The sequence below is a fragment of the Pseudochelatococcus sp. genome (assembly GCF_050946405.1).
GTDB lineage: Bacteria > Pseudomonadota > Alphaproteobacteria > Rhizobiales > Beijerinckiaceae > Pseudochelatococcus.
The window spans coordinates 172823-273901 of sequence record NZ_JBMNUS010000005.1; the positions used below are offsets into that span (position 1 = coordinate 172823).

Consider the following 101079-nt stretch of genomic DNA (forward strand, 5'->3'; position numbering starts at 1 on the left):
CCCTTGATGCCGCCGGCGTCGTTGATCTCCTTCAGGGCGAGTTCCATGCCCTTGCGATAGGGCTCGGTGAAGCCGGGCAGGGTGGAATAGCTGTTGATCTCGCCGACCTTGATCTCGCCCTGCTGCGCATGCGCTGCTGCACCCATCGCCAGCGACGCGGCGAGCGCGACGGCTGCCGCCTTGAAACCCGGCGCCTGCAAACCCAGCGCCTTCAAACCGGAAATCGTGATCACCGTTCGCCCCTCCCGCAGTGCGGCATGCTTCAGCCCCGCGCCACTATATGACGCCCGGCACCGGGGCACATCAATAATATATTTGGCGTGCGCCCGGTGCGAAATCACCGGCGCGCGCTCTGCAACCGGTGAGCAGGGCTTTGCCGCATGTGCGAAAACATGCTGGTTATTCACCCGGTGGAGTGTATAGACTGAAACCCCTGTGAGTCCGAATGTCCGGCGGAATCCGTGCCGCCGGTGTAATCCGCGTTCCCGAAAGGGGGAACCGCGGGAGGAAGCCGATGCGCCGAAAGAAGGGCAGAAGGATTGCCCCGTCTCTTCCGGCAGCCGGCCCGCCCGTGATTTCCCGCCGTCCATGATCGAGCGATAGCATGAGCAATTTCTTCAACGAGCGCGTCCTGAGCATCCATCACTGGACGGATACCCTGTTCAGCTTCACCACGACGCGCGATCCCGGTTTCAGGTTCCGCACCGGCGAGTTCACGATGATCGGACTCAAGGTCGACGGGCGGCCGCTGCTGCGGGCCTATTCGATCGTCAGCCCGAGCTGGGAGGAGACGCTCGAATTCTTCTCCATCAAGGTGCCGAACGGCCCGCTGACCTCGCGTCTCCAGCATATTCAGGAAGGTGACACGATCATCGTCGGGCGCAAGGCGACGGGCACGCTGGTGCTCGACAACCTGCTGCCGGGCAAGACGCTCTATCTGCTCGGCACGGGCACCGGCCTTGCGCCCTTCCTTTCCGTCGTCCGCGATCCCGAAACCTATGAGCGCTTCGAGAAGGTGGTGCTCGTGCACGGCACGCGCTGGGCGCGCGAACTCGCCTACGCCGACCTGATCGAGAAGGAATTGCCGGAGCACGAATTGCTGGGCGAGGAAGTGCGGGGGAAGCTCGTCTATTACCCCACCGTCACGCGCGAGCCCTTCCGCCACGAGGGGCGCATCACGGCGCTCATCGAGAGCGGCAAGCTGTTCGCGGACATCGGCCGGCCGCCGCTCGACAGGGAAACGGACCGTATCATGATCTGCGGCTCGCCTTCCATGATGGTCGATCTGCGCACGCTCGTCGAGGGGCTCGGCTTCGATGAGGGCAGCAGCGGCGAGCCCGGCCATTTCGTCATCGAGAAGGCTTTCGCGGAACGCTGAGAAGTCCGCGCGGTCGATGATTCGGTGTGCGCAACGCGGCGATCGGGGCCGATTGTCGCGGGAGGCGGGGCCGGCGGCGTTGTATATGTGAGTCGGATCTGTCGCGAAGGGAATCGATTCCGGTCCGCGGCGGCCCGGCAACACGCACGCAAGGCGATCGCCAGATGAAGTTCCGACGCTATTTTACCGGCCGCGACGAATCTTCCGCGTCTCCCTACGACGCGATTCCGTTTCGCAAGGCATCGAGCGAAATCCGCAATACGGACGGTTCGGTCGTGTTCCGGGCGGCGGACATCGAGGTGCCGAGCGACTGGAGCCAGGTCGCGACCGACATCATCGCCCAGAAGTATTTCCGCAAGGCCGGCGTGCCCGCGCGCCTGAAGCGCGTGGCGGAGGAGGGCGTGCCCGCCTTCCTGTGGCGCTCGGAGGCCGACGGGGAGGCGCTCGCGGAACTGCCGGAGAGCGAGCGCTTCATCGGCGAGACCTCCGCGAAACAGGTGTTCGACCGGCTCGCCGGCTGCTGGACTTATTGGGGCTGGAAAGGCGGCTATTTCTCGTCCGAGCAGGACGCGGCCGTCTTCCACGACGAGCTGCGCTTCATGCTGGCCCGGCAGATGACGGCGCCCAACTCGCCGCAATGGTTCAACACCGGTCTGCACTGGGCCTATGGCATCGACGGGCCGGGGCAGGGCCATTATTATGTCGATTTCCGCACCGGCGAGACGGTGCGTTCCGAATCGGCCTACGAGCACCCCCAGCCGCATGCCTGTTTCATCCAGTCGGTCGCCGACGATCTCGTCAACGACGGCGGCATCATGGACCTGTGGGTGCGCGAGGCACGGCTGTTCAAGTACGGCTCCGGCACCGGCACCAACTTTTCCAGCCTCCGGGCGGAGGGCGAGCCCTTGTCGGGCGGGGGCCGGTCGTCCGGCCTCATGAGCTTTCTGAAGATCGGCGACCGCGCGGCGGGGGCGATCAAATCCGGCGGCACCACGCGGCGCGCCGCGAAGATGGTGATTCTCGACGCCGACCACCCCGACATCGAAGCCTTCATCGACTGGAAGATCCGCGAGGAGCAGAAGGTCGCGGCCCTTGTCACCGGCTCGAAAACCGTCGCCCGTCACTTGCAGGCGCTCATCGACGCCACCGCCGCAGACGGCGCGCGCATCACCGATCCGGCGCGGAACCCGGCGCTGAAACAGGCGATCCGCGCCGCGCGCCAGGCGCTGGTGCCGGACAATTACATCAAGCGGATTCTGCAACTGGCCGCGCAGGGTTTCGATACGGTCGCCTTCGACACCTACGATACGGACTGGGATTCGGAAGCTTATCTGACGGTCTCGGGCCAGAACTCGAACAATTCCGTCTCGGTGCGCAACGCGTTTCTGGAGGCGGTGGCGGCGGATGGCGACTGGCCGCTCACCCGCCGCACGGACGGCAAGGTGGCCGGAACCGTGCGCGCGCGCGACCTGTGGGAGAAGATCGGCTATGCGGCATGGGCCTCGGCCGATCCGGGCCTTCACTTCCGCACCACCATGAACGATTGGCACACTTGCCCGCAGTCCGGCGAGATCCGCGGCTCGAACCCGTGTTCGGAATACCTGTTCCTCGACAACACGGCCTGCAATCTCGCCTCGATCAACCTGCTGCGCTTTTTCGACCGCGAGCGGGAGGCGTTCGACCGGGCGGGCTATGTCCATGCCTGCCGGCTGTGGACGCTGGTGCTGGAAATCTCCGTGCTGATGGCGCAGTTCCCCTCGCGTGAGATCGCGGAGCTGTCGTATCGTTTCCGCACGCTCGGCCTCGGCTACGCCAATATCGGCGGGCTGCTGATGACGCTGGGCCTGCCCTACGATTCCGAGGCCGGCCGGGCGCTGTGCGGCGCGCTCACCGCCATCATGACGGGAACCGCCTACGAGACGTCGGCGGAGATCGCGGGCGAACGCGGCGCCTTTCCCGGCTATGCGGAAAACGCCGCCGACATGCTGCGCGTCATCCGCAACCACCGGCGCGCGGCGCGGGGCGAGAGCGCGGGCTATGAGGCGCTCGGCAAGCCGCCGCTGCCGCTCGACCACGCCAACATCCCCGATCCCGCGCTCTCGGCGCTCGCCGCGGAGGTGTGGGACCGGGCGCTGGCGCTCGGCGAGAAGAACGGCTTTCGCAATGCGCAGGTGACGTGCATCGCGCCCACCGGCACCATCGGCCTCGTCATGGATTGCGACACCACCGGCATCGAGCCCGATTTCGCGCTGGTGAAGTTCAAGAAGCTCGCCGGCGGCGGCTATTTCAAGATCATCAACCAGTCGGTGCCGCATGCCCTGAAAAAGCTCGGCTACACGCCCGCGCAGGTGGCGGACATCGAAGCCTACGCGGTCGGCCACGGCACGCTGGCGACCGCGCCGGCGATCAGCCACGCGGACCTTTCGGCGCGCGGCTTCTCCATCGAGGCGATCGCGGCGCTGGAAAAAGCGTTGCCGTCGGCCTTCGACATCAAGTTCGCCTTCAACAAATGGACGCTCGGCGCGGACTTTCTGACCGAAACCCTGAAGGTGCCGCCCGAGCGCCTCGACGATCCGGGTTTCGAACTGCTGCCCTTCCTGGGCTTCTCGCGCGCCGACATCGAGGCGGCGAACATCCATGTCTGCGGGGCGATGACGCTGGAAGGCGCGCCGCACCTGCGGCCGGAGCATTATGCCGTGTTCGATTGCGCCAACCCATGCGGGCGCATCGGCAAGCGCTTTTTGTCGGTGGACAGTCACATCCTGATGATGGCGGCGGCGCAGCCGTTCATTTCCGGCGCGATCTCCAAGACCATCAACATGCCCGCCGACGCCACGGTGGAGGATTGCAAGCGCGCCTATCTGCAATCATGGAATCTCGGCCTCAAGGCGAACGCCCTTTATCGCGACGGCTCGAAGCTGTCGCAGCCGCTCAACGCCGCGCTGATCGCGGACGGCGACGACGAGGCCGCGGAACTTCCCGCCGGGCCGGATGCCGCGCGCGCCGCCGCCGTCAGCGAGCGCATCGTGGAGCGGATCGTGGCGCGCGAGCGCGAGAAGCTGCCGAACCGCCGGCTGGGTTATACGCAGAAGGCGATCATCGGCGGCCACAAGGTTTACCTGCGCACCGGCGAATATGCCGACGGGCGGCTCGGCGAGATCTTTCTGGACATGCACAAGGAAGGCGCCGCCTTCCGGGCCATGATGAACAACTTCGCCATTTCCATCTCGCTCGGCCTGCAATACGGCGTGCCGCTGGAGGAATATGTGGAGGCGTTCACCTTCACCCGCTTCGAGCCGGCCGGTTTCGTGCAGGGCAACGAATCGGTCAGGAACGCCACGTCCATTCTCGATTACGTGTTCCGCGAGCTGGCCATCTCCTACCTCGGCCGCTACGACCTCGCGCATGTCGATCCCTCCGACATCCGCCACGACGCGATGGGCGAGGGCGTGGACCGCCCGGCGCTCGTGCCGGCGTCGCGCGGTTTCCTGCGCGGCAACGGTAATGGCCAGATCCCTGGCGGCCAGGTCCCTGTCCAGGTCTCCGCCAACCAAACCCCCGCCGGCGCTTCCGGCCGGGGCGAAGCCGACGAGCGGCGCAAGGAAGCGCGTCTGAAAGGTTACGAGGGCGAAGCCTGCACGGAATGCGGCAATTTCACGCTGGTGCGCAACGGCACCTGCCTGCGCTGCGACACCTGCGGCGGCACGACCGGCTGCTCCTGAAAACGCTTCAACCCGCCGCGTCGAGGCCGATGTCGACGGCGGGGGCGGACTGGAACGGGCGGCTGGTGGAGATGTAGTCGACGCCGGTTTCCGCTACCGCCGCGATGGTGTCGAGGCGGATGCCGCCGGAGGCTTCCAGCTTCGCCCGCCCGGCGCAGGTACGCACGGCCGCCGCCATGTCGGGCAGGCTCATGTTGTCGAGCATGATGACGTCCGCCCCGGCGTCGAGCGCCTCCTTCACCTGATCGAGCCTGTCGCATTCGACCTCGATCCGGGTCAGCGCCGGCGCATGCGCGCGGGCGCGGCGCACCGCCGCCGCGATGCCGCCGCAGACGGCGATGTGATTGTCCTTCAGCATGATGCCGCTGTCGAGGCCGAGCCGGTGGTTGAGCGCCCCGCCGCAACTTGCGGCGTGCTTCTCCAGCATCCGCAGGCCCGGCGTCGTCTTGCGGGTGTCGAGCAGCCGCGCGGGCGTGTGGGCGATGGCGGCGACGTAACGCGCCGTTTCGGTCGCAATGCCCGACAGGCGCTGGACGATGTTGAGCGCCGTGCGCTCCGCCGTCAGCAGCGAGCGCGCCGGCCCCGACACCACGGCGAGCGTCGCCGCCGCCTCCACCCTGTCGCCGTCATTGACAAGCAGATCAACCGCGCAGGCGGAATCGTAGCGCGTGAACACGGTCGCCGCGATCGCGATGCCGGACACGGTGAGCGGCTCGCGCGCGTTCATGCGGAAGGTCGCGACCGCGCGCGGATCGATCATGAGTTCGACGGTCAGGTCGCCGTGGCCGATGTCCTCCGCCAGCCATCGGTCGATGAGGGGCAGAACGAGAAACCTGTCGTACATGATGCATCACCCGGTTAGAAACAGCGCGCCGGGTGTTTACCACCACCCCGAGCCTCTTTTCTACAGGCGAACGTGCTAGAGTGCGCCCCATCGGTCACGCCTCCTTGCACGGAATGCCATGCCCACCTCTCCATCGCGTTTCCTCGCCGCGCATGAGGCGCGCCAGCCGGCCAGGCAGGACAGCCATTTCGCCATCGGGCTCAGCGCCGTCATCGTCGCGGTGACGGGCGACGATCCCAAGGTGCTGGTCGTGCGCCACGGCGGCGGGCGCGAGGCGCTGCCCTCCGGCCCGCTGGAACGCGGCCACCGCACGCTGGAGACGGGCTTGCGCAACTGGGTGGAACGCCAGACGCTGCAAAATCTCGGCCATGTCGAGCAGCTCTACACGTTCGGCGACCGCGATCGCAGCGAGGCGGACGGCGAGGGAACGACGCGCGCGCTGTCCGTCGCCTATCTCGCGCTGGTGCGCGAGGCGCGGCCGGCGGGCGATGCGGATGCGGCGTGGAAAAGCTGGTACAGGTATTTTCCCTGGGAAGACTGGCGCGGGGGGCGTCCGGCCGTTCTGGACGCGCTGCAACCGGCGCTGCAAGGCTGGGCGGCGGCCGACGCCCGCCTCGCCGGTGTGCGCGAGGAGCGGCTGTCGCTCGCTTTCGGTCTCGGCGAGCGGGCCGTCTGGGACGAGGAGCGGGCGCTCGAACGCTACGAACTTCTCTACGAGGCCGGGCTGGTGGCGGAAGCCGCGCGCGATCGCGGCGCGGGTGCCGTGCCGCTGCCGGGCGGTGTGGAGATGGCGGTCGACCACCGGCGCATGCTGGCGCTCGCCATCGCCCGGCTGCGCGGCAAGATCAAGTATCGGCCCGTGGTGTTCGAACTGATGCCGCCGCATTTCACCCTGCTCCAGCTCCAGCGCACCGTCGAGGCGCTCGCCGGCGTGCGGCTGCACAAGCAGAACTTTCGCCGCTTGGTGGAGCAGCAACGGCTTGTCGAGGAAACCGGCGAAACCACGGCCGAAACCGGCGGCCGCCCGGCGCGCCTCGTGCGCTTTCGCCGCGAGGTGCTGCTGGAACGGCCCGCCCCCGGCGTGCGCCTGCCCGTCGCCGGAAAATTTATGACACTCCGTTGACAGCGCCTTATGCTCAGTTTTAGCATAACAGGGTGCCGGGCACTTCAGCCCGGTGTTTCTTTTACCCCTGTTATGCTCAATTTGAGCACAAGGAAGATGCGATGCTCGACGCACAATTCGCACCCCGTGAGGAGAACGTCCCCGCTCCCTTTCCGCCGCAGGCGGAGGAAGGGTTTCCGCTGCCGCATCTCTATGCGCGCGTGTCCAGGCATCTGCTGCCCGCCGAATGGCCGGCTGTGGCGCGGGAGGTCGCGGCCATCGAGCGGCTGAAGAGGGAGCGCAACGCCGTCGTGCTCGGCCACAATTATCAGGCGCCGGAGATCTTCAACACCGTGGCGGATATCGTCGGGGACAGTCTGGCGCTCGCCCGCGAGGCGGTGAACGTCGATGCCGACGTCATCGTGCTCGCCGGCGTGCATTTCATGGCCGAGACGGCGAAGCTGCTCAATCCCGCCAAGACCGTGCTGATGCCGGACGCGGAAGCCGGCTGTTCGCTCGCCTCGTCCATCACCGGCGCTGACATCCGCCTGCTGCGCAGCCGTTATCCGGGCGTGCCGGTCGTCACCTATGTCAACACCTCCGCCGAGGTGAAGGCGGAAAGCGATTATTGCTGCACGTCCGGCAATGCGGCGAAGGTGGTGCGCCATGTCGCGCGGGAGCGGGGCGTCGACCGCATCCTGATGTTGCCCGACGAGTATCTGGCGCAGAACGTGCAGAAGGAGGTGCCGGAGATCGAGCTGATCGCATGGAAGGGCCATTGCGAGGTGCATGAGCGCTTCACGCCGCAGGATATCCGCGACCTGCGCGACATCCATCCCGGCCTCGTGGTGCTCGCCCACCCGGAATGCCCGCCCGAGGTGGTGGCGGAGGCCGATTTCGCCGGCTCCACCGCCGCCATGGCGGATTATGTCGGCGACAACAGGCCCGGCCGCGTGGTGCTGATCACCGAATGCTCGATGGCCGACAACGTATCGGTGCAGCATCCCGAGGTGGAATTCGTGCGCCCCTGCAACCTCTGCCCGCATATGCGGCGCATCACCTTGCCGAAGATCCGCGAGGCGCTCGAGACCATGAGCGGCGCGGTCGAGATCGACCCGCGCGTCGCCGGGCGCGCCCGCGCCGCCGTCGAGCGCATGCTCGCGATTCGCTGAAAGGGCGCGGATCATGCATGACACCGACCGCGTGATCGTCGTCGGCGCGGGCGTCGCCGGGCTTGCCACGGCGCTGCGCCTCGCGCCCCTGCCGGTGACGCTGATAACGGGCCGCCCGCTCGGGCAGGGCGCGGCGACGGCGCTGGCGCAGGGCGGCATCGCCGCGGCCCTGGGCGACGACGACGAACCGGCGCTCCACGCCGCCGACACGCTCCAGGCCGGTGCCGGCCTGTCCGATCCCGCCGTTGCCCGGCGCGTGGCGGAGGCGGCGGGCGGGGCTGTCGGCTGGCTCGTCGATCTTGCCGCCCCGTTCGATCGCGAGGCGGACGGCCGGCTGGCGCTGGGGCTGGAGGCCGCCCATTGCCGGCGGCGCATCGCTCACGCCGGCGGCGACAAGACCGGCCTTGCCGTGCTGGAGACGTTGATCCGCGCCGCGCGCGCCGCCGCCCACGTCGCCATCGTCGAGGATCTGCGCGCCGCGGCGCTGTTGCGCGATGCGGGCGGCGGCGTCATCGGGCTGCGCGCCGTCGCGCCTTCCGGCGAGACGCTGGCGCTGCCGGCGCGCGCCGTGGTGCTCGCCACCGGCGGGCTCGGCGCGCTCTATGGCGCCACCACCAACCCGGCCGGCGCGACGGGCTCCGGGCTGGCGCTCGCGGCGCGCGCCGGCGCGGTGCTGCGCGACATGGAATTCGTGCAGTTCCATCCCACCGCCATCGCCGCCGCCGGCGCGGACCCCATGCCGCTGGCGACGGAGGCCCTGCGCGGCGAGGGCGCGATCCTGCTGAACGGGCGCGGCGAGCGCTTCATGGCGGCCGTGCCGGGCGGGGAGCTTGCGCCGCGCGACGTGGTGGCGCGCGCCATCTTCGGCGAGATCGCGGCGGGGCGGGGGGTGTTTCTCGACGCCCGGATCGACGGGCTGGAACGCCGCTTCCCCGGCGTCGTGGCGCTCTGCCGCGCCCATGGGCTCGATCCCGCGCGCCGGCCGATCCCGGTGCGCCCGGCGGCGCATTATCATATGGGCGGCATCGCGGTGAATGCCGCCGGCCGCAGCTCCGTCGCCGGGCTGTGGGCCTGCGGCGAGGCGGCCTGCACCGGCCTGCACGGCGCCAACCGGCTCGCCAGCAACTCGCTGCTGGAGGCGCTCGCCTTCGCCGCATGGATCGCCGACGATATTCGCGGACAAGTTGCCGCTTGCAATCAGGTCGCCGTGCGCGGCGCTCCCGATGCCGACGGGCAGCCGCGCCCGATGGCCGGCGGGATGAGGGCGGCGGACGGTATCCGCGCGCGGATGGATGCCGATGTCGGCGTCGTGCGCGGGTTCGCGGGGCTTTCCCGCGCCGTCGGGCATCTGCATCGGCTGTTCGCGGATACGGACGACGACCGGGCGCTGGTCGCGCTGACGGTCGCCACCGCCGCGCTTCAGCGCCGGGAAAGCCGGGGCGGGCATTGCCGCACCGATTTTCCCGCCGCCGCGGCGCTCGCCCGGCACAGCGAAACCACGCTCGCCGCCATGCTGCGCCTCGCGGATGCAATGCAGGACGCCGCGCCGCCGCCTTTTGCCGATGCGGCGCGGGACGCCGCGCCGTCCTGCGTGGCGTAAGGGCTGTCTCAATACTTCAGGCGCGCATAGACCGAGCCCGCCGATGCGGCGCGCGCCTGGCCCAGCGTGGTGATGCCCTTGCCCGCCAGCAGCGGCAGCAGCTTGAGGAAGATGGCGGCGGTCGTCATGGCGTCGCCGAGCGCGGAGTGGCGGGCGGCGAGGGTGACGCCGAGCCGGGCCGCCGTCGCCTCCAGACCGTGCGCCGTCTCGTGCGGATGCACGATGGAGGACAGCAGCAGCGTGTCGAGCACAGGCTGATCGAAGCGCACGCCCGTCGCCGCCTCCTTCATTTGCAGGAAGCGCATGTCGAAGGCGACGTTGTGGCCGACGAGCACCGTGTCGGCGGCGAAGGCGTGAAAGACCGGCAGCACCGCCGCGATCGGCGGCATGCCGCGCACCATGTCGTCGCGGATGCCGTGGATCGGGATCGAGGCTTCCGGGATGGGGCGGCCGGGATCGACGAACCGGTCGAAGCACTCGCCGGCCAGCAGCCGGCCGTTGACGATCCGTGTCGCGCCGATCTGGATGATCTCGTCGCCGCCGGCCGGGTCGAGCCCGGTGGTTTCGGTGTCGAACACGGTATAGCCGATGTCGGCGAGCGGCCGCTCGTCGAGCGCGCCGCCGCTCGCGGCGGTGAAGAGGTCGAAGTCGTAATAGACCGGCCGGCTGCCCGCCGGGACGGGCGCCGGCGGCGCGCCGGCCGCGAGCGGCAGCAGGAAACGCACGAAACGCTCCATGCCCTCACGGCCGAACCATACCTCGCCGCCGTGGCGCTCGGCGATGTCGCGCACCGACATCGGCAGGCGCTCGCCGCCCGTCTCGATGGGATCGGTCTGCCAGCCGGGCGCGGGTTCGGCCCCTTCGCCCCGCCATGCGAGATCGAGATGCGCGCGACCGGGCGCGTCTTCGTCGGCTTGTGCCCCGGCGCGGCGCAGCCGCAGCACGGGGGCGCTCGCGCCGTCGCCGTCGCCCTTGCCGTCGCCCTTGCCGAGCCGGGCGGCGAGGGAGGCCAGCGCGCTGATGACGGCGAAACTGTCGACGCCGAGCCACAAGCCCGGCTCCGGGTCGGTTTCCACCGCAAGGCCCGATGTCGCGGCGATCCGCCGGGCGGCGGCGGCCAGCAGGTCGGCGCCGAGCATGTCCTGAAGCGGCCAGCGGCCCTTCATGTCCTGCGACGTATCGGCCGCGAGCCGCTCCAGCCGGCTGCTCATGGCCGCCACCTCGTCGCGCACAATGGCGTGGAAGCGCGCGCGCTCGTCATCGGCGAGGTCGGGGTAGTCCATCACGTCCAGCGCCGCCTGCATGGCGGCGAGCGAGGCGCGGCTCGCCTCGGTGAGCGCCAGCAGCCGGGCATCGCGGCTTGCATGGATGCGGTGGTCCTCGGTGATGTCGTCGATCAGCAGCACGAAGCCGGTCAGTGTCGCGGCTTCGCCGCCCGCCGGGCGCACGCCCGCCATGTTCACCCGCAGCAGATGGCCGTCGGGCAGCGCCGTGACGAAGCGGGCGGGCGCGCCGTCCGCCGCCCGCCGTTCGAGCACCTCGCGCGCATGGGCGATGAGCGCCGGATCGAACAGCAGATCGATGGGCCGGTTGAGGCCGACCATCGGCCCGCCCGCGCCGTATCGCGCGAACAACCGGTTGCTCTGCATATTATAAAGGAGGATGCGGCCGTCGAGATTGCAGACGATGACGCCCTGTTCAAGCTCCGCCATCAGCGCCGCGAGCTGGTCTCGCTGGTAGGCGACGGCCTCGCTGGCGGCGGCGATGCGCTCGTCCATGTCGCGGCGCAGCGCCCGGTGGCGGGCGGCGAGCGCATTGACGGCGGCGACCAGCTCCGCCAGCGCGCCCTCCCGCGGCGGCGGGATATCGGGCGCGAGCGGATCGTCGGCCAGCACGCGGACGGCATCGGCGAGCCGGGCAGGGCCGGCGACATAAACCGTGTAAAGGCGATGCAGGCCAAAACCCGCCGCTAACGCCGCCGCGAGCCACCAGACCACGAGCACCGCTCCCTGCCCGGAAAGCGCGCCGCGCAGCGTCGATTGCTCCGCCGCCCCGGCCCCGGCGAACAGCAGCAGCAGCGCGACCGCCGCCCATGCCGCGAGCAGCAGGGAGGGAGCGAGCAGCGCGAGCCAGAGGAGGTGCCCGCGCCTCACGCCAGCATCTCCCGCACCTTCTCCACGAGCTCGCGGGTGGAAAAGGGCTTGGTGACATAGGCGTCGGCCCCCGCGCCGAGGCCGCGCGCCATGTCGGTCTCGCGGCCCTTGGCGGTGAGCATGAGGATGCGCGTGCCGGCGATGGCGGGATCGGCCCGCACGGCCTCGCACACGTCGAAGCCGGACAGCTCCGGCATGGTGGCGTCGAGCAGCACGAGCGCCGGGCGCGCGTCGCGGATGGCCGCCAGCGCCTCGGCACCGTCGCGCGCCACCAGTACCCGATGTCCCTCGCGCTTCATCATGAACTCCAGCGATATGACGATGTTCGGCTCGTCGTCGGCGATGAGAATGGTCGCGCTCATTGTTTTTCCCTCCCCGGACCGGGCGCCAGCGGCAGCCGGAAGCCGAAGCAGGCGCCTTCGCCCGGCTTCGATTCGAGCCACATGTCGCCCCCCAGATGATTGACGATCCGCCGGCTGATAGGAAGCCCGAGTCCCGTGCCGGCCGGCCGCGTCAGGGCATCGCCGCCCTGGCGGAACCGCTCGAACACGTAAGGCTGATCGGCCGGCGGCACGCCGGGGCCGTTGTCGCGCACGCGCACCTCCAGCGCCGCGCCCGTGACCGCGAGCGACACGACGATCCGCCCGCCGTCTTCGGGCACGAATTTCGCCGCGTTCGACAGCAGGTTCAGCAGCACCTGCGTCAGCCGGTCCGGGTCGGCGCGGATCAGCGGCGCTTCGGCGGGCAGGTCCGTCGCCACCTCGGTGCCGCGCGCGGCGAACACCGCCGCCATGCCGGCGATGGCGGCAAGGATCAGCGCGCGAAGATCGACGTCGCTGTTGTGCCATTCGGCCTGTCCCGACTCGATCTTCGCCATGTCGAGCACCTGATTCACCAGCCGGCCGAGCCGCTCGCTCTCCGCCACCACGATGCGCAGGAACTCGGCGCGCTGCGCCTCGTCCATGTCCGGCGTGTCGCGCATCAGTTCGCTGAGCGCCCGGATCGAGGTCAGCGGCGTGCGCAGCTCGTGGCTGACGGAGGAAATGAAGTCGTCCTTCATCTGGTCGAGGCTTCTCAGTTTCTCGTTGGCGGCGCGCAGTTCCGTCGCCTCGTCCAGAATGGCGATCATGTCGTCGAGGTCGAGCGCCTCCTCCTCCACCACGGACGCCACCATCACCCGCGCCGAGGCCGAGCCCACCGCGCCGGCGAGCTGGCGCTCCACCCGGTCCACGAGGCGCGCGTCGGCCAGCGGGCTCGCGGCGGCATCCTCCCGCGCGCCGGCGAACAGCAGTCGGCCGCGCTCCTCCCCCAGCACCCGGATCGTGAGCGCCTGAAGATCGGCGATCCGCGCCCGGCCGCGCCAGAACACCGGCGCCTCGCCGCCGTCGCCGCCGCGTTTCATGATGTCGACGAACAGCAGCGCCTGGCTCGCCTCCCGCACCGAGGGCGCGCGCCACAGCGACAGGCCCACATAGAGGCCGGCATTGACCGTGAGGCTCCAGAACAGCGCGTGGGTGAGGTTGTCGAGCCCCGCGAGGCCGAAGAGTCGCTCCGGCGCCAGAAGCCCGATGCCGAAGGGGCCGTGCGTGACGAAATCCGCCGCGAACCAGCCGGAGCGGGCGACGGAGGGCAGCATCAGCGTATAGGCCCACAGCAGGAAGCCGCCGGCAAGGCCCGCGAGCGCTCCCGCCCGCGTGCCGCCCTTCCAGAAAAGGCCGCCGAACAGCGCCGGCGCGAACTGCGCCACGGCGGCGAAGCTGATGAGGCCGATGCTCACCAGCGCGTAGGTTTCTCCCGCGATGCGGAAATAGCAATAGCCGAGCAGCAGGATGCCGACGATCGCCACCCGGCGGATGTTGAGCAGCAGCCCGGTGAGATTGCCGGCCCGCCGCAGCCCGAGCCAGCGGAACAGGGCGGGCATGACGAAATCGTTGCAGATCATGGTGGAGACGGCGATCGTCTCGACGATCAGCATGCCGGTGGCGGCGGAAAACCCGCCGATGTAGACCAGCACCGCCAGCAGCCGCGCGCCCTCCGCCACCGGCAGCATCAGCACGAACGTTTCGGGGTCCATCTCGCCGGGGCCGAAATAGACCTCGCCGCCGATGGCGATGGGCAGCACGAAGATGTTGATGAGAAACAGATAGGCCGGAAACACCCAGGCAGCGCGCCGCAGATGGCGCTCGTCGACGCATTCCACCACCATCATCTGGAACTGGCGCGGCAGCAGCAGCACCGACATCATCGCCAGCAGCACCAGCGCGAACCATTGCGCATGGGCGAAGCCGCCCGCGCCGGTGCCGTCGCCGAGCCGCCCCAGCGCCTGCAACTGCGGCAGCGCCGCAGCCTGCGCCCAGATGTCGGCGGGGCCGGCGAACACGCCCCAGGTGACGAAGAAACCCACCGCGAGAAAGGCCGCAAGCTTCACCAGCGATTCGAAGGCGATGGCCGCCACCATGCCCTCGTGCCGCTCCGCGCTGTCGAGATGGCGCGTGCCGAACACGATGGTGAAGGCCGCGAGCGCCAGCGCCACATACAGCGTGGTATCCTGCCACCACACGGCGGAGGCATGCCCGGTCGCGGCTCCCGTCATCAACATGTAGCCCGTCGATATCGCCTCAAGTTGCAGGGCGATGTAGGGCACGATGCCGACGACGGTGATCAGCGTCACCAGCGCCGCGAGCAGCGGGCTCTTGCCGTAGCGGCTGGCGATGAAATCGGCGATGGAGGTGATGCGGTATGTGCGGGCGATGCGCACCATGCGCAGGATGACGACGCCCGCCAGCAGCATGGCGAGCATCGGCCCCAGATAGGTGGGCAGGAACCACACGCCCGCCGACGCCGCTTGCCCCACGCTGCCGAAATAGGTCCAGGCCGTGCAGTAGACGCCGAGCGACAGGGCGTAGACGGGCGCGTTGTCGATCACCGAGCGCCCCGCCGCCGCGCGGCGGTCGGCGAAGGCGGCGACGGCGAACAGCAGCAGCAGGTAGCCGAAGGAGACGCCGAGAATGAGCGGGGCTGACATCATCGGCGGTTGCCCCGGCGCGCTTCGGCGGAGAGGGCGAGGCACACGATCAGCAGCGCCCAGATGGCGAACAGGGCGACCGGCAGCAGCGGCAGCCCGCCGACGGTGACGTCGCGATCCCAGATCAGGATCACCGGAAAGTTGAGCAGCAGCACGGCGACGGCCCAGAGGCCGAGCGATCGCCGTGCGCCCGGTGGAGCGCCCCTCATAGCAGGTCCAGCCTGTAGTGCCGCGCCAGCCACTGGCGGAAGTGGCGCACGATGGCGAGCGAATCCTTCAGCGCCTGCCGTTCCAGCGTGCCGAGTTCCGCAAGCCTCGCCATCGTGTCCGGCGCGCGTCCGGCCGCCATCTGCCGCAGGTTGCTGGCAAGCTTCAGCCCCATCAGGAAGTGCAGCGCGTCGGTGAGGTCGCGCGCCAGCGGCGCGTCGATATGGCCCTCCGCCTCCAGCGCGGCGAGCCGCGCGACGGTCGTCGTCTCGTTCACCCCGTATTGCAGCGCCAGGGCGCGGACGCCATGCACCACCGGGAACAGGCCGCGCTTCTTCAGGTCGATCTGCGCCGCGGCGCGGCCGGAAAGGCCCGGCAGCCGCGACCACCAGCCTTCGCTGCCGAACTGTTCGATGGCCGCCGCGAAACGGGCATGGTAGCCGTCGTCGTCCGTCAGAATCCGCCGGACATGCGCCTGCGCCTGCGCCAGCAACTCGCGGTCGCCGGCGACGGCCGCCGCGTCGAGGAAGATGGCGAGGTTCATCGGCCCCTCCGGGTCGCCGCCGTGAATCCAGCGTCCGATGGTCTCGCGGAACGCCGCGAGCGGCTGACGCCAGAGCGGGCGGCTCAGCATGATGCCGCCGGGGCAGGGCGGGTAGCCCATGGCGATGAGCGCGGCGGTGAAGGCTTCCGTCACCGCTTCGAGATCGGGATGCGAGAAGCCGTCGCGTAATAGCAGGGCGTTGTCCTGATCGGTCTTGACGATCTGCTCGCTGCGCCCCTCGCTGCCCATGACGATGAGGCAGGAGTTGGCGCGCAGGTCTTCCGGCGCCAGCAATTGCCACAGCCGGTCGAAGATCTGGCGGTTCAGCGCGCCGACGAGCCGCGCGATCACTTCCACGCGCACACCGTCGCCGTGCAGGACGGCGATCAGGCTGTCGACCCGGCCGGCGGCGGCTTGCAGGGCCTCGATGTCCGGCGCCTGCGCCACCTGAAGCGCCGTGAGCTGCGAATGGCCGGCGATGAACGCCATCAGGTCGTATTGGCTGAGAAGCCCCGCCACCTGCCCGCCGTCCGTCACGACGACGCGGTGGATGCGATGGCGCAGCATCAGGATCAGCGCCCGGTAGAGTTCGTCGTCCACGGAGACGGAAATCGTCCCGAACGTCGAGACTTCACGGACCGGAAGCGTCGCGGGCGGTTCCGGCCGCAGCAGCGCGTCGCGCAGGTTGGTGGTGGTGAAGATGCCGATGCGCTCCCCGTCGCGCACCAGCGCATCGCCCAGCCCGCGTTCGGACATCACGCGGCAGAGGCTGACGAGATCGGTGCCGCCGTCCACCACCAGCGGCTCGCGGATATGGGCGTCCCCCACCCGCGCCGTCATCAGCGACACTTCCTCCCGCCGTTCACGCGTGAAACCGGCGCGCCCCGAGGGCGCACCGGCGTCGTCGCGTGCAGCGGTCCCTCCCGCCGGATCGGTCTCCGGCGGGAGGGAGGGAGTGTCAGTGCGAGGAGGCCTTGGCTGCGCCAATGCCCGTCTCCGAGCGGACCTGCTGCGCCAGGAAGCCGGCGCGGTCGATCCGCGCGCGCTCGCTCTTGTCGAGCACGGAGAACAGCCAGATACCGACGAAGCCGATCGTCATCGAGAACAGCGCCGGCGAAGTATAGGGGAACGGCGCGGAGCCGGCGGGATTGCCGAGCGTCGCTTCCCAGACGGAGGGCGAGAGCGCCGTGAGCACCACGGACGAGATGAGGCCCAGGAAGCCGCCGATGACGGCGCCGCGCGTCGTGCAATCCTTCCACAGGATCGAGAGGAACAGCACGGGGAAGTTCGCCGAGGCGGCGATCGCGAAGGCGAGCGACACCATGAAGGCGATGTTCTGCTTCTCGAAGGCGATGCCGAGCACCACCGCCAGCACGCCGAGCGCGATCGTGGTGACGCGCGAGACGCGCAGTTCCGCCGCGCTGTCGGCCTTGCCGCCCTTGAACACGGTGGAATAGAGGTCGTGCGACACGGCGGAAGCGCCCGACAGCGTCAGCCCCGCCACCACGGCGAGGATGGTGGCGAAGGCCACCGCCGAGATGAAGCCGAGGAAGATGTTGCCGCCCACGGCCTGCGCCAGATGCACCGCCGCCATGTTGTTGCCGCCCACCAGCGTGCCGCTCGACTCGAGGAAGGCCGGGTTGGTCAGCACGAAGGTGATGGCGCCGAAGCCGATGATGAAGGTGAGCAGGTAGAAATAGCCGATCCAGCCCGTCGCCCACATCACCGACTTGCGCGCTTCCTTGGCGCTGGGCACGGTGAAGAAGCGCATCAGGATGTGCGGCAGGCCGGCCGTGCCGAACATCAGCGCGATGCCGAACGAGATGGCCGAGATCGGATCGGTGATGAAGGTGCCCGGCGCCATGATGGCGAGCCCCTTGGCCTGCGCGGCCTCGGGCGTGGCGCCGGCGTCGGCGGCGATCTGCCTCTTCACGTCGACGGCGGCCGCGAACAGGCGCTCGGGGCTGAAGCCGTAGTTCCACAGCACCATGAAGGCGATGAAGCTCGCCCCGCCGAGCAGCAGGCACGCCTTGATGATCTGCACCCAGGTCGTGGCCGTCATGCCGCCGAACAGCACGTAGATCATCATCAGCGCGCCGACGATGACCACGGCGATCCAGTATTCGAGGCCGAACAGCAGCTTGATGAGCTGGCCGGCGCCCACCATCTGCGCGATGAGATAGAACGCCACGACAACGAGCGTGCCCGACGCCGCGAAGACGCGCACCGGCGTCTGGGCGAAGCGGAACGCCGCCACGTCGGCGAAGGTGAACTTGCCGAGATTGCGCAGCCGCTCCGCCATCAGGAAGGTGATGACCGGCCAGCCGACGAGAAAGCCGATCGAGTAGATGAGGCCGTCATAGCCCGAGGCCATGACCGCGGCGGAGATGCCGAGAAAGGAGGCCGCCGACATGTAGTCGCCGGCGATGGCGAGGCCGTTCTGGAAGCCGGTGATGCCGCCGCCGGCGGTGTAGAAATCCGCCGCCGACTTGGTCTTGGAGGCCGCCCACTTGGTGATGAACAGCGTGCCGATCACGAAGACGGCGAACATGATGATCGCCGTCCAGTTGGTCGGCTGCCGCTCGGCGGTGCCGAGATCGGGCGCGGCGAGCGCGGCCGCGGGCAGGCCGACAAGCACGGCCGCACCCAGAATTCTGAGAAGATTGTTTGCAATGCCGCTCATTTCAGCGCCTCCTGCCTCACCTTTTCGGAAAGCGTGTCGAATTCACTATTGGCCCGCCGCACGTAGATCGCGGTGACCACGATGGTGAAGACGATGACGCCGAAGCCGATCGGAATGCCGAGCGTGGTGACGCCGGAGCCGAGCGGGATTGCCAGCAGGTTCTTGCCGAAGGCGATCAGCAGGATGAAGCCGTAGTACACGATCAGCATGGCGATGGTGAGCGACCAGCCAAATCGCGATCGTGTCGTTATAAGGGTCTGATAATTGGGATCGGCCGCAATGCGCTCGGCCAATGACGTTTCCATCTCGGTGTTCCTCCTCGTCACTCACGCGGGTCAGGAACGATCCGCGCGCGCTTCGGTGTTGTCCGCCTTGTTTTTGTTTCGCGCGGCGGGATGCGTTCCCGCGCGCAATCTTTGGATCAGCGGTTCAGTCGATTGCGAATAATTCTGATCGACCGTTAAACGAGGTATCCTTCAAGCCGGGAGGGAAGGCAACTTATACTCTAGTTTTAGACGCAACCATCACGCGACCGCCGCGCCCTTCGCCCGCAGGGCGCCGGTCCTTGCGTCCGCACCGTCTTCCGCCAGCAAATCCTCCGCCGTCTCGCGGATGACGGCGGCGATGTCCCGCAGCAGCCCGCCGAGAGCGGAGCTTTTGCGCCAGAACATCGCGATGCGGCGCCCCGGCGTGGAATCGGCGAAGCGCAGCAGGCGGATGCGGTCGGCGTGGGGATAGGGGCTTTGTGCGGCGAGTTGCGGCAGCAGCGTCAGGCCGGAGCCGGCCATCACCATCTGGCGCAGCGTCTCCAGGCTCGTGGCGCGAAAGCTCGCCTGCTCCCCGCCGCCCGACAGGCGGCAGACTTCGAGCGCGTGCTCGCGCAGGCAATGGCCGTCTTCCAGCAGCATCAGGTTGTGCTGCGACAGCTCGGATGTTTTCAGCGCGCCGCGTCGCGCCAGCGGATGATCGCCCGGCACGGCGAGCAGGAAGGGCTCGTCGAAGAGGATATCGCAGTCGAGCTGCGCGTTCTGCACCGGGAAGGCGAGCACGGCGGCATCGAGCTTGCCCTCGTCGAGCTGGGCCAGCAGCAGGTCGCTCTTTTCCTCGACCAGCAGCAGCTCGACGCGCGGGAAGCGCGCGGCGATGCGCGGCACCGCATGCGGCAGCAGATAGGGGCCGAGCGTCGGGAACACGCCGAGCCGCACGGCGGCGGCGCCGCTTCCGCTGCGCCGCCGCGCCACCTCCCTGATCTGCTCGATCTCGTGGAGCGCGCGGCGCGCGCGCTCCACGATGTCGACGCCGGCAGGCGTCAGCATCACGTTGCGCGGCGCGCGCTCCACCAGCGCCACGCCCAGCTCCTCCTCCAGCTTGCGGATCTGGGTGGAGAGCGTCGGCTGGCTGACGAGGCACACCTCGGCCGCGCGGCCGAAATTGCGGTGGTCGGCAAGGGCGACGAGATATTGCAGTTCACGGACGTTCATGCGGAAGCTTCGCCGGGGCAGGGGCGATTCCGATGGGGCCGGGATCGCGCCGGAACGGGGAAACGGCGCGTTCCCGCGTCGCTGCGACTTGCGGGAACGCGCCGGATGCGGCGGCCTACGCCGCCCTGGTTTCGGCATCCGCGGGCGCGGAGCGGATGAGGTGGTCGAAGGCCGACAGAGACGCCTTCGCGCCTTCGCCCAGCGCGATGACGATCTGCTTGTAGGGCACGGTCGTGCAGTCGCCGGCGGCGAACACGCCCGGCACCGACGTCTGCCCGTGAGCGTCGACGATGATCTCGCCGCGCGGCGACAGCGCCACCGCGCCCTTCAGCCATTCGGTATTGGGCAGCAGGCCGATCTGCACGAACACGCCCTCCAGCGCCAGCGCGTGGGCGTCGCCGCTGCGGCGGTCCTCGTAGACCAGCCCGTTGACCTTCTGCCCGTCGCCCGTCACTTCCGTGGTGCGGGCGGAGGTGATGATGTCGACGTTCTTCAGGCTGCGCAGCTTGCGCTGCAACACCTCGTCCGCGCGCAACGCCTTGTCGAACTCGATCAGGGTGACGTGGCTGACGATGCCGGCGAGATCGATCGCCGCCTCGACGCCGGAATTGCCGCCGCCGATCACCGCGACGCGCTTGCCCTTGAACAGCGGGCCGTCGCAATGCGGGCAATAGGCCACGCCCTTGTTGCGATAGGCGTCCTCGCCCGGCACGTTCATCTGCCGCCAGCGCGCGCCGGTCGCGAGGATCACGGTCTTCGCGCGAAGCCGCGCTCCCCCCGCGAGCCCGATCTCGACGAGGCCGTCCCGCGTCGCCAGCGTCTGCGCCTTTTGCAGGTTCATGATGTCGACCTCGTAGGCGCGCACGTGCTGCTCCAGCGCGGCCGCGACCTTGGGGCCTTCGGTGTGGGGAATCGAGATGAAATTCTCGATCGCCATCGTATCGAGCACCTGCCCGCCGAAGCGCTCGGCCACGACGCCGGTGCGGATGCCCTTGCGCGCGGCATAGACGGCCGCCGCCGCGCCCGCCGGCCCGCCGCCGACGACCAGCACGTCGAAGGCGGCCCTGGCGTTGATCTTTTCGGCCTCGCGCGCGGCCGCGCCCGTGTCGAGCTTCGCCACGATCTCCTCGACGCCCATGCGGCCCTGGCCGAACACTTCGCCGTTGAGGTAGACGGTCGGCACCGACATGATCTGCCGCGTCTCCACCTCGGCGGGGAACGTCGCGCCGTCGATGGCCACATGCCGGATGCGCGGGTTGAGCACCGCCATCAGATTGAGCGCCTGCACCACCTCCGGGCAGTTCTGGCAGCTCTGCGAGAAATAGGTCTCGAACGAGAAGTCGCCGTCGAGCGCCTTCACCGCGTCGATCACCGCCTGCTCGACCTTGGGCGGATAGCCGCCCACCTGCAACAGCGCCAGCACCAGCGAGGTGAACTCGTGGCCCATCGGCAGGCCGGCGAAACGCAGGCTGATGTCATGGCCGGGCGAGGCAAGGGCGAAGGACGGCGCGCGCTCGCCGTCGCCCTTCAGCTCGCTGACCTCGATCTTGTCGGACAAGGCGCGGATTTCGCCGAGCAACTCATGCAGCTCGCGCGATTTCGCGCTATCGTCGAGCGAGGCGATGATGTGAATGGGGCGCACGACCCGTTCCAGATAGGTCTTGAGCTGCGCTTTCAGGGTATCGTTCAGCATGGATCATCCTCCTGAAAAGGAAAAAACGGGGGAGGTGGCAAACCGCAGGCCGCGCCATGGCATCGAGACGGAAAGTGCATGCACTTTTTCCGAAAACCCGATGCATCGACAAAAGGATGGAGCGGCGTCGCTCCGTTCCCTGGCGGCCTCCGGTTTGCCGCCGGAACCTTCCCCCGGCATGCGGGAGAAGGCGTGGCGCGAACGAACTCGGATCTTGCCGAGCCGACTCTTGCTGAATCGGACTTTGCCGAATCGGACTTTGCGGACTCAGATCTTGCCGACGAGATCGAGCGACGGCGCCAGCGTGGCTTCGCCCTCTTCCCACTTCGCGGGGCAGACTTCGCCCGGATGCGCGCGGACGTACTGGGCCGCCTTGATCTTGCGCAGCAGCTCTTCGGCGTTGCGGCCGATGCCCTCGGCGGTCACTTCGACGAACTGGATGACGCCGTCGGGATCGACGAGGAAGGTGCCGCGATCGGCAAGGCCCTGATCCTCACGCAGCACCTCGAAGTTGCGCGACAGCGTGGCGGTCGGGTCGCCGAGCAGGGCGTACTGGACCTTGCCGATCGTGTCGGAAGTGTCGTGCCAGGCCTTGTGCGTGAAGTGCGTGTCGGTGGAGACGCCGTAGATTTCCACGCCGAGCTTCTGGAACTCACCGTAATGATCGGCGAGATCGCCGAGCTCCGTCGGACAGACGAAGGTGAAATCGGCCGGGTAGAAGAAGAACACGGCCCATTTGCCCTTCAGGTCCTCATTGCTGACCTCGATGAACTTGCCCTGCTGATACGCCTGCGCCTTGAACGGCTTGATCGCGGTGTTGACGAGAGACATGACGGCTCCTTGATCGGATGGTTACAAGAAATGGCGAGGCCGGAATGCGCAACGTATCCCCGACGGGCGCAGGTGATTGCGCTGCAATGCCGCCGGCCTTCGCGATGCAATATAGGCAGGGCGCTTCCAGTGATGAAATAGATAATACCGGCGATAATGATAGATCGCGGCTATGACGGGCGGCGCCCGGATGCGGGAACAGGACGGAAATTCGCCGGATGCTTTTTTGGAATCAACGAGATAAGGAAAACACGGCAACCGTTCGTCACGATCCGCGCGGCGATATGCCGGCGCGGGAATGAGGGTCGTGGCATATCCTGCGACCGTTTGCCTCACCCGAATGGCGGGGTGCGCGGCCGCCGGCGATGTTGCGCCGCACGCATGCGCGCCCGGTGTGGCGCGCCGGTTCGGACGGCCGGAGCCGTGGAAATGTATTGTTTCCGCTTTTGATATTATAATAGTTATAATTAAAGTGTGAATTAATCAGTTTGTTTTGCGTTTGAGTGTCATCTATTGTCGCGCACGTTCAGATCTACTGGGATCAAGGAACCGGAAAGGTCCAGTCATGAAGTCTCATATCGCTTTCCTTGCGCAGCGTTCCGGGTTTGCCGCCCTTGCGGTGGCGCTTGCCGTTCTCGCGCCGGCCTCCGGCATCGCGCAGACGGCCGTGTTCAGCGCTCCCGATCCCGACTTCGGCGGCCGCGTGTCGGCCGCCGGCGTCGTGACGCCGGGCTCCAGGGCCACCTTGCGCGGCATGGCCTTCAAGCCCGGCCAGACGGTGATCCTGTCGCGCGGCGACGCGGTGCTGAATCCCGGCGGCACGCCGCTGACGGCGGACGAGAAGGGCGCCTTCGAGTTGACGATCGACATCCCGGCCGACGCCGCGCCCGGCCAGCATCCCATCGTCGTCAAGGTCGCGAATCCCGATGCGGCGATCGTCTCGCCGCTCAAGGTTTCGCCGGTGGTGCCGCTGTCGGGGGCCGACAAGTTCGCGTCCGAGAGCCGGAAGCTCGTGCGCGGTCTCTATCAGGTCGCCTACAGCCCCAAAGGCAACGCGCTCTTCGTCACCTCCGCCGTGGGCCGTCCGCCGGTGAAGGAATCGAAGCTGCTCAGGCTCAATGCCGAAACGCTCGCCACGGAAGCCGAGGCGGACGCGAAGCCGGTGGCCGGGCGTGAAGACGGCCATCTGCACGCGGTCTACGGCGTCGCCGTCGACGACGCGGAAGGCAACGTCTGGGCGACGACGACGCGTGACGGCTCCGTCGCGGTGTTCCGGCAGGCCGATCTGTCTCTGGTGAAGCAGTTCGAGGCCGATGCGGTTCCCCATTCCCGCGACGTCGCCGTGGATGCGGAGCGCGGCCGCGCCTATGCCTCGGCCGTCGGCGAGAACGTGATCGCCGTCTTCGACGCGAAGAAGCTTGAGAAGGTGAAGGACATCGAGATCGCCAGCAAGGTGAGGGGCGAGAAGTTCACGCCGACGAGCCTTGCGCTCGACGTCGCGAATCACAAACTCTACACCGTGAGCCTTTCCACCGCCGAGGCCGCAGTCATCGACACGAAAACCGACACGGTGGAGAAGGTGTTGCCGCTGCCGGGCGCCAAAAGCGCCATCGGCGTCGCCGTGGACGGCGCCGGCAACCGACTTTACGCGGTTTCGCAGGGCGGCGACAACCTGCTGATCGTCGATCTCGAATCCGGCAAGGTGCTGCATGACGTGAAGACGGGCGCCGGCGCGATCAATGTCGCCTTCGATCCCGTCTCGAAGCAGGCCTATGTCGTCAACCGCGGCGCCGGCACGGTGACGGTCGTCAGCCCCGAGGGCGAGATCGTCGCCAATCTGGACGGCGGCAGCTTCCCGAACCATGTCGTCGCCGACGGCAAGGGGCATGTGTTCGTGATCAACAAGGCGCGTGGTGAAAACGACGCCAGCGGCGACCGCATCACCCGGCTCTCGCCCAAATCCTGATCTCGCTCTTTACGATGCCTGAAAACAGGGCACCGCCGGCGCGCTGGCGGTGCCTTTTGCATCAGAGGCTGCCTCCATGCGCGCCAGCCTGACGAAGAATTCGATTGTGCGCGAAACGGAACGTGATCACAATCATAGCGAATCGCAGGTTGAATCGCAGCTTTCCCCGGCGGGAGGGTGATTCTTCCCGGCGGTGCGCCCATATCAATGTGCGGCTCCGATGCGGCCGCGCACAAGGAAAGACGAAACGGCGGGGAGGCAAGGGGCGAGCGAGGCAGGGGGGCTGTCCGGCAACATTTTTCAGGGTCGAGGATCAGCGATGACGATAAACGGCGATCTCTTCACGCGCTATGCGCAGGCTTTCGAGGCGCGTCGGCAAATCGAGATGTCTCTTGAGGATTATCTCAAGGGTTGTCGCGGTGATCCCATGTTCTACGCCAGCGCGCCGGAACGTCTGCTTGCGGCCATCGGCGAGCCGGAGACGATCGACACCTCGCGCGATCCGCGCCTCGGGCGCATCTTCATGAACCGCACCATCCGCACCTACAGGAGCTTCGCGGAGTTCTACGGCATGGAGGAGACGATCGAGCGCATCGTCTCGTTCTTCCGTCACGCGGCGCAGGGGCTGGAGGAGCGCAAGCAGATCCTCTACCTGCTCGGCCCCGTGGGCGGCGGCAAGTCCTCGCTCGCGGAACGCATCAAGGCGCTGATGGAGGTGCATCCCGTCTACGTGCTGAAGGCCGGCGACGAGATCAGCCCGGTGTTCGAGAGCCCGCTAGGCCTCTTCGACATTTCGCTGGCCGACCGGCTGGAGGACGATTACGGCATTCCGCGCCGGCGTCTCACCGGGCTGATGAGCCCGTGGGCGCGCAAGCGGCTGGAGGAGTTCGGCGGCGACATCTCGCGCTTCCGCGTGGCGCGCATCATGCCCTCGCGGCTGCGGCAGGAGGCCATCGCCAAGACCGAGCCCGGCGACGAGAACAACCAGGACATCTCGGCGCTGGTCGGCAAGGTCGACATCCGCCAGCTCGAAACGCTGTCGCAGAACGACCCGGACGCCTACAGCTATTCCGGCGGGCTCAACCGGGCCAATCAGGGCCTGCTCGAATTCGTCGAGATGTTCAAGGCGCCGATCAAGATGCTGCACCCCCTGCTCACCGCGACGCAGGAGGGCAATTATGTGGGCACCGAGAACATCGGCGCCATTCCCTTCACCGGCGTCATTCTCGCCCACTCCAACGAATCCGAGTGGCAGAACTTCAAGAACAACAAGAACAACGAGGCGTTCATCGACCGCATCTACGTGATCAAGGTTCCCTACTGCCTCCGGGTGGGCGAGGAGCAGAAGATCTACGAGAAGCTCGTGCGCGGCTCCGAACTGTCGGATGCGGCCTGCGCGCCGGGCACGCTGGAGCTTCTGGCGCGCTTCGCCGTGCTGTCGCGCCTGCGCGAGCACGAGAACTCCAACCTGTTCTCGAAGATGCGCGTCTATGACGGCGAGAACATCCGCGAGGTCGACCCGCGCGCCCGCAGCCTTCAGGAATACAAGGACGCGGCGGGCGTCGACGAGGGCATGGACGGCATTTCCACGCGCTTCGCCTTCAAGGCGCTGGCCGCGACCTTCAACTACGACACCACCGAGATCGCGGCCGATCCCGTCCATCTCATGTACGTGCTCGAACAGATGATCCGGCAGGAGCAACTGCCGGCCGAGACGGAGAAGCGCTATCTCGGCTTCATCAAGGGCGATCTCGCGCCGCGCTACGCCGAATTCATCGGCCACGAGATCCAGAAAGCCTATCTCGAATCCTACCACGACTACGGCCAGAACCTGTTCGACCGTTACGTCGCCTATGCCGATGCGTGGATCGAGGATCAGGATTTCAAGGACCCCGACACCGGCCAGTTACTCGACCGCGAACTGATCAACCAGGAACTGACCAAGATCGAGAAGCCGGCGGGCATCGCCAACCCGAAGGACTTCCGCAACGAGGTGGTGAAGTTCGCCCTGCGCACCCGCGCGAGCCGGGGTGGAGCGAATCCGTCCTGGACGAGTTATGAGAAGATCCGCGAGGTCATCGAGCGGCGCATGTTCTCGCAGGTCGAGGATCTGCTGCCGGTGATCAGCTTCGGTTCCAAGAAGGACGGCGAGACCGAGAAGAAGCACGACGAGTTCGTGCAGCGGATGGTCGAACGCGGCTACACCGAACGGCAGGTCCGGCGGCTGGTGGAATGGTACATGCGCGTGAAACAGGCAGGGTGAGAATGCCCGGCGGCGTCCGCGCCGCCGGGGTCGCAACCGCTCATTCGGGGTGATACTTCCTTGCATATCATCGATCGACGCCTCAATCCCGGAGGCAGGAGTTTCACCAATCGGCAACGCTTCCTGCAACGGGCGAAGAATCTGGTACAGCGCGCCGTGCGCGACGACTTCAAGAACCGGTCCATCAAGGATCTCGATCAGGGAGGCGAAGTCTCCATCGTGCGCGAGGGCGTGCACGAACCGCTGCTGCGGCGCGCCGGCGGCAGCGGGCGGCGCGACGCCGTGCTGCCGGGCAACCGCGATTATCTCGAAGGCGATCGCATCAGGCGCCCGCAGGGCGGCGGCGGCGGCGCGGGAGCGGACGCCGGGCAGGGCAGCGGCGAGGACGCCTTCCGCTTCCTGCTGACGCGCGAGGAATATCTCGACCTGTTCCTCGACGATCTCGAACTGCCGAACCTCGCCAAGCGCCGGCTCGCGAGCACGGAGGCGAAGGAACTGCGCCGCGCCGGCTATTCGACCACCGGCTCGCCGTCGAGCCTGTCGGTGTCGCGCACCATGCGCCATTCGCTGTCGCGGCGCATCGCCCTGCGGCGTCCCGGCCGCGAGGAGATCCGCGCCATCGAGGCCGAGATCGCGGCGCTGGAGGCGAGCGGCGCCGATCCCGCGCGTCTCGCGGCGCTCACGGCGGAGCATCGCCGTCTGCTGGATCGCAGCCGGCGCATCGCCTACATCGACCCCATCGACCTGCGCTACCGGCGCTACGAGCAGACGCCGCGCCCGGTGGCGCAGGCGGTGATGTTCTGCCTGATGGACGTGTCGGGCTCGATGAGCGAGCACATGAAGGATCTGGCCAAGCGCTTCTTCGCGCTGCTGCATATCTTCCTGCGCCGCAGCTACCGCAATGTCGACGTGGTGTTCATCCGCCACACCGACCATGCGGAGGAGGTGGACGAGGATACGTTCTTCCACAGCCCCGAGACGGGCGGCACCATCGTCTCGACGGCGCTCGAGGAAATGCTGACCGTGGTGCGCGCGCGTTACAGCCCTGACGACTGGAACATCTACGTCGCGCAGGCGTCGGACGGCGACAACATCGGCACCGACAACGCGCGGGTGGCGGCGCTCGTCAACGAGGCGATCCTGCCGGTCTGCCAGTATTTCGCCTATCTGGAAGTGGGGCGCGGCGACGCGCACCTGCCGCCGGGCGTCATCACGCGCACCACCGACCTGTGGCGCACCTACGAAACCCAGGTGCCGGCCGGCGGCCATTTCGTCATGCGCAAGGTCTGGCACCGGCGCGAGATCTATCCCGTGTTCCGCGAGCTGTTTCGCCGCGCCGGCATCGAGGGGGGAGGCTCATCATGACGCTCGCCGCGACCCGTCCGCTGCTGTTTTCCGGCACCGACTGGAACTTCGACACCATCCGCCGCATCCACGACACGGTGGCGGAGGCTTCCGCCGCCGTGCTCGGGCTCGACACCTATCCCAACCAGATCGAGGTGATCACCGCCGAGCAGATGCTGGACGCCTATGCCTCCACCGGCATGCCGCTGCTTTACCGGCACTGGTCGTTCGGCAAGCATTTCGCCCATCACGAGGCGATCTATCGCAAGGGCATGGGCGGGCTCGCCTACGAGATCGTCATCAATTCGAATCCCTGCATCAGCTACATCATGGAAGAGAACACTGCGGCGATGCAGACCCTGGTCATCGCGCACGCGGCGTTCGGCCACAACCATTTCTTCAAGAACAACTATCTCTTTCGCCAATGGACGGATGCCGAAGGCATTCTCGATTATCTGGCCTTCGCCAAGAGCTACATCGCCGCCTGCGAGGAGCGCCACGGTCTCGCGGCGGTTGAGCGCGTGCTGGACATCGCCCATTCGCTGATGAACCAGGGCGTGCATCGCTATCCGCGCCGCAGCCGGCTGGACCTGAAGGCGGAGAAGCGGCGCGAGGCGGAGCGGCACGCGCATCAGGAGCGGATGTACAACGACCTGTGGCGCACGGTGCCCGGCGCGTCGAACGTCCGCCAGGTCGGCGAGGCCTCCGACCGGCGCCGCGCGCTGCTGCGGCTGCCGGAAGAAAACATCCTGTATTTTCTGGAAAAGACGGCGCCGCTGTTGCACCCCTGGCAGCGCGAGGTGCTGCGGATCGTGCGCCATATCGCGCAATACTTCTATCCGCAGTCGCAGACCAAGGTCATGAACGAGGGCTGCGCCACCTACTGCCACTACCATATCATGACCCGTCTGCACGCGCAGGGGTCGATCAACGACGGCGCGTTTCTGGAATTCCTGCAATCGCACGCGAACGTCATCGCCCAGCCCACGTTCGACTCGCCCCGCTACAGCGGCCTCAACCCCTATGCGGTCGGCTTCGCGATGATGCAGGATATCGCCCGCATCTGTGAGACGCCCTCCGCCGAGGACCGGGAATGGTTTCCCGACATCGCGGGCCAGGGCGACGCCAACGGGGTGCTGAAGCACATATGGGCGAATTATCGCGACGAAAGCTTTCTGGGCCAGTTCCTGAGCCCGCATCTCATCCGGGAGTGGCGGCTGTTCCACATCGAGGACGACGCGGCGCAGCCGGCGCTCAGGGTCGGCGCCATTCACGACGAGCGCGGCTACCGCCGCATCCGGCGGGCGCTCGCCCGCCAGTACGATATCGCCTGGCAGCAGGCGGATATTCAGGTCGTCGATGTCGATCTCGACGGCGATCGCCAGTTGACGCTTCAGCACGAAACCGTCAGCGGCGTCCTGCTGCATGAGAAGGATGTCGAGCTCGTGCTGCAAAATCTCGCGGCGCTGTGGGGCTATCGCGTGGTGCTGCGCGAGGTGGAGCCCGCCACGGGCAAGCTGCTGAAGGAGCACGTCGCCAAGGCCCCGCTGCGGAACGACCTTTTCTGACGCTAAAGCCTTTCGATTTTACGCGTTTCCTTCAAGCAAACCGGTATCCGCTTTGCTTGAAAACGCTTTATGGCAGTTTGCGTTCAAGTCGATTGATCGATTTGAACGCAAGTTGCGGTAAAGTATAAAATTTAGAGCGGCGTGACGATTCCGCTTGAATGCACGCCGCTTTAGCCCGCGTCAGCCGTAGCGTCGGCGGGCCTCGATGGCGAGGCCGAGGCCGACCGCGCCGAAACGGTCGCCGTCTATCGCCGCCGCTTTCTCGAACGGCGCGAGAATGGCGGCGCGCACCGCCGGCATCTGGCTCGTGCCGCCGGTGAAGAACACGTAATCGATGTCTTCCGGCGTCAGTCCCGCGCCGGCGACGCAGGCGCGGGCGGTCCGGTCCAGCCGCTCGCGCAGGGCATGGGCGCTTGCCTCGAAGCCGGCGCGCGTCGCCTCCACGCTGAGGCCGGGTTCGATCCACGCCAGCGGCGTTTCGGCGCGCTCCCGGTCCGACAGCGCGATCTTGGCTTCCTCCACCGCGATCAGCACGCTATGGCCGCGCCGGGTCTCGATCACGTTCATGAGGCGGTCGATCAGCGCCGGTTCGCGCGCGTCGAAGCGCACTTCCCGCAGCTCCGCGAGGCGCCTGGGATCATAGAGCTGGTGCACGCTCGACCACGTCGAGAGATCCCAGTAAGGCGCGGAGGGCACCTCGATGTCGCCGCGCTTCATCGGGCTGCGGTAGCCGAAGCCGGGCATGAAGGCATGCATGCTCAATTGCCGGTCGAAATCCGTGCCGCCGAGGCGCACGCCGTCATTGGCGAGAATGTCGCTCGCCCGCTCGTCGCGCCGCTCCCCCGCGGCGGAAAGACGCACCACGGTAAAATCGGTGGTGCCGCCGCCGATGTCGGCCACCATGGCGATCTTCTCGCCGGACACATGCCGGCGCTCGAACTCCAGCGCCGCCGCGACGGGCTCATACTGGAAGCTCACCTCCCGGAAGCCGATGGCCTGCGCCACCGTCCGCAACGTTTCCTCCGCGTGGCGATTCGCCGCCTCGTCGTCATCGACGAAGTAGACCGGCCGTCCCATCACCACCGCATCGAGAGGCGCGTCCAGCGCGGCTTCGGCGCGTTGCTTGAGTTCCGCCAGAAAAAGGCCGATCACTTCCGAGAAGCGGATGCGCCGGCGGTAGACGGCGGTGCGCTCGTCGATCAGCGCCGAGCCGAGAATCGACTTCAGCGACCGCATCAGACGCCCCGTCACGCCGTCCACATAGGCGGCGACGGCCTCGCGGCCGATGAGAAACGCGGATTGCGCTTCCGCGCCGAAAAAGACCGCGCTGGGAACCGCGACATGATCGCCCTCCAGCGCCAGAAGCCGCGGCCCCGAAGCGCCGCACACGCCCAGTGTGGAATTCGAAGTGCCGAAGTCGAGCCCGCACGCCGATTGGGAAACTGGCGAACCGTTCTGCCCGGAATTGTGCTGCATGCCCATTCTCATCCGCCGGAGAAAAACAGGCCGCATGCACCAGTTCGCCGCGAAATGCAATCCCGCCGAAGCGCTTTCCGGCGCTTTCCGCCGGATGGCCTGTCAGTAGCTGTTGCCGCCCCAGAACAGGTATGAGCCGACATCGCCCGGCAGGTCGTTGCGGTAATCGAGGATCTCGACGCGCAGGCCGTAGCCGAGCGGCTTCAGGCGCTCCCTCCAGACGTTGAACAGCGCCAGCGGCTGCCCGCGCAGCGTGCCCGGCCATTCGGGATCGTTGGCGATGATGGCCCGGCCGTGGTCCTCCAGCGTTTCGCTGGGATAGCGAAAGATGAGCACTTCGTTGAGGCCCAGATCGCTGGCGGAGCGGATCAGCGTGCCGGCGCGCCGCAGGACCTCTTCCACGTCGATCCTGTCCGTGTGAAGGAGGGAATTGATGAGTTCCGCACGCTGGACGTCGCCCGTGGCGTGCAACTGGCGCAGGCGCTCCCGCTCCGCTTCGCGCCTTTCCTGCGCTTTCTTCGCGAATTCCGCTGCTGGTGGAAGAGAGAACGCTTCGGACGACATGATGGCGGCTCCTGTGCCTGCGTGCCGGATATACAGAATAGTCGCTTGACGCGGGGAGTATTGCTCACATGCGTGACGCAAGCGTGAATCGACGGTGCAGCTTGCAGTGCAAATCGCCCCCGGACGGCCCGGCGGCGGCGAAAATGCTGTAGACTATGCTTCCGCTTCAAACACGCTCGATGAAGGTCGTCATGCATCCGCTTCTGGTATCCGATTCTACGGCTCATGCCATCCCCGTTCATGTCGTCTCCGCCGGGAACTGGCCGGAGGTCGCCGCCGCGCTGGAACCGGCGGCGCGCCGATTCGCGGCCGCGCAGGGCTTCGAGGCCGGGGGCGGCGGCCCGGAAGCGGGCAAGGTCGTGCTGCTGCCCGACGCCGACGGCGGCCTGGGCGCGGTGCTGCTGGGCGGCGATGCCGGCGGGCGGCCCGACCCGTTTCTCGCCGGCAAGCTGCCGGGGCTCCTGCCGGCCGGCGTCTACCGTCTGTCGGGCGTCGCGCCGCAGGCTCTGCCGTCGGCCATGCTCGGCTGGCTGCTCGGCGCCTATCGCTTTTCCCGTTACCGCGGCGACAGCGCGCCCGAGGCGCGGCTCGTCGTGCCGGACGGCGTTGACGCGCGGGAGGTGAGCCGCCTCGCTGCCGCGGTTTCCCTTGGCCGCGATCTCGTCAACACGCCGGCCAACGATATGGGACCGGCGGCGCTCGCCGACGCCGCCCATGCGCTCGCCACGCGCTACGGCGCGCGCTTCGCCGTCACCGAGGGAGACGATCTGCTGGCGGCCAACTTTCCGCTGATCCACGCCGTCGGGCGTGCCTCGGCTTCCGCGCCGCGCCTCATCGACATCACGGCCGGCGCGCCGGACTGGCCGAAGGTGACGATCGTCGGCAAGGGCGTCACTTTCGATACCGGCGGGCTGGACATCAAGCCGTCGAGCGCGATGCTGCTGATGAAGAAGGACATGGGCGGCGCCGCTGCCGCGCTGGCGACGGCGCAGCTCCTGCTCGACGCGGGCGTCCGGGTGCGTCTCAGGGTGCTGATTCCCGCCGTGGAAAACGCCATTTCCGGCGCGTCCTTCCGGCCGGGCGACATCATCCCCAGCCGCAAGGGCCTCAGCGTGGAGATCGGCAACACCGATGCCGAGGGCCGGCTGGTGCTGGCCGACGCGCTGGCGCTGGCGTGCGAGGATGCGCCGGAGCTGATCGTCGATTACGCGACGCTGACCGGCGCGGCCCGTGTGGCGCTGGGGCCGGATCTGCCGCCCTTCTTCACCGACGACGACGCCATCGCCGCCGATATCGCCGCCGTCGCCGAGGCGGTGAACGATCCCGTGTGGCGGCTGCCGCTGTGGGCGCCCTACGACAATCTGCTGGCGTCGAAAGTGGCGGACCTCAACCATGTATCGAGCGGCGGTTTCGCCGGCGCCGTCACGGCGGCGCTTTTCCTGCGCCGTTTCACGCAGGGCGTGCCGCATGTCCATTTCGATATCTACGGCTGGACGCCATCCGCCAGGCCGGGCCGGCCCGAGGGCGGCGAGGTGCAGGGCGCGCGCCTCGTCTACGCCTGGCTGAAGCAGCGCTATGGAACGGCGTCATGAGCGGCGATGGCGACTTGCGGCAGGTGACGGCGGCCATCGCGCCGCTGCGGCGCAATCCCGTTTCCGACGCCGCGCTCGATACCGAGGCGCTGATCGGCGAGCGGGTGCTGGTGTGGGAGGAGATCGAGGGCTGGGCGCGCGTCACCCTGCAAGGGGATGGCTACGGCGGCTTCATGTCCGTTGCGGCGCTCGGCGCGCCGAGCGCGCCCACGCATCGCGTGGCGGCGCTGCGCACCTTCGTCTATCCCGGGCCTTCGATCAGGTTGCCGCCGCTTGATGCCCTGCCGCTGGCGGGCCTCGTGCGGGGGGGGGCGCGCGGCGACGGTTTCATCCGTATCGCGCGCGACTACGGCGACGGCTTCGTCCATGCGGCGCATCTCGCGCCCGTCGACGATCCGCTGCCCGGCGATTTCGTCGCGGTGGCGGAACGTTTTCTGGAAACGCCCTATCTGTGGGGCGGCAAGTCGGCGCTCGGCATCGACTGCTCGGGCCTCGTGCAGGTTGCGCTGGCCGCCTGCGGCATCGACGCTCCGCGCGATTCCGGCCCGCAGCGGGAACAGCTCGGAGGCGCGTTGCCGGCGGAAGCGGAGGCGCGGCGGGGCGATCTCGTGTTCTGGCCGGGGCATGTGGGCATCCTGCGCGATGCGCACACCCTGCTGCACGCCAGCGGCCATCACATGACCGTCGTCAGCGAGCCGCTCGCGCAGGCCACGGAGCGCATTCGCGCGCAAACGGGGCACGCGATCGCCGCGATCCGGCGAATCAATACCTGATCGTCTCGAAGCGCATCGTGAAGGCGTCGATGATGAGCAGTCGGCCGACAAGCGGCTCGCCGAAGCCGACGACGGCGCGCACCACCTCGATCGCCATGAGGCTGCCGACGACGCCCGGCAACGCGCCGAGCACGCCGGCCTCCTCGCAGGTAGGCACGCTGCCGGGCGGCGGCGGCTCCGGGAACAACGTGCGGTAGGAGGGATTCGGCGCGCCGTCCGGCCCTGTCTCGAAGGGGCGCAGCGTGGTGAGCGAGGCGTCGAACTGGCCGAGCGCGCCCATGACGAGCGGTTTGCGCGCCGCTTGGCAGGCGTCGGCGACGAGATAGCGGGTCGGGAAATTGTCCGAACCGTCCGCGACGACATCGTATTGCCCGATGATGTCGGCGGCATTGCCGGCGTCGAGCCGCACCGGATGGCGTATCACCGTGACGTGGGGGTTGAGGCGCGCGAGAGCGTCGGCGGCGCTGTCGGTCTTGGGACGGCCGATGTCCGGCGTGCCGTGAATCACCTGCCGTTGCAGGTTGGACAGGGATACGGCGTCGTCGTCGACGATGCCGATATGCCCCACACCGGCGGCCGCGAGATAAGACAGCACCGGCGCCCCGAGGCCGCCCGCGCCGATGACCAGCACGCGCGCGCGCTTCAGCTTCGCCTGCCCCGGCCCGCCGACATCGCGCATGACGATATGGCGCGCGTAGCGTTCGATTTCGTTTTCCGAAAAAGCCATGCCCTTATCCTGCGGCCGCGCCGCCCCGTATGGACGGAGTATAGCTGATAACCATTTTCGCGGCTCCGCATATCGAGCAGGTATTTTTACGGCGTTCGAACACGGGGGCGGCGGCAAGTTCACGCGTTTTGTGATTGGCATGCTGGCGCACGGAAAGCCCCAGCGCCGTGGTGACGCAATCGTCGCACACGGAACGCGGGGACCGTGACACGATGAAATCGCGGACCTGCTCCAGAACGGTCATGTCGTTTCTTTTATTGTCCTGCCGGTCGATCCGCCATCCTCACGGTGAAGGCTTGTCCGGGTCGAAGGCGAGAAGGATGAATTGCGTGACCTGCCCACGAGGGTTGAAATTGTTGTCGGAAACCAGCACCAGCGTTCTGCGGCCATCGACCTCCGGGCCGAAGCTGAGGCCCTCGATATTGTCGAGATCGAGTCCGAACGTGCCTTCCTCCAACGTGAACAGATGCTTTTTGACCACAGGCGTATGCACGCCCTCGCGCAGCGATGCGCGACCCAGCACGTCGGTCGCGCCATCGAGGGACGCCTCGAATACCTTTACCGTGTTGCCGTAGCCCATGGCGAAGCTGCGCTCCACCACCAGCAACCGCCCGCCATCGAGCGCGAGAACGGCCGAGACGCCGTTGTCCGCATAGGGCGGCACGCCCGTCGCGGCGCGCGGGATCGGCTCCGTGACATAGACGTATTCGGCCCGCGCGCGCCCGGATTGCGGATCGAGCGCCAGTATGCGCACGGGGCTCCCGTCCCGCAAGGTGGCCTTGTCGCCGTCCTGCACCAGCGCGTTTTCGATAACCGCGAACAGCGTGCCGCCATCGGGCGCATGGGACAGGCCCTCGAAAGCGAGATTGTCGCGCACGCCGCGGGTCCGCTCGCCATCGGGCAGATAATAGTCCGGGATTTCGAAGGAGCGGCGCTTGTAGCCGCCGATATCCGCCTCCACGATTGCAGGGCGGCCCTGCCTGTCGCCCTCGCTGGACCAGGCGATGAGGCCGGTGCGCGGATCGAGGCTGATGCCTTCGGGATCGACGTCCTTCGCCGCGAAGAGCGCGCCGCCGTCGCCCCGCAGCGCCACCGTGTCCACGATGTCGACGGCGAGGCCGCCGCGCGGCGCGAAGGTGAGCTTCAGCTTGTAAAAGCGTGCCGGGCCGTTTTCGGCGCGATCGTCGGAAACGGCATAGAACAGGCCGCTGTGCGGATCATAGTCCAGCCCGGAAATGCCGCCGAAAGGCACGCCGCCGATGGCGAGGCCGGTGGGCAGGCGCAATTCGCCGATCAGCGCCGGATTGCCTTCCGCAGCCGGCGCGCCGCTGCCCAGGCCGCAGAAAAGCGCGAGCGCGCAGGCGATTCGGATTATGTTTCGCATGACGACTTTGCTCCGCGGAAGTCACGAGGGGCGGTGAGCGCCGATATTGAGAACGGGAGAGGCATCCTTGTCGGACACGAGAACGGTGAGGATGTTGCCGATCATGCGCGCCTTTTCCTGATCGTCGAAACTCACGCCGTGCTTCGCCAGCGTATTGGCCGCCTCGATGGCGATGCTGACCGCGCCTTCGGCGATGATCTCGCGCGCGGCGATCACGGCGGCGGCCTGCTGCGGACGCAGCATCGCCTGTGCAATCTCCGGCGCATAGGCCAGATGCGTGAGGCGCGCCTCGTCCACCGCGATTCCCGCAGGGGCAAGGCGCTGCGCGACCTGATGGGTCAATTCCTCCACCAGCGCCTCGCCGCCGTCCCGCAGAGCTGTGATGTCTGCCGAGGGCGCGGCCGCGACGGACTCATCGCCCGCCGCGAGAGTGGCGGGCGTCGTTCCGCTGGACCAGCTATCGTAGGGATAGCTGCCCGCGAGGTGGCGCAGGCCGGTTTCCGCCTGCGAGCCGACGAAATGGCGGTAGCTGTCGACCTGCAAAGCAGCGCGCGCGGCATCGAACACGCGCCACACCACCACCGCGCCGACCTCGATCGGGTTGCCCGCCCGGTCGTTGACCTTGAGCGGTCCCACCTCCTGCGTTTGCAGCCGCTTCGATACCACGGTGCGCGAGAACAGCGGGATCGTCCAGCGCAGTCCCGGCGTTTCGTCCGTGCCGATATAGGCGCCGAACAACTGCACCACCGCCGCCTCGTTGGGTTGCAGCGAATAGGTGCCGGTCAACGAGTAGAGCGCCGCCACCCCCAGCAAGGCGAGCAACACGATGCGGCCGTTGTCCGGGCCGCTGAACGGCAGCGGCGAAGCCAGTTCCCTCACGCCGAGGCCGCCTGCGACGAGCAGGGCGGCCAGACTGACGATCAGCGCGAAATACCCGTTGAAGGCAAATGCCGGGCGATCGGTGACAACGGGCTTCGTCATCGGAAACTTCCTTCGTGTGCGACCGCGTATCCTCTAGAGCGGCGTGCATTCAAGTGGAATCGTCACGTCGCTCTAAATTCTACATTTTACCGCAACTTGCATTCAATTCGATGGATCGATTTGAACGCAAACTGCTCTAAGGCGTTTTCAAGCAAAGCGGATACTGCTTTGCATGAAGAAAGCACGTCGAATCAACAAGATTGAGTATTTCGGCGTTTCAACGAAACGCCGAAATACTCTCGGCGAGCGGACCCGCCGTTCGCGCGCTCACCATAGGCGGCTGCGGCACGGAACGCAAGGGGAACGGCCACAACGCAAAAGACTTTATGCGTCTCGCGCGGCGGCTGTATGAAGGTGTGACGCGTTGTCCGGGCCGTATCAGAAGAACGAGCGCACGAGGCCGCCCGTCAGCAGGTTCCAGCCATCGATGAGCACGAAGAACAAGACCTTGAAAGGCAGGGCGATGATTGTCGGCGGCAACATCATCATACCCATCGACATGACGAGGGTTGCCACGATCATGTCGATGACGAGGAAGGGCAGCACGATCAGAAAGCCGATTTCGAAGCCGCGCCGCAGTTCCGAGATCAGGAACGCTGGAATGAGTATCCGCAGTTCTATCCGATCCGTGTCGTTTTCGGCCGATCCGGGGGCAACGATGCTTTCCTGCGCGGGCGCGGGGGGGGCGGGAAAGTTCACTGCGGCGAGATCCGCAAACAGGCGCAGATCCTTGTTGCGCACCTGCGAAAGCATGAATTCCCGGAACGGCTCCGTGATTCTCTCGTAGGCTTCCTGCTCGGTGATGCGGTTTTCCAGCAGCGGCTGGACGCCGCCGTTCCAGGCGCGGTCGAAAGTCGGCGCCATGATGTAGAATGTCATGAACAACGCCAGCGTGGTCAGCACGATGTTGGCAGGCGTGCTCTGGAGCCCGAGACCGGAGCGCAGAAAGGACAGTGCAACGATCAGGCGCGTGAAGCTCGTCACCATGATCAGCAGGCCCGGCGCTATCGAAAGCACCGTGATCAGCGCCGCGATCTGGATGATGCGCCCGGAGGCCGTGCCGTCGCCTGCGGGAACCAGCGTGGAAAGATCCGGTATCTGCGCCAGCGCCGGCAATGTCGTCGCGGCGAAGACGGCGGCGAGGAGGAGCGCTCGCCGCCCAAGGATGCGACCGGTCACTGGACGACCATCGTTTCGAGTATCAGTTCGCGGACCTTGCCTTCGGATCTGATGTTCGCACGGTCGTTCAGATCCTCGCGCAGATTCTGTAAGCCGGAGGGACCTTGCAGTTGCGCCACGCTCACCGTGCGCAGAAAGGCGAGAATATCCTGTGATATTTCCGCCGAGAGCTGCGCGATGCGGCTGCGATCGGCCGCGACACCGCCGCCGACGACGAGGGAGACCTCAACCCTGATGAAGACGTTTTCGGGTGACATGAGATTGGTCGTGATCGGTTCGAGCTTCACCAACGCGATGTCGCCCGTGTAGCTCTGGGGGGGCGACGTGCGGCGCGCCGCCTCCGCCGCCTCCTCTTTCCTCAGCACGTTCTTTTCAATGGTGTTCGACATCAGATAGCCGATGCCCCCGCCCAGGAGGATCGCGAGCACGGTCAACAGGAGCACCGCCAGGACGATAGCGCGCGCTCCGCCCTTGGGAGGATTGACGGGAGCGGGGAGGGCGGCGTCTGCGACAACGAGTTCGGCCATGATATTCCCATGAAACGGGCGTGCGGGCGGAAGCGGGAAATCAGAACGGCGTCAGCGCGTCGTAGATCTGATGGCCGAGCGCCGGTTGCTGGACCTCCATCAGCCGGCCGCGTCCGCCATAGGAGACACGCGCCTCCGCGATTTTCTCGTAGGCGATGGTATTATTGCGCGAGATGTCGCGGGGCCGGACGATGCCGGCGATGTTCAGCACGCGCAACTCATGGTTGACGCGCACCTCCTGAGAGCCGCTGATGAGCAGGTTGCCGTTCGGCAGCACCTCCGTCACCACCCCGGCGACCGACAGACGCAGCTTTTCCGATCGGTCGATCGATCCTTCGCCCCTCGAACGGCTGTTGGAAACGATGCTTCCGTCTCCCGACAGGCTGGTGCTGTGGGACGGCGTGCTGAAGCCGAGATCGAGGCCGAGATTGGCATTCGATGCGCGCCGGCGCTCCGTGGTGTTGTCGAACTGCGCCTCGTCGTCGATGGAGATGATGACGGTCACGATATCGCCGACATTGGTGGCGCGGGGATCCTGAAACAGGGCCTGGCCCGGCTGGCCCCACAGCGAATGATAGGCATGCCCGTTCCATGTCGGAAAGCTGCCCGGCAGCGGCGCGCGGTTCACGTTGAGCCCCGCGCCGACGGAGGTCATGGCCGGCGCACGGCCGAGGTCGTTCGTGCTGCTGCACCCGCCGAGAAGCGCCGCGCCGAGGATGACCGACGCGCCCGCCGACGGACGCACCGCCGCGGCGAGATTGCGGAACAATCGGACGGTGAGCCTTTGCTTCGTCTTCATGGCGTTGCCTTGTTGGCGGCGCTGTTCCTGGCGGTCCGCTTCAGGACGCCGGTGACGACGCCCGTGAGATGGGCGGCGCGTCCGGGTTCCATTTCGTTGAGAATGGCGCTGGCGCTACGCGGATCGATCTTCGACAGCAGCGCGACGGCCGCGTCGTCCTGCATGGCGGCGATCTGCGCGGCGGCGGCGTCCGGCCGCATCCGGGCATAGATCGAGACGATGCGCGCCTCGGTGTTGTCGAGAAACTCCTGCCGTCGCCGGAGCCATTGCTCGGTTTCCGCCCGCTTTTCCTCAAGCCTGGCCGCACGTTCCTCGATATCGAGCCGCATCGCTTCCAGCGTCTTGGCCTGCCACGCGAAACGGGCGTCCGCCGCCGCATCCACGATCGCCGCGCAGTAGGGATTGGCCGCCGTCGCGGCCGGCTGGGTCGTTTCCTGCGCAATCCCCCGCGCCGGTTCCTGACGCGGCGGCGGGTTGCCCGTCGCGGGTCCGCCGCGGCCTGCAGCGGGAGCCGATGGCTGCATCTGCGCCTTTGCGTCCGGCGCTCCGGCCGCAAAAGCCAGGAGCGACAGCGTGAAGGCGAGGGGTTTGAGCGCTTCTGTCGGGGTCATTGTACGATGAGATCCGCTTGCAGGGCGCCGGCCGTCTTGATGGTTTGCAGGATGGAGATGATGTCGGTCGGTTTGAGTCCGATCTGGTTGAGGCCGCGAACCAGCGATTCGAGGCTCGTGCCGCTGACGATGGCCAGCGCGCCGCTCTGTTCCTCCATCGAAATCTGGGTACGCGGCTCGACGGCGGTTATCCCGTCGGAAAACGGCGCCGGCTGCACGACCTGCGGCGTTTCGGTGACCCGGACGGTGAGATTGCCGTGGGTCAGCGCCACCGTGGAAATCCTGACGTCGCGACCGATGACGACCGTGCCGGTGCGCTGGTCGACGACCACCCGCGCGGGTGTATCCGGCGTTACCGGAAGATTGCCGATCGCGGCCATGAAACGCGCGCTGTTCAGTTTGCCCGGACGCTGGACCACCACGCTGCGCTGATCGCGCACGAACGCGGTGGAGGTCTTGTAATACTGGCGCGTATAGCGGTTCACCGCGTCGGCGATGCGCGCGGCGGTATTGAAATCCGGGTTGCGCAATTCCAGAATCAATTGCCCGATGTCGGAGAAGCTGCCGGGAAGCTGCCGTTCGATCAGGGCGCCGTTGGGAATGCGCCCGGCTGTCGGCACGCCCTGCGTCACGCTCTCCGCCTGACCGGTGATCGTGTAGCCGGAGACGGCGATAGGTCCTTGCGCAACCGCGTAATTGAAGCCGTCGCCGCCCATCAGCGGCGTAACCAGCAAGGTGCCGCCCTTGAGCGACTGCGCGTCGCCGAGGGACGAAACCGTTACGTCGATGCGGGTTCCGGTGCCCGAAAAGGCCGGGATGTCGGCCGTCACCATGACGGCGGCCGTGTTGCGGGTGCGCAGGGTGGAATTGCGCACGTTGATGCCCATGCGCTCCAGCATCGATTGCAGGGCCTGCTCGGTGAAGGGCGAGTTGCGCAGCGAGTCGCCCGTTCCTTGGAGGCCGATCACCAGCCCGTAGCCGACAAGCTGGTTGTCCCGGACGCCCTGCAACGTGACGATGTCCTTGATGCGTGTGTTGGCGAGCGCCAGCCCCGCGTGAAAGACGAGCAGCGTCGCCAATACGAGCCTCATCATCGCGGCATCCCTCCGATGCGAAGGGTGCCGTCTTCCTGCACCGTTCCGTAGACGATCAACCCGCTGTCGACGTTGCGCGCCCTGACGGTCTCGTTGATTTCGCCCGCCTGGAGCGGCGCCGCGAGCGCGGTGATCGTCAATCCGCCTTCTTCGAAGACGAGCGGCACCGGCACGCCCTTCTGAACGAGTTTCGCATTCTCCACGGCGCTGCCCGGTATGGCCTGGCCCGGCAGCAGCGTGCGCCGCGCCACCTTGCCGACAAGAACTCCGGCCGATGCGACATAACCGCCACGCACCGGCCGCAATTGTCCGAACTCGCGCTCCCCGACCATGTCAGGGGTGATCGTATCGCCGGGATAAATGGTAATGAGCGGCACCGCCAGCACGCCTGCCGCCTCTTGCGGCACCTGCGCCAAGCCCGGCCGTGCCCAGAGAAGCATCGCCGTTACGCAGAGGAAAAATCTGAAGCTGGCGCAGCCGCGTACCATGACATCTTCCGGTTTCATCGACAAATCGAACGCATGAAATGCCCGCCAACCTGCGACGCCGGGTCATCGGGCGCCGGTCAGGCTGGCGGATATTCCTGAAACTAGCGGATACCCTTGGAGACGGTCGCCAGCATCTCGTCGCCGGCCTGAATGACCTTCGAATTCATTTCGTAGGCGCGCTGCGCACTGATCAGCTCGGTGATTTCCTTCACCGGATCGACGTTCGACGATTCCAGATAGTTCTGTTTGATCGTGCCGAAACCCGGTGCGCCCGGCACGCCGACGATCGGCGCACCCGACGTCAGCGTTTCGCGGAACAGGTTGCCGCCCAAAGGCTCCAGACCGACGTCGTTGACGAAGGAAGCGATGTTGATCTGCCCGAGCTCTTCCGGCTCGCCCTGACCGCCCCGCAGCGCGAACACCTGCCCGGCCTCGTTGATCGTGACCTGAACCGTATCGTCGGGAATTTCGGCGACGGGCGACTCGATGACATAGCCTTCGAGCGTCACCAACTGGCCATTCTCGTTCTTGTTGAACGATCCGGCCCGCGTATAGAGAATTTCGTCATTGGGGCCGGTAATCTGGAACCAGCCGCGCCCAACGATCGCGAGATCGAACTCATTGCCCGTCTGGGTCAGTGAGCCCTGCTTGTGAACGTTGCGGATGGCCGTCACCTGGGTGCCGACGCCAAGCCGCGCGCCCTCGGGAATCGTCCCGTCCGTGGTCTGGTTGGGCACGCCTTGCGCCCTCAGGCTCTGATAGAGCAGATCGGAGAACTCCGCCCGCGAGCGCTTGAAGCCTGTCGTGCTGATGTTCGCGATGTTGTTCGCGATCACCTCGACGTTCGTTTGCTGCGCATGGGCGCCTGTCGCGGCGATAGCCAGGATGTTCATGATGCCCTTTCCTTGGCGTGCGCCTCCAGGAGGCCGGAAATGCACGGCTACTCAATAGTTTGACAACACCAACCTCCGCTCGGGCCGATTACGGGTGATCGGTCGTGATGCGGACTGCCGTTTCGTCGTGATACGGGCCGGAAAAGCGTCATTCGCCTTTCCGGCGGGTTCAGATCGCCATGCGGCTGATTTCCTGATAGGCGGAAACGACCTTGTCCCTGACCGCAAGTGTCGTCTGCAACGACCGCTCGGCCGCCATGATCGCCTCGACAACGGTGTGGGTGGGAAGCCGCCTCTCGATTCCGGCGATGGCTGCGGCTTCGCTGGCCCGTAGCGACGTCGTCGTGTCGGTAACGAGGGAGCCGAGCACGGAGGCGAAATCTGCGCCGCCAGCCGCCGCCGGGCCTGCGGACCCCGCCTGAGCGAGCCCGGTGACGCCTCTGGCGGCACCCGAGGCGGCCGATGCGTCAATTGCGTTGATAGCCATCACCATCACGAATTCCTCAAGAGATCGATCGTCATGGAGGAGAGGGAACGCGAGAACTTGATGATCTGGACGTTCGCCTCATACGAGCGGACGGCCTCCCGCAGATCCGCCATTTCGACGAGAACGTTCACGTTGGACACCTTGACATAACCTTCCGCGTCCGCGCCGGGATGCCCCGGATCGAAGCGCACGCCGAAAGGGGCCTTGTCGGCGCCGATGTTACGCACCCCGACCACCCGGACGCCCGAAGCGCGATCGAGTTCTTGCCTGAACGTGATCGTCTTGCGCGTATAAGGATCGCCACCGGGCGTTGTCGCGGTGGCGTCGGCGTTGGCAATGTTTTCCGAGACGACGCGCATGCGCACCGACTGCGCCTGCAAGGCAGCCGAAGCCAGGCGCGAGGACAGCGTAATGCCGTCGTCCTGCCTGGAAAGAGGATCGACGATCACGTGGGCCCCCTGACGCTGGAGAGAAGAAGCGTATGGAATTTCTTGATGACGGACGTATTCAGATTATATTCCCGCGACACGGTGCCCGCCTTCAAAAGCTCTTCCTCGACGCTGACCGAGTTTCCGGAGTGATAGACTTCCCAATTGTTGCGCGTCTCATTGCGCGCCCGCGCAGCGTGTAACTGGTCGGAAGACAGGGCGAGATGACCCGAGGAGGTGGTCTCCAGCGACAGCGCCGTCTTGTCCATTGCCATTGAAAACGGCTCTATGTCCTGAGCGCGGTAGCGAGGGGTGTTCACATTGGCGACGTTGCGCGCGATCACCGCCTGCCGGGTCGTCAGCCAGTCGGTTTTTCGCGACGCGAGATCAAACAAATGCAGCGGATCCATGTCCAAACCCCGTACAGGAAGACCTGCCCGGCTTATCGCCGGAGGGGCTCCCCATGTTCGAAACAAAAGCACGCGGGACGACTTGCGCCGCTCCGCAGGATGCTTCTCACCATTCGACTGAAAGGCTACGCCCCTAACCTTGTCCGAACCTGTCGCGCCTTGTCGCCGTCGTTCCGGCGTCAGTGCAGGCGGTAAGTCGTCGGATCACCGGGGGCGCCACCGACGTGATCGTCATGGCAGTATATCCGCGCGTCAAAAAAAGCATCCGAGAGGCGGTCGAGGGCGGTGGCCGATTTGCTGAAGCGCAAGCCGCCGTCTCTCAGCGCCACACCGGCAAAGCCGTCGTCGAGATGCAGGCTGAACGACACGATCACGAACTTGTGCGAAAATCGCATATCCAGCGAAACCGCGGGAGCGGCGTTGTAACGCTCCGCGAGGCGCGAGCCGAATGCATAGCAGAGCGTTCCCGGTTTGAAGAACATCTCGGATGAGGAATCGACGATGTCGTTGATGGCATCGTGATCACCCTCGGCGATGCTCGAAATCAGGAACGATCGATCCACGTAACAAAGATCTGCTATAAACGACTTGATGTTGAGGCAAATAAGCCTTTCGGCCTCATAAATGCCTCTCGTCGAGCGCTTATTTACCGGTCGGTAACGTTCTGGCGGGCGATGCATGGTTGCCGTTGCGCTGATATAGATAGTGGAACAATTGGGCGACTGCGCGGTAGAATTCCGGTGGAATGGCTCGGTCCACTTCGACATGATCGTACATGGACCTTGCGAGAGCCTTGTCTTCAATGAGCGGAATGTCATGTTTTTGCGCAATTTCGCGAATCGAGAGCGCGATCAGGTCTTTTCCCTTGGCGAGCACCACCGGCGCCCCCCCTTCCTCGGGAACATAGCGCAGCGCAATCGCATAGTGCGTCGGGTTCGTAACGACCAGCGAGGCGTTGGGAACGGCGCTCATCATGCGCTTGCGCGACCGATCCTGAGCTATCGATCGCATGCGCGCCTTCATCAGGGGATCCCCTTCCGACTGGCGCAACTCGTCCTTGATCTCCTGACGCGACATGCGCAGGTCTTTCCGCCATTTGAAGCGCGACCAGACCAGATCCGCGGCCACCAGCAACACCGTTGCGACGCAGATCGCCGACATCAGGCGCATGGTCAGATTCAGGATGGTTTCCGGGATCAGACTGGGGTCACTGAACATGGCGTTCACAACGTGGTGCTGCTCCGAGCTCAGCAGAATGGTGCAGACGATGGTAATGATCAGCAGTTTCGCCACGGACTTCGCGAACTCCACCTGACCCTGAACGCCGAAGATACGCTTGAAGCCGGCCAGGATCGAAAGCCGGGACCATTTGGGCTCGATACGCTCCGGCGAGAGCCGGGGAGCGTTTTGCAGGATTGACGCCAGAACGCCCCCGACAACGAGGATGCAGACGATCGGCAACAGGAAACCCCCGACACTGACGGCCACGAGCTGGAGCAATGCAACCGCATCCTGACCGCTGTGAATCCTGATCGATTCGGGCGCGTCGACAAAGAACGTGAGAAACTGACTGAGCACAAGAACGGAATTGTAAATGAAGAGATAAAGTATCAGGCAAATACCCATGATCGAGAAGAAAACAGCCATTTCGCGCGATTGGGGAACGTTTCCCTTCTCGATCGCATCATGTATCTTCTTCTCGGTCGGCTCTTCGGTCTTGCTGTCCGGATCCTCTGACTCTGACATCGACCTATCCGATCTTCCGCTTGATTGCCGCGCTTACCTTTCTCGTCCGATCGGAACGCGCCGCGTCACTTTCCAAAAACGCTTCGAGGCATCTGCTCGGAAAGTACGTGCGCTTTCAAAAAAAGACGCTTCCGGCAAAAAGAGCGGCCGGGATATCTTTTAAAGAGCATTTATACATTTTACCGAGACGCGGAAATGATTCAGTTTTTTATCGTAATGCAATTCCGGCGAAAGCAATATCCACTTCTACCGGAATTATTTATTGAAAACGCGCCGCACGTCACTGTACGAACATATCTTGTTCGCCGTCGGAGGTAAGGTCGATTTCGCCCCTTCCCGCCATGTCCAGGGCAAGATCGGTAATGGAGCGCCGGGCCTCGAGCACCTCGCGCTGCGGGATCGGCTGTCCGCTCGCGAGTTCCGTCTCGACCACACGCCGCGACCTGGAGGGGAGGGCGTTCAGAATGACGTCCCGATAATTCGCGTCCGTGCCGCGCAACGCGATGATGAGCCTCTCGACCGGTACGGCGTCGAACAGGCTCGACCGCGCCGCGGGCGTCAGCTTCACGATATCGTCGAAAGTGAAGAGCAGACCCTTCAGAATCTCGGCGGATTTCGGCCTGTCGTTGGCGAGGCTTTGCAGCATCTCCTCCATGTGATCCCGATCCATCTTGTTGATGATGTCGGCCATCTTCGCATGGGTATCCGCCCCCATGTTGCGCGAGAAATTCGTCATGAAGTCCTCGTGCAGGGTGCTTTCGATCACCCGCATGACTTCATCGACGATCGGCTTGCATGCCAGCATTCGCCGGGTGACATTGTTGCGCAGTTCATGCGAGAAATGCGCCATGACCTTTGCCGCGCACGTCGGCTTCACCCGCGACAGGATGACGGCGATCGTTTGCGGATGCTCCTTCAGGAGATAGCTGGAGAGGATGTTCTCCGACACGCCGGAGATGCGATCCCAGATCGACTGACTGGAATTCCCGAGCACATCCGCCATGATATCGGAAATCTGCTCCGGCGGCAGAACACCCGTCAGCAGCTTTTCCACTTCGTGCGCAGTGCCGAACAGGTGAGCGCCGACCTGGAACTGCGCAGAAAATTCATCCGCCAGACGTTCCTGCTGCTCCGGCGGGATGGATCCCAGCGCCGCGGCGGAGCGGGTGATCAGCTTTATCTCTTCCGCGGTGAAATGCTTGAGCAAACGACCCGCCGCCGGATTGCCGACGGTCAGAAGCAGCGCGGCGACGCGGTCCACGCCCTTTCTGAGGGAGACGGTTTTGCGGCTAACCGATTCCTGAACGCTCATCGTGATTCACCCAGATATCCGTGCCGTTTCCGGCCACCGACTCCCGCGCCGGGAAACCGGGCACGGACGAGGCAGATTCCGTTCCCATCCGAAACGCGTGCGATGCGCAGGCGCGTCACGCCGACGCGTCGTCAGCCGACGGCCCGACGATTTCGGTAAGCTGCACCCCGAAACGTGAATTGTCGTCCTCGACGACCACGACCTCGCCTCGCGCGATCACTCTGCCGTTGACCACCACGTCCACCGGTTCGCCGACCCGATGATCGAGCGGCACGACAGCGCCTCGTCCCAGCTTCATCAGCGCGGCGACAGGCATTGTCGCCGAGCCGAGCACAACCTGAACGAGCACGGGGATTCGCTTGATCGTGTCGAAATTACGCGGTTCCATACCGTTCGCAGCCTGACGATGATCTCCATTGACGGAGGAAAACTGGTGACGCTGGTAAGCCAGTCCCGCATCGTCCAGTTCCGGTGCGTCCAGATTGTCGGCGTCCTGAGACATTTCGTCATTTTCCTGTATTCAAGGCCCGTCGCTGCAAATGTCCAACGTCGGAACGCAGCGCATTTCGGATTGAGATCGGCATAGCCACCCGGCGGGATGCACTACCGGGAGAGAATGTCGTCGATGATATCCTTTTTCTTGTCAATGATTTCCTCGATCCGCAGGCCGTAAGCCCCGTCCGATTTGCCGAGAAAACATCTGAAAACCGGTTCGTCCTCGCTTTCGAGCGTCACCAGCGTCCGCGGATTGGCTTGCAGTTCGATCGTCTGACCGACGGTCAGCCCGGCAATCTCCTCCAGCGTCATGTAGCGCTTCTCGAGAACAGCCTGAAGCGACACCTCCGCGCGCTGCACCTCCGATTCGATCTGTTTGCTCCAGCGCGGATCGCGGATCGTCGGCTCGCTGGAAATAACTCGGGAGAGGCTCTGGCGCATCGGCGTCAAGGCGGATTGCGGGATGATGACGAACATTTCGCCGCCGCGATTCAGCGCCTGGACGAGAAACTTCGCCGCTACGGAGGGGCTGTTGCGCCTGCCGATAACGGCGAAGTCCATGCGCGTTTCGGTGCGTTCGAGCCTGAACTGTGTCTGGGCGACGAGCGCGAAAGCCGATTGCAGCGCCCTGCCGATCTGCTCGAAAATCATATGGGCGATGCGGATCTCGATGGTCGAGAACGCTCGCTCGTCGTCAAGCGGCGGCTCCGCGTCGTCGGCGCCCAGAAGCACCTCCACCATGGAGAAGATGAAGTCCCGGTCAAAGCCCACGAGAACCTGACTGTCCCACTGGACGGCCTGAAAAACGCCGGCGATGGCGTTCGACTCGTACAACTCGAGGATGTCGTTGATCCGGCCGCTTTCGATTGTGCTCAGCGAGCAATAGGCGGGCGAAGCCGCGATGTGCCGGAAACTCTCGACCCAGCTCGTCGTCATGCGGTCGAAAATGACATGCAGCATCGGCAGCCTGTCCAGAGACAGGCCGGTGGAGTCCAGCAGGCGGTCGCGCACCTTGCCCTCGGAAGAAGTTGTCCGGGCGAAGCTCATGCTCAGGCGGCCTCCTGCTGCTCGGGTTCGGCATCCGCCGCAGGTTTGTTCTGGCCCGGCGACATCATTTCATTCTCGACGTCGTTGATGGACGGCCGCTCGTAGGAGCTGATCGCCTTGCGTCCGTGTTCGATCGCGATCTGCGGCATCGCGCCGTTCATGAAGGCGACAAGCGACTGTTTCACGATCAGATAGGGCTGCATCTGCTTTTCACGGGTTGACTTGATCTTCGCCGCCAGCGGCGCGAAAAGGCCGTAGGAGGCGAAAATGCCGGTAAACGTGCCGACGAGCGCAGCGCCGAGCAGGGCGCCCAGCAGGGCGGGCGCCTGGTCGATGGCGCCCATGGCCTTGATGATGCCGAGCACGGCGGCCACGATCCCCAGCGCCGGCAACCCCTCTGCGACGCTATTCATGCTATGATAGGGTTTCAGCCGGTTACGGCGCAACGTGGCGATTTCCTCGTCCATCAGCGCCTCGAGTTCATGCGGCCTTGCGTTGCCGATGACGATGAGGCGCACGTAGTCGCAGATGTAGGAAGTCAGCTCGTTGTCGGCGAGGATCTTGGGGAAGTTGGCGAAAACGGAAGAATTGGCCGGGTCGTCGACATGCGTTTCCACCTCGTTGCGCGGGCGCGTCCGCACGAGGCGCATCAGGGCGAACAGCAGGCCCAGCAGCGCGAGATGATCCGTGGACTTGGGCACCTTGCCAAGCAGGGCCTCCATCGTCGCCCGCCCGGTGTCGATCTGTACGCTCCATGGATGGGCGACGATGAAGGCGCCTGCCGCCATGCCGAAAATAATGACGAATTCCCACGGCTGCCAGATCACGCCGACATGACCGCCCATGGCGACGAAACCGCCCAACATGGAGCCGACGGCCACAAGCAGGCCTATGAAAAATCCCATCGACAAACTCCCGCGCGATTAAGTCGGCGCTTCCGCGGGCCCCGTCACGCGAACCCGTTCACGTAGAGAAACGGCGCGGTTCGAGAGCCGCAGGAAACGCAATAACCGGATTATCACCATGGCTGCCGGATACTTCGAGGCATCACGATAGGGCTGCAAGCTTGCGCGAGGCTGGGCCGCGCCGTCTGCCGCCGCGCTCGCCGGGCGTGGACAGCTCCGGGCAAGCTTCGTGCGGTAAAAGTCGCCGAAAGCGAAGGTGGCGTCGTGGCTCCGGCTTCCCTTGGCGCGGATCTGTACCGTCCTTCAAAGCAGGGGGCTGGCCATGGTCGGGCTGCAATCGTCGTATCTGAATTATCAGGTTGTTGTTCGCGATCTGGACAAGGCGTTGTCGCGCAAGGCGGCGGAGCCGGTCGTCGCGCGGGAGATCGCCCGCTTTACCGAGGGGGCTTCCGGTATTCAGTCCGTCAACGACCTGTTCGACGACATCGGGATTTATAACTTTGCCGTCAGGGCTTACGGCATGGAAGAGCTGGTGGGCTCGTATGCCCTGCTGCGCAAGGTTATCAGCGGCGGCACGGGAGAGGGCGGCTATGCGGCGCGGCTGTCGGACGGCCGGTATCTCGATCTGGCGAGTGCGTTTCTGGTCGTGGGGGAAGGTGTGGCGCCTTCGGCCCTGTATGTCAGCGGCGATGGTGTGGCGCAGCGTTATCGGGACGGTATCAAGGGTGCCGGCGATCGTGCGCTGGCGCGCTTGGACGAGGATATCGCCGCCTACGAGCAGGCCGTGAACGGTTCGGGATTCTATTCTTTCAGCGATCTGGTGGCCAATGATACGGCGCTGATCTTCAGCCTGAAGGCCTATGGCCTCGAGCGTCTTGTCGGTCAGATCGACGAGGTGAGGGAGACGCTCAAGGGGGCGGGCGCAAAGATCGATTTTCAGGATGCGACGGAGAGCTGGAACTTCGATCAGTTCCGGCTCAAATTCGGCGTCAGCGGCGGCAAGGTCAACTATCAGGATACGGTGATCGCCAAGTACCGCGAGGCGGCCTACAGCGTCGGCACGCAGTTGACGGAGTCTGTCGACGAGCATGTTTCCGATTTTCTGACCGGGCTGTCCGGGATCGCGACCGTGGACGATCTGTTGAAGAACTGGGAAGTGCTTTCCGTGGGGTTGCGGGCCTATGATCTGGATCGCTTCATCCTGAGCGACAAGGATGCGCTCGCCGCGGCCCTGAAGGGCGATACGCGGGCTATCGATTTCCGGAGCGATGAGGAGCGTGAGAACTTCCTGGCCTTCAAGTCGGCTTTTGCCTTCGATGCGAAGGGGAATACGGTTATGGCGAGCCTTGTGCGCGACATCGACGAGGCCGTGAAGGGATATGTGCGGCATACGCTTGAGATCGATCTGGGCAAGGAAGACACCAACGTGCGCCTGGCGCTCAATTTCCAGCGCCGGGCCGGCGAGATCACGTCGGCATACGACATTCTGGCCGATGAAGGGTTGGCGACGGTGGTGCGCACCGCATTCGGCATTCCTTCGGAAACGGCGACCGCCGATATCGATGCGCAGGCGCGGATGATATTGAGCCGTATTAATATCGAGGATTTTCAGGATCCTGAAAAGGTCGAAAAACTGATAGCGCGCTTCCTGCTGATGGCCGATGTGGAAGAAGGTGCGGCGAACGCGCCCATCCTGACGCTTTTCAACGGCGGTACGGGGTTGGCGGATTTGAGCTACGATCTGCTGTATGCCTACCATTCTGGAAAGTCTTGAGGATAGCATGCAATCAGGTCTGTATGTAACGTTATCCGGTCAGATCTCGCTTGAGCGCCACATGCAGGCGGTGGCGAACAACGTCGCCAATATCAATACGGCGGGATTTCGGGCTGAAGGCTCGACTTTCGAGAGCGTGCTGTCGCGCACGGGTCGGGTACCCGTTGCTTTCGCCGGCAGCGGCAAGGCCTTTCTGTCGCAGCAGGCGGGGCCGTTGTCCCAGACGGGCAATCCGCTCGATCTCGCTGTCAGAGGCGACGCATGGTTCGCCGTGCAGACGCCGACCGGCGTGCGCTACAGCCGCGACGGGCGGCTGACGATGACCGACATGGGCGATATCGTCACCGTTACCGGCCATTCGCTGCTGGACCAGGGCGGTGCGCCGCTCGCTGTCGATCCTCTCGGCGGCGAGATCGTGGTTGCGGCGGATGGCACTGTCTCGCAGGGTGGCAATATCGTCGGAGTCGTCGGGCTCTTCCAGATCGCCGGCGACGCCGATCTGCACCGGGCGGTCGATGGTACCGTCGCGGTCAGCGCGAATGCCGTCGCGCCGGCGGAGGATTTTGTCAGCGTCGGCGTCGTTCAGGGATATGTCGAGGGCTCGAACGTCAGTCCCGTTATCGAGATGACGCGCCTCATCGATGTGCAGAGGCGGTTCGAGCAGGCGGCGACGGCTGCGAGCTCGATGGAGAACGCCTTGAACCAGACTATCCGCGATCTCGGGCCGACATCCTGATCGGAAATCCTTGCTGATCGGAAATCCATGAGCACAGCCAATGCATCTCGCAGCCCCGACGGGTCCGATTCCGGGATGCGTATATCCGCAGATGAAGAGCGGACGAAGCCGGGTGCGGGCACTGCTCCCGTCTGGCCACGCAACACGCTGGCGCGGCTGGAAGAGGCCGTGCTGGCGTGTGATCGCGACATTCCGCTCGTGCGGGCCGGCGGCTCGATCCGCGAGGTGACGACTGCCTATTGCCGCGTTGCCGGGCTGTCCCGTCAGGTGCGGCTTGGTGACCGCGTGGTTTTCGAGGGTGGCGGGCTTCCGGGCGAGGTTGTCCGCGTCGATGAAGCGGGCGCGACGATCAAGCCGTTCGGCAATCAGATCGAGGCGGGTATCGGCGCGGGTGTGTTTCGCCATGGCGCCATGACGGTGCGACCCGATGCGAGTTGGAAAGGGCGTGTACTCAACGCCTTTTGCGAACCGATCGACGAGGGCGGCCTGCTTGCCGCCGGCGACCGGGAGATGCCGGTCGACATGCCGCCGCCGGCGGCGCTCACCCGCGCGCGCGTCACCGAGCCCCTGCGCACGGGGGTGCGTCTGATCGATCTTTTCACGCCGCTGTGTTTCGGCCAGCGCATCGGGATTTTCGCGGGATCCGGCGTCGGCAAATCGACCTTGCTGGGCATGCTGGCGCGCGCGAAGGGGTTCGATACGGTGGTCGTGGCGCTGGTCGGCGAGCGCGGGCGCGAGGTGCGGGAGTTTCTGGAGGGGCCGCTCGCCGCGAACCGCAATCGCGCCATCATCGTCGTCTCGACGGGTGACGAAAGCCCGATGATGCGGCGCATGGCGCCCCGCGCGGCGACGGCGGTTGCCGAGTACTTTCGCGACCTGGGCGAGTCCGTGCTGCTGATCGTGGATTCGGTCACTCGCTATGCGCATGCGGCCCGCGATGTCGCGCTGGCGGCCGGGGAGCCGGCGGTGGCGCGCGGCTATGCGCCGAGCGTGTTCAGCGATCTGCCGCGGTTGCTGGAGCGGGCGGGGCCGGGTGTCGAGGGTGGCGGCACGATCACGGGTATCTTTTCCGTTCTCGTCGATGGCGACGACCATAACGATCCGGTGGCGGACAACATCCGCGGCACGTTGGACGGGCATATCGTGCTCGACCGCAGCATTGCCGATCAGGGGCGTTATCCGGCCGGCAACGTGCTCAGCTCCATTTCACGGCTTGCGACGTTTTCATGGACACCGGAGCAGCGCAATCTCCTGCGCCGCATGCGCGCGATGATCGCGCGTTTCGAGGATACGCGCGACCTGCGCCTCGTCGGCGGCTATCAACAGGGCCTCGATGCGGAGCTGGATCAGGCCGTGGCGCTCGTGCCGCGCATCTACGAGGCGCTGCGGCAGGATTTCGATGCGCCGATGAGCGAGGATCCGTTTCAGGAGTTGGCCAACGCGCTGCGTCCCGAATAGGTGCCGTTAACTTTCCGTCAATTCATTCGCCGTGGTGAGCCTCGCGCAAGGCACATGGTGTTCATTGATCCTGCGCGAATTTTCAGCGATGGAGCTGACCATGGGTATTATGCAGACCGCCACGTCCGGCATGAAGGCTCAGGCGAACCGGCTGGGCACGGTTGGCGATAACATCGCCAACGCCTCGACCACGGGCTACAAGAAGGTGTCGACGGAGTTTTCGGCGCTGGTTCTGCCGTCGGGCAAGGGCAGCTACAATTCCGGTGGCGTCGAAACCACCGTTCGACGTGCGGTGAGCCTGGAAGGTGGGACGACGTACACAACCTCGACGACTGATCTCGCCATTCGCGGTAAAGGTTTCTTCATCGTCGAGGATTCGTCTGGCGGCCGTTTCCTGACGCGTGCGGGCTCGTTCGTGCAGAATGCAGATGGTTATCTCGTCAATGCGGCCGGATATTATCTGGTCGGCTACCAGGCGAGCGATGCGGGCGTCCTGGTCAACAGCCTGAATGGCGGCGAGCGCGTCAACGTCAACAGCATCAATATGCAAGCCACGCCTACGCAGAATATCGGCGGGGTTGCGGGCGTGTTTGCGGCGAAGCTGCCTGTCGATGCGGCGATTGTGCCGGCCGGATCTCTCCCCTCCGATAACGTTGCCGGATCTGCCTTTTCCGCAATGTGGTCGATGACCGTTTATGATAATGTTGGCCGTGAAGTAAAACTTGATCTTTATTTTGCGAAGACGGCGGCCGGGGCTTGGGAGCTTAGCGTATTCAACGGCACCGACGGCGGCGGTTTCCCCTACGATGCGGCCGAAGTGCTCGGGACGACCCCTCTTACGTTCGACGCTACCGGCAATTTGGCAACTCCGGCCACCGGGTTGACGGCGAATATCACTATTCCGGGCGGCCAGACCGTTAATCTGGACATTTCCGGTCTCAAACAGCTTGCGGGCGACTCCGAGATCATTGCGGCCCAGGTCAACGGCAATGGCCCCAGCGCGGTGGATGACGTGAGCATCGGCGCGGACGGCGTCATTACATTCCAGATGACGGACGGTTCGGCAATCGATGCGTACCGCATCGCGATCGCCGATGTTCCGAGTCCCGACAATCTGAGGGCGCTTTCCGGTGGCGTGTTTCAGGTCAGCAATGAATCGGGTGATCCGGTGGTCGGCTTCCCCAATCAGGGGGGGCTCGGCAGCCTGCTCAGTTCCGCGCTTGAGTCGTCGAATGTCGATCTGGCGGAGGAGCTTGCGACCATGATCGAGGCGCAGCGCAATTACACCGCCAATTCCAAGGTGTTCCAGACGGGTGCGGAAGTGCTCGAAGTTCTGGTGAACCTCAAGCGATGACGAATGTCGTCGGGGGTTGCGCGGGTCGCATCACGACCCGCGCGGTTCGGTTTGTTTTTGTATTCGGTTGAGTGTCGTCGGTACGGTGGGGGAGTTTCGAGCTTATGAGCCTGAATGCAGCCTTGAATGCCGCACAGCTTTCGCTATCGGCCAATTCGAAGCGTATCTCGGTTTCAGCGCGCAACGTCGCCGGCGCCGGCGATCTGAACTATTCGCGTAAACTCGCGCCTCTGATCACATACGACGGCGGCGTTTACGCTGCCGGGCCGACGCGGGCGGCCGACATGCGGCTTTACGAACGCTACATCGAGGCGATGTCGGCTTCCACCCGTGAGCAGGCGCTGCTATCCGGCTTGACGCGTCTGTCGGACACGGTCGGCGACACGGGCGCGGGGACTTCGCTCGTCGCGCGGCTCGGTGCGCTGAATGATGCGCTCACCGAATATGCCAATGCGCCCGGCGACGCCAATCTTGCCCGTGCGGCGATCAACGGCGCGAAGGATCTGGCCTCCAGCCTCAACGAAGCGGCGAAAGTCGTCGATGAGGTGAGGAGTGGCGCGGAGCAGGACATCGGTAATTCCGTCTCGCGCATCAACGAGTTGCTGAAAGAATTCGGCGAGGTGAATTCTCGTGTCGTGCGTGGAAGCGCTACGGGCGCCGACATTACGGACGATCTCGACCGGCGCGACATGCTTGTCGCCCAACTGTCCGAGGAAGTCGGCATCACCGTCCTGACGCGCGCCAACAACGACGTGGCGTTGTATACGGATGGCGGCGTGACACTCTTCGAGACGAACGCTCGCACCGTTATATTGGATCCGGCGACGAAGCAGGTATTCATCGACGGCGTACAGGTGACAGGCAGCGGTGCACCGATGCCCTCGAAATCGGGACGGCTGGTCGGGCTGGTGGGGCTGCGCGATACCGTAGCCAAGGAGTATGGCGAGCAGCTTGACAATCTCGCCTTGGGGCTGATCACGGCGTTTCGTGAAATCGATCCGGCTGCGACGGATCCCGATCGCATGGGGCTTTTTTCCTATGACGGTGCGGCCAGTGTCGATTTGCCGATTGCGGCGGGTGATCTTGCCGGTCTTGCCAGGACAATCGTTGTCAACGCGGCCGTTGATCCCGCAGCGGGTGGCGATCCGAACAGTCTGAGAGATGGCATCAACTATGCCTACAATACGGAGAGTGCGCCGGCATTTTCCGATCGTTTGTTCACGCTGTTGAACCAGTTCGATGCGCCGGATACTGCGCTCGGCGACAAGAACCTGCTTGATTATGCCGCCTTCACGGTCAGCTCGGTGGAGGCTCAGAGGAAGTCGGCGGATGCTGCCGGCAAGTCGAGTGAAGCTGTCTTGCAATTGGTAACGACGTCTCTTTCAAATGCGCGTGGTGTGGATGTCAACGAGGAAACCGCGCTGCAACTTGAGCTTGAGCGTTTGTTTTCGGCGTCGGCGCAGTTGATTTCCGTTGTCGACAACCTGTTCAAGACTCTGCTGTCCATCGTGGGGTGATGCCATGGCCGCGAATTTCGTATCCACTTTTAACCTGCTGAACGGCCCGCGTCTCTACGCGCGTAACGCGCAAGCCGAGATTGCGCGCCTTGGCAAGGAGATGGTCGAGGGGCGGCATGCGGATGTCGGGCTTGTGCTGGGTGCAAAGACGGGTTACGCTACGCTTCTCTATCAGGAGGTCGATCGCGTCGGCGCTCTCATGACCTCGAACGGCGTCACCGCCGGGCGTCTCGATGCGACGCAGGCCGCGCTTGCCGAGTTGTATGAGACGGCGGATGACATGCTGGCGACGCTTGTCGGCTTGCCGTCCAACCCGGTATCGGCCGCAACGATAAAGGGCGAGGCCGAGCGCAATCTCACCGCGCTGATCGACAAGCTCAATTCATCCTTCGCGGGAGCCAAGCTGTTCGGCGGCATCAAGACCGATAAGTCGCCGATGACCGATGAGTCGGCATCGGTGCAGGCCGCTTTCAATGACTTTTTGGCCGGTGAGTTCACGACCTATTGGACCAACCTGCCGACCGACGTGCCTCCTGGTTTGGGGAACACCGCTGCGCCCACGATAAGCGACATCGGTGAAAGGGAAATCAATATATTCTTCAACAGGCCGGACTCTGCCGATCTGGCTGCCAGTTTGCCCGGTGAGTTGGAGGCCGAATGGCGCGCCGGCAACGATTGGCCGTCCTCCGATCCTCTCCCCGCAGATATTCAGACGGAAATCACGACGAAGACCAATGCGCTCGTTGCGCTCGCGGCGGCTGTCGACACCAACGATGCCGATTACGGTTTTCAGTTCAATGATGCGAACTGGAAGGGTAGCTGGTCGTCCGCGTCTGATGCCAACATCCGCACCCGGATTTCCATCACCGAGGAAATCGTTACCTCCGTCAATACCAATGCCGATCCGTTCCGTCAGTTTGCGCAGGCCTATGCGGCGCTCGGCGCCTTGCCATCGTCCGATCTGAATGAGCAAGCCTTCAAGGCGACCGTATCTTATGCCATCGATCAGATAAGCAAGGCCATGGACGGCCTCATGATCATGCAGGCCGATCTTGGCACGGCGCAAGCGCGCATTACGACCGCCAACGAGAAGCTCAAGGCGCAGGAAACCCTGTTGCAGCAGAATCTGGTGACGCTCGAGGGCGTCGATCCTGCGGAAGCCAAGGTGGCTTCGGACGCTTTCGAGCTGCAACTGAACCTGGCGTATTCCTTGACCGCACGATTGCAGAATCTCAGTCTCCTCAATTACCTGTAATCGGCGACAGTCGGAAAACAGATCGATAATGTTGAAGAATGTGAACGAGAATACGTTCTGGGTGAGATCAGTATCATGTACATGATTTCTTATGGCGAAATGATGGAAAACGATCCCGAGGCGGTGCGTTCCAGCGAGCGACGGGCATTCGACATTGTCATCGATCTGCTCGAGGAGGCGGCGCGTCAGGGGCGTGGGTCGCCGGAGGGGGAATTGGCGATCACGCGGGTGATGGAGCTGTGGCAGTTCCTGATCGATGATCTCATCAGCCCGGATAACGCTCTCCCGGAAGAGCTGCGGGGGTCCCTGATCTCTATCGGCGGGTGGATTTTGCAGGAAGCGCAGCGGGTTCGGTATGGCGAGTCCGAGGATATCTCGGGGCTTATCAGCGTCAACAAGCTCGTTCGCGACGGATTGAAGTAAGAGCCATGCGGTTGAGCCTGAAGGCGGGTGAGCGATTGTTTATCAACGGCGCCGTGCTGCGAGCCGAGCGCCGCGTGACCATAGAGTTGCTGAACGACGCTACTTTTCTTCTGGAGGCGCATGTTTTGCAGCTTGAGGAAGCGACGACTCCTCTCCGGCAGTTGTATTTCATCGTTCAGTCGATGCTCATCGATCCGTCTTCTGCGGCAACCATGCGGGCGTCCGCCCTCAGCCTCATCGCGCCGATGCAGGCGGCTCATGATGATGAGGCCGTCATTGCCGGGCTCGGCAAGGTCGGTGAGCTTGTCGCGGATCAGCGTCCCTTCGACGCGCTGCGCGTTTTGCGCGGTCTGTTCCATCTTGAAGTCAAAGGCAGTGAGAAAGTGCGCAAGGTGGCTTGATGCCGCCGCAACCCGTAGGAGATACGACGATGGTGTCGGTGAACAGCGTGGGGCAGGCGGCGACCGCGAGCACGGCGCAGCCATCCAAGACGACGCTCGACTATCAGGCTTTTCTGAAGCTTTTCGTGGAACAGCTCAAGCATCAGGATCCGACCGCGCCGATGGATGCGTCACAGTCCATGGCGCAACTCGCGACATTCTCCCAGGTCGAGCAGTCCGTGGCCACCAACAAGAAGCTTGACTCGTTGCTGTCATCGCAGTCGTTGTCGCAGGCCAACAGCCTGATCGGGCGGACGGCGACGTCGGGCGAGGGGGATGTTTCGGGCGAAATCGTGTCGATCAAGATCACCAGCGAAGGCGCGCTCGCAACGCTCACGAGCGGCAAGACGTTGCTGCTGGGCGAAGGTGTATCGATTTCCTGATGACAGCGCTCTGGGGGATTGCCGGGGTAGGCGGCTATGAATGAGGCCGATGCACTGGATCTCGTTCAGTCCGCGATCTGGACGATCATCATCGGCGCCGGCCCTGCCGTCGGCGCTGCCATGCTCGTCGGCATTATCATCGCGCTTTTTCAGGCGTTGACGCAGATTCAGGAAATGACGTTGACGTTCATTCCCAAAATCATCGCCATTCTGGCGGTGACGGCGCTCACGGGATCGTTCATGGGCGCAAAAATATTCACGTTCGCCGAACAGGTTTATGGCCGCATCGTTACAGGATTCGAGTGAGCATCTTTTTCTGTAAGCGACGTTTCTGGTGCTCCTGCCGAAGCGGGAAGGATCGGTTATTCGCGGATAGTATGAAGTAACTTGTTTTTGAAAGAATTCTTGTCGATCGAACGCTTCCGATCGATCGGAAAGCTTTCCAGCCGGGATGATGGGGTCGAATGGCTGATCTTTTTGTGGGCAGCTTGAACGCGACGCAGGGAAACAAGGGCCGCGACGTCACGTTCGCGATCGGTATCGTCGCGATCCTGCTGATCCTGTTTCTGCCGATCCCGCCGTTCCTCATCGACATCGGTCTCGCGCTGTCGATTGCGCTCTCGGTTCTCATCCTGATGGTGGCGCTATGGATCCAGAAGCCGCTGGAGTTCTCGGCGTTTCCGACCGTGCTGCTGATCGCCACGATCCTGCGCCTTGCGCTCAGCATCGCGACGACCCGCCTCATCCTGGCTGACGGCGACAAGGGTGTTACGGCGGCGGGCTACATCATTCACGGGTTTTCGCAGTTCGTGATGAGCGGCGATTTCGTTATCGGGCTCGTGGTGTTCGCCATTCTGATCACCGTTAACTTTCTCGTCATTACGAAAGGTGCGACGCGTATCGCGGAGGTGGGCGCGCGTTTTACCCTGGACGCGATTCCCGGCAAGCAGATGGCGATCGACGCCGATCTTTCGGCCGGGATGATCGACGACAAGGAGGCGCAGCGCCGCAGGCGCGAGCTGGAAGAGGAAAGCGCCTTCTTCGGCTCCATGGATGGTGCGTCGAAATTCGTGCGCGGCGAGGCGGTGGCGAGCCTCATCATTACGGCCGTCAATATTTTCGGCGGCATCGTCATCGGTGTCACGCGTCATGGCATGCCGTTATCCCAGGCGGCGGACATCTACACCAAGCTGACCGTCGGCGACGGTCTTGTGTCGCAGATCCCGGCGCTGATCGTTTCCCTTGCCGCGGGTCTTCTGGTGTCGAAGGGCGGCACGCAGGGCTCGGCGGAGCAGGCGGTTTTCGGGCAGTTGAGCGCTTATCCCAAGGCGCTTTTCGTATCGGCAGGGCTGATGGCGCTCATGGGGCTGACGCCGGGCCTGCCGATGCTGCCGTTTCTCGCGTTGGGCGGCATGCTGGCGTTTGTCGGTTACATCATTCCGAAACGGCGTGCGGAACAGCGGGCGCGGGATGAGATCGAGCTCCAGAATAAACGTGCGCTCGAGCAGGTGGATACGCGCGAGGCCATCCGCGAGACCTTGAGGACGGCCGAGATCGAGTTGTGCATGGGGCGGCAGCTTTCCGTCCGGCTCAAATCCAATCAGGGCGAGCTCATGCATCGCGTGTCCAAGATGCGCCGCAAGTTCGCGCAGCAATACGGCTTCATCGTGCCGGAAATCAAGCTGACGGACAGTCTCGCCACGCCGCCTAAAAGTTACCAGATCAAGATCCACGGCACGATCGTGACGTCGCATGAGCTGCGGCTGAACGATTTTCTGGTCATTATCGGCGACGGTCCGCGTCCCGCGATCGAAGGCGACGAGGTGCGCGAACCCGCGTTTGGCATGCGAGCCTTGTGGATCAATGAGATCTACGCCAGCGACGCGAAGCGGCTCGGTCTTGCGCCGATCGACGGCATGTCCGTTCTGCTCACGCATCTGGGCGAAATCATTCGGAATAACCTGCCTCTGCTATTGTCCTATAAGGACATGCGGATGCTTTTCAACCAGCTCGATCCCGAATACAAGCGCCTGATCGACGACATCTGTCCTTCCCAGATCTCCTATTCGGGATTGCAGGCCGTGCTCAAGCTTTTGTTGGCGGAGCGCGTTTCCATCAGGAATCTCAATCTCATTCTGGAGGCGATCGCCGAAATCGTCCCCCATGTGCGCAAGACGGAGCAGATCGTCGAGCATGTGCGCTTGCGGATAGCGCAGCAGATATGCGGCGATCTTTCCGACGAGGGGGTGTTGCGGGTATTGCGGCTCGGCAACCGCTGGGATCTCGTCTTTCATCAGAGCATCCGGCGCGACGCCCGTGGCGAGGTGCTGGAGATCGACATAGATCCTTCGCTTGTCGAGGAGTTCGGCGCGGAGGCGTCGAAGGCGATCCGCAGGCATCTGGGGGCAGGCAAGGCGTTCGTGCTCGTCGCCGCCCCTGATGCGCGCCCCTATGTGCGCATGATCATTGAACGCATGTATCCGGCGCTTGCCGTTCTGTCGCATGTCGAAATCGCACGCGGAACCCAGATCGAGAGCCTCGGGGCGATATCGTGATTCCCATCGCCGCATCCGATGCCGTCATCGGCGCCTTGTTGCTGATGTGCAGGATCGGCGGTTGCTTCATGCTGATGCCGGGGTTATCGAACGCAAGTATTCCCGTCAGAATCAGGCTCTATGTGGCACTTGCGGTTACGCTGGTGCTGTTTCCGTTGTTCTATGACAAGGTGAGCGCGGTCTTTCAGGGCAAGCCGTTTTCCTTCCTGCTGCTCCTTATCGTTTCGGAAACGCTGGCCGGTCTCTGGATCGGTTTTCTCGGGCGGCTGATGTTTCTTGCGTTCGAGACATTGAGCGTCCTCGTGGCCATGTCGCTCAGTCTCAGCAACCCCTCGGGTGTTTCCTTCGATCAGATGGAGGCTTTGCCGCCGCTAAGCAACATTTTGGGATTATCTGCCGCGATGCTCGTATTCGCGGCCGATCTCCATTGGGAGGTGTTGCGCGCCGTCGCCGCATCCTACGATAATCTGCCGCCCGGATTGTTGTTTCAGTCCCGGCTTTCTCTGGTCGGCGTGGCGGACCAGTTGAAGGATTCGTTCCTGCTCGCGTTACGTATTTGCTCCCCGATCATTTTGTACTCCCTGATCATCAACTTCACGATAGGCGTCATCAATAAATTCACGCCACAAATTCAAGTGTATTTCATATCCATACCGTTCGTCATCGCAGGCGGTATGTTCATTCTTTATATGCTCATTCAAGAAATGCTGTCCGAGTTTATAAAGGGTTTTTCACGCTGGCTGCTGCATGGATAGTCTTGCATGAAGGACCGGCTGCGGAAAATAGAGCGTGTCGTCGAGGTGCAGCGGCAGTTGAAGCGCCTGTCGGAGTGGAAACTTGCGCTGTTGCGCCGCGACGAGATCGGGCTCAGGAAGGCGCAGGAAGATCTGATCGGCCGCCTCAACGACGGGGCCGTGCATCATGGCCTGTTCGTGGGATCGATGGCGCGCCGTCTCACGCGGCTTGCGCAGGAAAGCGAGGAGGTTCGGGCCAAGAGCGAGGCGTTGCAGGAGCGGGTGCGGGATGAGGCGCTGCGTCTCAAACGTACCGAGCGGCTGGCGCGCGACGTCGCGCGGGAATCGGAGGCCGATGACGAAAAGGTCGGACTGGAAAGGATTCTCGAGGCGCGAAAGGCCGGCGGAGGCGACAGCCTCGCGTAAGGTCCGAAAGGTAATGTCCGCTTTGATACGTGCTTTGGACGGGAGCGGCAGGCGCCGGTCCCGCCGGGCATGGACGCGGTGATAGAGTGGGAGTGTCATGGCCGTCAGTGTTCCCGTCGATATCGTCATGGATGTCGCCAGGGCAGCCGACCCGGCGCGATTCCGGTCGGCTGTCAATGCGCTTGGGAGTGGTGAGCTTCGGAGCGGGGAAGACTATGCGCGTGTCGCCCGGGATGTCGCGCATGCCTTTGCCCAATCGCCGGCCGACGGTGCGCGGGAGGGTGGGACTTCCGCTTCGGGGAGCGGGTTTCGGCCAGTCTTCGACGTCGAGCGGGCGCGGCTTCGGCTGGGTGGGCGCGACGGCGCCGCGGACGTCTATCAGCAGTTCGAGGCGGTGACGCTGCAAAAGTTTGTCGAAGCGATTCTGCCGCAAAAGGCGTCATGGTTCGGCGGCGGTTTCGCTGGCGACATGTGGAAGTCTCTTCTTGCACAGCAAATGGCGGAGGAATTGGCACGGTCGGGCGGAATCGGTATCGCGCGCGCTGTCAGGGATGCGCATCCGGGGCTGGATGAGGGCGTGTCCGCGCGGAGTGAATCGGCATGAGCGATGGTCGTGTTCGGCGCGACGAGGGCGGTGCCGTGTCGCCGGAAGGTGGTCTCGTTCCCGGATCGAGGGATGTCGCGGGTGTGCCGGCGCATGCGGCATTGAGGCAGGTGCTTCATCGTCTGGAGGCGGCGCTCGACGCAGAAAGCGAGTTTCTCCGTCAGGGGCTTGTTGGCGATTTCGATGCGATCATGCATCGGAAAAGCCAATGCCTGCTCGATCTGGGGCGTCTTTCCCGTGCGGTGACGGTCGAGGCCCTTGCGTCCGATGAAGAGCGTCGGGCGATCGGGCGGGATGTCGCCCGCATCCGGGACAGGCTGCGTGAGAGCGAGGAGATGCTGGCGCGATATCTGGAGGCCGCGCGCGAGATCACGGCGATCGTGAACGAAAGCGCCCGCATTGCCGATTCTGACGGCACCTATGCCGAGTCCGGCCCGTTTGGAAGATATGGACGATGATGCGCTTCGTGCTGATCGGCCTGTGGGTGTGCATCGTGACGCTCGTTTCGTCATATTCCGTGGCGGACTGGTCATCGAGCAAGGTCAAGAAAACCGAAGAGGTCGTCTATCTCGAGGGGCTTGAGTTTCGCAAGCTGCGGCTGATCAACGTGCCCATCGTGGCCGATAACGAGGTCAAGGGATATGTGGTGGCGCAGTTCGTCTATACCGCCGACGCCCGTACCTTGCGGGAGATTTCGATTCCGCCGGAACCGTTGATCGTCGATCGTGCGTTCAGGCTCATCTATGACGATACGGATCGCCAGTTCGATGGCGTCAACAAGAAAGATTTGAACAAGCTGACGGAAAACATCAAGAAATCCGTCAATGAGATGTTTGGGGCCGAGATCGTTACCGAGGTTCTCATAGAAGAGTTTAATTATATCGGAAAGCAGGAAATAGTTGACTGATTGAGAATTCGCCGCCCCTGGCGATGCGCTGCCGTCAATGGCCCGGATGCCGGCGGGCGGCGGTTCGTCGTTTCAGGGGTGATGGTGTGGATTGCTTGTTCGCGGGCGTCGTTGGAAGTCTGGAGTTGCTGCTATGGATGACCTTTTGCGTGAGTTCCTGACAGAGGCGACGGAAAGCCTCGACCTGATCGATGCCGAGTTGGTGAAGTTCGAGCGCGATCCCAATAACGCGGACATTCTCAGCAACATTTTTCGTCTGGTCCACACGATCAAGGGGACGTGCGGCTTCCTGGGGCTGCCGCGCCTCGGTTCTCTGGCGCATGCTGCCGAAACGCTGATGGGGCGTTTTCGTGAGGGCGCCGAAGTGCGGCCCGAGGCCGTCGATCTGGTGATGCGCTCCATCGACCGCATCAAGGATATCGTCGGCGGGCTCGAGGCCGGCGACGGGAATGAGCCGGATGGCGACGACGGCGATCTGATCAGCGCGCTCAACGATATGGCGGAGAAGGCGGAAGCCGGTGCGCCGGCCGTGCCCGAGGAGCCGCCGGCCGTTGTCCCGGTGGAGAGCGTGTCGGCTCAGGCTGAGGGCGAGGATGCCGGCGGCGAGGATCTTGATGAACTCGAGCGTCTGTTCCGTGAAACGCCGGTCGATCCCCGGCCGGCTTCCGGCGGAGCGCGTGAGGCCGCCGGGTCTCTGTCGGTCAAGGCGGAAAAGGAGGCCGGCAAGAGCGCCCAGGTGGCCGTGCGTCCGCCGGCGGCGGCGGAGCCCGCGCCGCTCGCCTCCCGTGAAGCTCCGGCAGCGCACGGCGAGGATGCCGGCGCTCCTGCGCGCAGCGGCGCGGCGCAATCGATTCGCGTCAATGTCGAGACCCTCGAGCAACTGATGACCATGGTGTCCGAGCTGGTGCTGACGCGCAACCAGTTGCTGGATCTGGTTCGTCGGCAGGAGGAGTCCGAGTTCAAGGTGCCGCTGCAACGGCTGTCCCACGTGACGGCCGAGTTGCAGGAAGCGGTGATGAAGACGCGGATGCAGCCTATCGGCAATGCCTGGCAGAAACTGCCGCGCATCGTGCGCGATCTGTCGCGCGATCTCGGCAAGCCGATCGATCTGCAAATGCTGGGCGCCGATACGGAGCTCGACCGGCAGGTGCTTGAGATGATCAAGGACCCGTTGACGCACATGATCCGCAACTCCGCCGACCACGGGCTGGAAAGCCCGGAGGATCGCGTGAGGGCGGGCAAGCGCGAGGCGGGCACCATCCGGCTTTCGGCCTATCACGAAGGCGGACACATCATCATCGAGGTGGGCGACGACGGTCGCGGTCTCAACACGGAACGCATTCGCGAAAAGGCGGTGAACAAGGGCCTCGTCTCGGCGATCGACGCGGAGAAGATGTCGGACGCCCAGATTCACGCCTTCATCTTCCATCCCGGCTTTTCGACGGCGGAGGTCGTCACCAACGTCTCGGGCCGCGGCGTAGGCATGGATGTCGTGCGCACGAACATCGAGTTGATCGGCGGATCGGTCAACGTGCTGTCCCGTCGCGGGCAGGGGTCGACCTTCCTGATCAAGATTCCGCTGACGCTGGCGATCGTCTCGGCGCTGATCGTGGAGGCGGCGACGGAGCGTTTCGCCATCCCGCAGTTGGCCGTCGTCGAGCTCGTGCGCGTGCAGAAGGGCAGCGAGCACCGCATCGAGCGGTTCAAGGACGCGCCGGTGCTGCGCCTGCGGGAAAAGCTTCTCCCGATCGTCTATCTGGATCAGTTGCTGGGTATCGGCACCCGCGACGTGAGCGAGGAGGACGACAGCTTCGTGGTGGTGATGCAGGTCGGCAACCGCGCGTTCGGCATCGGGGTCGATAACGTCCTGCATACCGAAGAAATCGTGGTGAAGCCGGTGTCGTCGATCCTGCGTCACGTGTCGATGTTCTCCGGCACGACCATTCTGGGCGACGGCAGCGTCATCATGATCATCGATCCCAACAGCATGGCGCAGGCGATGGCGAGCGGCCTCGTTCCGGGCGTCGTCAGCGGGCATGACGAGGAGCCGGCGGGAATCGCCGATGGAGCCGGGGCGGAGAACATGTCCCTGATCCTGTTCCGGGCGGGCACGGAAGAGCCGAAGGCCGTGCCGCTCTCGCTCGTCACCCGGCTGGAAGTGTTCGACGCCGCGCGCATCGAAAGGCTGACCGGACAGGATCTCGTGCAGTATCGCGGTTCGCTGATGCCGCTCGTCTATATCAGCGACGCTTCCCGCGACAAGGTGCAGGGCGAGCGGGCGATGCTGGTGTTCACCGATCACGGCAAGGCGATCGGACTCGTCGTGGACGAGATCATCGATATCGTCGACGAGAGCTTCACGATCGAGTTCAATTCCACGATACCCGGCATTCTCGGCACGGCCGTGGTCAAGGGCAGGGCGACGGAGATCCTGGACATCGGCCATTTCCTGCCGGCGACCTTCCGCGCCGTCGCCGGTCCGCGTGCCACCAATGTCGCTTCGAAGCCCCGTGTGTTGTTCGTCGATGACAGCGCGTTCTTCCGCAACATGCTGTCGCCCATGCTGCGGGCTGCGGGCTACGATGTGACGGTGTGCGAGAGCGTGCGCGATGCTTATGGGCATATCGATGCCGGCATGTTCCTGGATGTCGTGGTGAGCGATATCGATATGCCCGAAATCGACGGCTTCACTTTTGTGGAGAAGCTGAGGGCCGATCCGCGTACGCGGGATCTGCCGGTCATCGCCCTTTCCGGGCTTAATACGCCGGAGGCGATCGAGCGTGGCCGCAAGGTCGGTTTCACCGATTATATCGCCAAATTCGACAAGGAAGGGCTTCTTGCAGCCCTCGAAGAGTTCACCGCAAGCGGAACGGGAGTCACCCCATGAGTATGCAGCTTGCTGCCGTCCGGGAGGAAGGCCATGGCCAGTTCGTTACGGTGCGCATCGCGGGTCAGCTCTTCGGGCTTCCGATCTGGGCCGTGCATGACGTGTTCGTGCCCCAGCGCGTGACGCCCGTGCCGCTGGCGCCGGTGGAGGTCGACGGCGTGCTCAATCTGCGCGGGCGTATCGTCACGGCGATCAACATGCGCCGGCGCCTCGGTTTTCCGGTGCGTGACGAAGGCGAGCCCGTGATCGCCGTCGGCATCGAGTATCAGGGGGAGGTTTATGGCCTTCTCGTGGACGAGGTGGGCGAGGTCCTGACGCTGGACAAGGCGCGGCTCGTCGCCAAGCCACCCAACCTGGATCAGCGGTGGGGCGCCGTGACGGACGGGGTTTTCCCGCTGGAGCGGGAACTGCTGGCGGTTCTCGATGTCGAGAGCGTGCTGGCGAGCATCCGGGAAGATTATGTCGCTTCATAAGCCGCGTGTCGATGATGCACCGGCGATCATAACATTCGCAGCGGGAGGGGGCCGGCCGTGTCCGTAACGCGGGATCCACAGACGGGCGGTAGCCCTGACGATATACGGGTGATGGTCGTGGACGATTCCGCGGTCATCCGCGGCCTCACCAGCCGCTGGCTCGGGGATGAGGCGGGCGTCGGCATCGTCGCCGTCCATGCCAATGGCCGCAAGGCGGTTGACGATGTGGCGGTCTCGAAGCCCGATGTCGTCATTCTGGACATCGAGATGCCGGAGATGGACGGGCTCACGGCGCTGCCGCTTTTGCTCGAACGGCGTCCCGGTCTCGTCGTGATCGTTTCGTCGACGCTTTCGCGGCGGGGGGCGGAGATCAGCTTGCGCGCCCTGGCGCTCGGGGCGGCGGAATGTCTTGCCAAGCCTGACGGCAGCGGGCGCATCGCGGGCGCGGCGGACTATCGCCGCACGCTCATCGACTTGGTGAAGCAGCTTGGCGCGCGGGCGCGGCTGCGCCGCTCGCGGGAAAGCGGACCCGCACCGGTGGCGTCGCGGGAGCATGCGGCCACGCGGGAGACGCCGTCGGCGGATGCGCGGGCGCGGCTGCCCGGCCAGCGGGAAGTGGCCACGCCGGGCGCGGGCGGACTGGCCGCGCGCGGTCATGCCCTGCCCGTGCAAACCGCCAGACGCCCCGGAACCGAGGGGGCGAAGGCCCTGCGCTCCTACTCCAGCGTGCCGCCGCGGGTGCTGGCGCTGGGCAGCTCGACGGGCGGGCCGCAGGCGCTGGTCGAGGTTCTGAGTTCCAGCAAGGATGTGCTGGCCCGCGTGCCGGTCATCGTCGTGCAGCATATGCCGCCGACTTTCACGGCGCTGCTGGCCGAGCAGCTCGGCCGCGCCGCCGGGGTGCCCTCGGCCGAAGCCAAGGAAGGGGAGGTGCTCGTTCCCGGCCGCATCTATGTCGCGCCCGGAGGCCGCCATCTCCTCGTGGGGCGCGCCGATGACGCGGTCGTGGCACACCTGAGCGATGCGCCGCCGGAACATTTTTGCCGGCCGGCCGTCGATCCGATGTTCCGGTCCGTGGCGCAGGTCTATGGCGCGGCGACTCTCGGCGTGGTGCTCACCGGCATGGGTGGCGACGGCGGAGCGGGCGCGCTGGCCATCGCCGACAGCGGCGGCAGCGTCGTCATTCAGGATGAAGAATCCAGCGTCGTCTGGGGTATGCCGGGAGCCGTCGCTGCCGCCGGTGCCTGCGCCGGCATTTTTCCGCTGACGCAGATCGGCGGAAAGCTGAGAGAACTCTTGCGTGGAAGCGGCCGATGAAGGACGATGAGTACGACTTCATCGCGCGCCTCGTCAAGGAACAGTCGGGCCTCGCGTTGCCGGCCGACAAGCACTATCTTGTCGAGAGCAGGCTCGCCCCGGTGGCGAGGGAGGCCGGGCTCGGCGACCTGAGCGAACTCGTCCGCCAGTTGCGTCGTTCCGATGCCGGCGGGGTGTTGCGCGCCGCGGTGGTGGAAGCGATGACGACGAACGAGTCGTTTTTCTTCCGCGACAAGCTGCCGTTCGAATATTTTTCCGGCGTCATGATGCCTCATTTGCTGGAGGCGCGGGCGGCGAAGCGGCATATCCGCATCTGGTGTGCGGCTGCGTCGACAGGGCAGGAGCCCTATTCGCTCGCCATCTGCCTTCAGGAGATGGGCGCGCGCCTGTCCGGCTGGCGGATCGACATTCTCGGTACGGATATTTCCTCGCAAGCGCTGGATCGTGCGCAGGCGGGGCGCTATACGCCGTTCGAGGTGCAGCGCGGCCTGCCGCCGCATCTGCTGACCAAGTATTTCGTCAGGAAGCAGGAGCGGAGCGGCGATGCCTGGGAGATCCTTCCCGCCATCCGGTCGATGGTTACGCTCCAGAAATTCAATCTGCTCGATCGCTTCACCGGGTTGGGCGTGTTCGACATCGTGTTCTGCCGCAACGTCCTGATCTATTTCGATCCGCAAACGAAGGCCGATGTGCTGGAGCGGATCGCCCAGGTGATGCCGCCCGACGGTTTCATGATGCTGGGCGCGGCCGAGACGATCGTCGGGTTGACGGAAGCCTTCCGGCCGGTTCCCACGCGTCGGGGGCTCTATAATCCGGCCGCCGGAAAGCCGGCTGTCGGTGCCCCGCCTGCACGGGCCGATTCCGCAAGGCGTTTGCCGGGGAAAGCGGATGTCATCATCCCGGTCCGGTGAGGCATCGTCTTTTCCGGGAAGCCGCGATGTTTCCTGAAGAAGGTTTTTTTGGAAAGGCCGTCCGCAACCGGACGGACGGCGCGGGAAGGATCGGCACTGTGAGGGTCCGCCTGAAGTCCGACGTTTTTAATCGTTCTGCGAAGAGCGCATAAGCCTTTCCGGCCGAATATATTCGCATCGGCGACGGAAGCGGCTCGCCGCCGCTTTCCACGGTCTGCGCGAGGGTTTATTTGCGGGGGCGTATCTACTAGATTGGCCGCTGGCCGGCTCGAATCGGCGGCCGGTCCTGTCCGCCGCATCCCGTATCCCCCATGCGAAGCGGCGCCCGCCTCGCCACGGAACCAGACGCCCGCATGCTCTTCAATTCCTTTGCCTTCCTGCTCGTCTTCCTGCCTTGCGCGCTGGTTCTCCACTGGATGGCCGAGCGGTTTGCGCCCGCGTGGCGGCTGCCGCTGCTCGCGGTTCTCTCGTTTGCGTTCTACGCCTGGTGGGACTGGCGGTTCCTGCCGCTGTTGATGGCGTCGATCGTCGTCAACTGGGCGATCGCGCGGGCGTTCGGGCACTGGACGCGATCCGCGCTGATCTACAGCGCCATCGCCGTCAACCTGCTGGTGCTCGGCATATTCAAATATGCGGATTTCGCGCTGGGGCTCGCGGGAGACATCACCGGCGCGACGTTCACGCCGCTGGCGCTGGCTTTGCCGCTGGGCATCTCGTTCTTCACGTTCCATCACATCATGTATCTGACGGATCTCAAGGCCGGGCGCGCGCCGCAGTTCGGGCTGGTCCGTTACACGCTTTACATCGCCTTCTTTCCGCAGGTGCTCGCCGGCCCGCTCGTGCGCTGGACGGAAATCATGCACCAGTTCGACGAGCGTCCCTATCTGCGCTCGGATGCCGTCGAACGGTTCGCGCGGGGGCTGCTGCTGCTGACGGTGGGCCTTGCCAAGAAGGTGTTCATCGGCGATCCACTGTCGCTTTACGTCAACCCGGCCTACGAGGCGGCGGCGAACGGGGCGGTCAGCGTGTCGGCGGCGTGGCAGGCGACGCTGGCCTTTCCGTTTCAGGTCTATTTCGATTTCTCGGGCTACACCGACATGGCGCTCGGCATCGCGCTGATGTTCGGCGTCGTGCTGCCGCAGAACTTCGACAGTCCCTACCGCGCCACCTCGCTACAGGATTTCTGGCGGCGGTGGCACATGACGCTGTCGCGCTTTCTGCGCGATTATCTCTACATCGGCATGGGCGGCAACCGGCATGGCCTCACGCTGCAATTGTTCGCGCTGTTCATGACCATGACGCTCGGCGGCCTGTGGCACGGCGCGGGGCTGACGTATGTCGCCTGGGGCATGCTGCATGGCGCCGGGCTTTGCGTGGGCGTGCTGTGGCAGAGGGCGCGGCTGCCGATGCCGCCGCTCGTCGGCTGGGCGCTGACATTCGTCTTTCTGGCGCTGACTTTCGTGATGTTCCGCGCCACGAGCTTCGAGGCGGCCTGGACGGTCTACGAAGCGCTTCTGGGCTTCGGGCCGGAGGGAGAGCGCATCAGGTGGCGCACCATCGCGCTTGCCGCCGCCGTGGCGCTGGTGGGGCCGACTGCCTGGACCTTCGTGCACCGCCTGCCGCCCGCGCGCTGGGTGGCTGTGGTGGCGGCGATCGTCTTTGTCATCATCCTGTTCAAGATCGGCGATGACGCCAATTATGAGTTCATCTACTTCCAGTTCTAGGGCATGCTCCGGGAAAATCGGCGCAGGTTTCGGGAAAGATAATTTCAACAGACGAACAGAGCGGAGTTCGGGGTGCAGGGCGATCAGGAATTGCGGTGGCGGCGGTTCGCCATCACGCTTGTGGCGCTGGTCGCTGTGCTGTTTCCGGCGACCGTCGCCGCGCTTTTCGTGCTCGATCCCTACGGCACGGGGCGGGTGACGCTCATCGATCCGCCCGGCGTGCGTGCGCAGGGCACCCGTACCGAGCACGCCAGCCGCGCGCGCGATCAATCGTTCGATTCCGTCATTATCGGCAATTCCCGCATGCAGGCGCTCAATCCCGAGCGCCTGACCGAGATGACCGGGGCGCGCTTCGCATCGCTCACCATTCCCGGCACGCATCCCAGGGAGCAATTGACGCTGTTGCGCTGGTATCTGCGCCATCGGCAGGCGCCGCCCGAGGTCATTCTGCTGGGTACGGACGCCTACTGGTGCAAGGCCGATCCCACGCTCACGCCCGTCAATCCGTTCCCGTTCTGGCTCTATGACGACGACCCGCTCGTCTACGCGGGCGGCCTTGCCCGGTTCAGCGTGCTGGAGGAGGGGTTGCGGCGCATCCAGTACGTTTTCGGCGCGCGGGACCGGTCGCGGCCGGACGGCTATTGGGATTACGATCCGATATACGTCCTGCAAGGGTTCGAGGGGCCGGAGAAGCGCCGGCAGCTCATGGAATACAAGGTCGAGGGAATCATCAACGACAGCGGTCGTTTTCCGGCGCTCGACGCGCTGCGCGAGACGCTTCTAAGCGTTCCCGCGCAAACGCTCGTGGTGTTCATGATCCCGCCCGCGTTCGTGACGGGTCAGACCAGGCCCGGCACGCCTGAGGCCGATACGGAGGCGCGGTGCCACGCGGCGCTGGCGCAGATGGCGTCGGCGCGCCCCGGCACCATCATCATCGAATGGCCGGGTGCGCGGACCGAAACCGAAGACCCCGAAGATTATTTCGACCACATTCATTATAAGGGCTCGCTCGCCCGCCTGCTGGAAGACGAAATCGCCGCCCGCATCGAGGCCGCGCGCCGCTCCTGAGGGGAGCGGCGAAAAAATGCGCCGGGGCTGCGGATTTGCTTGCGCGCGGGGGGCGATTCCGGTATCGCTGTCAGCGGGACACTTCCCCCCAACGGGAAGCGCCCATCTGTGAGGATGGATACATGACAGATATTGCAAAGCCCGTCGCGCGGCCGGTCAATCCCGCGTTCTCGTCCGGCCCCTGCGCCAAGCGCCCCGGCTGGAGCGTCGAGGCGCTCAAGGATGCGGCGGTGGGCCGCTCCCATCGCGCCAAGATCGGCAAGGCGAAGCTGAAGCTCGCCATCGATCTTACCCGTGAAATTCTCAAGGTTCCCGACGATTACCGCATCGGCATCCTGCCTGCGTCCGACACGGGCGCGGTCGAGGTCGCGCTGTGGTCGCTGCTCGGCGCGCGCGGCGTCGACCTGCTGGCCTGGGAATCGTTCGGCGAGGGCTGGGTGACGGATGTCGTCAAGCAGCTCAAGCTGGAAGACGCGCGCGTCATCAAGGCTCCTTACGGCGAACTGCCCGATCTTTCGCAGGTCGACACGAAAACCCGCGATGTCGTGCTGACATGGAACGGCACCACCTCCGGCGTGCGCGTGCCGAACGCCGACTGGATCGCGGACGACCGCGAGGGGCTCATCATCAACGACGCCACCTCCGCCGCCTTCGCGCAGCCGCTGGACTGGAAGAAGTTCGATGTCGTCACCTTCTCGTGGCAGAAGGTGCTGGGCGGCGAGGGTGCGCACGGCATTCTGATCCTGTCGCCGCGCGCCGTCGAGCGGCTGGAAACCTACAAGCCCGCCTGGCCGCTGCCGAAGATCTTCCGTCTCACCAAGGGCGGCAAGCTGATCGAGGGCATTTTCGTCGGCGAAACCATCAATACGCCCTCTCTGCTGGCGACCGAGGATTATCTCGACGCGCTGCAATGGGCGAAATCGGTCGGCGGTCTCGACGGGCTGATCGCCCGCGCCGACGCCAACGCCAAGGTGCTGCACGACTGGGTGGCGCGCACGCCGTGGGTCGAGAATCTCGCCAAGGTCGAGGCGACGCGCTCCAACACCTCCGTCTGCCTGTCGATCGTCGATGCGGATGTGGTGGCGAAGGGGCCGGAGGCGGTGGCCGCCGTTGCCAAGGGCATCGTCGCGCTTCTCGACAAGGAAGGCGCCGCCTATGACATCGGCGCCTATCGCGACGCGCCTCCCGGCCTGCGCATCTGGGCCGGCGCGACGGTCGAGGCAGCCGACCTCGAGGCGTTGACGGCTTGGCTCGACTGGGCCTTCGCCGCGGAAAAGGCCAGGCTTTCCGCCTGAGCGAACCGGATGCGGCGGGGGCGGCACGGCCGCGCCTCGCCCTTCCTTCCGCCCGAGATTTGCAAAAAAGATTTGCCCGAGAGGCTTGCTGACATGACCGCTCCCAAGGTGCTCATTTCCGACAAACTGTCGGATGCCGCCGTCCAGATCTTCAAGGACAACGGCGTTGACGTCGATTTCCGCCCCGGCATCGACAAGGACGAACTCGAAAAGATCATCGGCGATTACGATGGCCTCGCCATCCGCTCCGCCACCAAGGTGACGCCGAAACTGCTGGAGAAGGCCACCCGGCTCAAGGTGATCGGCCGCGCCGGCATCGGCGTCGACAACGTGGACATTCCCGCCGCCACGGCGCGCGGCATCATCGTGATGAACACGCCGTTCGGCAATTCCATCACCACCGCCGAGCACGCCATCGCGCTGACCTTCGCGCTGGCGCGCGAGATCCCCGCCGCCGACGCCTCCACGCAGGCCGGCAAGTGGGAGAAGAACCGCTTCATGGGTGTGGAGCTGACGGGCAAGACCTTCGGCATCATCGGTTGCGGCAACATCGGTTCCATCGTGGCGGAGCGGGCCGTCGGCCTGCGCATGCGCGTCATCGCCTATGATCCCTTCCTGTCGCCGGAGCGCGCGCGGGATCTCGGCGTCGAGAAGGTCGAGCTCGACGACCTGCTGGCGCGGGCCGATTTCATCACGCTGCATACGCCGCTGACCGAGAAGACGAAGAACATCCTTTCGGCCGAAAATCTCGCCAGGACGAAGAAGGGCGTGCGCATCGTCAACTGCGCCCGCGGCGGCCTCGTGGACGAGGTGGCGCTGCGCGCGGCTCTCGACAGCGGCCATGTCGCCGGCGCGGCCTTCGACGTGTTCACGGTGGAGCCGGCGAAGGAGAACCCGCTGTTCGGCCATCCGCATGTCGTGGCGACGCCGCATCTGGGCGCCGCCACCACGGAGGCGCAGGAGAACGTCGCGCTCCAGGTGGCGGAGCAGATCTCGGATTACCTGTTGCGCGGCGCCATCACCAACGCCGTCAACTTCCCCTCCATCACGGCCGAGGAGGCGCCGAAGCTGCGGCCCTTCATCGAGCTGGCCGAGAAACTCGGCTCCTTCGCCGGCCAGTTGACCGAGACGGATATCAAGACGGTGCGCATCACCTATGAGGGGTCGGTGGCGCAGCTCAAGGTCAAGGCGCTCACCTCGGCGGCGATCGCCGGGCTGCTGCGTCCCATCCTTCAGGACGTCAACGTCGTGTCCGCGCCCTCCATCGCCCGCGAGCGCGGCATCGTGATCGAGGAAACGACGCGCGAGGCGCAGAGCGATTACGATGCGCTGGTCACGCTCACCGTCGTCACCGATACGCTGGAGCGTTCCGTCGTCGGCACGGTGTTCGCGGACGGCAAGCCGCGCATCGTCGGCATCAAGGGCATCAAGGTCGACGCCGAATTCGCGCCCTCGATGATCTATGTCTCGAACGAGGACAAGCCGGGCTTCATCGGCCGCTTCGCCAGCGTGCTGGGCGACGCCGGCATCAACATCGCCACCTTCGCGCTCGGCCGCGATTCCGAGGGCGGTTCGGCGGTGGCGCTGGTGCAGGTCGACGGCGCGGTGCCGCAGGCGGTGCTCGATGCCGTGCAGGCCATTCCCGGCGTCAAGCATGCGCATCAGCTTGTGTTCTGATGTTGCCTGAAGTCTCGCGGGGCTTGACCTTGCGGGCGTGATATCTCATGAAACCCTTGAGAGCCCCGGCCAAGAGAAGCACTCTCGGCCGGGGTTTGTTTTGCCGGCGCCGCGCGGCGCCGGGACTGGAGCTTTTTCCGATTTCGTGAAATCGTAAAAGCTCTGCGATTCTTTGAGTTGAGCGGATTCTTGTCGTTCAGACGGTTGCGTTTGGGCGGCAAGCGCTCTGATGAAGGTGAGGCTGAGATGGCGAGTGTCGTCGTGGTCGGCGCCCAATGGGGCGACGAAGGCAAGGGCAAGATAGTCGACTGGCTGTCCGAGCAGGCCGATGTGGTGGTGCGCTTTCAGGGCGGGCACAATGCGGGGCATACGCTCGTCATCGGCGGCGAGACCTACAAGCTGTCGCTGCTGCCTTCCGGCGTGGTGCGGCCCGGCAAGCGCGGCGTCATCGGCAACGGCGTGGTGCTCGATCCGCAGGCGCTGGTGGACGAGATCGAGCGGCTCGGCGAGCAGGGCGTGGCGATCACCGCCGAAAACCTGCGCATCGCGGAGAACGTGTCGCTGATTCTGCCGCTGCACCGCGAGCTCGATTCGCTGCGCGAAAACGCCAATGTCGGCACCCGCATCGGCACGACGCGCCGGGGCATCGGCCCGGCCTACGAGGACAAGGCCGGGCGGCGCGCCATCCGGCTGGCCGATCTCGCCGATCCGGTTTCGCTGCCGGACAAGGTGGAGCGCCTGCTGTCGCATCACAACGCGCTGCGGCGCGGCTTCCGCCTGCCCGAATACGAGGCGCAGGCGATCATCGACGAGCTGCTGCGGCTCGCGCCCAAGGTGCTGCCCTACATGGATACGACCTGGCGCACGCTCGACGGCGATCGCCGCGCGGGCCGGCGCATCCTGTTCGAGGGCGCGCAGGGCGCGCTGCTCGATGTCGACCACGGCACCTATCCCTTCGTCACCTCCTCGCACACGGTCGCGGGGCAGGCGGCGGCCGGCTCGGGCCTCGGGCCGACGGCCATCGGCTATGTGCTCGGCATCGCCAAGGCGTATACGACGCGCGTCGGCGAGGGACCTTTTCCGACGGAACTGTTCAACGACATCGGGGAACTCATCGGCCGCAAGGGGCGGGAGTTCGGCGTCGTCACGGGCCGCAAGCGCCGCTGCGGATGGTTCGACGCGGTGCTCGTGCGCCAGACGGTCAGCACCTCGGGCATTTCCGGCATCGCCCTGACGAAGCTCGATATTCTCGACGGCTTCGAGGAGATCGACATTTGCGTCGGCTATGAGCTCGACGGCCGGACGATCGACTACCTGCCGGCGAATCAGGCCTTGCAGGCGCGGGTGAAACCCGTATACGAAACGGTTCCGGGCTGGTCCGGCTCCACCGCGGGGGCGCGATCGTGGGCGGACCTTCCCGCCGAGGCCATCAAATATGTGCGCCGTATCGAGGAATTGATCGGCGCGCCGGTGGCTCTGCTTTCCACCAGCCCCGAACGCGACGATACTATCCTGGTCCACAATCCCTTCGAGGGATGAGTCTGGCCCTCCGATGGATGAGCCCGGCCCGTGCCGGCGTTGTGACAGGGACCGACCTTGCAGGCCGGTTAAGGGTGAATGACAGATCTGTACGCATTGTTGACCCGCGCCATCAACAGCCAGCCGGAAAGGACGCCGGAGGCGCGCCTTGCCGTCTACAATCACGTTCGCGGGCTGTATGAACGCCAGCGCCGGGAGATCGACCCCAATCTCCCGGAGGCGGAGGTTCAGGCGGAGCAGACGCGCCTGCTGCGCGAGCAGGCGGCGCTTGAGACGGTGATCGCCCGGATCGAGGCCGAACTTGCGGAAGCGCCGCCGGCCACGGGCGAGGTTCTGTCGTTCGACCGTTTCGCCGAGCCCGACGGCGAGGGCGATGCCGTGAACGGCGTCGCCGGACAGGCGGGTGACCAGACGCGCAAGCGGCCGCGTGTGGCCGCGCGCCGCGAACGGCGCGAAACGCCGACGCTGCGCCGGGGCGGGGCCATCGCCGCCGTGGCGCTGGTGCTGGCGGGTATCGGCGGCGTGGCGTGGTGGCTGCGCAACGATGCGCTGCCGCCAGACGGCGAGGCGCAGGAGATCGTCGGCGCGGCGGAAACGGAAGACGCGCAGACCGAGGGCGAGGGCAACGGCAAGATCGTCGATCGGGTGAGCGGCGAGCCGCCGGATGCGACGCCCGCCGACCCGCCGGCTCCGGTGGAGGCGCCGCCCGCGCAGCCGGGAGCGCCGGCCCGGCCGGCCGCCGATGCGTCGGCGGCGACGGAAATCGTGGCGCAGCGCGCGTTCCTGTTCGAACTCGACGACGAGAACGCCGCCCAGCCGAAGATTTCCGCCGGTCAGGTGCTGTGGCGGCTTGAGGGCAGGGGCAGCCGCAACGCATCGCTTTACGCCGATGTCGTGATCGCGGAGGTCGGGTTGTCGTTCTCGATGCTGATGCGGCGCAACGAGGATGCCTCGTTGCCGGCGTCGCATACGATCGAGATCATTTTCGTCAACGATCCCGCGTCGCCCGATCGCGCGGTGCGCGACGTGGCGGTGCCGCAACTGCGCGTCGACAAGGAGCCGCGCGGCATGCCGCTCTCGGGCTTGCCGATTCCGGTGGCGGACAACGTATTCCTGATCGGCCTGTCGAATCTGGCCGCCGATGTCGCCCGCAACAACGAGTTGCTGCGGCAGCGCGACTGGGTCGATCTGCCGTTGCGTTTCGCCACGGGCAAGATGGGAACGATCACCTTCGCCAAGGGGTCGGTCGGCCAGCAGGCCATCACCGACGCGCTCGACAGTTGGCGGTGAGGTGAAAACCGGATGCGTTTGCCCGATTACCGCTCTGGCGGAGCGAACGCATCGGCAGCACCATATCATCGGCCCCGGTCTCCGGCCGATGCCGATTTGACCAAGGCCGATGAGTCAGGCTCATCGGCCTTTGATATCACTCCCCGGTGCTGACGACGGGCTGCGGGTTTTCGATGCGCGCCAGCCCGCGCTTGACGGCCTCCTGCACCTTCTCGAAAGCGCGCACCTCGATCTGGCGCACGCGCTCGCGCGAGACGCCGAACTCGGTTGAGAGTTCCTCAAGGGTGACGGGGTCCTCGCGCAGCCGCCGCGCCTCGAAGATGCGCCGCTCGCGGTCGTTGAGAACGTCGAGCGCCTCGCGCAGCGCCGTGAGCCTGTTGTTGCCCTCTTCCTCGATGACCAGGCTGGTTTCCTGATCCGTGCCGTCATCGACGAGCCAGTCCTGCCACTCGCCTTCGCCCTCCTGCCGCAGGGGCGCGTTCAACGACGCGTCGCCGCTGAGGCGGCGGTTCATGTCGATGACTTCCTTCTCCGGCACGCCGAGCTTGGTGGCGATCGTGCTGACGTGCTCCGGCAGCAGGTCGCCTTCCTCATAAGCCGAAATCTGGCCCTTGGCCTTGCGCAGGTTGAAGAACAGCTTCTTCTGGTTGGCGGTGGTGCCCATCTTGACGAGCGACCACGAGCGCAGGATGTATTCCTGAATCGCCGCCTTGATCCACCACATGGCATAGGTGGCCAGGCGAAACCCCTTGTCGGGCTCGAAGCGCTTGACGGCCTGCATCAGGCCCACGTTTCCTTCCGAGACGACCTCCGAAATCGGCAGGCCGTAGCCGCGATATCCCATGGCGATTTTCGCCACCAGACGCAGATGCGAGGTCACGAGCCTGTGCGCGGCAAGCCGGTCCCCGTGTTCCTTCCACCGCTTGGCGAGCATGTACTCTTCCTGCGGCTCCAGCATGGGGAAGCGGCGAATTTCGGCGAGGTAGCGGCTGAGGCCGCTTTCGCTCGCCAAACTCGGCAATGCCGATGAACTGTTCATAACGCCTCCTCTCGGATCCCCTTATCAGGCGGATCAGTCCGGTTGCCGGATGGCCAACCTGCGAGAACTATATCGCATGAGGCCAGTAACGGGGAAGGGACCAAACATGACAATCTCGTAAGCTGCGCATTTGCACATCGGAACGTGATTGGAAAAGCATCGCGCAGCATGAAATGCGGTCAGAATACAATCACATATCAAGTAATGACAATTATTCGGAAATGTTCCCGAAAGCCTCCCGATCCGCCTCGCCCGTGGCCGGCATCGTTCCATTATCCCGGCGCGCATCGGGTCCGTCGGTGCGCGGCCGCACCGGGTCCGGAGCGGCTTGCGTTCAAATCGATCCATCGAATTGAACGCAAATCGCGGTAAAACGTGAAATACGGAGCATACGTTCCGACGGAAACGGAGCGTGCGATCCGAAGCGTTTTCAGGCAAAGCGGATGCCGCTTTGATGGGAGAAAACATGTCGCGTCAGGAAGAGCCGCGCAGCGCCTCGATCAGCCGTTGCATGGCTGGCGGGAGGGGGCTTTCGAAGACCATTTCCTCGCCCGTCTCGGGATGCGCGAAGCCCAGAAGGGCGGCGTGCAACGCCTGACGCCCGAGGGCGGCAAGGGCGTCGCGGGCATCGTCGCCCAGACGCGCCTCCTTGCTGCGGAAGCCGCTGCCGTAAAGCGAATCTCCCAGCAGCGGATGGCCCCGATGCGCGAGATGCACGCGAATCTGGTGCGTGCGCCCCGTCTCCAGCTCGCAATGCACGAGGCTGGCGAGGGGGGCCTGCACGAGGGGCTCCCGCACGGGCGCTTTCCTGGCCGGCTTTCCGGCCTCCTGCGGGTAGAAATCCTCTTCCACCCGGTAATGCGTGATGGCCTCGCGGCCGCGCCCCTGCGCCGTGACGGCGATCTTCTCGCGGTTGTGCGCCATCCGCTCCAGCGGGGCGTCGATGGTGCCGGCGCGGGGCAGCGGCGCCCCCCAGCACAGCGCGAGATAGGCGCGCTGAAGCGGGCCCGTGCGGCCGTGATCGGCGAATTGCGCGGCGAGCGCCTGATGGGCGCGGTCGGTCTTCGCCACCACCATCACGCCCGACGTATCCTTGTCGAGCCGGTGCACGATGCCGGGCCGGCGCACGCCGCCGATGCCGGAAAGGCTGTCGCCGCAATGGGCGAGCAGCGCGTTGACCAGCGTGCCGCTCGGGCTGCCGGGCGCGGGATGCACCACGAGCCCCGCCGGCTTGTCGATGACGATGAGCGCGTCGTCCTCGTGGATGACGGCAAGCGGAATGGCCTCCGGGGCCGGGCCGGCCGGCTCGGGCGGCGGCACGACGAGGCCGAGGCGCGCGCCCGCGCCGACCCGCGCGCCGGGATCGGTGACGGTGATGCCGTCGACGCGCGCCTGCCCCGCGCGAATCAACTGCTGGAGGCGGCTGCGCGAAAGATCGGCCCCGGCGGGAGAGTCGCCGAGAATGCCGGCCAACGCCTTGTCGAACCGGGTGGCGGGCGCGTCGGCGCCGACGACGGCCTCGATCGTCTCGCCCTGCTCCCCGGCGCTGTCGCTGAAACTCAAATGAACCTCGTTTCGGAAAAATCCCTGATACCACGAAAGCCGGCCGCAGCGCCAGTCCATCCATCGAAGCCGGTCATTCTTGTCCGGGCGGCCTTATCCGGGCGGCGGCCCTGCGCAAGCGCTCTTGACTCTCCGGCCGTTTAAGAACAGATAATGAACATATCAGCGGAGACGTCTTGTGCGAAAGTCCCGTGGAGTTGTCTTTCCGAATGCCGGAACAAGCTGCCCGTCCCGTCATCGCCGCCTTGCGGGAGCGCATCCGCCATCTGGAGGGCGCGGGGCGGCGTGCGTGTGCGGCCCTGCCGTTCGGGCTCGCGGAGATCGACCGGCGGTTGCCGGAAGGGGGGCTGGCGCGCGGGTGCCTGCATGAGGTGGCGGGCGGCGGCGGCGCGACGGACGGTGCGGCGGCGGCGCTGTTCGCGGCGGGGATCGCGGCGCGCGCGGGCGGCAAGGTCTTGTGGTGCGTGATGCGGCGGGACCTGTTCGCGCCCGCGCTGGCGCAGGCGGGCCTGTCGCCCGACCGGGTGATTTTCGTGGAGGCCTGCGACGATAAAACCGCGCTGGCCTGTTTCGAGGAAGGGTTGCGGCATGGCGGGCTCGGCGCGGCCGTCGCGGAAATCGCGCGCCTGCCGATGACGGCCTCGCGGCGGCTGCAACTCGCCGCCGAGCGGTCGGGGACGATCGGGATGGCGGTGCGGCGCTGGCGGCGGGCGACGGATGCGGCGGAAGGCGCGCAGCCCACCGCGTCCGTGACGCGCTGGCGCGTGTCGGTGCGGCCGTCCGCGCCCCTGCCGGTGCCCGGCATCGGGCGGCCGCGCTGGCTGCTCGAACTCGTCCGCTGCCGCGCGGGCGAAGGTTTTGCTCTTGAAGTGGAGGTTGGTGATGCGGGTCGTCTCGCTCTTCCTGCCGCGGTGGCCGACAGACCGGTTCAGGCGGAAATCCGCCTGCGCGCCTCCGTCTGAGACGCCGCTCGTGCTGGCGGGGCGCGACGGCCGGCGGCGCGCCATTGCCGCGGTCGATGCGCGGGCGGAAAGCCTCGGGTTGCGCATCGGCATGGCCGTCACGAAAGCGCAGGCGCTGGTGCCGGGGCTCGCCGTCGCCGATGCCGACCCGCAGGCCGATGCGCGGGGGCTGGAGCGCCTCGCGCTGCGGGTGGTGCAAAGGATCTCGCCGGTCGTCTCGGTCGATCCGCCCGACGGGCTCGTCATCGACACGACCGGCGCCGATCATCTGCACGGCGGCGAGGCGGCGATGCTCGCCTTCCTCGTGCGGCGGCTGGCGGTGTGGGGCGTCGTGGCGCGGGCGGCAGTTGCGGATACATGGGGCGCGGCCCATGCGGCCGCCCGCTGGGGCGGGACTGCGATTCTCGTCGTGCCGCCGGGCGGGGCGGCGGCGATGCTGCGCCCCCTGCCGCTCGCGGCGCTGCGTGTCGATCCCGATCGCGTGCGCGGGCTGCGCGATCTCGGGTTCGAGCGCATCGGCGATCTGATGGATGGGCCGCGCGCGCCGCTCGCGCTGCGCTTCGGGCCGGAGGTCGTCCGCCGGCTCGATCAGGCGCTGGGCACGGCGGCGGAGCCGATCGAGCCGGCGCGCGCGCCCGATCCCGTCGAGGTCCAGCGCGTTTTCGGCGAGCCCATCGCCGCCGCCGAAACCATCGCCCGCTTCATCGGCAAGCTCGTCGCCGCGCTCTGCATCGAGCTGGAGCGCCGGGGGCTCGGCGCCCGCCGGCTCGATCTGCTGTGCCGGCGCGTGGATGATCGCTGGCAGGCCGTGCGCGTCGGCATGGGGCAGCCGGTGCGCGACGCCGCGCGTCTGACGCGGCTGCTGTGCGAGCGCATCGGGACGATCGATCCCGGCTTCGGCATCGAGCACATGGCGCTGACCGCCTGCGTGACGGAGCCCCTTGCCGCGCGCCAGTTCGTCTCCGGGCTCGCGGGGCCGGCGGAGCCGGACGTTTCCGGCCTCATCGACGTGCTCGCCAACCGGGTCGGCGAGCGCCGGGTCTACCGCTTCGCGCCCGTCGCCAGCGACGTGCCCGAACGGTCGGTGACGCGCGTCGCGCCGCTCGCCGCGGCGGACCTCGATGCGCAAGCGGGCGCGGTCTGGCAAGGCGGCGCGGTCTGGCAAGGCGGCTGGCCGCGCCCGCCGCGGCTGCTGGCGCGGCCGGAGCCGATCGTCACCATGGCGCTGCTGCCCGATCATCCGCCCGTCTGGTTCGACTGGCGCGGGGTGCGCCGGCGCGTGCGCCGCGCGGACGGGCCGGAACGCATCTTCGGGGAATGGTGGCTGCGGGATGCGGAACTGGCCGCCGTGCGGGATTATTTCCGCGTCGAGGACGATGCGGGCGGGCGCTACTGGATCTTTCGCGCCGGCGACGGCGAGGATGCGCAGACCGGCTCGCACCGCTGGTTCATGCACGGGATATTCGCATGAACGCCCGCTACGCCGAATTGCAGGCGACGTCGCACTTCTCCTTTCTGCGCGGCGCGAGCAGTTGCGCGGAGCTGTTCGGCCGGGCGAGGGAACTCGGCATCGCGGCGCTCGGCATCGTCGACCGCAACTCGCTCGCCGGCATCGTGCAGGCGCATCAGGCGGCGAAGGAAGCGGGCGTGCGGCTCATTGTCGGCTGCCGGCTCGATCTCGCCTGCGGCATGTCGTTGCTCGTCTATCCGGCCGACCGCGCCGCCTATGCCCGGCTCTGCCGCCTGTTGTCGCTGGGCAAGAAACGGGCCGGCAAGGGCGGCTGTCATCTCGAATGGGCCGATCTCGCGGCCTTCGCCGAGGGCCTCACCGCCGTGCTGCTGCCGGACGCCGCCGACGAAACCTGCGCGCTGCGACTGCGCCGGCTGCGGGAGGCTTTCGGGGCGCACGCGCATCTGGCGCTGACCCTGCGCCGCAGGCCGAACGACCAGTTGCGGCTGTGGGAATTGTCGGCCATGGCGGCGGCGGCCGGTGTCGCGACCGTGGTCACCAACGACGTGCTGTTTCACGCGCCGGAACGGCGCATCCTGCAGGATGTCGTCACCGCGATCCGCCACAACGTCACCGTCGACGCGCTCGGCTTCCGGCGCGAGCGCCACGCCGACCGTTACCTCAAGCCGCCGCAGGAGATGCACCGGCTGTTCGCGCGCTACCCGCAAGCGCTGGCGCGCACGCTCGCCATCATGGAGCGTTGCCGCTTCTCGCTCGATGAGCTGGCCTATCAATACCCCGAGGAAAGGCTTCACCCGGAGCTGACGCCGCAGCAGGCGCTGGAGAAGCTGGCCTGGGAGGGCACCGACGCGCGCTATCCCGCCGGCGTGCCGGACAAGGTGCGGCGCGCCATCGTGCATGAACTCGCCCTGATCGCGAAGCTCGGCTATGCGCCTTATTTCCTGACGGTCGACGCCATCGTCCGCTTCGCCCGCTCGCGCGGCATCCTGTGTCAGGGCAGGGGCTCGGCGGCCAATTCGGCCGTGTGCTACGCGCTCGGCGTGACCGCCATCGATCCCGAGCGCAACGACCTGCTGTTCGAGCGCTTCGTCTCCGAGGAGCGCGACGAGCCGCCGGATATCGACGTGGATTTCGAGCACGAGCGGCGCGAGGAAGTGATCCAGTGGGTCTACGACACCTATGGCCGCGACCGCGCCGCGCTGTGCGCCACCGTCATCCGCTACCGGGCGAAGGGCGCCATCCGGGATGTCGGCAAGGCGCTCGGCCTGCCGGAGGATCTCACGAAAACCCTTTCGTCGCAGATCTGGGGCTGGTCGGAGCGGGTGGAGGAGCGGCACGCCGAGGGGCTCGGCCTCAACATGGGCGACCGCCGCCTGCGGCTGGTGCTGGATCTCGCCCGCCAGTTGATCGGCACGCCCCGGCATCTCTCCCAGCACCCCGGCGGCTTCGTGCTGACGCGCGACCGGCTCGACGCACTGGTGCCGATCGAACCCGCCGCGATGGCCGACCGGCAGGTCATCGAATGGGACAAGGACGACATCGACATCCTGAAATTCATGAAGGTCGACGTGCTGGCGCTCGGCATGCTGAGCTGCATGCGCCGGGCCTTCGATCTGCTGGCCGAGCACAAGGGGCTCCGTCTCGATCTCGCGACCGTGCCGGCGGAGGACGAGCGCACCTACGCCATGATCCGGAAGGCCGATACGCTCGGCACCTTCCAGATCGAGAGCCGTGCGCAGATGAGCATGCTGCCGCGCCTGAAGCCGAAAACCTATTACGATCTCGTCATTCAGGTCGCCATCGTGCGCCCCGGCCCCATTCAGGGCGACATGGTGCATCCCTATCTGCGCCGGCGCGAGGGCCGGGAGAAGGTCGATTATCCCAAGCCGGAGCTTGAGGGCATTCTGGCCAAGACGCTGGGCGTGCCGCTGTTTCAGGAGCAGGCCATGCGGGTGGCGATCACCTGCGGCGGCTTCACCCCCGGCGAGGCCGACCAGCTTCGCCGCGCCATGGCGACATTCAAGAACACCGGCACCATCTCGCAGTTCGGCCGCAAGCTGATCGACGGCATGATCGCCAACGGCTACGAGGCCGCATTCGCGGAAAAGATCTTCCGGCAGCTCGAAGGCTTCGGCTCCTACGGCTTCCCGGAAAGCCATGCCGCGAGTTTCGCGCTGATCGCCTACGCCTCGGCCTGGATGAAATGCCGGCACCCGGACGCCTTCTGCGCGGCGTTGCTCAATGCCCAGCCGATGGGTTTCTACGCGCCGGCGCAGATCGTCCGCGACGCGCGGGCGCACGGCGTCGAGGTGCGCCCGGTGTGCGTGAACGCCTCGCGCTGGGATTGCGGGCTCGAACCCTGCGGGGACGGGCGCTTCGCCGTGCGTCTCGGCCTGCGGATGGTTGCGGGACTCGGCAACGCCGATGCGGCGCGGCTCCTTGCCTGCCGCGCCGACGAGCCTTTCCGCTCGCCCGAGGAGCTGTGGCATCGGGCCGCCGTTTCCGCCGCCTCTCTGGTCGCGCTCGCTGAAGCCGACGCCTTTCGCCCCTCGCTCGGCCTCGCCCGCCGTGAGGCGCTGTGGGCGATCCGGGCGCTGCGCGACGAGCCGCTGCCGCTGTTCGCGGCCGCCGCCCGGCGGGAGGCGGCGCCCCTTGCCGAGCAGCGCGAGCCCGCCGTTTCGCTGCGTCCGATGACCGCCGGCGGCGAGGTCGTGGCGGATTACGGGCATGTCGGCCTGACCCTGCGCGATCATCCCGTGTCATTCCTGCGCCGGGATCTGGCGCGCCGGCGCATCATGACCTGCGCGCAAGCCATGGCCTGCCGCGACCGGCGCCGCGTCGAGGTCGCGGGCCTCGTTCTCGTGCGCCAGCGCCCCGGTTCCGCCAAGGGCGTCATCTTCATCACGCTGGAGGACGAAACGGCCATCGTCAATCTCGTGGTCCGGAAACAGGTGTTCGCGCAATACCGGCGCATCGTTTTCGGCGCGGACATGATCGCCGCCGCCGGATACATCCAGCGGGAAGGCGAGGTCGTGCATCTCGTGGCGCAGCGTCTGACGGACCTGTCGGCGGAGCTTGCCAGCGTCGGATCGCGCGAGGCGGGTTCGCCGCTGCCGAAAAACGCCGTCCTTCAGGAGCCCGCAAACGGAGGGCCTGCGGGCGGAATCAGGGTGAAGGCCCGGAATTTCCATTGAGAGTGCAGCCGGAAGGGCGGCCCATGGCAGAATTGCAGAAGTAAGATACCTGATTGAATTATATTTCAGACACAGATCAATTTTTTCTTGTGGAGAATAAAATAATAAAAAACAAAAATAAAATCATTATCTTTATGAGAAGAAGCTATAATCATGGACATTTATTTTAATATTGTTTTTATATTTTGTTTCGTCGGATGCCAGAATCATGTTTAAGGTTTTCGCTGGTTGTTCTTGTCTGCTGAAAACATGTTAACGGGTGTTCATCAGATGATGGCGCGTCTGCGAAACCTGCCGGGACCCGGCGATATCCGTGCGTGGGTGTGCGCGCTGTCGGGCAAAGTGCTTTTGGCGTCCGGCGGCAAGGCGGCGGCCGCCGCCGTTCTCGCGCAGGCCGGTGACGGTGAGACGCGGCGCGTGGAGGATTGCCTGAAACAGGCGATGCAGCTTCATTTCGAGCGCGGCGATGCGGAGAGCGTCCGCGTCATCGGCCGCCGGTTGCGCCGCCGGGGCGAAACGGACCCGGACATCGCGTTCATGCTGATGTCCGTCCTGCCGGACGAGGAAGACAAGAACCGGGTTTTCGCTTTCCAGCGGCTGCTTCTGAAGAGCCGCAACCTGAAATACGTAAGCCTCTGTCTGTCCGTCCTCAAGCTCGATACCGGGAGTGAGGGCGACTATGAACTGCTTCAGGAAACTTCCCTGTTTCTTGAGCAGGAGGCGGGCGGCCGTGCGCTGCATGCCTTTCTGAGCGCCCATCTCGTCATGTGGGCGCTGGAGCGTTGCGATTATCCCGCCGCGCGGTGCGCTCTCGCGGTCGCGGAGGCCAATCTGAAACAGGGCCGCCGCGGCATATTGGGGCTGGTGCAGGGGCTGCATGCCATTCACTGGTGGGGCGACGACGGCGCTGCCGCCCATGCGGTTGCGGTCGCGCTGCCGCCGCAGCCCGAGGCGCGCGCGCGGCGCAGGGCCATGCCGCATCGGTGGGACGACGACAGGATCAGGATCGGATACGTCTCTGCCGATTTCCTGGATATCCACGCCACCATGCAGTTGCTCGGCAACGTCCTGGAAAGGCATGACAGGAGCCGTTTCGACGTCACCCTCTTTTGCCATACGCCCGACGATTACATCGCACGCAACAATTTCGATCGCACGCAATGGGGCGACGTCGTCGATATAAGGGAAATGTCCGATGAAGATGCCGTCAGGTGCATTCGCGACAGAAACACGGATATCCTCGTCGACCTGAAGGGATATACGATGCACTCGCGCAACAGGATATTCAATTTTCCCGCGGCGCCGGTTCATGTGGCGTGGCTGGGTTATCCGACGACCGCGGTGAATGTCGATCTGGATTATGTGATCGGCGATCCTTTCGTGCTGCCGGACAGCGCCCGTCCCGACTGGAAGGAAGCGTTCTGCCGCCTGCCCGAAACCTACCAGCCCAACGATCCCGTCCGCCGCCCGCCGCCGACGCCGCTCGCGCGCGCCGATTTCGGCCTGCCGCCGGATCGCTTCATCTTCGGTTCGTTCAACAATCCGCATAAAATCACGCCGGCCGTCATCGATCTGTGGTGCCGCATCCTGCGCCGGACGCCGGACGGACTCATGTGGATATATGCGCGGGAGGAACGCCAGCAGAATAATCTGCTGAAGGAGTTCGTGCGTCAGGGCATAGCGGCGGAGCGGGTTTCGTTCATGTCCCACGAGACCCCGGCGCGGCATCTCGATCGCATGCAACTCGCCGATCTCGGTCTCGATACCTTTCCCTACAACGGCCATACGACGACATCGGAGCAATTGTGGTCCGGCTTGCCGGTGCTGGCGGTCCGGGGCACGCATTTCGCCTCGCGGGTGAGCGAGAGCCTGCTCAACGCCATCGGCCTGCCGGAACTGGTGGCCGGGGACAACGACGCGTATGTCGAACTCGCGGTCAGCCTTTATCACGACCGGGAACGGCTTTCCGGCTACCGGCGCGCGCTCGAAGCGGGGCGCTTCACCCGGCCGCTGTTCGACGCGGAACGCTTCTGCCGCCATCTGGAACGGGCCTATGCGACGATGGCCGCGCGCGCGAAAGCCGGGCTGGAGCCGGATGTGATCGACGTGCCGGCCATGCCGGCGCGCCAAGGATCATTCGAAGAAGGATCATTCGAAGAAGGATCGTTCTAAGAAGGATCGTTCGAAGCGGCATGGAGCGGCGGACATGCGCACGGTGGCGCCCCGTCGTTTGTTTACGCCGAAAGCCGGTAGCTGCCCGCGGCGTCGATCTGGCTTTCGAGGCGGGCGACGACGATGGAGAACGTCGTCTCGATGTGTACGTCGATCAGGGCCGACAGCCGGTCGATATCGTTCGCCAGCGCGGCTTCGAAGATCGCCCGGTGCTCCTCGCGGACGTCGCGCGTCTGGTGCGTGTTCGCCAGCGACAGGCGGTTGTAGCGATAGGATTGCTGGTGCAGCGTGCGCCGGAACCGGATCAGCCAGCTATTGTGGCAATTGGCCACCAGCGCGTCGTGGAACCGGGCGTTGAGTTCGTCCCATTCTTCCGTGAGTTCCTTGCGGCCTTCGCCGATCAGGCGCTGTTCCACGTTCTGCAACCGGTGATAGGCCGCCACCAACTGCGCCTCCCATTCGTCGGTCCGCGCCAGAAGCGACAATCGCAGGGCGTTGATCTCGACGATCTTGCGCGCCTCGGTGATGTCGCGAAAATCGGTGATGGACAGGGGGGCGACATAGAAGCCGCGCTGTTCGTGAGAGATCACCAGCGAGCCCGCCAGCAGCCGCGACAGCGCCTCGCGCACCGTGCTCGTGCCGACGCCGAAATCCTTGCGCAGATCGTTCACGTGCAGGCGCGCGCCGGGCTCCAGCTCGCCGGCGAGAATCCGCTCCTGCAACTGGCGATAGACGGCGTCGATCGCCGTGCGGCTTTTGTCGGCCGCGGCGGGATCGGCCTGTTTCAGCGCTTGCTTCAGCATCGTTCTGCTCTCATGCCCGGAGAGACCGTCCATCGGTTCGGGAAAGGCGGGTCGCGCGTTCATAGAACGCGATTCGTTGAAAATGGCGTGAAAAACATCCGGTCTCTCGCCGATCCCCGCATTCCCGACATCGATGGCGGCAAGGAGGACGCGCGCCGCCACCATATCATTGTCGGGCAAGGCAAAACAACAATCGTTCAAAAAAACGATATTTTTCTTTACAAACGATATTTCGAACGTATCCTCATTGTCATAGATCCGGCGGGCGCTTGACGATCCCGATCAAAAAGCCGGCTGGAGGAGGAGATGAACCGATGCATGACGCTGCCGCGCCCCTGCGCGCCGCGCTGAAGGAGCACAAGCTCTTCATTGACGGCCAGTACGCTCCCGCGACGAGCGGAAAGCTCTTCGACAAGTTTTCCCCGGTCGACGGTACGCTCATCGCCCGCGTGCACGAGGCGGGGCTCGAGGATGTGGACCGGGCCGTGAAGGCCGCCCGCGCCGCGCTTGCCGGGCCGTGGGGCCGGCTCACGGCGAAGGCCCGCTGCGACCTGCTGCTCGATCTCTCGCAGCGCATCGCCGCCCGCTCCGACGACTTTCTGGAAGCGGAAGTCGCCGACACCGGCAAGCCGCGCAAGATGGCGGCGGAGCTCGACATTCCGCGCGGAGCGGCGAATTTCGCCGTCTTCGCCGACATCATCAAGAATCTCGGTTCGGAGTTCTACGACACGCCCACCCATGACGGCCTCGGCGCCATCAATTACGGCGTGGTGCGCCCCAAGGGCGTGATCGGCGTCATCAGCCCGTGGAACCTGCCGTTGCTGCTGATGACGTGGAAGGTGGGGCCGGCCCTCGCCTGCGGCAACACGGTCGTCGTCAAGCCGTCGGAGGAGACGCCCGCCACCGCCACGCTGCTCGGCGAGGTGATGAACGATGTCGGCATTCCGCCCGGCGTCTACAACGTCATTCACGGCTTCGGGCCGGGTTCGGCCGGCGAGTTCCTCACCCGCCATCCCGGCGTGGACGGCATCACGCTCACCGGCGAGAGCCGCACCGGCGAGGCCATCATGCAGGCGGCCGCCGTCGGCCTGCGCGACGTGTCGTTCGAGCTTGGCGGCAAGAACGCCGGCATCGTCTTCGCCGACGCCGATCTCGACAAGGCGATCGAGGGCACGCTGCGCTCGGCCTTCCTCAACTCGGGACAGGTGTGCCTCGGGACGGAACGGGTCTATGTCGAGCGGCCGCTGTTCGAGCAATTCGTCGCGCGACTGAAGGAAGGGGCGGAGAAGCTCGTCATCGGCGCGCCCGGCGATCCCGGCGTCAACCTGGGGCCTCTGATCTCGAAGGAGCATCAGCGCAAGGTGCTCTCCTATTACGAGAAGGCGCGGGAACAGGGCGCGACCGTCGTGACCGGCGGCGGCGTGCCGGTGTTCGGCGATGCGCGCGACGACGGTTCCTTCGTCGAGCCCACCATCTGGACCGGGCTTGCGGAAGACAGCGCGCCGATCCGCGAGGAGATCTTCGGCCCCGTCTGCCACATCGCCCCGTTCGATACCGAGGAGGAGGCGGTGCGCCTCGCCAACGACTCGGAATACGGCCTCGCCGCCGCGGTCTGGACCGAGAATCTGGCGCGCGCCCATCGCGTCGCACCCCGGCTCGAGGTCGGTATCGTATGGGTGAATTCGTGGTTCCTGCGCGATCTGCGCACGGCCTTCGGCGGTTCCAAGCGCTCCGGCATCGGCCGCGAGGGCGGCGTGCATTCGCTCGAATTCTATACCGAGCGGTCCAACGTCTGCATCAAGCTGTGAGGATCACGAGATGAGCGGTGCATTTCCGCAGGCGCAATCCCTCGCCGACCGGCTCTCGCAGGCGGCGGAGCGACGCGAGCCCGTCGAGCCCGTCGGCGCGGAGATCGGCGATGCCGGCATCGACGGCGCCTATGCGGTGCAGGACATCAACACCGAACGGGCGCTGGCGGCCGGCCGGCGTCTGGCGGGGCGCAAGATCGGCCTCACCTCCGTCGCCGTCCAGCGCCAGCTCGGCGTCGATCAGCCCGACTACGGCATGCTGTTCGCCGACATGGAGGTTGCGGACGGCGCTCCCGTGCCCTTCGGGAAGCTGATACAGCCGAAGATCGAGGCGGAGATCGCTTTCGTGCTCCGCGCCGGTCTCGCGGGGGAGCACCTGACGCTGGCCGATGTCGTGAGTGCCGTCGACTACGCGCTGCCGGCGATCGAGATCGTGGATTCGCGCATCGCGAACTGGCGCATCGGCATTCTCGACACCATCGCCGACAACGCTTCTTCGGGTCTCTATGTGCTCGGCTCGCGGCCGGTATCCTTGCGCGATCTCGATCTGCGTCTCGCCGGCATGGTGATCGAGCATCGCGGCGAGCCGGTCTCGGTGGGCTGCGGCGCGGCATGCCTCGGCAATCCGCTCAACGCCGTGCTGTGGCTCGCGCGCACCATGGCGGGCGTCGGCCGGCCGCTGGCGGCGGGCGATGTCGTGCTCTCGGGCGCGCTGGGGCCGATGGTCGCCGCGAAGCCGGGCGAAACCTACGAGACGCGCATCGAGGGGCTGGGGACGGTGGCGGCGCGATTTGCGGCCTGACGGGCCGGGTCAGCCCGGTTTGCGGCCTGACAGCCGAGTTAGCCCGGTTTGCGGCCTGACAGCCGCCAGGGGAGGAAACATGACAAGGAAGAAAGTCGCCATCATCGGCTCCGGCAACATCGGCACGGACCTGATGATGAAGATCCTCAAGCAGTCCGACCGGCTGGAAATGGCGGCGATGGTCGGCATCGACGCCGCCTCCGACGGCCTGCAACGCGCCGCCGACAGGGGCGTCGCCACCACCCACGAGGGGCTCGCGGGCCTGCGGGCCCTGCCGGTCTACGGGGAAGTGGCCATCGTCATCGACGCGACGTCGGCCTATGCCCACAAGGAGCACCATCCGGTGCTGGTGGCAGACGGCAAGCAGGTCATCGACCTGACGCCCGCCGCCATCGGTCCTTACGTGGTGCCGGTCGTCAATCTCGACGCGCACATGGGCGAGCCGGCCGTGAACATGGTGACGTGCGGCGGGCAGGCGACCATTCCGGTCGTCCACGCCGTCCGCCGGGCGACGGACAGGCTGGTCTACGCCGAGATCGTCGCCTCCATCTCCTCGCGCTCGGCGGGGCCAGGCACGCGCGCCAACATCGACGAGTTCACCCGCACCACGGCGCGCGCCATCGAGGTCGTGGGCGGCGCGGAACGCGGCAAGGCGATCATCATCCTCAATCCGGCCGATCCGCCGCTCCTGATGCGCGACAGCGTCTTCACGCTCTCGCAGGGCGGCAGCGAGGAGGCCATCGCCCGCTCCATCGCGGAGACCGTGGCCCGCGTGCAGGCTTATGTGCCCGGCTACCGGCTGAAACAGGACGTTCAGTTCGAGTGGATCTCCGCCAACGATCCGGCCAACGTGCCCGGCATCGGCCCGGTGAGCGGCCTGAAGACTTCCGTCTTTCTCGAAGTCGAGGGCGCGGCCGATTACTTCCCGGCCTACGCGGGCAATCTCGACATCATGACATCGGCCGCCAAGGCCGTCGCGGAGCGCTGGGCCGAAACCGGCAGCGGAAGAGGGGTGTAAGATGGCGATCACCGATCCCGGCCGGATCTACGTTCAGGACGTCACCCTGCGCGACGGCATGCATGCCCTGCGCCACCGCATTTCGCTCGACAATCTGCGGGCGATCGCCGCGCGCCTCGACGCCGCCGGCGTCGACGCCATCGAGGTGACGCATGGTGACGGGCTCTCGGGCAGTTCCTTCAACTACGGTTTCGGCTCGCACGCGGATACCGACTGGATCGCCGCGGCGGCGGATGTCGTGAAGCGCGCGCGCATCACCGTGCTGCTGCTGCCGGGCATCGGCACGGCCGACGATCTGCGCAGCGCCCGGGACGCGGGCGCCCGATCGGTGCGGGTGGCGACCCATTGCACCGAGGCCGACGTCTCCCGCCAGCATCTGAAGGCCGCGCGCGATCTCGGCTACGACACCGCGAGCTTCCTGATGATGAGCCACATGGTGAGCCCGCAGGAGCTGCTCGCACAGGCGAAGCTGATGGAATCCTACGGTTCCGAATGCGTCTACGTGGTGGACAGCGCCGGCGCGCAACTGCCGGACGACATCGCCGCCCGCGTGCGGGCGCTGCGCGACGGCCTGAAGCCCGGGACGGAAGTGGGCGTGCATACCCACGAAAACCTGTCTCACGGCGTCGCCAATGCGGTGGCCGGCATCCGGGCGGGCGCGGTGCGCGTGGACGCCTCCCTCGCCGGGCTCGGCGCCGGCGCGGGGAACGCGCCGCTGGAGGCCACCATCGCCGTGCTCGACCGGCTCGGCATCGAAACCGGCGCGGACTTCGCGGCGCTGGCCGAAGCGGCCGACACGCTGGTGCGCCCGCTCCAGGAGCGCCCGGTGCGTGTGGATGCCGAAAGCCTGATGCTGGGCTATGCGGGCGTCTATTCCAGCTTCCTGCGTCACGCGGAGAGGGCGGCGGCGGCCTACGGCGTCAAGACCGGCGACATCCTCAAGGAGCTTGGCAACCGCAAGATGATCGGCGGGCAGGAGGACATGATCGTCGATGTGGCGCTCGATCTCAAGAAGCGGCAGGAGGCTGCGTGATGGCCGGGAATGCAACCGCGACGCCAATCGATCTCGAACAACTCGCCGGGCGGCTCGACGGCGCGGCGCTTGCGGCGACGGCCACGCCCCAGCTGCCGGAGGGGGCGGCGCTGACGCCCGCCGTGGCCTACGCCGTGCAGGCGCTCGTGGTCGGCAAGCGGCTGGCGCGCGGCGACACGCGCACCGGCATCAAGATGGGCCTCACCAGCCGCGCCAAGATGGAGCAGGTGAACGTGGACGAGGTGATCTTCGGCCAGTTGACCAGCGGCATGTGGCGCGAGGAAGGGGCGCCGGTGGCGCGCGGCGACTTCATCCATCCGCGCGCCGAGCCTGAAATCGCCTTCCTGCTGAAGAAGCCGCTCGAAGGGCGGGTGACGATCCCGGAAGCCGTCGCGGCGCTGGAAGCGGTGGCGCCCGCGGTGGAGATCATCGACTCGCGCTACGAGAACTTCAGGTTCGCGCTGGGCGACGTCATCGCCGACAACTCGTCGTCGGCGGGCTATGTGGTCGGCGGTTTCCACCCGCCGCACACGGACATCGCCAATCTGGGAATCGTGCTCTCCGTCAACGGCGAGGCGCGCCAGATCGGTTCGTCGGCGGCCATTCTCGGCCACCCGCTGCGCTCGCTCGTCGCGGCGGCGCGCATGGTTGCGCGGCTGGGCCTGCGGCTCAATCCGGGCGACATCGTGCTCGCCGGCGGCGCGACCGCCGCCGTGCCGCTCGCGGCCGGGGACCACGTGAGCACGGAATTCCAGAACATCGGCCGCGTTCAGTTCCTCGTGCGCTGAACGCCGTCGCAAGTACGACCGGCCGGGCCTCGTTCGGCCCGGCCGGCAATCGGAAACGGTCAACCGGCAGGCGCCGGGCACAATACCGGCAAGAACCGGGCCTGCAAGAACCGGGCTGGCCGTGCAAGGAGGAAACGAAAATGCCACTGGCGGAAATCACCCTGATCGAGGGGCGCAGCCCCGAGCAGAAGAAAGCGCTTTTTCGCGAAGTCACCGAAGCCATCGTGCGCGCCGTGGGTGCGCCGCCGGACACCGTGCGCATCGTCATCCGCGAGGTTCCGGCCGAACATTGGGCCATCGCCGGCATCTCCTACGCCGAGCGGCAGGCGAAGAAACCCGGCGGTTCCTGAAGCAACGCCGGCAGAAGAAAACGATAAAGCTTCAAATACGGGTCGGGTGCTTGTTATCCTGCAAGTATTCTTATCCTGCAAGTATTCTTATCCTCCAAGTATTTGCTCGGAAGCATCCGAATCCCGCCGCTTTCCCGCGCCTGTCCGGCCGACGACGGCCGTTGCCCGCGGGAACGAATGAGACCGTCCCCGGCAATGCGCGGGCGGCGTTCCCACAACCTTGTCCAGTAGAGGAAACGACCAAAATGACCTATAAGGAACCCATCTTCGACGTCGCTCAACTCTCCCATGTGGAAATCTTTTCTCCCAGGATGGACGAGAGTCTGCACTTCTTCAAAAACCTGCTGGGATTGTCGGAGACCGAACGCGATGGCAATTCCGTCTATCTCAGGGCTTATGAAGACTTTTACCACCACTCGCTGAAGCTCACCTATCGCGAGACGCCCGGCCTCGGTCATGTCGGCTGGCGCTCGAGCTCCCCGCAGGCGCTGGAGCGGCGCGTGCAGTCGCTGGAGGCTTCCGGGCTCGGCAAGGGCTGGATCGAGGGCGACAGGGGTTACGGCAAGGCTTACGAATTCGTGACCCCGGACGGCCATCCGCAGCGCATCCTGTGGGATGTCGAATATTATCAGGCGCCGGAAGATCAGAAGACGAAGCTGCTCAGCCGCCCGCAGCGCCGCCCCACGCGGGGCGTGCCGGTGCGCCGCCTCGATCACGTCAACCTGCTGGCGTCCGACGTGACGAAGAACAAGCAGTTCTTCATCGATCATCTCGGCTTCAACCTGCGCGAGCACATCGAACTGGACGACGGGCGCGAGGGCGGCGCGTGGCTGAGCGTGAGCCCGCTCGTGCACGAGATCGCCTTCCTCGGCGACCGCACCGGCAAGGGCAACCGCCTGCACCACATCGCGTTCTGGTACGGCTACCCGCAGCACCTCGCCGACATTTCGGACATCTTCGTGGAAGAGGGGATCAGGATCGAGGCCGGCCCCGGCAAGCACGGCGTCAGCCAGGCGATGTTCCTCTATGTGTTCGAGCCGGGCGGCAATCGCGTGGAACTGTTCGGCGACGCCGGCTATCTCATCTTCGATCCGGCGTGGAAGCCGCTCAAGTGGACCCAGGACCAGATCGAGGAAGCGATCATCTGGTTCGGCTCGCCGCTGCCCAACGAATACTTCATCTACGGCACGCCGCACGATACGCCGCCCTATCAGGCGGGCAAGTAACGGCTGCCGCCGGAACGAATGGAGCGCCGCCTTCGGGCGGCGCTCCGGCAAGCGGATTCCGTTCCGGAAAAGAGATTGTTCCAATAAAGGGAATGGAGCATTTCCGCCGGGGCTGAAAGAAGCTTCCGTTCATGAAAAACAGGTTCAGGGGGGAATGCAATGGACCTCAGACGGCTGACTTATTTCGTCGCCGTGGCGGAGGAACTCCATTTCGGTCGCGCCGCCGCGAGGTTGAACATCGCGCAGCCGCCGCTAAGCCGGCAGATCGCGCAGTTGGAGGCCGATCTGCGGGTTGTCCTGTTCGATCGCACGCGCAATCAGATCCGTCTGACCCAGGCCGGCGCCGCGCTGCTGGAACGGGGACGCGACGTGCTCGAACGTGTCGAGCAGACGATGCGCGACGTGCAGAGCATCGGGCACGGATCGAGCGGGCAATTGCGCGTGGCCTATGTCGGTTCCGCCGGCCATGGCGTGCTGCCCGATCTGATCCGCGCGTTCAGGACGCGGTATCCCGAGGTGGAACTGTCTCTTTCGGCCATGAACAACGTCGATCTGAAGCGGGCCCTGATCAGCCGCCGGATCGATGTCGCCATCGCCCGTCCGCATATCGAGGACGACGAGGTGCGCATTTACCGGCTGTGGGAGGAGCCGCTGATCCTCGCCTTGCCGGAGGAATCGCCCTTGCTGCTGGAGTCGGAAATCCGTCTCGGCGAGATATTGGCCCAGACCTTCGTGCTCTATCCGCGCCAGTCCGGGGCGGGCTACGCGGACCACGTTCTCGACACCTGCCGGCAGAACGGCGGCGTGCCGCAGGAGAGGGTTTTCGCGCAGGATTACCAGACCGCGATGAGCCTCGTGTCGGCGGGCGTCGGCGTGGCGGTGGTGCCTGCGTCCGTGGCGTGCTCCTGCCAGCACGGCGTCGTCTATCGCCCTTTCGTGGGCGTCAATCCCGGCACGGCGGTGTCGCTCAATGTCCGTCTCGACAATCAGGCGGTCCACGTCCGCAATTTCGTGACGCTGACCCGCGCCCGCCAGGCCGAACGCGCCGCGCACAGCGGATGACGGTTGCGCCGCCGGCGCATTTCCGGGCGCGAAGGCCGCATCCGCCTTCGCGCCCGGAAGCGCTTTATCTCCCCGGGTTTCAGGCTTTGTCCGCGACCTGGCCGATGAGGGCGGCGGGGGCGGGGTGCTGGTGAGCGATCTCGCCGAACTTGCCCTTGAAGAAGACGAGCGGCGCCCGCTCCGGCGCGGTGCGCAGCGCCCGCACCTGCCCCACGAAGATCGCATGGTCTCCCGCCTCGATGTCCTGCACGACATCGGCCGCGAAGGCCGCCGTCGCACGGCGCACCACGGGCAGCCCGTCCAGCTCCTCGAAAACGGCATCGAAGGCGAATGCGGGATCGGGCCGCCCGGCGAAATGCCAGGCGAGCTTTTCCATGTCGGCCGACAGGGTGCTGACGGTGAAACGGCCGCTTTCGCGGATCAGCGGCAGCATTTTCGCCTTTTCGGCGATCGAGATGGCGATGAGCGGCGGCGACAGCGAGATCGACATGAAGGCATTCGCCGTCATGCCGTGGTCCCGCGCGCCCAGCCGCGTGGCGATGACGTTGACGCCGGTGGCGAACAGGCCGCAGGCGTCGCGCAGGACGCGGGGATCGACGATATGCGGCTCCTGACGCAATTCCTGGCGCGCTTCCTGCGGGCCGGCGGTCCGGGAGTGGGAGAGGTGGCTCATGATGCTTTCTCGGGCTCCAAGAATTGTCGCTGCTATTGTCGCTGCGCGGTGCACGGGCCGAACCAGCCGAGCAGGGTTTCGGCGGCGTCGACCATGCCGCGGGCGCGCAACTGGCGGATGCGGCTGCTCGACACGATTTCCCCCTCGTCGCACAGCACGGGAGCGTGCAGGCGGGTATCGAACGTTCGCGCCAGCAGCGCCACGTCGCCGGCTTGCCCGGCGCCGAAGCGAAAATCGCCGCCGACCCATACCGATGACGGATTGAGCCGGGCGACGTCGTTGAGGAAAGCGCCGGCGGAGCGCTTGCGATATGTTTCGTCGAATGTCGTGACGACGATGTGATCCGGCTGCCAGAAGGCGATGCGATCGAGTTTCTCCGCCAGCGTGGTGAGCTGTTCGGCGCGTCCGAAGAACGCTTTCGGCGGCGGATCGAAAGTCCACACCACCGATGGCGTCCCGGATGCCCGCGCGGCGGCGACCGCCTGACGGATGAGCGCCTGATGCCCCCTGTGAACGCCGTCGAAGGCGCCGATGGTGACGACGCTCGCCGAAAGCGTCAGTTCGCCGTCGGCGTGAACCTGCGGCCTTGCTGAAGCCGAACCGATTTCCATGGCGTCCTCCCGATGCCGACGCGGGTTCTCGTGCCGATGCGGGTTCTCGTGCCGATGAGAGTTCTCGTGCCCGCTTGTCTTACCGGCAGGAACGACGATAGCCGGACGGCGGGACGCATGCCATGCGTATTTAAGTATCACACGATACCTTGTGGCGCCATGTCATGCTGTCCTACCGTGTTGGCAAGCAGAACGGATATCGCCTTCCAGCTTAAAATCGCCAGATAACCGTAAAGGTGCGATCTGCCCGATGTCTTTCGGCAGCGGCGCGCGCCGGTTCTCATGGCGACGACGCCAAGGAGCGCCGTTCCTGGCCGGTGTCGCCATCCGGCCCTGCAAGACAATATTTCCGGGAGGACAAGCATGACGAACGCCGCAATTCGCGCCGCCGGGACACCGGCCGCAACGACCAACGCCTATACGGGCGCGGAATATCTCGACAGCATCCGCGACGGGCGCGAAATCTACATCTACGGCGAGCGGGTGAAGGATGTCACCACGCATCCGGCGTTCCGCAATTCCGCCCGCATGGTGGCGCGCTGGTACGACCGTTTCCATGAGAACAAGGCGGTCATCGGCGTGCCCTCCGACAACGGCTCCGGCACGCTGACGCATCCGTTCTTTCAGGGGTCGCGCACCTCGGAGGATCTGGTGCGCGCGCGGGATGCGATCGCCGATCTCCAGCAGGTCTCTTACGGCTGGATGGGCCGCGCGCCGGATTACAAGGCGTCGTTTCTCGGCACGCTCGGCGCCAATTCGGCATTCTACGGCGATTATGCCCGGAATGCGAAGAACTGGTACAACCGCACCCAGAGCCGCCTCGATTACTGGAACCACGCCATCGTCAACCCGCCCATCGACCGCCAGCGCGCCGTCGAGGAGGTGCGCGACGTGTTCATGCATGTGGAAAAGGAAACCGATGCGGGCGTCGTCGTCTCCGGCGCGAAGGTGGTGGCGACGGGCTCGGCGCTCACGCACGCCAATTTCATCGCCCATTACGGCGTTCCGATCAAGGACAAGGCGTTCGCCCTGATCTTCACGTCGCCGATGGACGCCGAGGGCGTGAAGCTGATCGCCCGCACGTCCTACGAGTTCAACGCCGCCGTCACCGGATCGCCGTTCGACTATCCGCTCTCCAGCCGTCTCGACGAGAACGATTCGATCCTTGTCTTCGACAAGGTGCTGGTGCCGTGGGAGAACATTTTCATTTACGGCGATGTCGACAAGATCAACAACTTCTTTCCCGCCTCGGGCTTCGTGCCGCGTTTCACCCTGCACGGCATCACCCGTCTCGCCGTGAAGCTCGACTTCATCGCCGGCCTGTTCTCGATGGCGGTGGAGGCCACCGGCGCGAAGGATTTTCGCGGCGTCCAGACGGCGGTGGGCGAGGTCATCGCCTGGCGCAACCTGTTTCACGGCCTCTCCGACGCCATGGTCAAGTCGCCGGTGCCGTGGCCGGGAACGGATGGTTACGTGCTGCCCAATCTCGCGTCCGCGCTGACCTATCGCGTGATGGCCCCGTTGGCCTATTCGCGCATCAAGGAGCTGATCGAGCGGCATGTCGCCTCCGGCCTGATCTATCTCCCCTCCAGTTCGGCCGATTTCGAATGCGAGACGATCCGCCCCTATCTGGACCGCTTCGTGCGCGGCTCCAACGGCTATGCGGCGCTCGACCGGGTGAAGCTCCTGAAACTGCTCTGGGATGCCATCGGCACGGAGTTCGGCGGCCGGCACGAGCTGTATGAACTCAATTACGCCGGGAATTATGAAAACGTCCGCATCGAGACCCTCGCGGCGGCTGCGGCGACCGGTGAACTCGCGGCGATGCAGGATCTCGTGAAGCGCTGCATGGGCGAATACGACCTTTCCGGCTGGACCGGCAGCGACCTCATCAATCCCGACGACATCAACATCATCAGCCGGGGGCTCGTGCAGCAACGCCCGTGAGCGGCACGCGCCGGAACGGCCGGAAGCGCCCCGCCGCTCCGGCCGCGCCATAAAAAGAATCTGCGGAATGAAAAAATGGGGGGATCAATGACGGGCACCACGAAGAACGGCGGAAGACGGCGCGAAACGGCGGCGAAAGCCGGGCGCGGGCTTGCCGCCGGCCTCGCCTGCGCCTTTTCGGTTTTCGGCGCGGCGGATCTGCATGCCTACGACCTGCCGACGGTCAATCTCGGCCTCACCAGCTTTCTGGACGGCGCGCCGCCGTCCGGGCCGGGCTGGTATGCCGCGCAGTATTTCCAGTATTACACGGCGAACAGGC

The 101079-nt window shown here is 65.6% G+C and carries 90 protein-coding genes and 1 pseudogene (1 of these 91 running past the window's edge); 52 read left to right on the forward strand and 39 right to left on the reverse strand.

Annotation, left to right across the window (positions count from 1 at the left end):
* Positions 1 to 146: the start of an ABC transporter substrate-binding protein gene (locus ACOYJQ_RS09870; protein ID WP_433458193.1), read on the reverse strand. Its footprint begins 1009 nt before the window's first position; only the first 146 of its 1155 coding nucleotides appear in the window; the start codon lies at positions 144 to 146; its stop codon lies off the left edge, out of view.
* Between the two features lie 458 nt (positions 147 to 604).
* Between ACOYJQ_RS09870 and ACOYJQ_RS09875 the strand changes: the two genes are divergently transcribed.
* Entirely contained in the window at positions 605 to 1378 is a 774-nt protein-coding gene (locus ACOYJQ_RS09875) for a ferredoxin--NADP reductase (protein ID WP_433458060.1), read from the forward strand.
* A 164-nt stretch (positions 1379 to 1542) separates the two neighbouring features.
* Entirely contained in the window at positions 1543 to 5100 is a 3558-nt protein-coding gene (locus ACOYJQ_RS09880; protein ID WP_433458061.1) for a vitamin B12-dependent ribonucleotide reductase, read from the forward strand.
* A 7-nt stretch (positions 5101 to 5107) separates the two neighbouring features.
* On the opposite strand, the gene nadC is transcribed toward ACOYJQ_RS09880, so the two are convergent.
* A complete protein-coding gene (gene nadC / locus ACOYJQ_RS09885) occupies positions 5108 to 5944 on the reverse strand; it encodes a carboxylating nicotinate-nucleotide diphosphorylase (protein ID WP_433458062.1) in 837 nt (278 codons plus the stop codon).
* Positions 5945 to 6062: 118 nt separating this feature from the next.
* Between nadC and ACOYJQ_RS09890 the strand changes: the two genes are divergently transcribed.
* From ACOYJQ_RS09890 to ACOYJQ_RS09900, 3 genes are all read left to right on the forward strand, one after another.
* Positions 6063 to 7067: an NUDIX hydrolase gene (locus tag ACOYJQ_RS09890; protein WP_433458064.1), complete on the forward strand. Its 1005-nt coding sequence runs from the start codon at positions 6063 to 6065 to the stop codon at positions 7065 to 7067.
* Positions 7068 to 7168: 101 nt separating this feature from the next.
* Positions 7169 to 8218 carry a quinolinate synthase NadA gene (gene nadA, locus ACOYJQ_RS09895; RefSeq protein WP_433458065.1) on the forward strand — a complete coding sequence of 350 codons (1050 nt, stop codon included), beginning with the start codon at positions 7169 to 7171 and terminating at the stop codon, positions 8216 to 8218.
* 13 nt (positions 8219 to 8231) lie between these two features.
* Positions 8232 to 9818, forward strand: a complete 1587-nt coding sequence (locus ACOYJQ_RS09900) for an L-aspartate oxidase (RefSeq protein ID WP_433458066.1) — start codon at positions 8232 to 8234, stop codon at positions 9816 to 9818.
* An 8-nt stretch (positions 9819 to 9826) separates the two neighbouring features.
* Here the strand turns inward: ACOYJQ_RS09900 and ACOYJQ_RS09905 are convergent, their stop codons facing one another.
* From ACOYJQ_RS09905 to ahpC, 10 genes are all read right to left on the reverse strand, one after another.
* The gene (locus tag ACOYJQ_RS09905) at positions 9827 to 11971 is read right to left on the reverse strand and encodes an exonuclease domain-containing protein (RefSeq protein ID WP_433458067.1); all 2145 of its coding nucleotides are present in this window, start codon (positions 11969 to 11971) and stop codon (positions 9827 to 9829) included.
* Positions 11968 to 12333 (reverse strand): response regulator transcription factor, encoded by a 366-nt coding sequence (locus ACOYJQ_RS09910; RefSeq protein ID WP_433458068.1) that lies wholly within the window; start codon positions 12331 to 12333, stop codon positions 11968 to 11970. Before ACOYJQ_RS09910 ends, ACOYJQ_RS09905 begins: the two co-directional genes overlap by 4 nt.
* Positions 12330 to 14999 carry an ATP-binding protein gene (locus tag ACOYJQ_RS09915; protein ID WP_433458069.1) on the reverse strand — a complete coding sequence of 890 codons (2670 nt, stop codon included), beginning with the start codon at positions 14997 to 14999 and terminating at the stop codon, positions 12330 to 12332. Before ACOYJQ_RS09915 ends, ACOYJQ_RS09910 begins: the two co-directional genes overlap by 4 nt.
* Positions 14996 to 15205, reverse strand: a complete 210-nt coding sequence (locus ACOYJQ_RS09920) for a hypothetical protein (protein WP_433458070.1) — start codon at positions 15203 to 15205, stop codon at positions 14996 to 14998. Before ACOYJQ_RS09920 ends, ACOYJQ_RS09915 begins: the two co-directional genes overlap by 4 nt.
* The gene (locus tag ACOYJQ_RS09925; protein WP_433458072.1) at positions 15202 to 16587 is read right to left on the reverse strand and encodes a DUF294 nucleotidyltransferase-like domain-containing protein; all 1386 of its coding nucleotides are present in this window, start codon (positions 16585 to 16587) and stop codon (positions 15202 to 15204) included. Before ACOYJQ_RS09925 ends, ACOYJQ_RS09920 begins: the two co-directional genes overlap by 4 nt.
* A 118-nt stretch (positions 16588 to 16705) precedes the next feature.
* Entirely contained in the window at positions 16706 to 18430 is a 1725-nt protein-coding gene (locus ACOYJQ_RS09930; RefSeq protein ID WP_433458073.1) for a cation acetate symporter, read from the reverse strand.
* A complete protein-coding gene (locus tag ACOYJQ_RS09935) occupies positions 18427 to 18735 on the reverse strand; it encodes a DUF485 domain-containing protein (protein ID WP_433458074.1) in 309 nt (102 codons plus the stop codon). Before ACOYJQ_RS09935 ends, ACOYJQ_RS09930 begins: the two co-directional genes overlap by 4 nt.
* A 219-nt stretch (positions 18736 to 18954) precedes the next feature.
* Positions 18955 to 19911 carry a LysR substrate-binding domain-containing protein gene (locus ACOYJQ_RS09940; RefSeq protein WP_433458076.1) on the reverse strand — a complete coding sequence of 319 codons (957 nt, stop codon included), beginning with the start codon at positions 19909 to 19911 and terminating at the stop codon, positions 18955 to 18957.
* 115 nt (positions 19912 to 20026) lie between these two features.
* Positions 20027 to 21604 carry an alkyl hydroperoxide reductase subunit F gene (gene ahpF / locus ACOYJQ_RS09945; RefSeq protein WP_433458078.1) on the reverse strand — a complete coding sequence of 526 codons (1578 nt, stop codon included), beginning with the start codon at positions 21602 to 21604 and terminating at the stop codon, positions 20027 to 20029.
* 267 nt (positions 21605 to 21871) lie between these two features.
* On the reverse strand, positions 21872 to 22435 hold the full coding sequence (gene ahpC, locus ACOYJQ_RS09950; RefSeq protein ID WP_433458079.1) for an alkyl hydroperoxide reductase subunit C: 564 nt from the start codon (positions 22433 to 22435) through the stop codon (positions 21872 to 21874).
* A 565-nt stretch (positions 22436 to 23000) separates the two neighbouring features.
* Here ahpC and ACOYJQ_RS09955 point away from each other — a divergent pair.
* The 4 genes from ACOYJQ_RS09955 to ACOYJQ_RS09970 all read left to right on the forward strand — a co-directional run bounded on the left by ACOYJQ_RS09955 (position 23001) and on the right by ACOYJQ_RS09970 (position 29576).
* Positions 23001 to 24401 carry a YncE family protein gene (locus ACOYJQ_RS09955; RefSeq protein ID WP_433458080.1) on the forward strand — a complete coding sequence of 467 codons (1401 nt, stop codon included), beginning with the start codon at positions 23001 to 23003 and terminating at the stop codon, positions 24399 to 24401.
* Positions 24402 to 24720: 319 nt separating this feature from the next.
* Positions 24721 to 26664, forward strand: a complete 1944-nt coding sequence (locus tag ACOYJQ_RS09960; RefSeq protein WP_433458081.1) for a PrkA family serine protein kinase — start codon at positions 24721 to 24723, stop codon at positions 26662 to 26664.
* Positions 26665 to 26724: 60 nt separating this feature from the next.
* The gene (locus ACOYJQ_RS09965; RefSeq protein ID WP_433458083.1) at positions 26725 to 28029 is read left to right on the forward strand and encodes a YeaH/YhbH family protein; all 1305 of its coding nucleotides are present in this window, start codon (positions 26725 to 26727) and stop codon (positions 28027 to 28029) included.
* Positions 28026 to 29576 (forward strand): SpoVR family protein, encoded by a 1551-nt coding sequence (locus ACOYJQ_RS09970; RefSeq protein WP_433458084.1) that lies wholly within the window; start codon positions 28026 to 28028, stop codon positions 29574 to 29576. The genes ACOYJQ_RS09965 and ACOYJQ_RS09970 overlap by 4 nt, the downstream gene beginning before the upstream one ends.
* Before the next feature lie 180 nt (positions 29577 to 29756).
* Here the strand turns inward: ACOYJQ_RS09970 and ACOYJQ_RS09975 are convergent, their stop codons facing one another.
* Both ACOYJQ_RS09975 and ACOYJQ_RS09980 read right to left on the reverse strand, forming a co-directional pair.
* Complete coding sequence (locus tag ACOYJQ_RS09975; protein ID WP_433458085.1) at positions 29757 to 31052, reverse strand: Hsp70 family protein; 1296 nt, start codon at positions 31050 to 31052, stop codon at positions 29757 to 29759.
* Between the two features lie 102 nt (positions 31053 to 31154).
* The gene (locus ACOYJQ_RS09980; RefSeq protein ID WP_433458086.1) at positions 31155 to 31616 is read right to left on the reverse strand and encodes a hypothetical protein; all 462 of its coding nucleotides are present in this window, start codon (positions 31614 to 31616) and stop codon (positions 31155 to 31157) included.
* 191 nt (positions 31617 to 31807) lie between these two features.
* Here ACOYJQ_RS09980 and ACOYJQ_RS09985 point away from each other — a divergent pair, with 191 nt between their 5' ends.
* On the forward strand, positions 31808 to 33208 hold the full coding sequence (locus tag ACOYJQ_RS09985) for a leucyl aminopeptidase family protein (protein WP_433458088.1): 1401 nt from the start codon (positions 31808 to 31810) through the stop codon (positions 33206 to 33208).
* Positions 33205 to 33981: a C40 family peptidase gene (locus ACOYJQ_RS09990; protein ID WP_433458090.1), complete on the forward strand. Its 777-nt coding sequence runs from the start codon at positions 33205 to 33207 to the stop codon at positions 33979 to 33981. The genes ACOYJQ_RS09985 and ACOYJQ_RS09990 overlap by 4 nt, the downstream gene beginning before the upstream one ends.
* Here the strand turns inward: ACOYJQ_RS09990 and ACOYJQ_RS09995 are convergent.
* The 20 genes from ACOYJQ_RS09995 to motA all read right to left on the reverse strand — a co-directional run bounded on the left by ACOYJQ_RS09995 (position 33971) and on the right by motA (position 49494).
* Positions 33971 to 34708, reverse strand: a complete 738-nt coding sequence (locus tag ACOYJQ_RS09995) for a HesA/MoeB/ThiF family protein (RefSeq protein WP_433458092.1) — start codon at positions 34706 to 34708, stop codon at positions 33971 to 33973. The genes ACOYJQ_RS09990 and ACOYJQ_RS09995 overlap by 11 nt on opposite strands.
* A 4-nt stretch (positions 34709 to 34712) precedes the next feature.
* On the reverse strand, positions 34713 to 34952 hold the full coding sequence (locus tag ACOYJQ_RS10000; protein ID WP_433458093.1) for a hypothetical protein: 240 nt from the start codon (positions 34950 to 34952) through the stop codon (positions 34713 to 34715).
* A gap of 39 nt (positions 34953 to 34991) precedes the next feature.
* Complete coding sequence (locus tag ACOYJQ_RS10005; protein ID WP_433458094.1) at positions 34992 to 36092, reverse strand: esterase-like activity of phytase family protein; 1101 nt, start codon at positions 36090 to 36092, stop codon at positions 34992 to 34994.
* Between the two features lie 21 nt (positions 36093 to 36113).
* Positions 36114 to 37073 (reverse strand): SPFH domain-containing protein, encoded by a 960-nt coding sequence (locus ACOYJQ_RS10010; protein ID WP_433458095.1) that lies wholly within the window; start codon positions 37071 to 37073, stop codon positions 36114 to 36116.
* Between the two features lie 378 nt (positions 37074 to 37451).
* The gene (gene fliP / locus ACOYJQ_RS10015) at positions 37452 to 38252 is read right to left on the reverse strand and encodes a flagellar type III secretion system pore protein FliP (protein ID WP_433458096.1); all 801 of its coding nucleotides are present in this window, start codon (positions 38250 to 38252) and stop codon (positions 37452 to 37454) included.
* Complete coding sequence (locus ACOYJQ_RS10020) at positions 38249 to 38779, reverse strand: flagellar basal body-associated FliL family protein (RefSeq protein WP_433458098.1); 531 nt, start codon at positions 38777 to 38779, stop codon at positions 38249 to 38251. Before ACOYJQ_RS10020 ends, fliP begins: the two co-directional genes overlap by 4 nt.
* 40 nt (positions 38780 to 38819) lie before the next feature.
* Entirely contained in the window at positions 38820 to 39524 is a 705-nt protein-coding gene (gene flgH / locus ACOYJQ_RS10025; RefSeq protein WP_433458195.1) for a flagellar basal body L-ring protein FlgH, read from the reverse strand.
* 50 nt (positions 39525 to 39574) lie between these two features.
* Complete coding sequence (locus ACOYJQ_RS10030; RefSeq protein ID WP_433458099.1) at positions 39575 to 40189, reverse strand: MotE family protein; 615 nt, start codon at positions 40187 to 40189, stop codon at positions 39575 to 39577.
* Complete coding sequence (flgI, locus tag ACOYJQ_RS10035) at positions 40186 to 41283, reverse strand: flagellar basal body P-ring protein FlgI (RefSeq protein ID WP_433458101.1); 1098 nt, start codon at positions 41281 to 41283, stop codon at positions 40186 to 40188. The genes ACOYJQ_RS10030 and flgI overlap by 4 nt, the downstream gene beginning before the upstream one ends.
* Entirely contained in the window at positions 41280 to 41771 is a 492-nt protein-coding gene (gene flgA / locus ACOYJQ_RS10040; protein WP_433458102.1) for a flagellar basal body P-ring formation chaperone FlgA, read from the reverse strand. Before flgA ends, flgI begins: the two co-directional genes overlap by 4 nt.
* 101 nt (positions 41772 to 41872) lie before the next feature.
* Positions 41873 to 42664: a flagellar basal-body rod protein FlgG gene (flgG, locus tag ACOYJQ_RS10045; RefSeq protein WP_433458103.1), complete on the reverse strand. Its 792-nt coding sequence runs from the start codon at positions 42662 to 42664 to the stop codon at positions 41873 to 41875.
* A 169-nt stretch (positions 42665 to 42833) separates the two neighbouring features.
* On the reverse strand, positions 42834 to 43151 hold the full coding sequence (locus tag ACOYJQ_RS10050; RefSeq protein ID WP_433458105.1) for a flagellar hook-basal body complex protein FliE: 318 nt from the start codon (positions 43149 to 43151) through the stop codon (positions 42834 to 42836).
* A gap of 5 nt (positions 43152 to 43156) precedes the next feature.
* Entirely contained in the window at positions 43157 to 43600 is a 444-nt protein-coding gene (gene flgC, locus ACOYJQ_RS10055) for a flagellar basal body rod protein FlgC (protein ID WP_433458106.1), read from the reverse strand.
* Positions 43597 to 43989 (reverse strand): flagellar basal body rod protein FlgB, encoded by a 393-nt coding sequence (gene flgB, locus ACOYJQ_RS10060; protein ID WP_433458108.1) that lies wholly within the window; start codon positions 43987 to 43989, stop codon positions 43597 to 43599. Before flgB ends, flgC begins: the two co-directional genes overlap by 4 nt.
* Before the next feature lie 179 nt (positions 43990 to 44168).
* Complete coding sequence (locus tag ACOYJQ_RS10065; protein WP_433458109.1) at positions 44169 to 44669, reverse strand: hypothetical protein; 501 nt, start codon at positions 44667 to 44669, stop codon at positions 44169 to 44171.
* Positions 44632 to 45735, reverse strand: coding sequence for a flagellar biosynthesis protein FlhB (gene flhB / locus ACOYJQ_RS10070; RefSeq protein ID WP_433458110.1), 1104 nt, complete (start codon positions 45733 to 45735; stop codon positions 44632 to 44634). Before flhB ends, ACOYJQ_RS10065 begins: the two co-directional genes overlap by 38 nt.
* Positions 45736 to 46015: 280 nt before the next feature.
* Positions 46016 to 47047: a flagellar motor switch protein FliG gene (locus ACOYJQ_RS10075; protein ID WP_433458111.1), complete on the reverse strand. Its 1032-nt coding sequence runs from the start codon at positions 47045 to 47047 to the stop codon at positions 46016 to 46018.
* A gap of 115 nt (positions 47048 to 47162) precedes the next feature.
* A complete protein-coding gene (gene fliN, locus ACOYJQ_RS10080; RefSeq protein ID WP_433458197.1) occupies positions 47163 to 47435 on the reverse strand; it encodes a flagellar motor switch protein FliN in 273 nt (90 codons plus the stop codon).
* A 215-nt stretch (positions 47436 to 47650) separates the two neighbouring features.
* Positions 47651 to 48589 (reverse strand): flagellar motor switch protein FliM, encoded by a 939-nt coding sequence (locus ACOYJQ_RS10085; protein ID WP_433458113.1) that lies wholly within the window; start codon positions 48587 to 48589, stop codon positions 47651 to 47653.
* 2 nt (positions 48590 to 48591) lie between these two features.
* Positions 48592 to 49494: a flagellar motor stator protein MotA gene (gene motA, locus ACOYJQ_RS10090; protein WP_433458114.1), complete on the reverse strand. Its 903-nt coding sequence runs from the start codon at positions 49492 to 49494 to the stop codon at positions 48592 to 48594.
* 322 nt (positions 49495 to 49816) lie between these two features.
* Between motA and ACOYJQ_RS10095 the strand changes: the two genes are divergently transcribed.
* The 26 genes from ACOYJQ_RS10095 to ACOYJQ_RS10220 all read left to right on the forward strand — a co-directional run bounded on the left by ACOYJQ_RS10095 (position 49817) and on the right by ACOYJQ_RS10220 (position 78238).
* Positions 49817 to 51268, forward strand: coding sequence for a DUF1217 domain-containing protein (locus ACOYJQ_RS10095; RefSeq protein WP_433458116.1), 1452 nt, complete (start codon positions 49817 to 49819; stop codon positions 51266 to 51268).
* Positions 51269 to 51275: 7 nt separating this feature from the next.
* Positions 51276 to 52004: a flagellar basal-body rod protein FlgF gene (gene flgF / locus ACOYJQ_RS10100; protein WP_433458118.1), complete on the forward strand. Its 729-nt coding sequence runs from the start codon at positions 51276 to 51278 to the stop codon at positions 52002 to 52004.
* 75 nt (positions 52005 to 52079) lie between these two features.
* Positions 52080 to 53462 (forward strand): flagellar protein export ATPase FliI, encoded by a 1383-nt coding sequence (gene fliI, locus ACOYJQ_RS10105; RefSeq protein WP_433458120.1) that lies wholly within the window; start codon positions 52080 to 52082, stop codon positions 53460 to 53462.
* An 88-nt stretch (positions 53463 to 53550) separates the two neighbouring features.
* Positions 53551 to 54816 carry a flagellar hook protein FlgE gene (locus ACOYJQ_RS10110; protein WP_433458199.1) on the forward strand — a complete coding sequence of 422 codons (1266 nt, stop codon included), beginning with the start codon at positions 53551 to 53553 and terminating at the stop codon, positions 54814 to 54816.
* A 104-nt stretch (positions 54817 to 54920) separates the two neighbouring features.
* A complete protein-coding gene (flgK, locus tag ACOYJQ_RS10115) occupies positions 54921 to 56333 on the forward strand; it encodes a flagellar hook-associated protein FlgK (RefSeq protein WP_433458122.1) in 1413 nt (470 codons plus the stop codon).
* A 4-nt stretch (positions 56334 to 56337) separates the two neighbouring features.
* Positions 56338 to 57588, forward strand: a complete 1251-nt coding sequence (locus ACOYJQ_RS10120; RefSeq protein WP_433458123.1) for a flagellin — start codon at positions 56338 to 56340, stop codon at positions 57586 to 57588.
* 75 nt (positions 57589 to 57663) lie between these two features.
* A complete protein-coding gene (gene flaF, locus ACOYJQ_RS10125) occupies positions 57664 to 58011 on the forward strand; it encodes a flagellar biosynthesis regulator FlaF (protein WP_433458124.1) in 348 nt (115 codons plus the stop codon).
* A 5-nt stretch (positions 58012 to 58016) separates the two neighbouring features.
* Positions 58017 to 58412 carry a flagellar biosynthesis repressor FlbT gene (gene flbT, locus ACOYJQ_RS10130; RefSeq protein WP_433458126.1) on the forward strand — a complete coding sequence of 132 codons (396 nt, stop codon included), beginning with the start codon at positions 58017 to 58019 and terminating at the stop codon, positions 58410 to 58412.
* Positions 58413 to 58441: 29 nt separating this feature from the next.
* Positions 58442 to 58834 (forward strand): flagellar hook assembly protein FlgD, encoded by a 393-nt coding sequence (gene flgD, locus ACOYJQ_RS10135; RefSeq protein WP_433458128.1) that lies wholly within the window; start codon positions 58442 to 58444, stop codon positions 58832 to 58834.
* 36 nt (positions 58835 to 58870) lie between these two features.
* Positions 58871 to 59140, forward strand: a complete 270-nt coding sequence (gene fliQ / locus ACOYJQ_RS10140; protein ID WP_433458129.1) for a flagellar biosynthesis protein FliQ — start codon at positions 58871 to 58873, stop codon at positions 59138 to 59140.
* Positions 59141 to 59298: 158 nt separating this feature from the next.
* Complete coding sequence (flhA, locus tag ACOYJQ_RS10145; protein ID WP_433458131.1) at positions 59299 to 61389, forward strand: flagellar biosynthesis protein FlhA; 2091 nt, start codon at positions 59299 to 59301, stop codon at positions 61387 to 61389.
* Complete coding sequence (fliR, locus tag ACOYJQ_RS10150; protein ID WP_433458133.1) at positions 61386 to 62144, forward strand: flagellar biosynthetic protein FliR; 759 nt, start codon at positions 61386 to 61388, stop codon at positions 62142 to 62144. Before flhA ends, fliR begins: the two co-directional genes overlap by 4 nt.
* A 6-nt stretch (positions 62145 to 62150) precedes the next feature.
* Positions 62151 to 62549 (forward strand): hypothetical protein, encoded by a 399-nt coding sequence (locus tag ACOYJQ_RS10155; protein ID WP_433458135.1) that lies wholly within the window; start codon positions 62151 to 62153, stop codon positions 62547 to 62549.
* Between the two features lie 97 nt (positions 62550 to 62646).
* Positions 62647 to 63153, forward strand: coding sequence for a rod-binding protein (locus ACOYJQ_RS10160; RefSeq protein WP_433458136.1), 507 nt, complete (start codon positions 62647 to 62649; stop codon positions 63151 to 63153).
* Positions 63150 to 63611: a flagellar protein FlgN gene (locus tag ACOYJQ_RS10165; RefSeq protein WP_433458138.1), complete on the forward strand. Its 462-nt coding sequence runs from the start codon at positions 63150 to 63152 to the stop codon at positions 63609 to 63611. Before ACOYJQ_RS10160 ends, ACOYJQ_RS10165 begins: the two co-directional genes overlap by 4 nt.
* Complete coding sequence (locus ACOYJQ_RS10170; RefSeq protein ID WP_433458140.1) at positions 63608 to 64060, forward strand: hypothetical protein; 453 nt, start codon at positions 63608 to 63610, stop codon at positions 64058 to 64060. Before ACOYJQ_RS10165 ends, ACOYJQ_RS10170 begins: the two co-directional genes overlap by 4 nt.
* A 133-nt stretch (positions 64061 to 64193) precedes the next feature.
* On the forward strand, positions 64194 to 66947 hold the full coding sequence (locus ACOYJQ_RS10175; RefSeq protein WP_433458142.1) for a hybrid sensor histidine kinase/response regulator: 2754 nt from the start codon (positions 64194 to 64196) through the stop codon (positions 66945 to 66947).
* Positions 66944 to 67420 (forward strand): chemotaxis protein CheW, encoded by a 477-nt coding sequence (locus tag ACOYJQ_RS10180; RefSeq protein WP_433458143.1) that lies wholly within the window; start codon positions 66944 to 66946, stop codon positions 67418 to 67420. Before ACOYJQ_RS10175 ends, ACOYJQ_RS10180 begins: the two co-directional genes overlap by 4 nt.
* A 111-nt stretch (positions 67421 to 67531) precedes the next feature.
* On the forward strand, positions 67532 to 68734 hold the full coding sequence (gene cheB / locus ACOYJQ_RS10185; RefSeq protein ID WP_433458145.1) for a chemotaxis-specific protein-glutamate methyltransferase CheB: 1203 nt from the start codon (positions 67532 to 67534) through the stop codon (positions 68732 to 68734).
* The gene (locus ACOYJQ_RS10190; RefSeq protein ID WP_433458146.1) at positions 68731 to 69645 is read left to right on the forward strand and encodes a CheR family methyltransferase; all 915 of its coding nucleotides are present in this window, start codon (positions 68731 to 68733) and stop codon (positions 69643 to 69645) included. Before cheB ends, ACOYJQ_RS10190 begins: the two co-directional genes overlap by 4 nt.
* Before the next feature lie 353 nt (positions 69646 to 69998).
* Entirely contained in the window at positions 69999 to 71369 is a 1371-nt protein-coding gene (locus tag ACOYJQ_RS10195) for an MBOAT family O-acyltransferase (RefSeq protein ID WP_433458148.1), read from the forward strand.
* 72 nt (positions 71370 to 71441) lie between these two features.
* A complete protein-coding gene (locus ACOYJQ_RS10200) occupies positions 71442 to 72437 on the forward strand; it encodes a hypothetical protein (protein WP_433458149.1) in 996 nt (331 codons plus the stop codon).
* 122 nt (positions 72438 to 72559) lie between these two features.
* Positions 72560 to 73732: a phosphoserine transaminase gene (locus ACOYJQ_RS10205; protein WP_433458151.1), complete on the forward strand. Its 1173-nt coding sequence runs from the start codon at positions 72560 to 72562 to the stop codon at positions 73730 to 73732.
* Between the two features lie 93 nt (positions 73733 to 73825).
* Positions 73826 to 75409 (forward strand): phosphoglycerate dehydrogenase, encoded by a 1584-nt coding sequence (gene serA, locus ACOYJQ_RS10210; RefSeq protein WP_433458153.1) that lies wholly within the window; start codon positions 73826 to 73828, stop codon positions 75407 to 75409.
* 246 nt (positions 75410 to 75655) lie between these two features.
* Positions 75656 to 76948, forward strand: a complete 1293-nt coding sequence (locus ACOYJQ_RS10215) for an adenylosuccinate synthase (RefSeq protein WP_433458155.1) — start codon at positions 75656 to 75658, stop codon at positions 76946 to 76948.
* Between the two features lie 78 nt (positions 76949 to 77026).
* Entirely contained in the window at positions 77027 to 78238 is a 1212-nt protein-coding gene (locus ACOYJQ_RS10220) for a hypothetical protein (protein WP_433458157.1), read from the forward strand.
* 136 nt (positions 78239 to 78374) lie between these two features.
* Here the strand turns inward: ACOYJQ_RS10220 and rpoH are convergent, their stop codons facing one another.
* Both rpoH and ACOYJQ_RS10230 read right to left on the reverse strand, forming a co-directional pair.
* On the reverse strand, positions 78375 to 79277 hold the full coding sequence (gene rpoH / locus ACOYJQ_RS10225) for an RNA polymerase sigma factor RpoH (protein ID WP_433458158.1): 903 nt from the start codon (positions 79275 to 79277) through the stop codon (positions 78375 to 78377).
* 474 nt (positions 79278 to 79751) lie between these two features.
* Positions 79752 to 80840 (reverse strand): RluA family pseudouridine synthase, encoded by a 1089-nt coding sequence (locus ACOYJQ_RS10230; protein ID WP_433458159.1) that lies wholly within the window; start codon positions 80838 to 80840, stop codon positions 79752 to 79754.
* Positions 80841 to 81049: 209 nt separating this feature from the next.
* Here ACOYJQ_RS10230 and ACOYJQ_RS10235 point away from each other — a divergent pair, with 209 nt between their 5' ends.
* The 4 genes from ACOYJQ_RS10235 (at position 81050) to ACOYJQ_RS10250 (ending at position 88639) form a co-directional block, all read left to right on the forward strand.
* Positions 81050 to 81802: an ImuA family protein gene (locus ACOYJQ_RS10235; RefSeq protein WP_433458161.1), complete on the forward strand. Its 753-nt coding sequence runs from the start codon at positions 81050 to 81052 to the stop codon at positions 81800 to 81802.
* Positions 81720 to 83273 (forward strand): Y-family DNA polymerase, encoded by a 1554-nt coding sequence (locus tag ACOYJQ_RS10240; protein WP_433458200.1) that lies wholly within the window; start codon positions 81720 to 81722, stop codon positions 83271 to 83273. Before ACOYJQ_RS10235 ends, ACOYJQ_RS10240 begins: the two co-directional genes overlap by 83 nt.
* A complete protein-coding gene (locus ACOYJQ_RS10245; protein ID WP_433458162.1) occupies positions 83270 to 86467 on the forward strand; it encodes an error-prone DNA polymerase in 3198 nt (1065 codons plus the stop codon). The genes ACOYJQ_RS10240 and ACOYJQ_RS10245 overlap by 4 nt, the downstream gene beginning before the upstream one ends.
* Before the next feature lie 270 nt (positions 86468 to 86737).
* Complete coding sequence (locus ACOYJQ_RS10250; protein WP_433458164.1) at positions 86738 to 88639, forward strand: glycosyl transferase; 1902 nt, start codon at positions 86738 to 86740, stop codon at positions 88637 to 88639.
* Between the two features lie 62 nt (positions 88640 to 88701).
* Here the strand turns inward: ACOYJQ_RS10250 and ACOYJQ_RS10255 are convergent, their stop codons facing one another.
* A complete protein-coding gene (locus tag ACOYJQ_RS10255) occupies positions 88702 to 89442 on the reverse strand; it encodes a GntR family transcriptional regulator (protein ID WP_433458166.1) in 741 nt (246 codons plus the stop codon).
* A gap of 87 nt (positions 89443 to 89529) precedes the next feature.
* Between ACOYJQ_RS10255 and ACOYJQ_RS10260 the strand changes: the two genes are divergently transcribed.
* The 9 genes from ACOYJQ_RS10260 to ACOYJQ_RS10300 all read left to right on the forward strand — a co-directional run bounded on the left by ACOYJQ_RS10260 (position 89530) and on the right by ACOYJQ_RS10300 (position 97529).
* Positions 89530 to 89715 carry a hypothetical protein gene (locus ACOYJQ_RS10260; RefSeq protein WP_433458168.1) on the forward strand — a complete coding sequence of 62 codons (186 nt, stop codon included), beginning with the start codon at positions 89530 to 89532 and terminating at the stop codon, positions 89713 to 89715.
* Positions 89716 to 89756: 41 nt separating this feature from the next.
* The gene (locus ACOYJQ_RS10265) at positions 89757 to 91250 is read left to right on the forward strand and encodes a 2-hydroxymuconic semialdehyde dehydrogenase (protein WP_433458169.1); all 1494 of its coding nucleotides are present in this window, start codon (positions 89757 to 89759) and stop codon (positions 91248 to 91250) included.
* Positions 91251 to 91260: 10 nt separating this feature from the next.
* Positions 91261 to 92052 (forward strand): 2-keto-4-pentenoate hydratase, encoded by a 792-nt coding sequence (locus ACOYJQ_RS10270; protein WP_433458171.1) that lies wholly within the window; start codon positions 91261 to 91263, stop codon positions 92050 to 92052.
* A gap of 79 nt (positions 92053 to 92131) precedes the next feature.
* Positions 92132 to 93070, forward strand: a complete 939-nt coding sequence (locus ACOYJQ_RS10275; protein ID WP_433458173.1) for an acetaldehyde dehydrogenase (acetylating) — start codon at positions 92132 to 92134, stop codon at positions 93068 to 93070.
* 1 nt (position 93071) lies between these two features.
* A complete protein-coding gene (gene dmpG, locus ACOYJQ_RS10280; RefSeq protein ID WP_433458175.1) occupies positions 93072 to 94103 on the forward strand; it encodes a 4-hydroxy-2-oxovalerate aldolase in 1032 nt (343 codons plus the stop codon).
* A complete protein-coding gene (locus tag ACOYJQ_RS10285; RefSeq protein WP_433458176.1) occupies positions 94103 to 94891 on the forward strand; it encodes a 2-keto-4-pentenoate hydratase in 789 nt (262 codons plus the stop codon). The genes dmpG and ACOYJQ_RS10285 overlap by 1 nt, the downstream gene beginning before the upstream one ends.
* Positions 94892 to 95031: 140 nt before the next feature.
* Complete coding sequence (locus ACOYJQ_RS10290; protein ID WP_433458178.1) at positions 95032 to 95241, forward strand: 2-hydroxymuconate tautomerase; 210 nt, start codon at positions 95032 to 95034, stop codon at positions 95239 to 95241.
* A 245-nt stretch (positions 95242 to 95486) separates the two neighbouring features.
* Entirely contained in the window at positions 95487 to 96467 is a 981-nt protein-coding gene (locus ACOYJQ_RS10295) for a catechol 2,3-dioxygenase (RefSeq protein ID WP_433458180.1), read from the forward strand.
* A gap of 159 nt (positions 96468 to 96626) precedes the next feature.
* On the forward strand, positions 96627 to 97529 hold the full coding sequence (locus tag ACOYJQ_RS10300) for a LysR substrate-binding domain-containing protein (RefSeq protein ID WP_433458182.1): 903 nt from the start codon (positions 96627 to 96629) through the stop codon (positions 97527 to 97529).
* A 79-nt stretch (positions 97530 to 97608) separates the two neighbouring features.
* Here ACOYJQ_RS10300 and ACOYJQ_RS10305 read toward each other — a convergent pair whose 3' ends face one another.
* Together ACOYJQ_RS10305 and ACOYJQ_RS10310 are read right to left on the reverse strand one after the other, a co-directional pair.
* The gene (locus tag ACOYJQ_RS10305; protein ID WP_433458184.1) at positions 97609 to 98202 is read right to left on the reverse strand and encodes a flavin reductase family protein; all 594 of its coding nucleotides are present in this window, start codon (positions 98200 to 98202) and stop codon (positions 97609 to 97611) included.
* A gap of 32 nt (positions 98203 to 98234) precedes the next feature.
* Positions 98235 to 98813, reverse strand: a complete 579-nt coding sequence (locus ACOYJQ_RS10310) for an FAD synthetase (RefSeq protein WP_433458186.1) — start codon at positions 98811 to 98813, stop codon at positions 98235 to 98237.
* 363 nt (positions 98814 to 99176) lie between these two features.
* Here ACOYJQ_RS10310 and ACOYJQ_RS10315 point away from each other — a divergent pair, with 363 nt between their 5' ends.
* Both ACOYJQ_RS10315 and ACOYJQ_RS10320 read left to right on the forward strand, forming a co-directional pair.
* Positions 99177 to 100760: a 4-hydroxyphenylacetate 3-hydroxylase N-terminal domain-containing protein gene (locus ACOYJQ_RS10315; RefSeq protein ID WP_433458187.1), complete on the forward strand. Its 1584-nt coding sequence runs from the start codon at positions 99177 to 99179 to the stop codon at positions 100758 to 100760.
* 87 nt (positions 100761 to 100847) lie between these two features.
* Positions 100848 to 101079, forward strand: a pseudogene (locus tag ACOYJQ_RS10320) (phenol degradation protein meta); the annotation flags it as partial.

What these genes read in the sequence shown, in the direction of transcription:
- ACOYJQ_RS09875 (WP_433458060.1), top strand. Translation starts at nt 605, where the DNA reads ATGAGCAATTTCTTCAACGAGCGCGTCCTGAGCATCCATCACTGGACG.
- ACOYJQ_RS09880 (WP_433458061.1), top strand. Translation starts at nt 1,543, where the DNA reads ATGAAGTTCCGACGCTATTTTACCGGCCGCGACGAATCTTCCGCGTCT.
- nadC (WP_433458062.1), bottom strand. Translation starts at nt 5,944, where the DNA reads ATGTACGACAGGTTTCTCGTTCTGCCCCTCATCGACCGATGGCTGGCG.
- ACOYJQ_RS09890 (WP_433458064.1), top strand. Translation starts at nt 6,063, where the DNA reads ATGCCCACCTCTCCATCGCGTTTCCTCGCCGCGCATGAGGCGCGCCAG.
- nadA (WP_433458065.1), top strand. Translation starts at nt 7,169, where the DNA reads ATGCTCGACGCACAATTCGCACCCCGTGAGGAGAACGTCCCCGCTCCC.
- ACOYJQ_RS09900 (WP_433458066.1), top strand. Translation starts at nt 8,232, where the DNA reads ATGCATGACACCGACCGCGTGATCGTCGTCGGCGCGGGCGTCGCCGGG.
- ACOYJQ_RS09910 (WP_433458068.1), bottom strand. Translation starts at nt 12,333, where the DNA reads ATGAGCGCGACCATTCTCATCGCCGACGACGAGCCGAACATCGTCATA.
- ACOYJQ_RS09915 (WP_433458069.1), bottom strand. Translation starts at nt 14,999, where the DNA reads ATGATGTCAGCCCCGCTCATTCTCGGCGTCTCCTTCGGCTACCTGCTG.
- ACOYJQ_RS09920 (WP_433458070.1), bottom strand. Translation starts at nt 15,205, where the DNA reads ATGAGGGGCGCTCCACCGGGCGCACGGCGATCGCTCGGCCTCTGGGCC.
- ACOYJQ_RS09925 (WP_433458072.1), bottom strand. Translation starts at nt 16,587, where the DNA reads ATGACGGCGCGGGTGGGGGACGCCCATATCCGCGAGCCGCTGGTGGTG.
- ACOYJQ_RS09930 (WP_433458073.1), bottom strand. Translation starts at nt 18,430, where the DNA reads ATGAGCGGCATTGCAAACAATCTTCTCAGAATTCTGGGTGCGGCCGTG.
- ACOYJQ_RS09935 (WP_433458074.1), bottom strand. Translation starts at nt 18,735, where the DNA reads ATGGAAACGTCATTGGCCGAGCGCATTGCGGCCGATCCCAATTATCAG.
- ACOYJQ_RS09940 (WP_433458076.1), bottom strand. Translation starts at nt 19,911, where the DNA reads ATGAACGTCCGTGAACTGCAATATCTCGTCGCCCTTGCCGACCACCGC.
- ahpF (WP_433458078.1), bottom strand. Translation starts at nt 21,604, where the DNA reads ATGCTGAACGATACCCTGAAAGCGCAGCTCAAGACCTATCTGGAACGG.
- ahpC (WP_433458079.1), bottom strand. Translation starts at nt 22,435, where the DNA reads ATGTCTCTCGTCAACACCGCGATCAAGCCGTTCAAGGCGCAGGCGTAT.
- ACOYJQ_RS09955 (WP_433458080.1), top strand. Translation starts at nt 23,001, where the DNA reads ATGAAGTCTCATATCGCTTTCCTTGCGCAGCGTTCCGGGTTTGCCGCC.
- ACOYJQ_RS09960 (WP_433458081.1), top strand. Translation starts at nt 24,721, where the DNA reads ATGACGATAAACGGCGATCTCTTCACGCGCTATGCGCAGGCTTTCGAG.
- ACOYJQ_RS09970 (WP_433458084.1), top strand. Translation starts at nt 28,026, where the DNA reads ATGACGCTCGCCGCGACCCGTCCGCTGCTGTTTTCCGGCACCGACTGG.
- ACOYJQ_RS09975 (WP_433458085.1), bottom strand. Translation starts at nt 31,052, where the DNA reads ATGCAGCACAATTCCGGGCAGAACGGTTCGCCAGTTTCCCAATCGGCG.
- ACOYJQ_RS09980 (WP_433458086.1), bottom strand. Translation starts at nt 31,616, where the DNA reads ATGTCGTCCGAAGCGTTCTCTCTTCCACCAGCAGCGGAATTCGCGAAG.
- ACOYJQ_RS09985 (WP_433458088.1), top strand. Translation starts at nt 31,808, where the DNA reads ATGCATCCGCTTCTGGTATCCGATTCTACGGCTCATGCCATCCCCGTT.
- ACOYJQ_RS09990 (WP_433458090.1), top strand. Translation starts at nt 33,205, where the DNA reads ATGAGCGGCGATGGCGACTTGCGGCAGGTGACGGCGGCCATCGCGCCG.
- ACOYJQ_RS09995 (WP_433458092.1), bottom strand. Translation starts at nt 34,708, where the DNA reads ATGGCTTTTTCGGAAAACGAAATCGAACGCTACGCGCGCCATATCGTC.
- ACOYJQ_RS10000 (WP_433458093.1), bottom strand. Translation starts at nt 34,952, where the DNA reads ATGACCGTTCTGGAGCAGGTCCGCGATTTCATCGTGTCACGGTCCCCG.
- ACOYJQ_RS10005 (WP_433458094.1), bottom strand. Translation starts at nt 36,092, where the DNA reads ATGCGAAACATAATCCGAATCGCCTGCGCGCTCGCGCTTTTCTGCGGC.
- ACOYJQ_RS10010 (WP_433458095.1), bottom strand. Translation starts at nt 37,073, where the DNA reads ATGACGAAGCCCGTTGTCACCGATCGCCCGGCATTTGCCTTCAACGGG.
- ACOYJQ_RS10020 (WP_433458098.1), bottom strand. Translation starts at nt 38,779, where the DNA reads ATGGCCGAACTCGTTGTCGCAGACGCCGCCCTCCCCGCTCCCGTCAAT.
- ACOYJQ_RS10030 (WP_433458099.1), bottom strand. Translation starts at nt 40,189, where the DNA reads ATGACCCCGACAGAAGCGCTCAAACCCCTCGCCTTCACGCTGTCGCTC.
- flgI (WP_433458101.1), bottom strand. Translation starts at nt 41,283, where the DNA reads ATGATGAGGCTCGTATTGGCGACGCTGCTCGTCTTTCACGCGGGGCTG.
- flgA (WP_433458102.1), bottom strand. Translation starts at nt 41,771, where the DNA reads ATGGTACGCGGCTGCGCCAGCTTCAGATTTTTCCTCTGCGTAACGGCG.
- flgG (WP_433458103.1), bottom strand. Translation starts at nt 42,664, where the DNA reads ATGAACATCCTGGCTATCGCCGCGACAGGCGCCCATGCGCAGCAAACG.
- ACOYJQ_RS10050 (WP_433458105.1), bottom strand. Translation starts at nt 43,151, where the DNA reads ATGGCTATCAACGCAATTGACGCATCGGCCGCCTCGGGTGCCGCCAGA.
- flgB (WP_433458108.1), bottom strand. Translation starts at nt 43,989, where the DNA reads ATGGATCCGCTGCATTTGTTTGATCTCGCGTCGCGAAAAACCGACTGG.
- ACOYJQ_RS10065 (WP_433458109.1), bottom strand. Translation starts at nt 44,669, where the DNA reads ATGCATCGCCCGCCAGAACGTTACCGACCGGTAAATAAGCGCTCGACG.
- flhB (WP_433458110.1), bottom strand. Translation starts at nt 45,735, where the DNA reads ATGTCAGAGTCAGAGGATCCGGACAGCAAGACCGAAGAGCCGACCGAG.
- ACOYJQ_RS10075 (WP_433458111.1), bottom strand. Translation starts at nt 47,047, where the DNA reads ATGAGCGTTCAGGAATCGGTTAGCCGCAAAACCGTCTCCCTCAGAAAG.
- fliN (WP_433458197.1), bottom strand. Translation starts at nt 47,435, where the DNA reads ATGGAACCGCGTAATTTCGACACGATCAAGCGAATCCCCGTGCTCGTT.
- ACOYJQ_RS10085 (WP_433458113.1), bottom strand. Translation starts at nt 48,589, where the DNA reads ATGAGCTTCGCCCGGACAACTTCTTCCGAGGGCAAGGTGCGCGACCGC.
- motA (WP_433458114.1), bottom strand. Translation starts at nt 49,494, where the DNA reads ATGGGATTTTTCATAGGCCTGCTTGTGGCCGTCGGCTCCATGTTGGGC.
- ACOYJQ_RS10095 (WP_433458116.1), top strand. Translation starts at nt 49,817, where the DNA reads ATGGTCGGGCTGCAATCGTCGTATCTGAATTATCAGGTTGTTGTTCGC.
- flgF (WP_433458118.1), top strand. Translation starts at nt 51,276, where the DNA reads ATGCAATCAGGTCTGTATGTAACGTTATCCGGTCAGATCTCGCTTGAG.
- fliI (WP_433458120.1), top strand. Translation starts at nt 52,080, where the DNA reads ATGCGTATATCCGCAGATGAAGAGCGGACGAAGCCGGGTGCGGGCACT.
- ACOYJQ_RS10110 (WP_433458199.1), top strand. Translation starts at nt 53,551, where the DNA reads ATGGAGCTGACCATGGGTATTATGCAGACCGCCACGTCCGGCATGAAG.
- flgK (WP_433458122.1), top strand. Translation starts at nt 54,921, where the DNA reads ATGAGCCTGAATGCAGCCTTGAATGCCGCACAGCTTTCGCTATCGGCC.
- ACOYJQ_RS10120 (WP_433458123.1), top strand. Translation starts at nt 56,338, where the DNA reads ATGGCCGCGAATTTCGTATCCACTTTTAACCTGCTGAACGGCCCGCGT.
- flaF (WP_433458124.1), top strand. Translation starts at nt 57,664, where the DNA reads ATGTACATGATTTCTTATGGCGAAATGATGGAAAACGATCCCGAGGCG.
- flbT (WP_433458126.1), top strand. Translation starts at nt 58,017, where the DNA reads ATGCGGTTGAGCCTGAAGGCGGGTGAGCGATTGTTTATCAACGGCGCC.
- flgD (WP_433458128.1), top strand. Translation starts at nt 58,442, where the DNA reads ATGGTGTCGGTGAACAGCGTGGGGCAGGCGGCGACCGCGAGCACGGCG.
- fliQ (WP_433458129.1), top strand. Translation starts at nt 58,871, where the DNA reads ATGAATGAGGCCGATGCACTGGATCTCGTTCAGTCCGCGATCTGGACG.
- flhA (WP_433458131.1), top strand. Translation starts at nt 59,299, where the DNA reads ATGGCTGATCTTTTTGTGGGCAGCTTGAACGCGACGCAGGGAAACAAG.
- ACOYJQ_RS10155 (WP_433458135.1), top strand. Translation starts at nt 62,151, where the DNA reads ATGAAGGACCGGCTGCGGAAAATAGAGCGTGTCGTCGAGGTGCAGCGG.
- ACOYJQ_RS10160 (WP_433458136.1), top strand. Translation starts at nt 62,647, where the DNA reads ATGGCCGTCAGTGTTCCCGTCGATATCGTCATGGATGTCGCCAGGGCA.
- ACOYJQ_RS10165 (WP_433458138.1), top strand. Translation starts at nt 63,150, where the DNA reads ATGAGCGATGGTCGTGTTCGGCGCGACGAGGGCGGTGCCGTGTCGCCG.
- ACOYJQ_RS10170 (WP_433458140.1), top strand. Translation starts at nt 63,608, where the DNA reads ATGATGCGCTTCGTGCTGATCGGCCTGTGGGTGTGCATCGTGACGCTC.
- ACOYJQ_RS10175 (WP_433458142.1), top strand. Translation starts at nt 64,194, where the DNA reads ATGGATGACCTTTTGCGTGAGTTCCTGACAGAGGCGACGGAAAGCCTC.
- ACOYJQ_RS10180 (WP_433458143.1), top strand. Translation starts at nt 66,944, where the DNA reads ATGAGTATGCAGCTTGCTGCCGTCCGGGAGGAAGGCCATGGCCAGTTC.
- cheB (WP_433458145.1), top strand. Translation starts at nt 67,532, where the DNA reads ATGGTCGTGGACGATTCCGCGGTCATCCGCGGCCTCACCAGCCGCTGG.
- ACOYJQ_RS10190 (WP_433458146.1), top strand. Translation starts at nt 68,731, where the DNA reads ATGAAGGACGATGAGTACGACTTCATCGCGCGCCTCGTCAAGGAACAG.
- ACOYJQ_RS10195 (WP_433458148.1), top strand. Translation starts at nt 69,999, where the DNA reads ATGCTCTTCAATTCCTTTGCCTTCCTGCTCGTCTTCCTGCCTTGCGCG.
- ACOYJQ_RS10205 (WP_433458151.1), top strand. Translation starts at nt 72,560, where the DNA reads ATGACAGATATTGCAAAGCCCGTCGCGCGGCCGGTCAATCCCGCGTTC.
- serA (WP_433458153.1), top strand. Translation starts at nt 73,826, where the DNA reads ATGACCGCTCCCAAGGTGCTCATTTCCGACAAACTGTCGGATGCCGCC.
- ACOYJQ_RS10215 (WP_433458155.1), top strand. Translation starts at nt 75,656, where the DNA reads ATGGCGAGTGTCGTCGTGGTCGGCGCCCAATGGGGCGACGAAGGCAAG.
- ACOYJQ_RS10220 (WP_433458157.1), top strand. Translation starts at nt 77,027, where the DNA reads ATGACAGATCTGTACGCATTGTTGACCCGCGCCATCAACAGCCAGCCG.
- rpoH (WP_433458158.1), bottom strand. Translation starts at nt 79,277, where the DNA reads ATGAACAGTTCATCGGCATTGCCGAGTTTGGCGAGCGAAAGCGGCCTC.
- ACOYJQ_RS10235 (WP_433458161.1), top strand. Translation starts at nt 81,050, where the DNA reads ATGCCGGAACAAGCTGCCCGTCCCGTCATCGCCGCCTTGCGGGAGCGC.
- ACOYJQ_RS10245 (WP_433458162.1), top strand. Translation starts at nt 83,270, where the DNA reads ATGAACGCCCGCTACGCCGAATTGCAGGCGACGTCGCACTTCTCCTTT.
- ACOYJQ_RS10250 (WP_433458164.1), top strand. Translation starts at nt 86,738, where the DNA reads ATGATGGCGCGTCTGCGAAACCTGCCGGGACCCGGCGATATCCGTGCG.
- ACOYJQ_RS10255 (WP_433458166.1), bottom strand. Translation starts at nt 89,442, where the DNA reads ATGCTGAAGCAAGCGCTGAAACAGGCCGATCCCGCCGCGGCCGACAAA.
- ACOYJQ_RS10265 (WP_433458169.1), top strand. Translation starts at nt 89,757, where the DNA reads ATGCATGACGCTGCCGCGCCCCTGCGCGCCGCGCTGAAGGAGCACAAG.
- ACOYJQ_RS10270 (WP_433458171.1), top strand. Translation starts at nt 91,261, where the DNA reads ATGAGCGGTGCATTTCCGCAGGCGCAATCCCTCGCCGACCGGCTCTCG.
- ACOYJQ_RS10275 (WP_433458173.1), top strand. Translation starts at nt 92,132, where the DNA reads ATGACAAGGAAGAAAGTCGCCATCATCGGCTCCGGCAACATCGGCACG.
- dmpG (WP_433458175.1), top strand. Translation starts at nt 93,072, where the DNA reads ATGGCGATCACCGATCCCGGCCGGATCTACGTTCAGGACGTCACCCTG.
- ACOYJQ_RS10285 (WP_433458176.1), top strand. Translation starts at nt 94,103, where the DNA reads ATGGCCGGGAATGCAACCGCGACGCCAATCGATCTCGAACAACTCGCC.
- ACOYJQ_RS10290 (WP_433458178.1), top strand. Translation starts at nt 95,032, where the DNA reads ATGCCACTGGCGGAAATCACCCTGATCGAGGGGCGCAGCCCCGAGCAG.
- ACOYJQ_RS10295 (WP_433458180.1), top strand. Translation starts at nt 95,487, where the DNA reads ATGACCTATAAGGAACCCATCTTCGACGTCGCTCAACTCTCCCATGTG.
- ACOYJQ_RS10300 (WP_433458182.1), top strand. Translation starts at nt 96,627, where the DNA reads ATGGACCTCAGACGGCTGACTTATTTCGTCGCCGTGGCGGAGGAACTC.
- ACOYJQ_RS10305 (WP_433458184.1), bottom strand. Translation starts at nt 98,202, where the DNA reads ATGAGCCACCTCTCCCACTCCCGGACCGCCGGCCCGCAGGAAGCGCGC.
- ACOYJQ_RS10310 (WP_433458186.1), bottom strand. Translation starts at nt 98,813, where the DNA reads ATGGAAATCGGTTCGGCTTCAGCAAGGCCGCAGGTTCACGCCGACGGC.
- ACOYJQ_RS10315 (WP_433458187.1), top strand. Translation starts at nt 99,177, where the DNA reads ATGACGAACGCCGCAATTCGCGCCGCCGGGACACCGGCCGCAACGACC.